Origin of the sequence: Arthrobacter cavernae, from assembly GCF_017368795.1 — a bacterium.
GTDB classification, from domain to species: domain Bacteria; phylum Actinomycetota; class Actinomycetes; order Actinomycetales; family Micrococcaceae; genus Arthrobacter; species Arthrobacter cavernae.
In genome coordinates, this window is the sequence record NZ_JAFNLL010000007.1 from 1 (window position 1) to 115,343 (window position 115,343).

Consider the following 115,343-nt stretch of genomic DNA (forward strand, 5'->3'; position numbering starts at 1 on the left):
GTGCGCTCAAATCATGGCTTGGAGGAATACATGCAGAGCGCCACGCTGAGCTCCCAATGATTGTAGGCAGCTATGTGGGTTGCGACACAAATGGTTACATCCAGCCGGGCCGTGCGGTAGTGGCAATCCGGCGGCAACAAGCCAACGGAGAAGCGCCCGGCCGGCATGGGCGGGGCGCTTGCGAACCGTCAGGACCTGCCGGACAGGAGCGCCTCGAGCTGGATTTTGTTGTTCTGGTCCGGAAGAAGCAGCCAGGCAGCCACATAGACCACGAAGGCCGGGCCGGGCAGGAGGCAGAACAGCAGGTACGCCACCCGGACGTAGGCCACGTCCACCTTGAGTTTGGCGGCGATTCCGCCGCACACCCCGCCCAGCCAACGCTGCGGTCCGCGCTTCAGGCCGAAGCCCCTGACGATGCTGAAGAACTTGTCCATGGTTACAGCCTTCCCTGTCCTGGCTGCTTTGTCACTTGATGCCAGCAGTGCCAGCCGGTTTGTTGCCGCTCCGGGCGCTGTTCTTGGACCGCGCCGAGAGCAGGCCGCCGATCACCAGGGCGGCACCTGCGCCCAGCATCAGCCCGATCAACACGTACGTGCCGTTGAGGGCCACCACGCCGAGCTTCGAAATGATGATGAGGGTGGCGAGGGCCAGGATGACCAGCCCCCAGACCACCGTCCCGATGCGGGCCTGCGACGGTACCGCCTGAGCGGCATCGGCTCCTGAATCCGTTCCCGGCGTGTACTGCGTTCCCCACTGGTTTGGGAAGACCGTGGGCTCCAGCGGCGGCGTCAGCGGGATCTGTTCCAGGCGTGGTGCCGCAAGGCGTTCCGTGGGCTCCTGTGCGGGAGTCGGTTCCTGCGTGCTCATGTCAGTTTCCTTTCTGGATGGTGACGTTGCTGAAGGTGGCATCGACCTTGACGATCAGCTTGGCGCCGGGCTTGTCGGTGTTGTAGCTGCTGGTGCTGTTGTCCGAGCGACCAAAGTCCTGCGAGCCGTCGCCGTGGAGGTTTCCGAAGGTCACGTCGGCCCGGACCTCCACAGGCACGTTGGCGGGGATAACCACGGTGAGGTTGCTGGCGGTGGCGTCCACCGGGACCACCACGTCAACGGCCAGCGGGGGAGTGATTCCCAGTTGGCGCAGGTCAACCGTGCCCTTGCCGCCGGTGATGTCGAAACCGTCACGTGCCTGCTCGATGCTGATGGGCGTCCAGTCGGCGTCGCGCATCGTGAAGCGGTCTCCGTTGGGGACCACGTTGAAGATGCCGCCGATGATCAAGGCAACCACGGCCAGGAATCCCATGAATCCCGAGGTGCGTCCGCGGAGGCCGGCCACCAGGACGCCCAGGCCAAGGACCGCGGCACCTGCCGCCCAGACCACCGCATTGGCGGCGTTCCCGAGGTGGATGACGTTGCCGGCGTCGAGTGCCTTGAGCGTCCCTCCTGCCAGCAGCGCCGAACCGGCGGACACCGCTACCATCGCGGCTCCCGGGCCGGGCCGCCTGGCATGCGGCGGGCGGCTGTGGGGCGGGGTCGGAACCGAAGGGATCGGGGGGCCGGAAGGATTGCCGGGACCGCCGGAACCGTAGGAGCCAGAACCGTAAGGTCCGGCGCCGTAGGAGCCGGAGCCGTAGGGGCCCGACGGCGGTGCCGCACCATAGACGGGCAGGCCGCCTTCGTAGGAGGTGCCGTTGCCCGGGCCGGCGGATCCGCTCTGCGGACCCGTGGCGGTTGCGGCCGCAAACTGCTGTGCGCCCATGTTTCGTGCTCCGTTCCGCGCCTTGTTGCGCTGGACGAGGAAGTAGATCAGGTAGAAGATGCCGCCCACCCAGAACAGGGTCCAGAACAGCCCGGGCAGGCCGTTCCAGCCCCAGCCCCAGAAGCCGCGGCCCAGGCCCGGAAGCCCGATGACGGTGGTGATGACGGCGCCGGTCATGCCACCGGTCCAGCGGCCCGCTCCGGCCTCCTGGACGTGGATGCGGCCGTCGGGTTCGGGCAGGAGCGCCCAGGCAATGCCGTAGAGCAGCACGCCGACACCGGCGAACAGGGCGAGGACGATGAAGATTCCCCGCACGATCAGGGGATCGATGCCGAAGCGGTGCGCGATGCCGCTGGCCACGCCGCCCACCCACCGGTCCTGGCCGCGGCTGATGCCCTGGCTGCGGATCCAGTCGAAGAAGTTCTGCGGTGCTGCGGGCTGGAAGGGCGGGACGGGGCCGGGCGGGACGGGACCCGGCTGGGATGGTCCGGGGGGAGTGGTTCCCGGGGCCGGCCGGGCGGGTTCCTCCGGTCCGCCGGCGTCTCCGGGCCGTCCGGATTCTTCTGGGTTCATGCTGTTCGGGTTCATACTTCGATCCTGCCGTTCCTGCCCCTCGGCCTCTACTGGGGGATACCCTGAACGATCCCTGAGAGACCCCGAAGTACCGGGTTTTCGGGTCCGGGGAACCCTGATCCGTGTTTGGATGGAACCATGACAACCGCCCTGCAACGCCCGCCGCTGGTCCGCAGCAGCGACCGCATGATCGCGGGCGTCTGTGCCGGCCTGGCGGACCATCTGGGCTGGCCGGTGAAGTACGTTCGCCTCGGGATGGTGCTTGCTTCGTTTGCCGGCGGTGCCGGCGTGGCCTTCTATGCGTGGCTGTGGACGATGGTTCCCACCGCAGACGAAAGCGCCCGTCGCAATGCCCGCCGCCCGGCGTCGCCCATTGCTCCTGCCGTGAGCCTGCCGGCTCCCGTGGTCCGGGAGGCTCCCCGCGGACCACTGCCACTCGGACCACTGCCCGACGGCGGCGCCCCGCCTTTTGCTGTTCCCGCACCTGCCGTGGCGGCCTGGTTCAGGACCCGCCGCATCCAGTACGGGAAAGAGATCCTGCTGGGTGCGGGGCTGCTCCTCGTCGCGGCGATCCTCATCGCCCGGCAGTTCGGCGTCGACGTTCCCCTGGGCACGCTGATCCCGGCAGCCGCAATCCTTGGCGGCGCCGCGATCGCCTGGATGCAGCTGGACGAGACCCGCCGGGCCGGCCTGGTGGACAAGACCAAGGCGGACCAGGCCGGCGGCTGGGTCCGCCTGGCCGCGGGACTGGCCCTAGTGGTGGCCGGGGTGCTGGTGATGGTCTCTGGATCGGGCTCCTGGGAACAGACCTGGCTGGCGCTGTTGGCCTCGGTGGCGGTCCTTGGCGGGGTGGCCCTGGTGCTTCTGCCGTGGGGCCTGAAGTTCTGGAAGGACCTGGAAACCGAGCGGGCCGGGCGGGTGCGGGAAACGGAGCGGGCCGAGATCGCCGCACACTTGCACGATTCCGTGCTGCAGACGCTCGCCCTGATCCAGCGCCGGGCGGGCTCCGAACAGGACGTGGTGCGGCTGGCCCGAGCCCAGGAGCGTGAGCTGCGCATCTGGCTGTACCGCGACGCCGCCAAGGACGCCGGACTCCTCGCGGACCGGATCAAGGCAGCCGCCGCCGAGGTGGAGGACACCCACGGCCATGCGGTGGACGTGGTCACCGTGGGCGATGCCGCCATGACGGAGCGGCACGAGGCCCTTGTCCAGGCGGCCCGTGAGGCCATGCTCAACGCGGCCCGGCACGGCGGCGGAACGGTGTCCGTCTATCTGGAAAGCTCGGACGCCGGCAGCGAAATCTTCATCAAGGACCGCGGCCCCGGCTTCGACCCCGACGCCGTCCCCGAGGACCGCCTGGGCGTCCGGGAATCCATCATCGGCCGCATGAAACGTCACGGCGGCACCGCCGTCATCGCCAGCAGCCCCGACGGTACCGAGGTACGACTGGGCCTGAAGGCCGCAGACACCGCAGAGGCACGGATTGGAGAAGAAAAACCATGAACGGCACACCCGAGGGAACCCCTGAACGTACGGTCCGGGTGGTGATCGTCGACGACCACGCCATCTTCCGTTCCGGCCTCAAGGCCGATCTCGACGCCCGGATCGACGTGGTGGGCGAGGCCGGCACCGTGGACCAGGCCATCGCGGTGATCGCGGAGGCTCGGCCGGAGGTGGTGCTGCTGGACGTGCACCTGCCCGGTGGCCTGGGCGGTGGCGGCCGTGAGGTCATCAGCGGCTCGGCAACGTTGCTGGGGAGCACCAGCTTCCTGGCCCTGAGCGTGTCCGACGCCGCCGAGGACGTGGTGGCCGTGATCCGGGCGGGCGCCCGCGGCTACGTCACCAAGACCATTTCCGGCGCCGAGATCTCCGACGCCGTCATGCGCGTGGCCGACGGCGACGCCGTGTTCTCGCCGCGGCTGGCGGGCTTCGTGCTGGACGCCTTCGGCACCGCCCCGGCGGACATTGCCGACGACGAACTGGACCGGCTCTCCGCCCGCGAGCTGGAAGTCATGCGCCTCATCGCCCGCGGCTACAGCTACAAGGAAGTGGCCAAGGAGCTGTTCATCTCCATCAAGACCGTGGAAACCCACGTCTCGGCCGTGCTCCGCAAGCTCCAGCTGTCCAGCCGGCACGAGCTCACCAAATGGGCAGCCGAGCGCCGCCTCCTCTGACGCTCTCTCACCTTTGGTGCCATTTCGCCTGACGCTCTCTCACCTTTGGGGGCTTAAACGGGAACGCTCCTGCACTTTTTGGTGCAGGAGCGTTCCGGGAAGGCGGGTTACTTGGCCTTGCCCAGGAACTCCTGGAGGCGGCGGACGCCCTCGGCCAGGTCTTCGTCGCCCAGGGCGTAGGACAGGCGCACGTAGCCGGAAGGACCGAAGGCCTCTCCCGGAACAATCGCCACTTCAACCTCGTCGAGGATGAGCGCGGCCAGTTCCGCGGAGGTCGACGGCGTGGCGCTGCCGGCCGCCGTCGGGAATTCCTTGCCCAGCAGACCGCGGACGTCGGCGTAGACGTAGAAGGCGCCGGTCGGCGTCGGGCATTCAACGCCCTCGATCGCGTTCAGGCCGGCAACGATCGCCTTGCGGCGGCGGTCGAAGGCGACCTTCATTTCGTCGACGGCGGTCAGCGGGCCGGAAACTGCGGCAGCGGCGGCGACCTGCATGATGTTCGAGACGTTCGACGTCGCGTGCGACTGCAGGTTGGTGGCGGCCTTGATGACGTCGGCCGGGCCGATCATCCAGCCCACACGCCAGCCGGTCATGGCGTACGTCTTGGCCACACCGTTGAGGATGACAACCTTGTCGCCGAGTTCCGGCGCGGCCGTGGCGATGGAGGTGAACTGCACGCCATCGTAGGTGAGGTGCTCGTAGATCTCGTCCGTGACAACCCACAGGCCCTTGGCCGCGGCCCACTTGCCGATTTCGGCGACCTGCTCCGGGCTGTAGACGGCGCCCGTGGGGTTGGACGGGGAGACGAACAGCAGGATCTTGGTCTTGTCCGTGACGGCTGCCTCGAGCTGCTCAACGGTGACCAGGTAGCCCTGCTCCGGGCCGGCGAACACCTCAACCGGCACGCCGCCAGCGAGGCGGATGGCCTCCGGGTAGGTGGTCCAGAACGGGGTGGGGATGATGACCTCGTCGCCCGGATCCACCAGCGTGGCGAAGGTGTTGTATACGGCCTGCTTGCCACCGTTGGTCACCATGACCTGGGAGGCTTCCACCTTGTAGCCGGAGTCGCGGAACGTCTTGTCCGCGATGGCCTGCTTCAGCTCAGGAAGGCCGGCAGCGGGGGAGTAGCGGTGGTACTTGGGCTGGGCCGCGGCTTCGATGGCGGCCTTGACGATGTAGTCCGGCGTGGGGAAATCGGGTTCACCGGCACCGAAGCCGATCACCGGACGGCCTGCAGCCTTGAGTGCCTTGGCCTTGGCGTCTACGGCAAGGGTGGCGGATTCGGCGATGGCAGAGATTCGCTGTGAAATGCGGGCGGCGGGTATTCCGGCAGACATTAAAGTACCGTTCTTCGCAGGCAGCTCAGGAGCTGGATGATGGGATTCGACGAGATCTACTTTATGCTGTTCTGCGGAGCTCCCGGGCGCCCACGGAAGTTTGTGACAGTTGACTCTGACACGGCTTGTCCGGGGCTGGGGGATCCGAAAACGGGCCGGTTCGACTATCGCGAAATTCTTGCGTAGACTGGTTCACCGGTGTTGAAAAACGCCGCAGGCTGAAGTGCGGCCTGAAACATGGATTCACATCCAAAGGGTAGTGGCGCAATTGGTAGCGCAGCGGTCTCCAAAACCGCAGGTTGCAGGTTCGAGTCCTGTCTGCCCTGCGCAAGCTGTTCCGGTGGAAACACCGGAACAAGCGCAGCAACCATGGCTCTAATCAGGGCCGGGTCAACGACGTTTGCATAGGTGAGTGAGGACCAGGTGACCGAAACAGCTGCAAGCAGCTCGAAGGGCCGTCCCGCCAAGAAGTCCGATTCCGGCTTCTTCGCTCGAATTGCACTTTTCGTCCGCCAGGTCATCGGCGAACTGAAGAAGGTCGTCGCCCCGACCCGCAAGGAACTGATCAACTACACGCTCGTGGTGCTGGTGTTCGTAGCCATCATGATGCTCATCGTCGCACTTCTGGACCTGGCCTTCGGTACCGGAGCCGGCTGGATCTTCGGCGGCACTGGCGCTAGGGACAGCTAAAGCGGATCGCTCCGCAAACAGCGCGGAAATCCCCGGAAATAAAGGGATTCTGCGGGGTTTGTGGAATTGAGTCATTTAAATAGGCATGTTAGGCAATGAGGAAGCAGGAGACCAAGTGTCTGAGCAGGAGCTCGAGGTAACTGAGACTGAGCTGGATCGGCCCGCTGAAGGCACGGCCCACGCCACGGCTGACGCCGCGGACGAGTCCGAGGTTGACTCTGCTGCGCCCGAAATTGCAGACGCAGAGGACGAGTCCGACGAGGACGACGCCGACGACGAATCTGACGAGGACGCTTCCGACGACGACGCACTGGCCGCTGCTGCTGCTGCAGCGCCCGCCGATCCGGCCGAGGAATTCAAGGCCAAGCTGCGCCGCCAGGACGGTGACTGGTACGTCATCCACTCCTACGCCGGTTACGAAAACCGCGTGAAGGCCAACCTCGAAACCCGCATCCAGACCCTGGACATGGAAGATTACATCTTCGAAATCCAGGTGCCCATGGAAGAGGTTGTCGAGATCAAGAATGCGCAGCGCAAGGTCATCAACCGCGTGCGCATCCCCGGCTACGTCCTGGTCCGCATGGACCTGACCGACGCCTCGTGGGGCGCCGTCCGCCACACCCCCGGTGTCACCGGCTTCGTGGGCAACGCCCACAACCCGGTCCCGCTGCGTCTGGACGAAGTCTTCTCCATGCTCGCCCCGGTCTTCGAAGAAGAGCAGGCCGAGAAGGGCAAGCCGGTCAAGCACGCAGCTGCAGCGGTTGATGTTGACTTTGAGGTCGGCGAATCCGTCATCGTCAAGGAGGGTCCGTTCGAGACCCTTCCCGCCACGATCTCCGAGATCAAGGTGGAGTCCCAGACCCTTGTGGTCCTGGTGTCGATCTTCGAGCGCGAGACCCCGGTTACCCTGGCATTCAACCAGGTCACCAAGATCTAGTTGATCCGAAAACTTCGCCCCGGTTCTGCCTGCTTAGCAGGACTGGAGCGGCCGGCCGCCTCGCCATGGCGGCCAAAAACCTGAGGCACGCTCCTGTGCCGCAGGAAGCTATTGAGAGAAGGACCTACATTGGCTCCCAAGAAGAAGGTCACCGGCCTCATCAAGCTGCAGATCCAGGCAGGTGCCGCTAACCCGGCTCCGCCGATCGGTCCTGCGCTTGGCCAGCACGGTGTCAACATCATGGAATTCTGCAAGGCGTACAACGCTGCAACGGAAGCCCAGCGCGGAAACGTTATCCCGGTTGAAATCACGGTCTACGAAGACCGTTCCTTCACCTTCATCACCAAGACCCCGCCGGCTGCAGAGCTCATCAAGAAGGCTGCAGGCGTCGCCAAGGGTTCGGCTACCCCGCACACCGTCAAGGTTGCCAAGCTGACCCAGGCCCAGGTCAACGAGATCGCCACCACCAAGATGGAAGACCTCAACGCCACGAGCCTCGAAGGCGCTGCCAAGATCATCGCCGGTACCGCCCGCTCCATGGGCATCACCGTAGAAGGCTAATAACAGCCTTCCACCGCCGGGCAACCGGCAAACAGAATCATTGAAATGTCGCAGGATCCTTGCCGGATCCTCGACTGTGGCAGGGCCCGCGCGGTCCGCAGACCACAACTGCACAAGGAGAAGTAAGCAGCATGGCAAAGCGCAGCAAAGCATATGAGGCAGCCGTAGCCAAGATCGAGGCAGACAAGGTCTACGCCCCGTTCGAAGCCATCAACCTCGCGAAGGACACCAACCCTTCCAAGTTCGACGCAACCGTTGAGGTCGCTTTCCGCCTGGGCGTTGACCCTCGCAAGGCAGACCAGATGGTCCGTGGCACCGTCAACCTGCCGCACGGCACCGGTAAGGTCGCCCGCGTCCTCGTTTTCGCAACGGGCGACAAGGCTGAAGCAGCAATCGCTGCCGGCGCCGACTTCGTTGGTTCCGATGACCTGATCGAAAAGATCGCAGCCGGCTGGACCGACTTCGACGCAGCCGTTGCCACCCCTGACCTCATGGGCAAGGTTGGCCGCCTCGGTAAGGTCCTGGGTCCGCGTAACCTGATGCCGAACCCGAAGACCGGCACCGTGACCGCTGACGTCGCCAAGGCCGTCAACGACATCAAGGGTGGCAAGATCGACTTCCGCGTCGACAAGCACTCCAACCTGCACTTCATCATCGGCAAGGTTTCCTTCGACGCCATTCAGCTGGCCGAGAACTACGCAGCTGCACTGGAAGAGGTCCTTCGTCTGAAGCCGTCCGCTTCCAAGGGCCGCTACATCCAGAAGGCCACCGTTGCCACGACGTTCGGCCCGGGCATCACCGTTGACCCGAGCGTCACCAAGGTTCTTACCGAAGCGTAAGCTTCCGGGAGCGTTGGCTCTGTAAAGGACCGTCCGGCATTGCCGGGCGGTCCTTTTTTTATGCGGCAGGCACGTCCCGGGCACCGTTCCGAAAGCCGCCAAGGGAGCATTGTCCAGGACGCGGGGGCGGCCGTAGGCTGTGACGCGTGACGCCGACGTCGAACCCTCCACAACCCATCGGACTCAAGATCGCACGCATCGCCATCACGGCCGAGCCGGACGGTGCCCTGGACGCCGCCGAACGAGAGCCTGCCGCACCGGCGGACTTCCGCGCCTTCCATGAGCTGGGGACCGCCGAGGAGCTGGAGGTCTGGGGCAACCTGGACCGCTGTGCCACGCTGACGGAGTCCCTGATGTATTGGCGGGGGAGCCCTTACGAGGAACGCCAGGCCTTCCTGGCCAGGCTCGACGGCGTCGCGGTGGGCAGGTGCTCGCTGACCCTTCCGTTGTCGGAGAACACCGATGAGGCGGGGATCGAGATACTGGTGGCCTCGGCCCACCGACGGCAGGGCATTGGAACCGCCATGCTTGGACGCATGGAAAGCCTGGCGCGCGAACGCGGCAGGACCGTCTTCGACAGCTACTGCGGTGAACCGATCGGATCCTTTCCCGAGGGCGCCCCGGAACTGGCCGCTAAATCGGGAACCGGCGGCGTTCCCCGCGAGGCGGCGTCCACCGGCTTCGCACTGCGGCACGGCTATTCGCTGGAACAGGTGGAGACCACCAGCCTTCTGCCGCTGCCGGTGCCGTCCGGGCTGTTGTCCACCCTTGAACGCGATGCCCTGGAACATGCACGCGACTACAAACTGCTGTTGTGGCAGGACCGGTGCCCCGAAACCGTCGTGGAGGCCTACGCGGCACTCAAGAGCCTCATGACCACTGAGGTGCCCATCGCAGGCCTGGGCTGGGAGGGCGAGCGCTGGGATGTGGCCCGGGTCCGCGCGGAAGAGGACACCTGGTGCAAGAGCGGCATCGAATCCCTCGTGGCGGTGGCCCGGCACGACGGCAGCGGCGAACTGGCGGCGTACACCGTGCTCAACCACCGGGCCGCCCTTCCAGGCATCGTCAACCAGGAGGACACCTTGGTGGCGCCGGGGCACCGCGGGCACCGTCTGGGCATGCTGGCCAAGATCGCCAACCTCCGCCGTGCGCAGCTGCAGTGGCCGGACGCGAAGTCCGTCATGACATGGAATGCCAGTGAAAACCGGCATATGCTGGCCATAAATATTGCCCTCGGATTCAGGCCCGCCGGAATCGAAGGCGAGTGGCAGAAACGGCTGGAATGACTGTAGACGAGGCAAGCACCATTCAGATCGAGCAGCTCTGGGTTCCGGATTCCCTGGACAAGGCGGATGCGGCCGACTTTCTGGCCGCCGTCGAGGTCAGCCGCAAGGTGCGCATGCAGACCTGGGGTACCGACGATCTCGCCTACACCCCGCTCGAGAAGCTGCTGGAGCTCGCCGACCCCTACGAACGTCAGATCATCCTGGTTGCCAAGATTGACGGCATCATTGTGGGAACCGCGGACATCGCCTTGCCGCTGACGGACAACATGGACCTGGCGGAATTCACCCTGGACATCCTGCCTGAATACCAGCGCCGGGGCGTCGGCCGCCAGCTCCTGGAGGCCGCCGAACAACTGGCGCGCGCCGAGGGCCGCACGATGATCCTGGTGGACACCAACCACCCCGCCGCGTCCCTGCATACCCAGGCCGACGGGCAGCTCGTCCCCGGCAGCGGCCTGGGCTTCGTGCCAATCGCCAGCCGCGAGGTCGATTTCGCCCAACGGGCCGGCTACGCGCTGCAGCACATAGAGCAGTTCAGCTCCTGCGCCCTGCCCCTGGACTCGAAACTGGTGGCCGGGCTCCAGTCCGAGGCGGAGGAGGCCAATGCCGGCCGGTACCGCCTGCACCACTGGACGGACCGCTGCCCCGCTGCATGGCTGGAAGCCGTGGCGGTGTTGGAGAACGCCGCCGGCGAAGTGGCGCCCGAGGAAGACGAAGCCGGTCCCGAGCTGTCCGGAATGGTGTTCGACGCCGGCATCCTGCGGGAGGCGGAGGAAGCCGCCGTCGCGCAGGGCCGCCGCACTGTTGTCACCGCCGTCGAGGACCTCGCCACCGGGCGGTTGGCCGGCCTGACCACCATCAGCGTCCTGGCCCAGCGGCAGGACGTGGTCTTCCAGGACGACACCATCGTCCTCCAGGAACACCGCGGCAACAAGCTGGGGCTCCTCATCAAGGTCGCCAACATGGAACGGCTGAGTGAGCAGTTCCCGGACGCCCGCGTGATCTACACGTGGAATGCCCCGGAAAACCGCTACCTGCTGACCGTCAACAAGCAACTGGGGTTTACGACGGCGGGAGTCACCGGACTCTGGCAAAAGGAGCTTCCGGACATGGGCCCCAAGATGACCTCCTCGGAATAGCGCAGGGCCCCGATTTGGTTTGCTGTTGCGCCTCCCGTAAGCTTGAACCACCAAAGACCGTCGGTTGATGGGAATCCACTCTTTCGGGCGCAGCTCAATTCTGCAGCCACGCACGGAAGAATCCAGTGAATTCCCTGACGAAGGACCCTGAACATTGGGCGGCCGGCGCAGGTGAACGAAGCAAGTCTCCGCAGTTTCTGCTGTGTTGAGCCAAGCCCCGTGCATCTGCGCGGGGCGTTTTTAGTTTTAGCTCTCTTGAGCGGGGACCCGGAAGACCGGCTTTATTCCCCGGAAGGAGGGTTATGGCAACGCCTAGCAAGATCTCTGCAGTAGCTGAGATCACGAACGATTTCAAGGAATCGAACGCCGCTGTCCTGACCGAATACCGCGGGCTCTCTGTTGCACAGCTCAAGGAACTCCGTGTTGCGCTCGGCCAGGACACCAAGTACTCGGTCGTAAAGAACACCCTGAGCGCCATTGCAGCCAAGGAAGCTGGTGTCGAAGCATTCGACGGTCAGCTTGCAGGCCCCACTGCAATCGCCTTCATCAAGGGCGACGCTGTTGCTGCTGCAAAGAGCCTGACGGACTTTGCCAAGGCTAACAAGCAGCTGGTCATCAAGACCGGTTACTTCGAAGGCAAGGCACTGAACGCAGCAGAGGTTGCCGCACTGGCAGCCCTCGAGTCCCGTGAACTGCAGCTCGCCCGTGTCGCCGGAGTCCTCAAGGCTCCTGCTTCCGCAGCTGCACGCATCATTGACGCTCTGCGCCTGAAGCTTGAAGAAGAGGGCGGCGCATCTGCACCGGCCGCTGAAGAAGCCCCGGCCGCCGAAGAGGCTGCTGTTGAAGAGGTTGCGGCTCCGGCCGAGGCCGCTGAAGCCGCAACCGAAGAGAACTAAGTTCTCCCCCAATCAATCTCGGTGCAGGAGCGGGCATAGCCCGCGGCGGCACCACCTAAAGGAAGGACGCCTAACATGGCGAAGCTCACCAACGAAGAGCTCATTGAAGCTTTCAAGGAACTGTCCATCATCGAGCTCTCCGAGTTCGTTACGCTCTTCGAAGAGACCTTCGACGTTACGGCTGCTGCTGTTGCTGTTGCTGGCCCCGCTGCCGGCGGCGCTGCTGAAGCTGCAGAAGAGAAGACCGACTTCGACGTCATCCTCGAAGCTGCTGGCGACAAGAAGATCGCAGTGATCAAGGAAGTTCGCGCCATCACCGCCCTGGGCCTCAAGGAAGCCAAGGACCTGGTTGACAGCGCACCGAAGGCTGTTCTCGAAGGCGCCACCAAGGAAGCTGCCGAGAAGGCAAAGGCTCAGCTCGAAGAAGCTGGCGCAACCGTTACCCTCAAGTAATTCGGTTTGCCTGGCAATTCTTGCCAAGGAACCCCGCACGGATCCGTCCGTGCGGGGTTTCCTGCTTTAACCCTCAGTTGGGTTCGCTGATGTCCGCCACCACCGCGCCCAGGGCTGCGGTGAGGGCGTCGGCGTCCACGAAGGCGCTGTGGCCGTGCGCCCCGGCGCCCATGGAGATCCGCCGCCCCGCAATGCTGGCGTCCGCGTAGACGGGCCACGGCGTGCTGCTCCCCAGCGGCGTGATGGTGCCGCGCTCATAGCCCGTCGCAGCGAAGGCGACGTCGGCATGTGGCAGCGAGAGCTTGTTCACGCCCACCAGCGCGCGCAGCTTGGCCCAGGATATCTGGCGGTCACCCGGGATCAGGGCGAAGAGGAAGCTGCCGTCCCGATGCTTGACCACCAACGACTTCACGATGTCGGCCGGAGTGATGCCCAGGATTTCCGCGGCCTCCTCGAGGCTCCTGGCCGCCGAGCGTTCCACGAGCTGGACGTCCAGCCCGCGGGCGGCCGCATCGGCCAGGAACCGCTCCGTGCCGCTCATCGGTGGCTGCCCATCAGTCGCGGTACAGCAGGAGCGCTTCGCCCTGGCCGCCGCCGCCGCACAGGGATACCGCGGCCTTGCCGGAGCCGCGGCGCTTGAGTTCATGGGCCGCGTGCAGCGCCAGCCGGGCCCCGGAGGCGCCGATGGGGTGGCCCAGGGCGATGGCGCCGCCGTGGATGTTGCACTTCTCCAGCGGGTAGCCAAGGTCCTTCAGGGACTGCACGGCCACGGAGCCGAAGGCCTCGTTGATCTCGATGAAGTCCAGGTCATCCGTGGTCCAGCCGGCACGGTCCAGGGCGCTCCTGATGGCGTTGGACGGCTGGGAGTGCAGCGAGTTGTCCGGTCCGGCGACCTGGCCGGGCTTGCCCACCACCGCGAGGTAGTCGAGGCCGTTGTCCTCGGCGAACTTCCGCGAGGTCAGCACCAGCGCGGAGGCGCCGTCGGATAGGGGAGAGGAGTTGCCCGCGGTGATGGTGCCGTCGCTGGCAAAGGCGGCCCGGAGCGGGGCCAGCGTTTCCAAGGTGGTCTGCGCGCGGATGCCCTCGTCGGCGGTCAGCACCACGGGATCGCCCTTGCGCTGCTTGACGCTCAGCGGAGCGATCTCGACGTCGAACACGCCCTGTTCCGCCGCTGCGGCCGCACGCTGGTGCGAGGCTGCGGCCACCTGGTCCTGGGAGCGGCGGTCGATGCCGAGCGTGACGTTCTTGCTTTCCGTGGACAGGCCCATCGATTCGCCGTCAAAGGCGTCGGTGAGGCCGTCATGGGCTGCCACGTCCAATGCCTGGATAGCCCCGTAGGTCCAGCCTTGGCGCGAACCCGGCAGCAGGTGCGGGGCCCGGGTCATGGATTCCTGGCCGCCAGCCACCACCACCGTGGCATCGCCGCTGCGGATCAGGCGCGCGGCGTCGATCACGGCGGTGAGCCCGGAGAGGCAGACCTTGTTGATGGTCACGGCCGGGATGTTCCAGCCGACGCCCGCGGCGATGGCGCTCTGGCGGGCGGGGTTCTGGCCGGCGCCGGCCTGCAGCACCTGGCCAATGATGACGGCGTCCACTTTGTCGGCGGGGACGCCGCTCGCCGCGATGGCGGAGCTGATGGCGTGGGCGCCGAGCTCGACGGCGGTGAATCCGGCCAGCTGGCCGTTCAGCCGCCCCTGCGGGGTACGGGCTGCGGCCAGGATGACAACGTCGTTGTTGTCGGCAGTGTTGCTCATGATCTCTCTTCCGATCCGGGATTGGTGTGCTTAGGCTACCGCGAGGAAAGTCAGCTATCCATTCAAACGCTTGGGGTCGGGCGTCCATTCCGCCATAGGTGCCTGCGGCAACCGTGCTTGCATTCAGACGGGAAGTGGGGTAGACAGAGAGGCTGATTTGCCGTAGCGTAGATGTTTGCGTCTTCCCTGTTAACCTTCAGCCTTCATATAGCGGTGGGCTTTACCTCTCAGCTGCACCATTGACATGCCGTTTGATACGTGCAAGGCAGTGGCCAGGCTGGGGCCGGGTCATATAGCGGAACCGGATAAGTACGCTGCGGAGTCACTCTGCAGGGTGCAAACGGGGGAGATCTGAAAACGCCTGAAGGTCTGTGGAAGGATCCCTCTTGGTCGCCTCGAGCACCTCTAATAACGAAACCGCTAACACGGCAAGCACCGATGGTGCCACCCGCCGCCTCTCATTCGCAAAGATTCACGAACCCCTTGATGTTCCGAATCTTCTCGCCCTGCAGACAGACAGCTTTGACTGGCTGGTCGGAAACGAACGCTGGCAGGCGCGGGTAGCGAAGGCTGTCGAGGAGGGCGACCTCAGCGTCGCCACCACCTCCGGACTTGCCGACATCTTCGAAGAGATCTCCCCGATTGAAGACTTCCAGGGCACCATGTCCCTGAGCTTCTCCGAGCCGGAGTTCGCTGACCCGAAGTACACCATGGCCGAATGCAAAGACCGTGACGCCACCTACTCGGCACCGCTGTATGTCAAGGCCGAGTTCATGAACAACAACACGGGCGAAATCAAGCAGCAGACCGTGTTCATGGGCGACTTCCCCCTGATGACGGAAAAGGGAACGTTCGTCGTCAACGGCACCGAGCGTGTCGTTGTCTCCCAGCTGGTCCGTTCGCCGGGCGCCTACTTCGAGCGCACCGCTGACAAGACCAGTGACAAGGACATCTTCACTGCGAAGATCATCCCGTCCCGTGGTGCATGGTTCGAACTTGAAATCGACAAGCGCGACCAGGTCGGTGTCCGCCTCGACCGCAAGCGCAAGCAGTCCGTCACCGTGCTGCTCAAGGCCCTCGGCTGGACCGAAGGCCAGATCCTGGAAGAGTTTGGCCAGTACGACTCCATGCGCGCAACGCTGGAGAAGGACGCCACCGAAACCCGCGAAGACGCGCTTCTGGACATCTACCGCAAGCTGCGTCCGGGCGAGCCGCCCACAGTCGAGGCTGCCCAGTCCCTGCTGGATAACCTGTACTTCAACTCCAAGCGCTACGATCTGGCCAAGGTTGGCCGTTACAAGATCAACCGCAAGCTTGGCATCGACCGCTCCCTTGGCGACAAGGAAGCTTCGGTCCTGCACGTTGAAGACATCGTCGCCATGATCAAGTTCCTGGTTGCCTTGCACGCCGGTGAGAAGACCCTCATGGGCAAGCGCGATGGCGAAGACCACGAGCTCCGCGTCGAGATCGACGACATCGACCACTTCGGCAACCGTCGCATCCGCGCCGTCGGCGAACTGATCGAGAACCAGGTCCGCACCGGTCTGTCCCGCATGGAGCGCGTCGTTCGCGAACGCATGACCACGCAGGACGTCGAGGCCATCACGCCGCAGACCCTGATCAACATCCGCCCGGTTGTTGCAGCCATCAAGGAGTTCTTCGGAACGTCCCAGCTGTCGCAGTTCATGGACCAGAACAACCCGCTTTCGGGTCTGACCCACAAGCGCCGCCTCTCGGCCCTTGGCCCGGGTGGTCTGTCCCGTGACCGTGCAGGCATGGAAGTCCGAGACGTTCACCCGTCCCACTACGGACGTATGTGCCCCATCGAAACCCCTGAAGGCCCGAACATCGGTCTGATCGGTTCGCTGGCATCTTACGGCCGCATCAACCCGTTCGGCTTCATCGAGACGCCGTACCGCCTGGTTGCCGAAGGCGTCGTTTCCGACGAGGTCCAGTACCTGACGGCCGACGACGAAGCAGAGGTCCTGATCGCACAGGCCAACGCTCCGCTTGACGCCAACAAGAAGTTCGCCGAGGAGACCGTCCTCGTCCGTGCCCGTGGTGGTGGAGGCGAGCCCGTTCTGGTTCCCGCCGGCGAGGTCCAGTTCATGGACGTTTCCCCGCGCCAGATGGTGTCCGTGGCAACCGCCCTGATTCCGTTCCTCGAGCATGACGATGCAAACCGTGCGCTCATGGGTGCCAACATGCAGCGCCAGGCCGTGCCGCTGGTCCGTTCCGAGGCCCCGTTCGTGGGTACCGGCATGGAGCGCGCAGCTGCCGTCGACGCCGGTGACGTTGTCATCGCGAAGAAGGCCGGTGTGGTCACCGAGGTCTCCGCTGAACTCGTCGTGATGATCAACGACGACGGCACGGAAACCAACTACCGCATCAACAAGTTCGCCCGTTCCAACCAGGGCAACTGCTACAACCACCGCGTTTTGGTGAACGAAGGCCAGCGCCTCGAGGTTGGCGGCATCATTGCCGACGGCCCGGCAACGGACCAGGGCGAGCTTGCCCTCGGTAAGAACCTGCTTGTGGCATTCATGTCATGGGAAGGCCACAACTTCGAGGATGCCATCATCCTGTCCCAGCGCATCGTGGCTGAGGACGTTCTTTCCTCCATCCACATCGAGGAGCACGAGATCGATGCCCGCGACACCAAGCTTGGTGCCGAGGAAATCACCCGTGACATCCCCAATGTGTCCGAGGAAGTCCTGGCAGGCCTGGACGAACGCGGCATCATCCACATCGGTGCTGAGGTCGAAGCCGGCGACATCCTGGTAGGCAAGGTCACGCCCAAGGGTGAAACCGAGCTGACCCCGGAAGAGCGCCTGCTGCGTGCCATCTTCGGTGAGAAGTCCCGCGAAGTCCGCGACACCTCCCTGAAGGTGCCCCACGGCGAGTCCGGTACGGTCATCGGCGTGCGCGTCTTTGACCGCGACCAGGACGACGAGCTGCCCCCGGGCGTGAACCAGCTGGTCCGCGTCTACGTGGCAGCCAAGCGCAAGATCACCGACGGTGACAAGCTCGCCGGCCGCCACGGCAACAAGGGCGTCATCTCCAAGATCTTGCCCGTAGAAGACATGCCGTTCCTTGCCGACGGTACGCCGGTGGACATCGTCCTGAACCCGCTGGGTGTTCCGGGTCGAATGAACGTCGGCCAGGTGCTGGAAACGCACCTTGGCTGGGTTGCCAAGACCGGTTGGAAGATCGAAGGCGAGCCGGAGTGGGTCAAGAACCTTCCGAACCTGCCCCGTGAATCCGGCCAGACCACCGTCGCCACCCCGGTGTTCGATGGTGCCCGTGAAGAGGAAATCACCGGTCTGCTGGATTCCACCAACGTGACCCGTGACGGCGACCGCCTGATCGATTCCTCCGGCAAGACCCGTCTGTTCGACGGCCGCTCCGGCGAGCCGTTCCCGGACCCGATCTCCGTCGGCTACATGTACATCCTGAAGCTCCACCACCTGGTGGACGACAAGATCCACGCTCGCTCCACCGGCCCGTACTCCATGATCACGCAGCAGCCGCTGGGTGGTAAGGCACAGTTCGGTGGCCAGCGCTTCGGTGAAATGGAAGTGTGGGCGCTCGAAGCCTATGGCGCCGCCTACACGCTTCAGGAACTCCTCACGATCAAGTCGGATGACATCCATGGTCGTGTGAAGGTCTACGAGGCCATCGTCAAGGGCGAGAACATCCCCGAGCCGGGTGTTCCCGAGTCCTTCAAGGTCTTGATCAAGGAAATGCAGTCGTTGTGCCTGAACGTGGAAGTTCTTTCCACGGACGGAACCACAATCGAAATGCGTGACTCTGATGACGCAGTCTTCACGGCTGCGGAAGAACTGGGCATCGATCTGTCTCGTGCAGAGCCCAGTTCCGTAGAAGAGGTCTAGCAGGCGCCCGACGGCGGGCCTCACCGCCCGCCGTCGGGCACCTCCCTCTTCCCGTAACCAAGACTTCAGAATTTAGAGAACAAGAGAGAACAGGGACCCAATGTCCAGCGAATCCTCCTTCGGCCTCATGCAGATCGGCCTCGCCACCGCGGAAGACATCCGTGGCTGGTCTTACGGCGAGGTTAAGAAGCCGGAAACCATCAACTACCGCACGCTCAAGCCCGAGAAGGACGGACTCTTCTGCGAGAAGATCTTCGGCCCTTCCCGCGACTGGGAATGCTACTGCGGCAAGTACAAGCGCGTGCGCTTCAAGGGCATCATCTGCGAGCGTTGCGGCGTTGAAGTCACCCGCGCCAAGGTGCGCCGCGAGCGCATGGGCCACATCGAGCTGGCCGCTCCCGTCACCCACATCTGGTACTTCAAGGGTGTTCCGTCCCGTCTGGGCTACCTTCTTGACCTGGCACCGAAGGACCTCGAAAAGGTCATCTACTTCGCTGCCTACATGATCACCAGCGTCGACGTCGACAACCGTCACGCTGAACTGCCGAACCTCCAGGTCGAGCACGACCTCGAGAAGAAGCAGATGGTGGACAACCGCGACAGCGACATCGCCACGATCGCCCGCGACCTTGAGGACGAGCTTGCCCGTCTCGAAGGCGAAGGCGCCAAGGCTGCCGACAAGAAGAAGGCCCGCGACTCCGCTGACCGCCAGATGGCCAACGTCCGCAAGCGCGCGGACGCCGACATCGAGCGCCTCGAGCAGGTCTGGGACCGCTTCAAGAACCTCAAGGTCGCAGACCTCGAAGGCGACGAAGGCCTCTACCGCGAACTGCGTGACCGCTACGGCATGTACTTCGAGGGCTCCATGGGTGCCGAAGCCATCAAGAAGCGCCTCGAGACCTTCGACATGCAGGCTGAGGCCGAATCCCTGCGCGACACCATCCAGAACGGCAAGGGCCAGCGCAAGACCCGCGCCCTGAAGCGCCTGAAGGTCGTCAACGCATTCCTGACGACCAACAACAGCCCGCTCGGCATGGTTCTGGACGCGGTCCCGGTGATCCCGCCGGAACTGCGCCCGATGGTCCAGCTGGACGGTGGCCGCTTCGCGACCTCCGACCTCAACGACCTCTACCGTCGTGTGATCAACCGCAACAACCGCCTCAAGCGCCTGCTTGACCTCGGTGCCCCGGAGATCATCGTCAACAACGAGAAGCGCATGCTTCAGGAAGCTGTTGACAGCCTCTTCGACAACGGCCGCCGCGGCCGTCCGGTCACCGGTCCTGGCAACCGTCCGCTGAAGTCCCTGAGCGACATGCTCAAGGGCAAGCAGGGCCGTTTCCGCCAGAACCTCCTCGGCAAGCGCGTTGACTACTCCGGCCGTTCGGTCATCGTCGTCGGCCCGCAGCTGAAGCTGCACCAGTGTGGTCTGCCCAAGCAGATGGCCCTGGAGCTCTTCAAGCCGTTCGTAATGAAGCGCCTGGTTGACCTCAACCACGCCCAGAACATCAAGTCGGCAAAGCGCATGGTGGAGCGTTACCGTCCGCAGGTCTGGGACGTGCTGGAAGAGATCATCACCGAACACCCGGTGCTGCTCAACCGTGCACCTACCCTGCACCGCCTCGGCATCCAGGCTTTCGAACCCCAGCTTGTGGAAGGCAAGGCAATCCAGCTTCACCCGCTGGTTTGTGGCGCCTTCAACGCTGACTTCGACGGCGACCAGATGGCAGTCCACCTGCCGCTGAGCCCGGAAGCCCAGGCCGAAGCCCGGATCCTGATGCTGTCCTCGAACAACATCCTGAAGCCGTCCGATGGCCGTCCGGTGACCCTGCCTTCGCAGGATATGATCATCGGTCTGTACCACCTGACCACCAAGCGCGTCGGCTCTGCCGGCGAGGGCCGGATCTTCTCCTCGGTGGCGGAAGCCATCATGGCGTACGACGCCCGCGATCTGCACCTGAACTCCCAGGTCAAGATCCGTCTGGACAACTTCGTGCCGTATGCAGGTTGGGAAGCTCCGGAAGGCTGGGAAGCCGGTCAGCCGGCTCTGGTCCAGACCTCGCTCGGACAGGTCATCTTCAACGAGACCCTTCCGGCGGATTACCCGTGGGTTGAGGCTGTTGCCGACAAGGGCGAACTGTCCCGCATCGTCAACGACCTCGCCGAGCGCTACCCGAAGGTGGTCACCGCGGCAACGCTGGACAACCTGAAGGACGCCGGTTTCTACTGGGCAACCCGCTCGGGCGTCACCGTGGCCATCTCCGACATCGAGGTTCCGGAATCCAAGCCGGCCATCCTTGCCGGTTACGAGACCATGGCTGCCAAGATCCAGGGACAGTACGACAAGGGCCTGATCGACGACGACGAGCGTCGCCAGGAACTGATCGAGATCTGGAACAAGGCCACCAACGAAATCGCCCAGGTGATGCGTGACGGCCTGTCGCCGATGAACACCATCAACCGCATGGTGTCCTCCGGTGCACGTGGTAACTGGATGCAGGTCCGCCAGATCGCGGGTATCCGTGGTCTTGTGGCCAACCCGAAGGGTGAGATCATCCCGCGTCCGATCAAGTCTTCGTACCGCGAAGGCCTGTCGGTGCTGGAATACTTCATCGCCACGCACGGTGCCCGTAAGGGTCTGGCCGATACCGCTCTCCGTACCGCCAACTCGGGTTACCTGACCCGTCGTCTGGTGGACGTTTCGCAGGACGTCATCGTCCGCGAAGAGGACTGCGGTACCGAGCGCGGCCTCATCACGCCGATCGCAGTTCCGGACTCCAACGGTGAGCTGGTTCTGGACGAGAACGTCGAGAACAGCGCCTACGCACGTACCCTGGCCGTCGACGTCGTCGACTCCAAGGGCAACGTGCTGGCCGCCGGCGGCACCGACTGCGGCGACGTCGTCATCGACCAGCTGCTCGCAGCCGGCATCACCGAGGTCAAGGTCCGCTCCGTACTCACCTGTGAGTCCAAGGTCGGCACCTGTGCGCTCTGCTACGGCCGTTCGCTGGCCACCGGCAAGACCGTGGACATCGGCGAGGCCGTCGGCATCATCGCCGCACAGTCCATCGGTGAGCCGGGTACCCAGCTGACCATGCGTACGTTCCACACCGGTGGTGCTGTCTCCGCCAGCGGTGGCGACGACATCACCCAGGGTCTGCCCCGTATCCAGGAGCTCTTCGAAGCCCGTACTCCGAAGGGTGTTGCACCGATTGCTGAAGCAGCCGGCCGCATCAACATCGAAGAGTCCGAGCGCCAGATGCGCCTGGTCATCACTCCGGACGATGGTTCCGAAGAGATTGCCTACCCGGTGCTGCGCCGTTCCCGTCTCCTCATCGAGGATGGCGAGCACGTCAGCGTCGGCCAGAAGCTGATCCAGGGTCCCGTGGACCCGAAGCAGGTTCTGCGCATCATGGGCCCGCGTGCAGCACAGAAGTTCCTTGTGGACGAAGTGCAGGGCGTGTACCGCAGCCAGGGTATCGGTATCCACGACAAGCACGTCGAGGTCATCGTCCGCCAGATGCTGCGCCGCGTTACCGTCATCGAGTCCGGCGACTCCACCCTGCTCCCCGGTGAGCTGGCAGAGCGTAGCCGCTTCGAAGACGAGAACCGCCGCGTTGTGTCCGAGGGCCAGACCCCGGCTTCCGGACGTCCGGAGCTCATGGGTATCACCAAGGCATCCCTGGCAACCGAGTCCTGGCTGTCGGCCGCTTCCTTCCAGGAGACCACCCGCGTCCTGACGCAGGCGGCCATGGAAGGCAAGAGCGACCCGCTGCTCGGCCTCAAGGAGAACGTCATCATCGGTAAGCTGATCCCGGCCGGCACGGGTCTGCCCCGCTACACCGAGGTCACTGTCGAACCGACGGAGGAAGCAAAGGCCAGCCTGTTCACGGGCCCCAGCGCTTTCACCGACTTCTCGTACGACGCCCTGGGCGGCGACGGAGCTCCCGAGTTCCACGCCATCCCGTTGGATGACTACGACCTGGGCAACGACTTCCGCTAAGGGAGCCTGAAGCGCAAAGGAGGAACCCCGCACTCACTGAGTGCGGGGTTCCTCCCGTTAAGGGGCCGTCCTCTGTGCAAGGGGCCGACGACGGCGGCCGGCGCGCGCCGTCGTCGGGCGCTTTTACACCCGATTAAGGCCTCAGATCAAGCCATGCTAGAATTTTGGTAATTGTTTTGTGTGGCAGTGGATGAAGGCCGCCGCAGCATCATTTCGGTTTTGTTCTCATGATGCTGGGTGGAGCCTGTTTCCGGGTTGCGGGCTACGTGCGCAACGAATGCCGCACTTTTGCACGCCCACGAGTCCTTCTGGACCCGAAAGCCGCATGGACAACGCCAAAGCTCCCACGCACCTCCGGACTGACGTCCGGGCGCGGGGGCAGAGATCAAACCAACGGAGAACACGAAAGTGCCTACGATTAACCAGCTGGTCCGCAAGGGCCGCACGCCGAAGGTCTCCAAGACCAAGGCTCCTGCGCTTAAGGGCAGCCCGATGCGCCGCGGTGTTTGCACCCGCGTTTACACCACCACCCCGAAGAAGCCGAACTCGGCTCTGCGTAAGGTCGCACGTGTGCGCCTCGCCGGTGGCGTTGAAGTAACCGCCTACATCCCCGGTGTTGGCCACAACCTCCAGGAGCACTCCATTGTGCTCGTTCGCGGTGGTCGTGTGAAGGACCTCCCGGGTGTCCGCTACAAGATCGTCCGTGGCGCGCTCGACACCCAGGGTGTCAAGAACCGCAAGCAGGCCCGCAGCCGTTACGGCGCAAAGATGGAGAAGAAGTAATATGCCTCGCAAGGGTCCGGCCCCGAAGCGGCCGCTAGTTTCCGATCCCGTTTACGGCTCCCCCTTGGTCACCCAGCTGATCAACAAGGTCCTGATTGACGGCAAGAAGTCCACTGCAGAGCGCATCGTTTACGGCGCACTCGAAGGTGCACGTGCCAAGTCCGGCGGCGACCCCGTTGCAGCCCTCAAGAAGGCCATGGACAACGTCAAGCCTTCCCTCGAGGTCCGCTCCCGCCGTGTCGGTGGCGCCACCTACCAGGTTCCGGTTGAGGTCAAGCCGGGCCGCTCCACCGCCCTCGCCCTGCGTTGGCTCGTGGGCTACTCGAAGGCCCGCCGCGAGAAGACCATGACCGAGCGCCTCCAGAACGAAATCCTGGATGCCTCGAACGGTCTCGGTGCCGCTGTGAAGCGTCGCGAAGACACCCACAAGATGGCCGAGTCGAACAAGGCCTTCGCACACTACCGCTGGTAAAAACTTTCCGGACGCCGCCGGCTCATTGAGCCGGCGGCGAACGTGTAGTCCATCCGAAAGGGAGACACCGTGGCACAGGACGTGCTTACCGACCTTAACAAGGTCCGCAACATTGGCATCATGGCCCACATCGATGCCGGCAAGACCACCACTACCGAGCGCATCCTGTTCTACACGGGTGTGAACCACAAGATCGGCGAAACGCACGACGGCGCTTCGACGACTGACTGGATGGAACAGGAAAAGGAACGCGGCATCACCATCACGTCTGCCGCCGTGACCTGCTTCTGGGACAAGAACCAGATCAACATCATCGACACCCCGGGGCACGTTGACTTCACCGTTGAGGTAGAGCGCTCCCTGCGCGTCCTCGACGGCGCAGTTGCTGTCTTCGACGGCAAGGAAGGCGTGGAGCCGCAGTCCGAGACTGTCTGGCGCCAGGCTGACAAGTACAACGTTCCCCGCATCTGCTTCGTCAACAAGATGGACAAGCTCGGTGCAGACTTCTACTTCACCGTAGACACCATCATCAGCCGCCTCGGCGCCAAGCCGCTGGTTCTCCAGCTGCCGATCGGTGCAGAGAACGACTTCATCGGCGTCGTGGATCTCCTCGAGATGCGCGCACTGGTGTGGCCGGGCGATGCCAAGGGTGACGTCACCATGGGTGCCAAGTACGAGGTCCAGGAGATCCCCGCCGATCTCCAGGCCAAGGCTGTGGAATACCGTGCGCAGCTCGTTGAGACTGTTGCCGAGGCTTCCGAAGAGCTCATGGAGAAGTACCTCGAAGGTGAAGAACTCACCGTTGAGGAACTCAAGGCCGGCATCCGCAAGATGACGATCAACTCCGAGGTCTACCCGGTTCTGTGTGGTTCTGCCTTCAAGAACCGCGGCGTGCAGCCGATGCTGGACGCTGTGGTCGACTTCCTGCCGAACCCGCTCGACGTCCCGCCGATGATCGGTCACGATCCGCGCGACGAAGAGAAGGAGCTCACCCGCAAGCCTGCTGCCGACGAGCCGTTCTCGGCCCTCGCCTTCAAGATCGCTGCGCACCCGTTCTTCGGCCAGCTCACCTTCATCCGCGTGTACTCCGGTCACGTGGAAGCGGGTGCCCAGGTGGCCAACTCCACCAAGGGCAAGAAGGAGCGCATCGGCAAGCTGTTCCAGATGCACGCCAACAAGGAAATGCCCGTCGAGGGCGCTACCGCCGGCCACATCTACGCAGCCATCGGCCTGAAGGACACCACCACGGGTGACACCCTGTGTGATGCCACCAACCAGATCGTGCTTGAGTCGATGAGCTTCCCGGCACCGGTTATCTCCGTTGCCATCGAGCCCAACACCAAGGGTGACCAGGAGAAGCTCTCCACGGCCATCCAGAAGCTCTCCGCTGAGGACCCGACCTTCCAGGTCTCCCTCAACGAAGACACGGGCCAGACCATCATCGCCGGCATGGGCGAGCTCCACCTGGACATCCTGGTGGACCGCATGCGCCGCGAATTCAAGGTCGAGGCAAACGTTGGCAAGCCGCAGGTTGCTTACCGCGAAACGATCAAGCGCACTGTTGAGCGTCTTGACTACACGCACAAGAAGCAGACCGGTGGTTCGGGCCAGTTCGCAAAGATCCAGATCGCGATCGAGCCGATGGACACTTCCGAAGGCGAGATGTACGAGTTCGTGAACAAGGTCACCGGTGGCCGCGTTCCGCGCGAATACATCCCTTCCGTTGACGCTGGTATCCAGGATGCACTGAACGACGGCGTCCTGGCCGGCTACCCGGTTGTCGGTATCCGCGCCACGCTGATCGACGGCGCGTCGCACGATGTTGACTCCTCGGAAATGGCGTTCAAGATCGCCGGCCGTATGGCTTTCAAGGAAGCCGCACGCAAGGCGAGTCCGGTTCTGCTCGAACCGCTGATGGATGTTGAGGTCCGCACCCCTGAGGAATACATGGGTGAAGTTATCGGTGACCTGAACGCCCGCCGTGGCCAGATGCAGTCCATGGAGGACGCAGCAGGTGTCAAGGTTATCCGTGCACACGTTCCGCTGTCCGGCATGTTCGGCTACATTGGTGACCTGCGTTCGAAGACCCAGGGCCGCGCTGTGTACTCCATGACGTTCAACAGCTACGCAGAGGTCCCGAAGGCAGTAGCCGACGAGATCATCCAGAAGACCCGCGGCGAATAGTCCTTACGGACTTTCACAGCGAGCAACTTGGGTGAGGTTCTGACACCAGAACAGCACCTTGTGCAGGTGGCCGGTTCCCGGTCCTGACCGGATTTCGGCCACCTGCACGAACAGGCTCTAGGGACTAGTATTGGTTCCTGAATCTGCAATTTCACCAAATCCAAAGCCCCCAAGTAGACTTGCTGGAGTTTCTGCCGCGAAAAGCGCGGCCGAGGAGCAACTCACTTGAAATCGTTCTAGGAGGAACCTGTGGCAAAGGCAAAGTTCGAGCGGACTAAGCCGCACGTCAACATCGGCACCATTGGTCACGTTGACCACGGTAAGACGACGCTGACTGCCGCCATTTCCAAGGTGCTGTACGACAAGTACCCGACTCTCAACGAGCAGCGCGACTTCGCGTCGATTGACTCTGCTCCGGAAGAGCGCCAGCGTGGTATCACGATCAACATTTCCCACGTTGAGTACCAGACCGAGAAGCGCCACTACGCACACGTAGACGCTCCGGGTCACGCTGACTACATCAAGAACATGATCACCGGTGCTGCACAGATGGACGGTGCAATCCTCGTGGTTGCCGCCACTGACGGCCCGATGGCCCAGACCCGCGAGCACGTTCTGCTCGCCCGCCAGGTTGGCGTTCCCTACCTGCTGGTTGCGCTGAACAAGTCGGACATGGTTGAAGACGAAGAGCTCCTCGACCTCGTTGAAATGGAAGTCCGTGAGCTGCTCAGCGCTCAGGGCTTCGATGGCGACGAAGCTCCGGTTGTTCGCGTTTCCGGTCTGAAGGCTCTCGAAGGCGACCCCATCTGGGTCAAGTCCGTCGAGGACCTCATGGAAGCTGTCGACGAGTCCGTTCCGGACCCCGTACGTGACCGCGACAAGCCGTTCCTGATGCCGATCGAAGACGTCTTCACGATCACCGGCCGTGGCACCGTTGTTACGGGCCGCGCCGAGCGCGGTACCCTTGCGATCAACTCTGAAGTTGAAATCGTTGGTATCCGTCCGGTCCAGAAGACCACCGTTACCGGTATCGAGATGTTCCACAAGCAGCTCGACGAAGCATGGGCCGGCGAGAACTGTGGCCTCCTGCTCCGCGGTCTGAAGCGCGACGACGTCGAGCGTGGCCAGGTTGTTGTCAAGCCGGGTTCCATCACCCCGCACACCGACTTCGAGGCCAACGTCTACATCCTGTCCAAGGATGAAGGCGGACGTCACAACCCGTTCTACTCGAACTACCGCCCGCAGTTCTACTTCCGTACGACGGACGTCACCGGCGTTATCACCCTGCCGGAAGGCACGGAAATGGTTATGCCCGGCGACAACACTGAGATGACCGTTGCGCTCATCCAGCCGATCGCAATGGAAGAGGGCCTCGGCTTCGCTATCCGCGAAGGCGGCCGCACCGTTGGTTCGGGACGTGTCACCAAGATCATCAAGTAGTTTCTGCTTGTAGATCGGTGAAGGACCGGCTGCCTGGCAGACGGTAACAAGCCAAAAGAAGGACCCCGCCACCTATGTGGCGGGGTCCTTCTTTGCTACGATTAATCAATCGAATGGATTAATGGTGGGCGGCGGATGCGCCCGGCACCAGCGGAACAGGGGAGCTGGCATGCAGGGGTTCATGACCGCAATGATCACGATAATGTTCGTGGTGGCCATTGCCCTGGTGGGCTTTGCCGCCGGTGTCACGCGCGGACGGAAGGAACGTGGGAGCCACGAAGCGGCGCGGCTGGTGCGTGGCAACAGCACGGGCGACGCCGGGGCCTATCGTGCCGGCTATCTGGCCGGTCACCTGGCCGGTTGGCGTGACGCCGCTGCACACGAAGACCCACGCACTGTCCCGGCCGCGGGGGCGCCCGCGTGGCTGCCCCGCCCGTCCAGCCCGGTCCAGGTCAGTGCGGTGCGCGCCCCCAGCCCAGTGGCTCGCCCCATTCTCCCGGCGCAGCCCGTGCAGCCGGCGGTGGCGTCCTCCCCACACCCGTCGACGCAGCCAGCCCAGCAGCTCCCACCCGAGGTGCTGCTCGCCGAGCAGGCTGCCCGGCGGGAGAAACGGGACAGACAGAACATCAATGTCACGCTGTACGTGGCCAGCCTTCTGCTCGTGGCCGCTGCGGCCCTTTTCATCGGCAGTAGCCTTCCGGCGGTCCTGAGGTTTGCAGGGGTCTGGACGATCACCGCGGTCTTCTATGCGGGCGGGTTCGTGCTCCATGCCAAGGCGCCCAGGCTGAAGCCCGCCGCCGTCGCCTTCGCCGGAACGGGGCTTGCGCTGATTCCCGTAACCGGCCTGGCGATGTACAACTTTGCGCTCCAGGACGGACCCGCGGCCTGGCTGGTGACCTCCGCTGTGGGCACGGCGGCCTATGTTGTGGCGGCAGTGCGGCTGGACAGCCGGGTCCTGGCGTTCCTGTCACTGAGTTTCCTCGTCTCCACAGCCTGGTCAGGCGTGTCCATGTTGGGCGGTGCCCTGGTCTGGTACTTCGCATCCCTGATCGGCCTCGCCGTGCTCCTGACATTGGCGAACCTGGCCAGGCCAAGGTGGCTTCCACCCGTCTATGTGAAACCGCTGCTGGTCCTGCATCCCTTCGTCGTTCCTTTCGTGGCGCTTGCGGCCACCTTCGTCCCGCGGTACCTCCGGCCGGGGGAGTACACCATGCTCATGGCGGTGAGCGCGCTCTACTTCGGTGTGATGGCACTCCCTCCCCGGAACACCTTCCGTCTCCAGCAGTTCCATGCGGCCAGAGCCGCGTCCACCCTTGCCGTCATGGCGGGCGTGAACGATTCGGGGGCGGAACTTGCCTACGTGCTGCTGGCCGGCCTGGTGCTGCTGGCAGCCCAGTCCTTGGGCGTTGCGTTTGGCGCACAGTACCTTTCGCGCTGGTTCCCGGCAGGCAACAGCGTTCAGCCGGGCAGGCGCTGGTGGACAGACGGGCTCCTGTGCTTCGGCCTTCAGCTGGCGCTGACCGTTGTCACGGCCGCCGTCGTTCTCCTCAACGAGGCGCAGTTGCCCGTGGGGATGCCATTGTTCCTGACGCTCGGTGCCGGACTGCTGCTCGCCTGGAAGCTGGGGAAGCAGGGGCTCTTGGCTGAGTGGCTTCCTGTGACGGCCCTTGTGGTGGCCGTGCCCTTCGTCCATGAACTGGGAGGATGGGCGGCGGCGGCGCTGCTGGCCGCCGGCGGGGCGTACTGGCTGCTGCGGGCCGTGTGGTCCGGGGGACCCTTGCGCAGGGTCTTTGTCCTTGCGGGCCGGCTGGGCCTGACGCTGGCTGTCCCGGCCGTGGCCACCGGAGTGTTGCCGGACGCCCTTGACCGTTCCGCGTGGGTGCTGGCTGCTTTCGTGGCGGCCGTGACTGGCCAGTTGCTGCTGGAGGCGGGGCTGATCCGCGCCGGAATTCGGACCTTGGCGCCGCGGCTTAGCCTCGCGGTGTTTGCGGGGGCCGGAATGGCGGCACTGCCCCTGGTCCTCCTTGCCGAACGCGCGCCGGGGCACCACTTGGCGGCAACTGCCCTTGTGGTCCATGTGCTGGCGGCTGCGGCGGCTGGCTGGATCCTCTTCCCATGGGCCGCCGGACGTGTTTCGAGCCGGCCCGGCGCTCTGCTGGCGCCAGCCTCCCTGGCCTGGGGAGGGGTCCTGTCCTTTGCAGGGGTGTCGCTCGCGCTGGGCAACACGGTGCTCCTCGTCGGCCTGTTGTATTTCGCCGCTCAGGGCCTGCGTCCAGCGGGAACCCCGGGCCGCCGCGGTCACTGGTGGGCGGCCCGCGGAGTGGCCACCGTCCTTGCCGGCACAGGCTATCTGCAATTGCTGGGGGACGGCGGCGGCCTGGTGCTGGCGGGCGAAGAACTCAGCCTTGCCGCCGTGGCCTTCCTTGCCCTGGCCCTGCAGATGATTCCCTCACTCGTGGCTGCAGTCCGGGGACACAACCGCAGCCTGGCGGCCATCGACGCCGCCGTGGTGCTGCCATTCATGGGTGCTGCCGCCGCCGTCGTGAGCCTGTCCGGGCGGTACGCTTCCGGGCCGTACTTGTCCGGCGTGACAGCGGAAAGCTGGCAGGCGGGTGCGGCCGCGATCGTCATGGCGGCATCGGCGGTGGCCGCCGGGTACCTGCTCAGGCGGGAACAGTTTACGGCTGTCTTCGCGCCGGCGGCGCTGCTCCTCCTGCTGGTGCTGCGTGGCGGCCACATCCACGACGTCGAGATCCTGCTCGGATCTTCGCGGCGTTCTGCGTGGCCATGGTGCCGGCGGCGCCGGGCCGGACGGCGAAGGGACTCTACTTCATCGCCGCCCGGATCCTCACGGCGGCCCTCGCCGCCGTCCTGGCGCATGACGTGTCGGCCTCCGCCGCCGTGGTGTCCCTGACGTTCGCCGGCGTCTTCGTCCTGCAGCACATCATCCGATGGCTCATGCGGGCGCGGCTGGAGGACATCCCTTTCCAGCAGGCCGCCGTGTGGGTGACGCTTGCTGCCCAGGCCGTACTCCCGGCGGCGTATCTGCTGCAGCCCGCAACCGACGGCGGCGGCCGCTGGGTTCTGCTGCTGGAGCTCATGCTCCTGCTGGTCTCGGCCGTGGTGGCCCGCCGGCTGTTCGTGGCACGGGGAGCCGAGTACTTGGCCATTCCGGCCGTGATCGCGGTGATGGTGGCTGCCGGACCCGAGCTGTCATTCCGGGCCGGCACCTGGCTGACAGAACCCCTCCTGGGCCGGGATGCCGTGCCGTTGTCCTTGTTGGCACTGTCCCTGCTGGTGACGGCCGCCCGGCTTCGTTTCCGCCCAGGAAGCGGAAACCTTGAGCGCTGGTATTGGCTGTCCGCGGCCTTTGGCTTCGCGGGGGCAGGCGTGCTGCTGTCGCTTGAGGGAGCACAAGGCATCATCGGGTTGGCGGTCCTCGTGCTGGCCGCCGTTGGCTTCGCCGCCTCCCACATCGAGCGCCTCCCGGGGTTCTATCCTCCGGCCGCAGCCGCGGGCCTCCTGGGCTCCACAGTGGCGGCCGACGGTGCCTTCGGCGATGGAACGTCCCCCTGGCTCGCCTTCCTCCCGTGGCTTGTTGGCTGCGCCGGTTTCGCCGCCGTGCTCTATGTTCTGCGGTGGTCCTTTGCGTCCGCCGTCGGGAGGCAGCCGTTGCGCCGGACCTCCCTCGCTGCGGCGGTGGGTACGGGCTTTGCGGCGGCTGCTGCCGCCGGCCTGCTGCGCGATGAAACTGCCCTGGCAGGCGCCGGCCTGCTGGTCATGGCCGCCACCGTGGCTGTCCTTGAAACGCCCCGGGCCATGCACTGGGCCGTGGCCGAGATCGCCGCCGTGGCCGTACTCGCCGCGCTGCAGCGGGCCGTCCTCTTCACCCACGGTTCCAAGCCGGAGATGTTCTGGGTGCTGCAGTGGTTTGTTGTCCTGGGGGCCGTTGTGGCAGGGCTGCGCTATATGTTCGGGAGCGGCCTGGACGGCCGGGTCCGGCTGGGCATTGCTGCGGGCCTGCTGTCCCTGAACAGCGCCTCCACTGCCATTTCGGGGACCGTGCCGCAGCAGCTGTGGGTGCTCGTGGCCCATGCATTGTTGCTGATTGCCGGGCTGCTCCTGGCCGAGAGGATGTTCGTGTGGTGGGGAGCCCTGGGCGTGGCATTGAGCGTCATGTGGGCCCTGCGCTCCTACGCGTATGCCATGCTCGCCGTGATCGCCCTGGGGTTGATCGCCTTTGCCGTCTGGCGCCTCAACCGCAGCAAGCCGCCGGCGCCGCTGCCCTGATACGGTTGCCTTCGAAGAGAGGAGCAAAGCATGGAATTCCTGGTTTTTCTGGTGATTGCGGCGGCCGTGGTTGTGGCCGTTCTGTGGGGCAGGAAGTATTTCCGCAAGGAAATCGACCGCGCCAAGCGCATCAACCGCGCCAACAAGGACAAATAGTCCAAAGACAAGTAGCCCACACACAAATAGCCACCGGGCAAATAGCCTAGGCCCGGCGGCTCCGGCACAGCGACTGGTACCAGTAGAACGACTCCTTGGGAGTCCGCTCCAAGGTGTCAAAGTCCACGTGCACCAGGCCGAAGCGCTGTGAATACCCCGCCGCCCACTCGAAGTTGTCCAGCAGGGTCCAGACGTAATAGCCCAGCAGCTCGACGTCGTGCGCAAGACCGCCGGGGCCGGTGGCCTGGAGCGCATGGCCGAGATGGTCGGCGATGTAGCCGATCCTGTTGGAGTCCTGGACCGGGCCCAGCACATGCTCCGGTTCCGGGAAGCTCGCTCCGCTCTCGGTGATGAAGATGGGCGGCAGGGCCGCACCGTACCGGTCCTTCATTTCACGTAGCAGCACGCCCAGATGGTCCGGGGCCACAGGCCAGCCAAAACCGGTGGTTTCGTACTCGGGGAAGGCAGCCAGATGGAAGGGCAGCCGCGACATGGCCGATGGCTGGCCTGCCCCGGCCTCAGCGGGGTCCCGGCCCGAGGCGACCTTCATGGGGTAGTAGTAGTTCAGCCCGTAGAAGTCCAGCGGCTGGTGGATGGTCTTCAGATCCCCGTCCGGGATGTTGCCCAGGGCCCGGAACCAGGGCCGCACGGGCAGCGGTGGTTTGGGATACCGGCCAAGAAGGATGGGATCGGCGTAGACGCGATTGAAGATCAGGTCGAATGCCTGGGCCATGAGGCGGTCGGACAGCCGTTTGCTCGCCGGACGGACCGGGGAGTGCATGTTGGACACGCCGATCCTTCCCGCGACGCCGGCGGCCCGGAGCGCCTGGACTGCCAGTCCGTGGCCGAGGAGCTGGTAGTGGGCGGCCGGCAGGGCATCAAACAGCAGGCTGCGGCCCGGCGCATGGACGCCCACTGCGTAGCCCTGCAGCGCAACGCAAACGGGTTCATTGAGCGTGACCCACTGCTCCACGCGGTCGCCGAACCGCGCGGCGGCCGCGGCCGCGTACGCTGCGAAACGCTCCGCCGTCGTACGGTTCATCCAGCCGCCCGCATGCTCCAGCGGCAGGGGCGTGTCCCAGTGGAAGAGCGTCACCATGGGGGAGATCCCGCCCTGGAGCAGCTTGTCGATCAGGCGGTCGTAGAAGTCCAGGCCCTGCTGGTTGATGGGGCCGGTTCCGCCGGGCTGGATCCTGGGCCAGGAGAGCGAGAAGCGGTAGGAATCGACGCCGAGCTCGCGCATGAGGGCGATGTCCTCGTCAGAGCGGTTGTAATGGTCGCAGGCGACGGCGGGAGAGTGACCGTCCACGATCGTCCCGGGCTTCTCCGCGAAGGCGTCCCAACTGGAAGGACCGCGGCCATCGGCGGTCAGGGATCCCTCGATCTGGAAAGCGGCCGCCGCGACGCCCAGCGTGAAGCCGGGATGCAGGCGGTTGGCGAGATCCTCCGCAGCTCCCGCGTTTTGGACGGTCATGTCCCTATCATCTACGGGCCCGACGGCGGTGGCAATGGCCCCGCGGGCCCCGATTCGCATCTGCCGCCGAATTCCGGCATACTGGATGAGTTGTTCAAGCGCTTCTTCGTGTCCCGATCCGGATAATGCCGGGTGCCAGGGTCCAGGCTGAAGCCCAAACATAACCCTGAACCCCATGGATTGCGGTCGAGTTTGCGTGAAAATCGCGACACGCCCGACCGCGGGGGTCGGTGCATCGGCAGGTTGAGGAACCCGGATTGATCCGGATTCAGCTTGTGCGGTGGGTGGTGGTACAGCCTCAAACGCTTCGGCGGCCACATGCAACACAAAAGTAAACAGAGCAGCCCTAACTCAGAGCAGCACTAACTGAAAGAGAGTCAGGCGACATGGCGGGACAAAAAATCCGCATCCGGCTGAAGTCATATGACCACGAGGTCATTGATGTTTCAGCGCGGAAGATCGTTGAGACGGTCACGCGCGCAGGCGCAACGGTAGTAGGCCCCGTGCCGCTGCCGACGGAGAAGAACGTGTACTGCGTTATCCGCTCTCCCCACAAGTACAAGGACAGCCGTGAGCACTTCGAAATGCGTACTCACAAGCGTCTGATCGACATCATCGACCCCACGCCCAAGGCTGTTGACTCGCTTATGCGTCTCGACCTGCCGGCCGACGTGAACATCGAAATCAAGCTGTAGGGAGGTGCTGAGAAAACTATGACCGCAACCCGTAATGTAAAGGGCCTGCTGGGCACGAAGCTCGGCATGACCCAGGTCTGGGACGAGAACAACAAGCTCATCCCGGTAACTGTCGTCCAGGCTGACTCCAACGTCATCACGCAGCTGCGCAACGCAGAGGTAGATGGCTACGTCGCCGTCCAGATCGGCTACGGCCAGATCGACCCCCGCAAGGTCACCAAGCCGCTGGCTGGTCACTTTGAGAAGGCCGGCGTAACTCCTCGCCGCCACGTCGTCGAACTGCGTACCGCAGACGCCGCTTCTTACGAGCTGGGCCAGGAGCTCTCTGTTGAGCTCTTCGAAGCCGGCCAGAAGATCGACGTCGTCGGCACCTCCAAGGGTAAGGGCTTTGCCGGTGTTATGAAGCGTCACGGCTTCCACGGCGTTGGCGCTTCCCACGGTGCACACAAGAACCACCGTAAGCCTGGCTCCATCGGTGGCGCATCCACCCCGAGCCGCGTCTTCAAGGGTCTGAAAATGGCCGGCCGCATGGGCGCCGAGCGTCACACCACGCTGAACCTCACGGTCCACGCTATTGACGTTGAGAAGTCGCTGCTCCTCATCAAGGGTGCCGTTCCCGGCGCCCGCGGACAGGTCGTACTCGTACGCACCGCCGTGAAGGGAGCCTAGTTAAATGACTAGCACTGTCAAGGTAGACCTGCCTGCAGAGATCTTCGACGTCCAGACCAACGTGCCGCTGCTGCACCAGGTCGTCGTCGCACAGCTCGCTGCTGCGCGCCAGGGTACCCACAAGACCAAGACCCGCGCTGAAGTTTCCGGTGCTGGCCGCAAGCCGTTCAAGCAGAAGGGTACCGGCCGCGCCCGTCAGGGTTCCATCCGTGCTCCTCACATGACCGGTGGTGGCATTGTCCACGGCCCGACCCCGCGTGACTACAGCCAGCGCACCCCCAAGAAGATGATTGCTGCTGCACTTCGCGGCGCACTCTCTGACCGCGCCCGCAACGGCCGCATCCACGTTGTTGCTGAACTGGTAGCCGGCACCAAGCCGTCCGCCAAGGAAGCACTGGCAACGCTGGCCGGCGTGTCCGAGCGCAAGAACCTGCTCGTTGTCATCGAGCGCGCCAACGATGTTGCTGCACTGTCCGTGCGCAACCTCGAGAATGTTCACGTTCTGTACGCAGACCAGCTGAACACCTACGACGTGCTTGTCTCTGACGACGTAGTCTTCACCAAGGCTGCCTACGAGGCATTCGTTGCCAGCAAGGCAAAGAACGAGGAGGATGCCAAGTGAGTGCAGCCACCATCAAGGACCCGCGCGACGTCGTGCTTGCACCCGTCGTATCGGAAAAGAGCTACGGCCTGATCGATGAGGGAAAGTACACCTTCCTGGTGGACCCCCGCTCGAACAAGACCGAGATCAAGCTGGCCGTGGAGAAGATTTTCTCCGTCAAGGTCGAATCGATCAACACCATCAACCGTGCCGGTAAGCGCAAGCGCACCAAATTCGGATGGGGACAGCGCAAGAGCACCAAGCGCGCCATTGTCTCCCTCAAAGAAGGCACAATCGACATCTTCGGCGGTCCGCTCGCGTAGCGGAGACCACTTTAACGAGGAAATAAATTATGGGAATCCGTAAATACAAGCCGACTACCCCGGGCCGTCGTGGCTCGAGCGTAGCCGACTTCTCTGAAATCACGCGATCGACTCCGGAAAAGTCGTTGCTGCGTCCGCTGCACAAGACCGGCGGCCGTAACAACACCGGTAAGATCACCACCCGTCACAAGGGTGGTGGCCACAAGCGCCAGTACCGTCTGATCGACTTCCGTCGCCACGACAAGGACGGCGTCAACGCCCGCGTTGCCGAAATCGAGTACGATCCGAACCGCACGGCTCGCATCGCCCTCCTGCACTACGTTGATGGCACCAAGCGTTACATCATCGCCCCGAACAAGCTGTCCCAGGGTGACGTCGTCGAGGCTGGCCCCGGCGCTGACATCAAGCCGGGCAACAACCTGCCGCTGCTCAACATCCCGGTTGGTACCACCATCCACGCTGTTGAACTGCGTCCGGGTGGCGGCGCCAAGATGGCCCGCTCTGCTGGTGCTTCGGTACAGCTCGTCGCCAAGGAAGGCCGTTTCGCCCAGCTGCGTCTGCCCTCCGGTGAAATCCGCAACGTTGACGTGCGCTGCCGCGCAACCGTCGGCGAGGTCGGCAACGCCGAGCAGTCGAACATCAACTGGGGCAAGGCCGGCCGTATGCGCTGGAAGGGCGTCCGCCCGACCGTCCGTGGTGTCGCCATGAACCCGGTCGATCACCCGCACGGTGGTGGTGAAGGCAAGACTTCCGGTGGCCGTCACCCGGTTAACCCGAACGGTAAGCGTGAAGGCCGCACCCGCCGCCCGAACAAAGAGAGCGACAAGCTTATTGTGCGTCGCCGCCGTACTGGCAAGAACAAGCGATAGGAGCCTGGACACATGCCACGCAGCCTGAAAAAAGGTCCTTTCGTTGACCAGCACCTCTTTGTGAAGGTCGCACGGGAAAACGATAAGGGCACCAAGAACGTCATCAAGACCTGGTCCCGCCGTTCGATGATCATCCCCGACATGCTCGGACACACGATCGCCGTTCACGACGGACGCAAGCACATCCCCGTGTTTGTCACTGAGTCGATGGTCGGGCACAAGCTCGGCGAATTCGCTCCCACGCGGACATTCCGCGGCCATGTCAAGGACGACCGTAAGGGCAAGCGCCGCTAGGCGCCTGCACTTACGTCATAGACGAGAGAAGGAAAGCAATGGAAGCCAAGGCAATTGCGCGTCACATCCGCGTAACGCCTATGAAGGCCCGGCGCGTCGTCAACCTTGTTCGTGGTAAGCAAGCGAATGAGGCTCTGGCAATTCTGAAGTTTGCCCCCCAGGCAGCTTCGGAGCCGGTATTCAAGGTAGTACAGTCGGCAATCGCCAACGCCCGGGTCCTCGCGGACCGCGACGGTGTTGCGTTTGACGAAGGTGACCTCATCATCAGCGAAGCGTTTGTTGATGAAGGCCCGACCATGAAGCGGTTCCAGCCGCGTGCCCAGGGTCGTGCATTTCAGATCAAGAAGCGCACCAGCCACATCACCGTGGTAGTCGCTACCCCGGAGAAAGAGGAGGCTCGCTAAGTGGGACAGAAAGTAAACCCGCACGGGTTCCGACTCGGCATCACGACGGACCACGTTTCGCACTGGTTCGCCGACAGCAACAAGCCGGGACAGCGCTACAAGGACTTCGTTCGCGAAGACATCAAGATCCGTCAGCTCATGTCCACGGGCATGGAGCGCGCCGGCATCGCCAAGGTCGAAATCGAGCGCACCCGTGACCGTGTCCGCGTGGACATCCACACGGCACGCCCGGGCATCGTCATCGGCCGCCGCGGCGCCGAAGCAGACCGCATCCGCGGCGAGCTCGAAAAGCTCACCGGCAAGCAGGTTCAGCTGAACATCCTCGAGGTCAAGAACCCCGAGATGGAAGCACAGCTTGTTGCCCAGGGCGTTGCAGAGCAGCTGACTTCCCGCGTGGCGTTCCGCCGTGCGATGAAGAAGGCCATGCAGTCCGCGCAGCGTGCAGGTGCCAAGGGCATCCGTATTGCTTGCTCGGGTCGACTGGGCGGCGCAGAAATGTCCCGCTCGGAGTTCTACCGCGAAGGCCGTGTGCCCCTGCACACCCTCCGTGCGAACATCGACTACGGCTTCTACGAAGCCAAGACCACCTTCGGCCGCATCGGCGTGAAGGTCTGGATCTACAAGGGTGACGTCACCGCCAAGGAACTGGCACAGCAGGCAGCTGCTGCTCCGTCCCGCGGCCGTGGGGCCAGCGACCGCCCGGGCCGCCCGGGTGGCGCTGACCGTGGCGACCGCCGTCGTCGTACCGACCGTCCGGCAGCTGAAGCAGCACCCGCTGCCGCAGAAGCTCCGGCAGCTGAGGCAGCACCCGCTGCTGCAGAAGGAGGACAGGCTTAAATGCTTATCCCACGTCGAGTCAAGCACCGCAAGCAGCACCACCCGGGTCGTTCGGGCGCTGCAACCGGCGGCACCAAGGTCACCTTCGGTGAGTTCGGTATCCAGGCACTGAGCCCGGCATACGTGACGAACCGTCAGATCGAGTCTGCCCGTATCGCGATGACCCGCCACATCAAGCGTGGCGGCAAGGTCTGGATCAACATCTACCCGGACCGTCCGCTGACGAAGAAGCCTGCCGAAACCCGCATGGGTTCCGGTAAGGGTTCTCCGGAATGGTGGGTCGCAAACGTCAAGCCGGGCCGGGTTCTCTTCGAACTCTCCGGTGTCAATGAAGAGGTAGCTCGCGAGGCCCTGCGCCTGGCAATCCACAAGCTCCCGTTGAAGGCACGCATTGTGCGTCGCGAAGGTGGTGAATAGAAATGGCAGTAGGGTCGAAGGATCTCGCACCCGCACAGCTGGACGGTTTCGACAACGAGCGTCTCGTTGAAGAACTCCGCAAGTCCAAGGAAGAGCTGTTCAACCTGCGTTTCCAGTCCGCCACCGGACAGCTGGAGAACCACGGTCGTCTGCGCGCGGTAAAGAAGGACATCGCACGCATCTACACCGTTCTCCGCGAGCGCGAACTGGGCATCCGTGCCGAGGTTGCCGCACCGGTTGTGGAAGCCAAGGAAGAAAAGAAGTCCAAGAAGGCAGAAGCCAAGGCTGAAGCTGGAGAGGACTCCAAGTGAGCGAGAAGGAAACTGTGACGGAAGCAGCAGCCAGCGCTGAACAGCGCGGTTACCGTAAGACGCGTCGCGGCTACGTTGTCTCTGACAAGATGGAAAAGACCATCGTTGTTCAGGTTGAAGACCGCGTGAAGCACGCTCTGTACGGCAAGGTTATTCGCCGCACCTCGAAGATCAAGGCTCACGACGAAGAGAACACCGCCGGCATCGGCGACCTCGTTCTCATCGCCGAGACCCGCCCGCTGTCCGCTACCAAGCGGTGGCGTCTGGTCGAGATCCTCGAAAAGGCCAAGTAAATCCCTGCCGGGCGCGCCCGGCCTGGATTGACTGGAAAGGTCCGTGTCCCGCAAGGGACGCGGGCCTTTCCCCGTTTCGGCCGCCGGGCCAGAACGTGCTAGGATATTGAGTTTGTATGGCGCCAATAGTGCGTTGTTCATTACCTCGTAAACAATCGTGCCCTGGCATACTGCCCCGCGCAGAGTTTTCTGCACGGGAAGCTGATGCTTTTGGCACGGGCGTTTAAGCCCGCTCTGGCAAAATCCAGGCAGGTCAAGAGACACCCCGATCAACCGTTCCGCAAGGCTCATTCCGTATGCACCATTTCGGTCTGAGAACCGGCGCGACGCAAGGAGTAAAAATTGATTCAGCAGGAGTCGCGACTGAAGGTCGCCGACAACACGGGTGCTAAGGAAATCCTTACCATCCGCGTTCTCGGTGGATCTGGCCGTCGCTACGCAGGCATCGGCGACGTCATCGTCGCCACCGTCAAGGACGCTATCCCTGGCGGCAACGTAAAGAAGGGCGACGTCGTCAAGGCGGTCATCGTCCGTACCAAGAAGGAACGCCGCCGTGCGGATGGTTCCTACATCAAGTTTGACGAAAACGCAGCTGTGATCCTGAAGAACGACGGTGACCCCCGGGGTACCCGTATCTTCGGCCCGGTTGGTCGTGAACTTCGCGACAAGAAGTTCATGAAGATCGTTTCGCTGGCCCCGGAGGTGCTTTAGTCCATGGCTAAGATCAAGAAGGGTGACCTCGTTCAGGTCATCACCGGCGCCAAGCAGGAACGCGGCGGAGACCGCGGCAAGCAGGGCAAGGTCTTGCGCGTATTCACCGACACCAACCGCGTGTTGGTCGAAGGCGTTAACCGCGTAACGAAGCACACCAAGGTCGGTCAGTCGCAGCGCGGCACCACCACCGGTGGCATCGAGGTCGTTGAGGCCCCGATCCACGTTTCCAACGTTGCTCTCGTTGACCCGTCCACCAAGAAGCCGACCCGCGTTGGTTTCCGTATTGAGACCGTTGAGAAGGATGGCGTCGCAAAGACCGTCCGTATCCGCGTGTCCAAGGCTTCCGGGAAGGACATCTAATGACTGAGACTCTCGAGACTCCGGTAAAGATCGTTCCGCGTCTGAAGACCAAGTACGCCGATTCCATCAAGAAGTCCCTTCTTGAGGAATTCAAGTACGAGAACGTGAACCAGGTTCCCCGCCTGGTGAAGGTTGTTGTGAACATGGGTGTTGGAGATGCCGCCAAGGACTCCAAGCTGATCGACGGCGCTGTCCGCGACCTCACCCTGATCACCGGCCAGAAGCCGCAGGTAACCAAGGCCCGCAAGTCGATCGCACAGTTCAAGCTGCGCGAAGGCATGCCGATCGGTGCACACGCAACTCTGCGTGGCGACCGCATGTGGGAATTCGTGGACCGTCTGGTCACGCTGGCACTGCCGCGTATCCGTGACTTCCGCGGCCTCAACGGCCGTCAGTTCGATGGCAACGGCAACTACACCTTCGGTCTGACCGAGCAGGTTATGTTCCACGAGATCGACCAGGACTCCATCGACCGCGTTCGCGGTATGGACATCACGGTTGTCACCACTGCCAAGACCGATGACGAAGGCCGCGCGCTGCTCAAGGCGCTTGGTTTCCCGTTCAAGGCCGAAGACTAATCTAACTACGTAACAGGTCCTTCGCTGAGGCTTCAGGCAGCAGCGAGGAAACCAGTACGAGGAAGGGCAAGAGCCCACAATGACTATGACAGATCCTGTCGCAGACATGCTTACGCGTCTGCGCAATGCAAACTCGGCATACCACGACACCGTGACCATGCCGTACAGCAAGCTCAAGGCACGCGTTGCCGACATCCTGAAGGCAGAAGGCTACATCGCTGCTTGGAAGGAAGAAGAAGCCGAGGTTGGCAAGAAGCTGACCATCGACCTGAAGTTCGGCCCGAACCGCGAGCGTTCCATCGCTGGCGTTCGCCGTATTTCCAAGCCCGGTCTGCGCGTTTACGCGAAGTCCACCAACCTGCCGCACGTGCTGGGTGGCCTGGGTATCGCAATCCTGTCCACCTCTTCCGGCCTCCTGACTGACAAGCAGGCCGGCAAGAAGGGCGTGGGCGGCGAAGTCCTCGCGTACGTCTGGTAACGGGAAAGGAAGAGAATAATGTCACGTATTGGACGTCTCCCCATCACCGTTCCTGCCGGAGTTGAGGTCAAGCTCGATGGCTCCGTCATCAGCGTCAAGGGTGCCAAGGGCGAACTGAGCCACACTGTGGCCAGCCCCATTGAGGTTGCCCTTGAAGAGAACACCTTGACGGTCACCCGTCCGAACGACGAGCGCGCCTCCCGTTCGCTGCACGGCCTGACCCGCACCCTGATCGCCAACATGATCCAGGGCGTCACCAACGGCTACGAGAAGAAGCTTGAAATCGTCGGTACCGGTTACCGCGTTCAGGCCAAGGGCGCTGACCTGGAGTTCGCTCTGGGCTTCAGCCACCCGGTCAACGTCTCGGCTCCCGAGGGCATCACCTTCACGGTAGAGGGTCCGACCAAGCTCTCCGTCGCTGGTATCTCCAAGCAGCAGGTCGGCGAGGTTGCTGCCAACATTCGCAAGCTGCGCAAGCCTGACCCCTACAAGGGCAAGGGTGTCCGTTACGCCGGCGAAGTCATCCGCCGCAAGGTCGGAAAGGCTGGTAAGTAAACCATGGCCATCGCAATTAACAAGAAGCGTACGAACAAGAGCAAGTCGGCTGCCCGCAGCCGTCGCCAGCTTCGTATCCGCAAGCGCATCACCGGTACGGCTGAACGTCCTCGTCTGGTCGTCAACCGTTCGGCACGTCACGTATTCGTCCAGGTTGTCGATGACAGCAAGGGTGTAACCGTGGCTTACGCTTCCACCCTGGAAGCGGACCTGCGTGCATTCGACGGCGACAAGACCGCCAAGGCCAAGCGCGTCGGCGAGCTCGTTGCCGAGCGCGCGAAGGCTGCAGGCGTCGAGGCTGTTGTCTTCGACCGCGGTGGTAACAAGTACCACGGCCGCATCGCCGCCGTCGCTGACGGTGCTCGCGAAGGTGGGCTGGCACTGTGACCGTTGAGAATAACGAAAAGGACATTCAGGTGACTGAAGCTGCAGCTGCTGAAGCAACTGAGACCGCTGCCGCTGCCGACGACCGCCGCGGCGGACGTCGTGGCGAGCGCGGCGAGCGTGGCCAGGGCCGCGGCGACCGTGGTGGCCGTGGTGGCCGCGACGGCGGTCGTGAAGCCGAGAAGAGCCAGTTCGTAGAGCGCGTTGTAACCATCAACCGCGTTGCCAAGGTCGTCAAGGGTGGTCGTCGCTTCAGCTTCACCGCCCTCGTCGTCGTCGGCGACGGCAACGGCATGGTCGGCGTTGGCTACGGCAAGGCGAAGGAAGTTCCTGCGGCTATCGCAAAGGGCGTTGAAGAGGCCAAGAAGTCCTTCTTCCGCGTTCCCCGCGTTGGCAACACCATCCCGCACCGCGTGCAGGGTGAGGCAGCAGCTGGCGTAGTCATGTTGCGCCCGGCTTCCGCCGGTACCGGTGTTATCGCTGGTGGTCCGGTCCGCGCGGTATTGGAGTGCGTGGGCATCCACGACATCCTCTCCAAGTCGCTCGGTTCTTCGAACGCCATCAACATCGTTCACGCGACCGTTGACGCTCTGAAGCGCCTCGAAGAGCCGGCAGCAGTGGCAGCACGCCGCGGCTTGCCGCTGGACGAGGTTGCTCCCCAGGCACTGGTGCGCGCCCTCCTGACCCAGAAGGCAGGTGCCTAGTCATGGCTAAGAACCTGATCCCCTCCGACGCTCAGTTGGAGATCACCCAGATCAAGGGCGTCGTTGGCGCCAAGCAGAACCAGCGCGACACCGTGCGGTCCCTCGGCCTGAAGCGGATCGGACACACCGTTGTCCGCACCGCCGACGCCGTGACCGTGGGCATGCTCAACACGGTTCCGCACCTCGTGAATGTAGAGGAGGCGAAGTAATGGCAGAGAACAAGACCGCCGCAGAGTCTGCTGAGAAGCAGAACGCTCTGAAGGTCCACCACCTGCGTCCCGCCCCGGGTGCCAAGACCGCCAAGACCCGTGTTGGTCGTGGTGAAGGCTCCAAGGGTAAGACCGCTGGTCGCGGTACCAAGGGCACGAAGGCCCGCTACCAGGTAAAGGCTGGCTTTGCCGGCGGCCAGCTGCCGCTGCACATGCGCCTGCCGAAGCTGCGCGGCTTCAAGAACCCGTTCCGGGTTGAGTTCCAGGTTGTAAACCTGGACAAGCTCAACGAGCTGTTCCCGGAAGGTGGCGTTGTCACCGTTGAGACCCTGGTCGAGAAGGGTGCCGTTCGCAAGAACCAGCCCGTCAAGGTCCTGGGCACCGGCGACATCACCGTCAAGGTTGATGTCACCGCACACGCTTTCTCCTCCAGCGCAGCTGAAAAGATTGCAGCAGCAGGCGGTTCCACCACCGCCCTCTAAGGGTTGGTGGGGCATCTGCCCGTTGTAAAAAAGACTCCCGGCGTACGGGGCTTCGGCCCCGGATGCCGGGAGTTTTTTTATCTGCGGGAGTCTGTCGATTGTTCGCATGGCGCATCGAGCCGTTAGACTCGGGTGTTGGGTTTCAACGAGCCCTTCAACACCCTTGAACTTTCTACTCAGGAGGACGCTTGCTAAGCGCATTCGGCCGGGCGTTTCGGACGCCTGATCTGCGACGCAAGTTGTTGTTCACGCTGGGAATCATCACAATCTTCCGCTTGGGAGCTTTCATCCCCTCGCCTGGTGTGAACTACCAGAATGTCCAGCAATGTTTGCGGAACGGCGAAACCCAAGAGGGCCTTTACCAGCTCGTCAACCTGTTCAGTGGCGGCGCGCTGCTGCAGGTCTCGGTCTTCGCCCTGGGCATCATGCCGTACATCACGGCCAGCATCATCGTGCAGCTGCTCCGGGTGGTCATTCCCCGGTTCCAGATGCTCTATGAAGAGGGCGCTTCAGGCCAGTCCAAACTGACGCAGTACACGCGGTACCTGACCATCGCGCTGGGTCTGCTGAACGCCACCACCCTGGTGTCGCTGGCCCGTTCCGGTCAGCTGCTGCCCGGCTGTGCGCTGCCGCTCATTCCTGACACGAGCATCATCACCACGATCCTGCTCATCATCACCTTGACCGCGGGTACCGGCCTCATCATGTGGATGGGCGAGCTCGTCACCGAAAAGGGTGTGGGCAACGGCATGTCGCTGCTCATCTTCACCTCCATCGCGGCGACCTTCCCGCTCTCCCTGGGCGCCATCTGGAACTCCAAGGGCCCGGGAACCTTCTTCACGGTCCTGCTGATCGGCCTCGTCACCGTGGCCCTCGTGGTGTTCGTGGAACAGTCCCAGCGCCGCATCCCGGTCCAGTACGCCAAGCGCATGATCGGGCGGCGGACCGTGGGCGGCACCAGCACCTACATCCCCATCAAGGTGAACATGGCAGGCGTGATCCCCGTGATCTTCGCATCCTCCATGCTGTACCTGCCGGGGCTGATCTCACAGTTCAACCAGCCCAAGGCCGGTGAGCAGCTGGCACCGTGGGTTGAGTGGATCAACAACAACCTCACCCGCGGCGACCACCCCATCTACATGGCGCTCTACTTCGCCATGATCGTGTTCTTCACCTACTTCTATGTGGCCATCACCTTCAACCCTGAAGAAGTGTCGGACAACATGAAGAAGTACGGTGGATTCATTCCGGGCATCCGGGCGGGTAAACCGACCGCGGACTACCTGCAGTATGTGCTTTCCAGGATCACCCTGCCTGGAGCCCTCTACCTGGGCTTCGTGGCGCTGATCCCGTTGGTCGCACTTGTCCTGATCAATGCCAACCAGAACTTCCCGTTCGGTGGCACCTCAATCCTGATCATGGTGGGTGTTGGCCTGGAGACCGTCAAGCAGATTGATGCGCAGCTACAACAACGTCACTACGAAGGGCTTTTGCGATGACGAGAATGCTGATCATTGGACCTCCCGGTTCGGGCAAGGGAACGCAGGCGGACCGGATTTCCGGGCGCCTGGGCGTAGTCGCCATCTCCACCGGCGATATCTTCCGTGCCAACGTCAAGGGCGAAACGCCGCTGGGCATCGAAGCCAAGAAGTACATGGACGCCGGCGACTTTGTTCCGGACAGCGTTACCAACAACATGGTGCGCGACCGCCTCAGCCAGGACGACGTCGAGAACGGCTTCCTCCTAGACGGTTACCCGCGCACCACCGCGCAGGTTGACTACCTCGACCAGATTCTGGCCGAAGGCCAGCAGGAGCTCGACGTCGTGCTCCAGCTGACTGCCGACGACGAGGAACTTGTTGCCCGCCTGCTGGGCCGTGCCAAGGAAACCGGCCGCTCGGACGACAACGAAGCCGTGATCCGCCACCGCCTGGACCTCTACCACGAGCAGACCGAAGTGGTTGTGGCCAAGTACGCCGAGCGCGGCATCCTGACCCAGGTTGACGGCATCGGCGGCATCGACGAGGTCACCGACCGCGTCCTCGCCGCGATCGAGGCAACCAAGGCGGTCTAAACGCCGCCCGCATGACACTGCTGAAAACGGTGTGTCCCGTACCATGGGTGCGGGACACACCCTTTTCGTTTTCCGGGGCGGCCGGCCGGTACATGATGGGGCGGCCTGGAGGTCGGCTCAATTTCGACCACGCTCTCGGATGCGGGAAAATGGTTGGAGCACGGAGCCTGATCGGCTCCCACAGCAAACACCCAGAGGAGAACATGGCCTTCGGTCAGCCCCGCATTGAATACAAGACCAACGAGCAGATGCGCAAGATGCACGAGGCCGGACTGGTCCTCAGCCGCGCACTCGACGCTGCCGTTGCCGCCGCGAAACCGGGCGTTACCACGCGGGAGCTCGACGCCGTGTTCGCCGCGGTCCTCAACGACGCCGGCGCCAAGTCCAACTTCCTCGGCTACCACGGCTTCCCTGCCACCATCTGCGCCTCGGTCAACGAAGAAGTGGTCCACGGCATCCCCGGCGACCGCGTGCTGCAGGACGGCGACATCATCTCGATCGACGGCGGCTGCATCGTGGACGGCTGGCACTCGGACTCCGCCCGCACCGCGATCGTGGGCACCGCCGATCCCGAAGACCAGCGCCTCTCCGACGTCACCGAGGCCGCCATGTGGCGCGGCATCGCGGGCCTGGCCAAGGGCAAATTCGTGGGCGACGTCGGCAACGCCGTGGACGACTACGTCTCCTCCGTCCCGGGCAAGCCGCTGGGCATCCTGGAGGACTACGTGGGCCACGGCATCGGCTCCGAGATGCACATGGCGCCCGACGTCCTGAACTACCGCACCAGCCACCGCGGGCCCAAGATCCGCCCGGGCCTGTGCCTGGCGATCGAGCCCATGCTGGTCCGCGGCAGCATCGAAACGCTCACCCTCGACGACGACTGGACGGTGGTCACCACCGACGGCAAGCGCTCCTGCCAGTGGGAGCACTCCGTTGCGGTCCACGAGAAGGGCATCTGGGTCCTTTCCGCGCCCGACGGCGGTGCGGCGCAACTGGCGCCGCTCGGCGTCGTGCCCGTCCCGATACCGTAAGACCCAACCCACAAGCCCGCCGTTGCCCGAAGGCCGCGGCGGGCTTTTTCATTGCCTGGCGGGTTCTGCCGGCCCCGCTGGGGCGACGCTTGTGTGCTGGGGTGTGTGCCGGGCCACGCCCCAGATGAAGTCCCGGTGAAACCCGGCTTCCAGTCTCGGGAACAGTGCCGTACAACTCGGCCACACGGCCCGTTTTCGGGAATTCGGCTCCATTCGCCTGCCTAGGCTTTCAAAGGCGCTCACGGCAAATGGAGGTTCGAAAGTCATGTCCACAATGGTGGAAAATCGCAGGCAGATGGGCATCACTGCCCCGCCCCCGCCACTTCGGCGGCGGAGGCGATGGCCGTGGAAATCCTGGCTTCTGTTTCTGCTCTTCGCCGGGCCGAATGTGGCGCTATTGATCGTGTTCACCTACAAGCCGCTGCTGCAGTCCTTGTACTACTCCACGCTCCAATGGAACATCGGCTCGGCGACCGCCCGGCAGGTCGGCCTGGGCAACTACATCGACTGGTTCACGGATCCCACAACTGCGCACGTTGTCATGGTGACCGTGGTCTTCACGATCGCCACCGTCGGCGGGGGCATGGTGCTCGGCCTTGCCTTGGCTGTGCTACTCAACCGCAGGCTTCGCGGACGCGGTGCGGCAAGGACCGTTGTAGTGGCACCCTATGTACTGTCCGGCGTCGCAGTCGGTCTGCTTTGGCTTTTTGTGTTCGACCCCAACTTCGGCATTTGTGCAGCCCTGCTGCGAGCGGTCGGACTGGCCTCGCCTGACTGGTACAACGATCCCCAGTGGGCGCTGCTCATGGTGATCGTGGTCTACCTCTGGAAGAACGTCGGCTACGTGGCACTTGTTTACCTGGCCGCCTTGCAGACCGTGCCGGCGGACCTGCTCGAAGCCGCCGCGCTGGACGGCGCAACGCCCTTCCACGCATTCCGGAGGATCGTTCTTCCGCTGCTGGGGCCCACCACGTTCTTTCTGGCGGTCACCACGCTGCTGAGCTCCTTGCAGTCCTTTGACATCATCCAGGCGATGACCCAGGGCGGACCCCTGGAAGGCACCACCACCATGATGTACCAGATCTACCAGGAAGGCTTCCAGACCGGACGCGCCGGATACTCGTCCGCTGTGGCCACAATCCTGTTCGTCGTTCTCCTGCTGGTCACCTTTGTCCAGATGAAATACGTCGAGAAGAGAGTGCATTACTGATGGCTGCGATTGTTGATTCCGGACGACGCCGGGCGGGCAAAGCAGGCTCGTACCTCTGGCTCGCTGCGGCCGTGGCTGTGATGGTGCTGCCGCTGGTGTGGATGATCCTGGCCTCCTTCAAGGAACGGGACGAGATCTACACGGTGCCGGCTCAATGGCTACCGGCGAGTTTCGACCTCTCCAACTATGCCGCTGCCTTGGCGGCAGTGCCATTCGGGAACTTCTTCCTGAACAGCGTCATCACAACGGTGATCGGCGCGGGCATCAAGATGGCTCTCGGCCTGACGACGGCCTACGCGGTGGTCTTTCTGGAGTTTCCCTTCAAGAAATTCATCTTCGGGCTGACCGTCTTCGCCCTCTTGGTCCCGCAGCAGATAGTGATCATCCCGAACTACACGCTGATCGCCGAACTTGGCTGGATCAACACCTACCAGGGGATCATCGTCCCGGGCCTTGCCAGCGCCTTTGGGACCTTTCTGTTCCGCCAGCATTTCCTCACCCTGCCGGTCTCCATCCTGGAAGCCGCTGCGCTTGACGGAGCCAGCCACTGGACCCGGCTGTGGCGGTTCATCGTGCCGATCTCCGCACCCACCATGTCCGCCGTCGCACTGGTCTCGATTGTTTCCGAATGGAACGAGTACCTGTGGCCCCTGCTCGTGGTCGACCGGGCGGACATGATGACGCTTCCGCTGGGCCTCACCCTCCTGCAGAACAACGACGGCGTCACCAATTGGGGCGTCCTCATGGCCGGTACCGTACTGGTCACCGCCCCCGTGCTGGCCGTCTTCTTCGCACTGCAGCGCCGCATCGTATCCGGCCTGACGGCCGGGGCAGTCACAGGCTAGTCACTACCGCCGAACCCACAACACCCACCACAGATTTCACCGCAAAGATTCACAAGATCAGATCAGAGGAGAACCATGTCCGTTGTTCCAGCAACCAATCTCAACCGACGGCGTCTGCTGCAGCTTGCCGCCTTGCTCGGCGGCACCGCAACGCTTGCCGCATGCGGAGGCCCCGCAGTGGGAGGATCCGGCGAGACAGCCCAGGCCGGTGCCACCGACTGGGCCGGCATTACCCCTGCCAAGGAGATCACCTGGTGGAGCAATCACCCGGGTGCCTCCAAGGCGGTTGAGGAAGAGCTCATCAAACGCTTCCAGGCTGCCGAGGGCATCAAGGTCAACCTCGTTACTGCGGGCGCGAACTACGATGAGGTTGCGCAGAAATTCCAGGCGGCCTCTGGTGCAAACAACATCCCGGACCTGGTAATCGCCAGCGACGTCTGGTGGTTCCGCTACATGATCAATGGACAGATCCTTCCGCTGGACGGCCTCGCCAAGCACCTTGAGTTCAACACGGACGATTTCAACAAGACCCTCTTTGACGACTACAACTTCAGTGGCAATCACTGGGCTGTGCCCTATGCCCGCTCCACGCCGCTGTTCTACTACAACAAGAAGGTCTGGCAGGCCGCGGGGCTTCCGGACCGTGCCCCCAAGAGCTGGGACGAATTCGACCAGTGGGCACCCAAGATCGCCGCTTCGGCGGGTGTGGTGCCGCTTGGCCTGGGCAAGGGAACATCATGGGCCGCCTGGTGGTTCTGCAACATCCTCTGGGGCCGCGGCGGGGCGTACTCCAAGGACTGGACCATGACGCTTGATACGCCGGAAGCCATCGAGGCCGCCAAGTACGTCCAGAAGCTCATCTTTGAGGACAAGACGGCGGCAGTAACGGCCAAGGACCAGGTGGCAGACTTCGGTGCCGGACTCACCGGATGCACCCTCGCCTCCACGGGCTCATTGTCCGGGATCCTGAAGGCGGCACAGTTCGAGGTTGGCACCGGCTTCCTCCCCGAGGGACCCAAGGGTCAGGCCTGCCCGACCGGTGGCACGGGCCTGGCAATTCCGGCCAAGAAGTCACCGGAGCAGCAACTGGCCGCCGCAAAGTTCCTCAAGTTCCTCACAAACACCGAGAACACCGCGTACTTCTCATCCAACACCGGGTACATGCCGGTCCGCACCTCGGCCCGCGATGGAGCCACCATGGCACAGGTCTACGCCAAGACCCCGCAGTTCCGGACCGCCGTCGACCAGCTTCAGACGACGCGTGTCCAAGACTGGGGCCGCGTGTTCGTTCCGGGCGGCGACAAGGAACTGACCACCGCGCTGGAGAAGATCATGCTTCAGCAGGCAGATCCGTCCAGTTCGTTCGCCACGGCGAGTAGCGCCATCGAGAAGTCGTTCGAACAGAACGTGAAGTCCTACCTGTAGGGACCTTCGGAATCGCCGGAATCCGGCGGATTCGGCCCGGCAGCGCAGAATGGTTTCATGACCGTACATCCAATGAGTGCAGGGCAGGCAGCGATCACTGATGTGCCCGGAGTCCGGGTGGGACATACCCAGAAGTACGACGACGGCTGGCTGAGTGGGGTGACCGTGGTCCTGCCGCCGCCGGGGACCGTGGGATCGGTGGACGTGCGTGGTGGCGGCCCCGGCACCCACGAGACCGACGCCCTGGACCCCACCACACTCGTGTCAACGGTGGATGCCGTAGTCCTCGCTGGTGGCAGCGCCTTCGGCCTGGCGAGTGCCCATGGCGCCCAGCGCTGGTGTGAAGAACAGGGCCGCGGCTTCCCGGTGCCCGGCGGTGTGGTGCCGATTGTCCCCGCAGCCGCCATCTTCGACCTCGGGCGCGGCGGCGACTTTGCCGCCCGGCCGGATGAAGCCATGGGCTACGCGGCGGCGGCCGCCGCCCACGCCTCGGGCGAGCACGCCGACGTCGGACGCGGCAATGTGGGTGCCGGCACCGGCGCGCTGCTGGGCCGTGGCCAGTTCAAGGGCGGCATCGGCACCTCCTCCATCACCCTGGACAACATTTCAAACGAGGGCCCTGTGATTGTGGGAGCCATCGCCGTGGTGAACGCCCTAGGCGCTCCCATGGGCATCGCAGGTGGCGGCAATTCGACGCCGGAGGGCCTGGAACCCGGCAGCGCGCGTCTAAGGGAGGAACGACCGAGCGCGCAGAGGGTTTCAGATCCTCCGGACCTCAACACAACTTTGGTCGTAGTCGCCACGAATGCCGTCCTGGACCCCGCCGAGTGCAAGCGCACCGCCGGTGCCGCCCACGCCGGACTCGCCAGGGCCTTGAACCCGAGCCACACCCTCGCCGACGGCGACACCGTGTTCGCGCTGGCGACCGGCGCCGTCGTGCTCGACCGCAGCAGCGAGCAGGCCCGCCAGGTCTCGCTCATTACGCTGCAAAGCGCCGCGGCGGAGGCCACGCGCCTGGCGATCCTGGACGGCGTCGCGCAGGCCAAAAGCATCACGACGCCGGCGGGGGACTTCCCTGCCTACCGGCCTGCGGGGGAGTGACTGTGGGCTGCGGGTGGGCTCCGATAAACGGATTTAACTTTCCCGCCTCTTTGGCGTAATGTTGTCTGTTGGTTGTCTGTACAGCCACGCCCTTTTTGGTGTGGTGGCTGGTACGCGGCCACACCAACAAAAAACGTCCGCAGGATTTTCGGTGACTACCGGAGGACTGCGGCAAACAACAGTTAGCGGAGGATATGGCCAAGAAGGACGGGGTCATTGAGATCGAGGGCGTTGTGACTGAGGCGCTGCCCAACGCGATGTTTCGTGTTGAGCTCACCAACAAGCACGTCGTTCTCGCACACATCTCTGGGAAGATGCGTCAGCACTACATCCGAATCCTCCCTGAGGACCGAGTAGTGGTGGAGCTGAGCCCATACGACCTCACACGTGGTCGTATCGTCTACCGCTACAAGTAAATTGCTGGGCGGCCAAGGCTAAACACCGGAGCCGCTCCAGCTGACCAACTGCAACACGCAAAGGAACGCCATGAAGGTCAAGCCGAGCGTCAAGCAGATCTGCGACAAGTGCAAAGTGATCCGCCGTAATGGCCGGGTCATGGTGATCTGCGAGAACCCGCGCCACAAGCAGCGCCAGGGCTAATTCCCGTCAGGGAATCAGCGCCCGCAAGGGCAAACCTGGGCTGTGCCCACGCAAGTAAATAAGGCAGCACAAGCTGAATTGGGACGTACTGAGCCCGGACAGCTAACCCCCGGTCGGAGGCTGGGGCCGCACTGAAAGTGCGGGTGTACTGCCTACGACCTCCGGTTTATTCAAGGAGTACTGCCAATATGGCTCGTCTCGCTGGCGTAGACATTCCCCGCGAAAAGCGGTTGGAAATTGCGCTTACTTACATCTACGGCGTGGGCAAGACCCGTGCACACGAAACCCTGGCTGCCACTGGCATCAGCGCTGACGTCCGCGTTAAGGACCTCACCGATGCCCAGCTGGTTGAGCTGCGTGACTACATTGAAGGCAACTACAAGGTTGAGGGTGACCTTCGCCGCGAGGTAGCCGCTGACATCCGCCGCAAGGTTGAGATCGGCAGCTACGAAGGCCTGCGCCACCGCAAGGGCCTGCCCGTACGCGGACAGCGTACGAAGACCAACGCACGTACCCGCAAGGGCCCGAAGCGTACCGTCGCTGGCAAGAAGAAGGCCGGCCGCTAGAAATAGCGTTCCGCTTTCCCCCATAACTTTCTGTAGGAGAAATAATGCCCCCGAAGACTCGTGGCGCGGTTCGCAAGCCGCGTAAGAAGGACAAGAAGAATATCGCGCTTGGCCAGGCGCACATCAAGAGCACCTTTAACAACACCATCGTGTCCATCACGGACCCGAACGGTGCTGTAATCTCCTGGGCTTCCGCCGGTGAGGTTGGCTTCAAGGGCTCCCGCAAGTCCACCCCGTTCGCCGCCCAGATGGCTGCCGAAGCCGCTGCAAAGCGTGCCCAGGAGCACGGCCTGAAGAAGGTCGACGTGTTCGTCAAGGGACCGGGTTCCGGACGCGAAACCGCTATCCGCTCGCTGCAGGCCGCTGGCCTCGAGGTTGGCTCCATCCAGGACGTCACCCCCGCAGCGCACAACGGTTGCCGCCCGCCGAAGCGTCGCCGCGTCTAATTAGGTTTTGCCTGCCTGCCGGCCGGGCCTGCTGCGGGACAGTCTGACTGTCCCGCAGCATGGTCCGGCTGGCCAGGCTGGAAACCGAAGCCGATTTCCACCACCTGTGTTGCGTCATATAGCGGATGCTCGCCGAAAGGAAACCTAAGTGCTCATTGCACAGCGCCCCACCCTGTCTGAAGAAGTTGTATCCGAGAACCGCTCCCGCTTCGTCATCGAACCGCTGGAGCCGGGCTTCGGCTACACCCTCGGAAACTCCCTCCGCCGTACCCTGCTCTCCTCCATCCCCGGTGCCGCTGTAACCAGCATCCGGATCGATGGCGTGCTGCACGAGTTCACCACGGTTCCGGGTGTCAAGGAAGATGTCACCGAGATCATCCTTAACATCAAGAACCTCTCCGTGTCCTCCGAGCACGACGAGCCGGTTGTTGCGTACCTGCGCAAGCAGGGCCCCGGAATCGTCACCGCTGCGGACATCGCTCCGCCGGCCGGCGTCGAATTCCACAACCCGGATCTGCACATCGCCACCCTGAACTCGAAGGGCAAGTTCGAACTCGAACTGACCATCGAGCGCGGCCGTGGCTACGTTTCGGCAGCTCAGAACAAGTCCGGCGACTCCGAGATCGGCCGTATTCCGGTCGACTCGATCTACTCGCCGGTCATGAAGGTAACTTTCCGCGTGGAAGCTACCCGTGTTGAGCAGCGCACCGACTTCGACAAGCTGATTGTCGACGTCGAGACCAAGCAGGCAATCGCCCCGCGCGACGCCGTTGCTTCCGCAGGCACCACCTTGGTGGAACTGTTCGGTCTGGCTCGTGAGCTGAACACCGCAGCTGAAGGTATCGAGATTGGCCCGTCGCCGACGGACGCTGCCCTGGCAGCGGACATGGCACTGCCGATCGAGGACCTGGACCTCACCGTCCGTTCCTACAACTGCCTCAAGCGTGAGGGCATCCACACCGTGGGTGAACTCGTTGCCCGCTCCGAGGCTGACCTGATGGACATCCGTAACTTCGGTGCGAAGTCCATCGATGAGGTCAAGGCAAAGCTGGTTGAACTGGGTCTGTCCCTCAAGGACTCCCCTCCCGGTTTCGACCTGGCAGCCCGCGCCGCAGCCATCGAAGAGGACGACGCCGCGTTCAGCGACGACGAGCTCTAACAAGCAGATCTTGGCCGCCGGTTCCATGTTTGGATCGGCACGGCCTACACAACAGGAGAAACAATTATGCCTACCCCCACTAAGGGTCCGCGCCTCGGAGGCGGTCCGGCTCACGAGCGTCTGATGCTCGCGAACCTGGCAGCTGCTCTGTTTGAGCACAAGCGCATCACCACCACGGTCACCAAGGCCAAGCGCCTGAAGCCGTACGCAGAGCGCCTGGTCACCTTCGCCAAGCGTGGCGACCTCGCTTCCCGCCGCCGCGTTCTCGGCCTGATCAGCAACAAGGGCGTCGTCCACGAGCTGTTCACCGACATCGCCGGCGCAGTTGCCAACCGCGATGGTGGCTACACCCGCATCACCAAGATCGGCAACCGCAAGGGCGACAACGCTCCCATGGCTGTCATCGAACTGGTTCTCGAGCCGGTTTCCGCCAAGCAGGCCGTCGTAGCCGAGGCTACCCAGGCTGCTGCCAAGGCTGCTCCGGCTGCCGAGGTTGTCGAGGAAGAGGTCGTTGAGGCCGAAGCCGTCGAGACCGAGGCTGTTGAAGCTGAAGCTGAAGCTGCTGAGACCGAAGTCGCTGAAGCTGAAGAGGCTCCGGCCGCTGAGGACAAGAAGTAATTCACTGAATTCTTCACAGTAGACTTAAGTCTATGAAAGAACAAAAACCCGCTGCCCCCGTCTTGGGGGGCGGCGGGTTTTTGCGTGTCCGGCTTGATCTTTCCTACGACGGCGGCCCGTTCAACGGCTGGGCCGTGCAGCCCGGGCTGCGGACCGTGCAGGGCTCCCTGGAGGAAGCCCTGGCCTTGATCCTGCAGCGGCCCGTCCGCGTGACGGTCGCGGGCCGCACCGACGCCGGCGTCCACGCCCGCGGCCAGGTGGTCCACCTGGACGTGAGCGAGGCCGAGTGGCTGGGACTGCCGCGCGGGCACGAACTCGATCCCGCCGTCGCGCTCCTGCGGCGCCTCCGGGGCGCCCTCAGCCGAGGGCTGGGTGACCTGACGGGGGCCGTGGAAGTGCACGACGCCGGCCTGGCGCCGGAGGGTTTCGACGCCCGGTTCTCTGCCTTGTGGCGCCGTTACAGTTACCGCATCGCGGACGGTCCCGCCGGCTGGGATCCGCTCCTGCGCGGGCTCACGCTCTGGCACAAGCAGCATCTCGACGTCGGGCTCCTCAATGAGGGTGCCGCGCAGCTGCTGGGGCTGCAGGACTTCCGTTCCTACTGCAAGCCGCGCGAAGGTGCCACCACCATCCGTGAGCTGCAGCGTTTCGAATTCGCCCGGGGGAGCGACGGCGTCATCACCGCCACGGTGCAGGCGGACGCCTTCTGCCACAACATGGTGCGGTCCCTGGTGGGCTCCGCGCTGCGCGTGGGGGAGGGGCTCGAGGCGCCGCAATGGCTGCACGAGCGCCTGCTGGCCAGGACCCGCGACGCCAAGTCCGTACTGGCTGCCCCGCACCCGCTGGTGCTTGAGGAAGTGGCCTACCCCTCGGACGCCGAGCTATTGACGCGGGCCGAGCTCACCAGGGCTCGACGGGAATAGCAAACATAATTGAATGGCCCCCTCCCGGTTCTGGGTACCGGGAGAGGGCCTGGTTGGCCAGCGGCGGTTCTGGGTGCCGCGGCTGGCCGGTCTGGTGGCGCCTCATGGGCGCCTGTTATGCAGCCGCTGTTACGGCAGTCCCAGAGCCGCTTTCACGCCATTCGCCAGCTCGCCGAAGTACCCGTCCAGGGCGAGCCCGAAGACACCTACTCCGGCGACGATGATCATGGCGATGAAGCCCGCCAGTATTGAATACTCCGTGGCCGTGGCCCCCCGCTCGCTTGCCAACAGGGAGATCATCTGACTGAGTTTGCGTTTCATGATTTGCTCGCCTTTCACTCGTTGAATTGGCATTAGGAGAAGGCCTCGATGATTTTCATGACCGCGGGGCCCAAGAGGATGATGAAAAGCGTCGGGAAGATGCAGAAGATCAGCGGGAAAAGGATCTTGACCGGGATCTTCATGGCGTGTTCCTCAGCCCGCTGCCGCCGTTTGGTCCGCATTTCCTGTGCCTGGGCCTTGAGGACCTTGGCGATCGCAATACCGTAGGCATCAGCCTGGACAACGGCTCGGATGAAGCTCCTGACGTCCGGAACATCCACGCGCTCGGAAAGAGCCAGATAGGCGTCCTTGCGGCTGCGGCCCACCTGGATGTCCTGCAACGTCCGGATGAACTCATCGGCCAAGGGGCCTTTGCCGTTCTCCGCCGTACGTGCCATGGCGGCTTCGAAGCCCAGGCCGGCCTGGACAGAGATCAGCATTTGGTCGAGCGAATTGGGCAGTTCCGTCCGAATGGTTTCCCGCCGCTTTTGAGCATTGGAACGGATCAGCAGATCCGGGACGAAATAGGCCAGGGCCATGACGGCGACACCGAGCAGGAACCGCCCGGCCGAGCGCTCCCCAAGGAACAGCAGCAGCCCGAGCGTGGCGCCGCCGAGTGCCAGCAGCGGTTTGACCATCAGCACCCTGCCGAGCGGCCAGTCCTTTGGCCGGCCGGCGCCGGCAAGCTGTTTGTCGAGCCAAGCCACGTAGCTGCCTGGCACCAGTTGACGTGACAGGGCTGTCAAACGCTGCCGTGTGTCGAGGGACTGACGTGCAGTTGCCGCGCGTACACCCAGATTGGTCCGGATATTGCGCAGGCCGACCCTGTCCCCGGTGAACGCTAGCCAGACCATCCAAGAAATAGGGGCCACAATGGCCAACATGGCCGCATATGCGATGAATTGCATGGTGGATCCTCCCTAGTACTTTGGCTTGATCAGCCGGCTGAGCCAGAAGGCTCCCAGGCTGAGCATCACCACTGCAACGGCGATCATGACGTAGCCGGGCACGGTTGAGGTGAAAGTTTGGGCGTAGACCGGGTTCATGAACTGCAGCGCGATGAACATCACCACAGGCAGCGCCAGCAGCACCAGCGCAGACATCCGCCCTTCTGCGCTCAGTGCCTTGACCTGGCGCCGGATCTGGTTGCGGTCGCGGATGGTCTCGCCAACGTGGTCCAGCACTTCGGCCAAGTCGCCCCCGACTTCCCGGTGGATTTCGATTGCCTGGGCAATCCAGCTGAAGTCTTCGCTCTGGGTCCTGATGGCAACATCGTTCAGGGACTCGCCGAGATCCCGCCCGATACGTGTTTCGTTGACGATCCTGCCCATTTCTTCGGCCATCGGGGCTTCGCTCTCCTGGGCAGCAGCGTCCACCGCCCGCAAGAGGCTGTGGCCAGCCCGCATCCCTCCGGTCAGCATCTGGAGAGTATCCGGTACCTGCTCATCGAATTTCGCCGCCCGCCGCGACGTCAGCACCTTGAGGAGTGCGGCAAGGACCAGGACGGCGATCAGGGCCATCAGGATGGCGAAAACAAGGCCGCCCAGAATGAAGCCGGTGACGCCGGCGAACGTAACCACGATGCCGGCCAACAAGACGTAGTCGGCTGGCTGCCTCTTCAAACCGGCGGCATCCAGCCTTGCCTGCGAAAGAAAGCCCCCAGAGCGCGGCTGCATCCGCGCCTGGATGGCATAGCGGGCACCGTCCGTCAGCCGAGTCAGGGCGGACGTGTGGACTGGTGCATCGGGACGGCGCCTGTCGACGTCGAGCGTCCTTGACTTGAGCACCACCAAGACCACCAAGAGTAGGGAGACATACACCAGGCCCAGCCCGACGGCGAGCAGAATCACCGGGGTTCCGGGGGCGTTCACCGAACGCCCCCCGCCATGTGCGCCCCGAAGACAGCCGGGGAGATGGGAATGCCCAGCTCCACGAAGCGGTCGGTGAAACGCGGACGGACACCGGTGGGGATGGGCTTGCCGAGGAAGCGGCCGTTGGCATCAACACCGGCTGAATAGTCGAACACGAAGGCGTCCTGGAGGGTCACAATGTCGCCTTCCATGCCTTGGACTTCCGTGATGTGGGTGACCCTGCGTGTCCCATCCCGCAACCGGGTGATGTGCACGATCAGATTCACGGCGGAAGCCACTTGCTCCCGGATTGCCCGGAGGGGCAGGTCCATGCCGGCCATCAGGACCAGGGTCTCCAGCCGGGCGACGGCGTCTCGCGGCGAGTTCGCGTGGACCGTGGAGATGGAGCCGTCATGGCCTGTGTTCATGGCCTGGAGCATGTCCAAGGATTCGCCACCGCGGACTTCGCCAACCACGATGCGGTCCGGGCGCATGCGCAGCGAGTTCCGCACGAGATCCCGGATGCTGACTTCACCGCGGCCCTCGATGTTGGCCGGCCTGCTTTCGAGGCGCACCACGTGCTCCTGCTGGAGCTGCAGTTCCACGGCATCCTCAATGGTGACGATCCTGTCCTCGACAGGAATGAAGGAGGACAACACATTCAACAGGGTGGTCTTGCCGGTACCGGTACCGCCGGAGACGATGATATTCATCCGCGCCAGGACGCAGGCCCTGAGCAGTTCCGCCATCTCCGGAGACAGGCTGCCAAACTCGATGAGATTGTTGACCGTCAAGGCCTCGCGGCCGAATTTTCGGATGGTCAGCGAAGGCCCGTTGACGGCCAGCGGCGGAATAATGGCATTCACGCGGGAGCCGTCAGGCAGCCGCGCATCCACCAGCGGTGATGACTCGTCGATCCGCCGTCCAACTCTGGAAACAATGCGTTCTATGATCCGCCGCAGGGCCTCGTCCGAGGAGAACTTGGCCTCCGTCTTGTGCAGCCGCCCGAACCGCTCTACATAGATGCTGTCGTAACGGTTGACCATGACTTCAGTGATTTCCGGATCGTCCAGGAACCGCTGAATGGCACCATGGCCCAGAACGTCGTCGATGATCTCTGCCATAAGACGCTGCCGCTCCGCAGAGGTCAGGGGAACCTGCTCTTCGTCGACAACAACTTTCAGCTCGTCCCGGACGAACTGGTGCAGTTCGGCCTCGTCCATGGAGGAATCGGAGAGTCTGGAGCCCAGACGTTCAAAGAGGGTCTTGCTGGCTCGCTCCTTAAGGTCGCGGAGCGCTTCACTGGCATGAATTGTCGACGGCGAACCGTCATCCGGATGGGAGGCCGTGTTCGAGGCCTCGGCTGCCTTGGCCTCCTGGATCTGGCTCAGAGTGCCTGTTGTCCCAGTGCCGGCGTCCGGAATGGCTGCTTCATTCGGAGCCCCACCGGTATTGCCGTCATAGCGAAGGCTTTCGAGTCTGCGTGAGAGGTTCACCGGACAACCGCCCTTCTGTGCAACTGCTTGTGTGATCGCGCTTCCCAGTTGGGTTTGAACCTGTTCACCAGCAGGCGCAGGCCTTTGGTGGCGGGGTCCCGCGCACCGTCCTGCAGCAATGGGACGCCCTTGTTGGTTGAAAAGGGAAGAGTCCGTGAACGGGGGATGGCCACGTCCACCGGAACGCCGATAGTCGCTTCCACGTCCGCAAGAGCCAAGCCGCTCTTGGGATCGGCCATGTTCAGGACCACGTGCCTGTGTTCCGGGAGCAACTGCAGTTCGTCGAGGATGTGCAGGCCCGTCCGCAGACCCCGGATGCTGGGAATGTCCATGCCGCAAACCCAGACTGCGTCAGTGGCATTTTCCAGTGCGGCCAGAACATGTTCGCCGAGTCCAGGCGCAGTGTCGATAACCACATACTGGAACTCCTGACGGAGTTGCTCCAGCAGACGGGTGACGTGCTCAGCATTGATACGGTCCATCTCCACCGGGTTGCGGGGGGCACAGAGGGCATAAATGCTTGCCGGGTGGACGCTCAAGTAGGTCTTGAGGACCATGGAGTCCTGGCTGGCTGGACCGAGCACGGCATCGGTGATGGTGCGTTCCGGATCCAAGAGGAGCCCACTGGCCACGTCACCGAATTGCAAGTCCAGGTCAACGATCACCACGCCCATCGGTGCCAGGCCGCCGAGCCCCACTGCCAGGTTGGTCGCCACAGTCGTCTTGCCGACGCCTCCTTTGGGCGACATGACAGCGATAACTCGACCGCCTGAGGACTGGGGTGATGCCTCGGCAGCGCTGGGAGCGAGGCCCCGACGCCGGCCTGCAGCTGCCAGGCTTGCCCGCTCAACCATGACCCGGATGGAATCCGGGTCCGCGGCAGGGGAGAGGATGTCCCGCACGCCGGACCGCATGGCCGCCAGGACGAGTTCCGGGGACTGTTCGACGGCAAGCACCACACTGATTTCCGGGAACTGAAGATCCAACAGGGAGGCGTGCTTGAGGGAATCATTGATCTCCAAGCCCGGTCCAAGGATCATTACTTCGGGTGGTTCCCCTAGGAGCTGGTCCAGGATATCCCGGGGACCTTCCGGCAAGTAGTCAGCTTGGAACCATTGAAGGCTTCCGCTCATACCTGCTGTTGCAGAGCGGACCCGGCGTTCAAAGTCGTGGTCCGGCGTGATGAGAACGAAGCGGCTCATTTGAATACCCCTCCTCTGTCCATGACCCCGGAAGTTCCTTCCGTTGCGTCCGATGGCTCCTTGGACAGGTAGACGGTGCCGAATTCGGCCGCGTAAACGATCTTTTCGACGTCGACGGCGGACCGCGCGAGGGTTACGAGGTAGCCTCCACCCTGGTTTGAATTTTTGTTGGCGTTCAGTGCCCCGCTGCCCTCTTTAGATGCGGAGCTGTCATTCTCAGTGATCGCGCCGCTGGCATCCTGGACTGCTGTCACGAGGACCTTGTGGAACGTCAGCTGGGTCTGATCTGGAGCATTGGATTTCTCGTCGGCCTTGAAGGACAACATGACTCCGACTGTGTCCCCTGCGGTCACCTTCCCTCCGACCACGCGTTCGATGGGGAGCTTGAGAGTGACTTCTTGAAGGCCGGTGGGTACTTCCACCCGGCCCGGTCCGACGAGGGCGTTCGGCTCAATCATTCGCGAGGCGAGCAACTGCTCACCAGGCACGAATTCGATGGACGAGACCTTGGAGCCCAGATCCCCGAGGCTGCTGACGCTGTCTGCTGCAATTGCGGACTTGGGAACGGCCTTCTTGATGACGGATTCCCCGAACTTCGCGGCTGTGGTGCCGGCGGGGATCTCCTTCTGAATGACGTAGACCTCTTCGGTCTCAGTGTTGGCCAGCGCGCGCTTGTCGGCGCCCTGGACGTAGAACACCAGCATCACTGTTCCAACGATGGCCACGACAAGCGCAGCGATGCCTCCCAGTAGGCGTGTTTTCACTTTTGATCCCTCCAGATTTTCTTATTTGATTAGCTCCGGCGGCATGGTGACGCCGCCCTCGATGTAGCCGCCGCCCGAATAGAGCGACGGATCCGCGACCCAATCCACAAACACACCGGCAATGCCGCGGGAACTCGAGCCACCTGGAATGGTGGCGCCTCCCTCGATACCTCCATTGAAGCGAAAGCCTTCAAGGAGGAAGGCAACGAAACCCTCGATGATGTATTTGCCGTCGCTTCCGTTTCCAGCAACTCCGCTATACACCGGCAACAGGACGACCTTGCCCAGATAGTCATCCAAGGTTTTGCCCTTGCACGGCTTCGGTACGCTGACGCCCGTCTTGCTCTCGATGTAGCCAGCGCCGGGCGGACCTGGAAGTACTTTGGCGGCGCAGTCACCGCTCGGGTTGGGGTCCGCAAATTGGAAACCGCCCGGAAGATCTGTGACATGGCCGGTGGAGGCATCGCCTTTGCAGGTTCCTGCTCGCGGATCATCCTTGATGTAGAGGTACTGTCTACCAGTGTTCCGATCGATCTGACACGGCGCGAAGATTATCGGCAGCGATGCCGGGCCGAGGAGCGGCCCGCCCCATTTTGCGGTGGCCTTGGCTCCCACGGATACAGCCGGTGCGCTGAGGGCACTGGCAAACATCTTGCTGAGGAACCCGGCATGGGTTGTTCCATCGATGGTGGAGGTGCTTACCGTGACCTGACCTGCGACGCTGAGGTCCACGGAGCGGACATTCGAGAGGCCGTCCTTGGCGTTCTGGTCGGCCAGGCCCTTCGCCACGCCGTCGGCGCCGGCCTGGGTGCAGCCGCTGTCGGATGCGCAGAGCTGGGCGGCGGCCAAGGCACCGGCATCGGCACCGTTTTGGAGTTCGGCGCGTTCGGCGTAGATCTGGCCGACGTCCACGGCCATGGCGCCGGCGCCGATAAGCACCAGCATCATGACAGCTACCATGACGCCGGCGGCACCGCGCTCGCCGTCCCGGTTCTTGATTTTGCGCTTCAGCCACCGCATCGCATGGCCCCCTGCCCGGTAACCGTGAGCGACGGAGTGAAAAATCCAGTGAGCGACGGCGCGTTGAACGTCACGGTTGCTTCTACCGTGGCTCCCGGGCTGCACGAGCCCGAAAGGCCCACGTTTCCCGGGGAGAGGCTGATACTCGGTGCACCTGCCACCCCAGCAGCTTGTGCTTTGCCACTATCATTCGTGACGGCCATGGTCCGGGCGGCCTCGCGGGCGGCCTGCGTGACGGAAATCTGAAGGTTGTAAAAGAAGGAGAATTCCACGATCGCCACAATGATGAGCAAAAGAATCGGCGCGACTAGCGCAAATTCCACTGCGACGGCTCCGCGTTCTCCCTTGGGCCTGGCTTTGCTGCGGGTCATGATATCCCCCCAGTGGGTTGAGCAGCTTCAAGGAGTGAATGCGATGTCAGAAAGACGTGGTTCAAGAAACGACTGTGCCGCGTCCGCGTAGGTGCGGACGCGGCACAGATCTTGGTGCAGAAGCACTGGTTCAGAAGTCCTACCAGGTGCCGACGGTGGTGCCCAGATCGTTGAAGAATGTATTCAGGTTTTTGCCGAAGAGGCCGACGCCTCCCACGATGATGAGGGCAATCAGGCCGACCAGCAGCGAGTATTCAGTTGCCGTCGCCCCTTTTTCGGAGGAGAGCCGGTCCTTGACGCCGGCGATGAACGAAATGACAGAGACCATAAGAGATGACATTGCAAACCCTTCCCAGAAATGTGAATTTGTCGTCGAATTCCGAGTGCCCCATATTTCGTTTAGCGGTTCGGATTTCGATAGGACAACAATTGCTGTTTCCAGGAACCATAAGCAACACGTAGAAGTACTCGTCTTTTTGTGCCAGGGGAGTACTTGGATGCCCGTTCGCAGGGCTGCGGGTACTCAGTTTTGGCGCGACTTACTACTTGGAAAGGACAGCATGCTGGGCATTCCGGCTCTGTGTAATGGGCGCGTCAGAACCCCGTGCGAGGCTCAGGGAAAGGCCAACAACACGCCCAGGGCTGCGGCGAACATTGCCGGTCCGTGGGCCGTTTCGGCGGGCTTCTCCGCTGATCTCAGGCGCAACATCAGTACCGTGAGCACGCCGCCCACCACGAACCCCAGCAGCCCCCCGTATAACACCTGTCCCCAACCCAAGTACCCCAAGTACATTCCGAGTGGAGCCGCGAGCTTCACATCGCCCATTCCGAGGCTTCGCGGAGAAATTAACCCGAGAATCAGGTAGGCCACGAACAAAATTGCCCCGCCGGCGGCCGCGCGCAGCAGCCCAGGCCAGTCCGGCGCTATGGCGGCAGCTGCCCCGAGGAGCACGAAACCGGCCGCAAGTAACGCCAAAACCAGGGGATTCGGCAGGAGATGGTGGATGAAATCAATTCGGGAAAGCTGGACCGCAAATAATGCAAGGAATAGAAACGCCGGCAATTCGGGGCCCAGTCCAAAGCGCAGCGCAAGCAAGGCAAACAGCAAAGCGGTGATTACCGCCGTCGTAATCCTGATGCCGGCAGGCGGGAGCCCGCCCAGCCGCGGAAGGATCCTGGCAACCAGGAACTCGGTCAAGGGGCTCAGCAGCATCCCGAGAAGGCCCACAAGTACAACCAGGTACGGCAGTGCGAGGTCAAGGGTCACGGAGTCTCCTCAGGTACGGCATCCTTGCAGCCCGGCTGGCAGCCGGTAACCCATTTTGCCCCAGAGGCCCGTTGGCGGTATCGTTTATAGTCGTTGTGCGTGTCCTATCTCGATGACACATGCCCGCTTGGGGATCCAGTTGCAGGATCACTAACTCAGGCGGCATTTTCGAGATTCTGGGATGACTGGTACATGGAGTCCTCACCTCTGCTCCGGTAGCGCATACATAGTAGGTGCACGTCTTATTGCGTGCCTCCTAAAACATGAACGCCAGAACAAGAACGAGGCAAAACCGTGCGTACGTACACCCCGAAGCCCGGCGATATCAACCGCCAGTGGCACGTCATTGACGCCACCGACGTTGTCCTTGGTCGTCTTGCCAGCCAGACCGCAACACTGCTGCGCGGAAAGCACAAGCCGACCTATGCGTCCCACATGGACATGGGCGACTTCGTCATCATCATCAACGCTGAGAAGGTTGCCCTGACCGGCGCCAAGCTGGAGCAGAAGCGCGCATACCGCCACTCCGGTTACCCGGGCGGTCTGACCTCCGTCAACTACGCCGAACTGCTGGAATCCAACCCGGTTCGCGCTGTTGAGAAGGCCATCAAGGGCATGCTCCCCAAGAACTCCCTGGCTGCACAGCAGCTCAGCAAGCTCAAGGTCTACCGCGGCGCTGAGCACCCCCACGCTGCACAGCAGCCCAAGACTTTCGAAATCACCCAGGTCGCCCAGTAGTCCTGGCCACCAAACAACTTTTTATACAAGGAGAATCGTGGCTCAGAACGAAGAACTGACCGCCGAAGCCGTCGAGGCCGAGGAAACCCTCACCAGCTACACCTCTGAAAGCACGGCCGCCGAGGCCGCGCCGAAGAAGGAACGCCCGGCACTGACCGTTGCCGGCGCAGCTGTTGGCCGCCGCAAGGAAGCCGTTGCACGCGTTCGCGTTGTGCCGGGCTCCGGCAAGTGGACCATCAACGGCCGCGAGCTGTCGAACTACTTCCCGAACAAGCTGCACCAGCAGGACGTCAACGAGCCCTTCAAGATCCTTGATCTCGAAGGCGCCTACGACGTCATCGCACGCATCCACGGTGGTGGCCCCTCCGGCCAGGCCGGTGCACTGCGCCTCGGTGTTGCTCGCTCGCTGAACGAGATCGACGTCGAGAACAACCGCGCCACCCTGAAGAAGGCCGGCTACCTGACCCGTGACGCCCGCGTCATCGAGCGTAAGAAGGCTGGTCTCAAGAAGGCACGCAAGGCTCAGCAGTACTCCAAGCGCTAAATCCGCTTGCGCGAAAGCCCGTTCCGCCGTTTCGGCGGGGCGGGCTTTCGCCGTATCCGGGCGGATTCGCATGGCGGCTTGGGGCGTCTCGCGGGCACGCGTGAACCGGACCCGCACCGCCCGTCGTCTAGACTTGAGCCGATGTCTAGATTATTTGGAACAGATGGCGTGCGCGGTCTCGCGAACGGATTGCTCACCGCTGAGCTGGCTTTGCAGCTCGCCCAGGCCGCCGCCGTCGTACTCGGCCATGACCGCACGCCCGACGGAAAGCGGCCCCGCGCCGTCGTCGCCCGGGACCCCCGCGCCAGCGGTGAGTTCCTGGCCGCAGCCGTGGAAGCCGGCCTTTCAAGCTCCGGGATCGACGTCTACGACGCCGGCGTCCTGCCCACCCCGGCCGCGGCCTACCTGGTGGCAGATCTCGACGCTGACTTCGGCGTCATGCTCTCCGCCTCCCACAATCCTGCGCCGGACAACGGGATCAAGTTCTTCGCCCGCGGCGGACAGAAGCTGCCTGACCACGTCGAGGACGCCATCGAGGCCCAGCTCGGCAAGGAGCCGGAGCGTCCGATTGGCGGCGACGTCGGCCGCATCCAGCGCTTCTCCGATGCAGAGGACCGGTACATCGTACACCTGCTCGGTACCCTTCCGCACCGCCTGGAAGGCATCAAAGTGGTGCTGGACTGCGCCCATGGTGCCGCCAGCGGCTGCTCCCCGCAGGTCTTCAAGGACGCCGGCGCTGAGGTTGTGGTGATCGGCGCCGAACCGGACGGCCTGAACATCAACGACGGCGTCGGCTCCACGCACCTTGGCCCGCTCAAGGAAGCCGTTGTTGCCCACGGCGCCGACCTTGGCATCGCCCACGACGGCGACGCCGACCGCTGCCTAGCAGTTGACCACGAAGGCAACGAGGTGGACGGCGACCAGATCATGGCGATCCTCGCCCTGGCCCTCAAAGACGCCGGCAAACTCAAGGACAACGTCCTGGTTGCCACCGTCATGAGCAACCTCGGCCTCAAGATCGCCCTGCGGAACGCCGGCATCAGCATCCGCGAAACGGCTGTGGGGGACCGCTACGTGCTCGAGGAAATGCGCGCCGGCGGCTTCAACCTCGGCGGCGAACAGTCCGGCCACGTTATCTTCTCCGACTACGCCACCACCGGCGACGGCGTCCTGACGGGCCTCCAGATTGCCGCGCAGGTGGCCAAGACCGGCCGCACCCTGCAGGACCTGGCCACAGCGATGACCAAGCTCCCGCAGCTCATGATCAACGTCAAGGGCGTGGACAAGGCCCGCGCCGCCACGGACGAGGGCGTAGCGGCGGCGGTGGCCGCCGCCGAGCTCGAGCTGGGCGACACCGGCCGCGTGCTGCTTCGCCCCTCGGGCACGGAGGCCCTGGTGCGCGTGATGGTGGAAGCCGCGGACATGGCGACGGCGGAACGCATCTGCACCAGCCTGGCCGCCGTCGTGAAGAAGCGCCTCGGCAGTGAAGTTGCTGCCTAGTCTGAGGACCGCACTTAAATGGCTGTGGCCCGTTTCCCCTTGGGGAGGCGGGCCACAGCCATTTGGGTTCGGTTGCAACCGTTATAGGTAGTCCGGGGCCGCTTCCAGCCCGAAGTACTCCTCCAGCGTCGAGATCCCGCGCTTGTGCATGTCCGTGGCGGCGTCCACTCCGATGTAGCGCAGGTGCCATGGCTCGTAGTAGTAACCGGTGATTTCGTGGAACTGGAGGGGGTAGCGCACCACGAAGCCGTATTTGTGGGCATTGCCCGCGGCCCAGACGGCTGCCGGCTGCCCGGCAAAGCACGGCTGGAAGCTGCAGGCCCCGCCGCCGTCGGAAATGTCGAAGGACCAGCCGGTCTGGTGTTCGGAAAAGCCGGGCCGCGCGGAGGCTGTGTCCGCCGACGCCTGGCCCATGCTGCCGACGTAGCCGTTGTAGGTGGCCGTCTGCGTGGAGAAGGAACGGTATCCGGAGGCCAGCGCCATGGTGACACCCTCCGAGGCTGCCGCGGCGAACAGCTTCTCCGCGGCAGCCGCCGTCGTGCTGTTGAGCAGCGCCGCTTCGCCGCCGACGGCCAGCCGGACGCCTGGCCGGACCAGGTCCGCCGGCGCAAACCGTTGCGGGTTCAGCGGGCGGTGCTTGTTGACCACCACCCACGGGCTGGCGGGATCGCCCAGGGAGTGCCGCGCGGGAAGGGCGCCCGACGGCGGTGCTGGCGGCGGTGCCGCCGGGCTGCCTTCCGCACTGGCGGGGGAGGGGGTCGCGGACCCGGGATCCGGCGTCGGGGTGGTGGCCGCGATGGTCGGCGTGGATACCGACGTCGGAGCTGGCGACCCTGTGGCGGGGGCCGCCGCCGCTGGCGAGGGCAACGGACCCTCCGGTGCGCAAGCGGCCAAAGCGGTCATGCCCGCACCGGCAGCCAGCAACGTGGCGAATGCCCTTCTGCTGGGCCTGCAGTCACGGCACACGCGCGGCTAGACCTTCCTCAGCAGCATGCGGCGGATCGAGTGGTCCGCATCCTTGGTCAGCACCAGCTGGGCGCGGCCGCGGGTGGGGAGGACGTTGTCCTCGAGGTTCGGCTCGTTGATGCGCTTCCAGATGCCGCGGGCCGTCTGCTCGGCCTCGTCGTCGGACAGCGCGGCAAAACGGTGGAAGTAGGACTCCGGCTGGGCAAACGCAGTGCTCTGGAGCTTGCGGAACCGCTCCACATACCACTCCTCGATGTAGGAGGTCTTGGCGTCCACGTAGATGGAGAAGTCGAAGAAGTCGCTGACGGCGAGTCCCTGCCTGCCGTCGTGCCGGGGTGTGGCCGGAGCAAGGACGTTGAGGCCCTCCACGATCAGCACGTCGGGGCGGCGGACCACCACTTCCTTGTCCGGCACGATGTCGTACGTGATGTGCGAGTACCAGGGGGCGCGGACTTCCTCGGCGCCGCCCTTGACGGAAGCGACGAAGCGCAGGAGGGCGCGGCGGTCATAGGACTCCGGGAAGCCCTTGCGCTCCAGGAGGTGGCGGCGCTTGAGCTCCGCCAGGGGGTAGAGGAAACCGTCCGTGGTGATGAGCTCAACGTTGGGGGTGCCGGGCCAGCGCCGCAGCATTTCGCGAAGCACGCGGGCGATGGTGGACTTGCCGACGGCCACGGACCCGGCGACGCCGATGACGAACGGTGTGCGCTGCGTCTGCTCGCCCAGAAAGGTGGTGGTGGCTGCGTGGAGCTGGTGCGAAGCCTCCACATAGAGGTGCAGAAGGCGGGACAGCGGGAGGTAGACCTCCCGGATTTCCTTGAGGTCCAGGGGGTCGCCGAGGCCGCGGAGACGGAAGACGTCCTCTTCGTTGAGAGGCTGCTCCATCTGTGCTGCGAGACGGGACCAGGTCTGCCGGTCCAGTTCGACAAAGGGGGAAGTACTGTCGCCAGTCGCTTCGTTGCGTTGCAGAGTCACCCTCAAGATTCTGCCTCCCGCCGGCCCGATCAGGAAATGTACGACGACGGCCCGTCCCTTATAGTTCTCTAGGGTCTAGGGGAATCCACTCGGATCTGCCCGCCGCATGAAGGGAATGCTGCGGGGCGCGCTGTGCTTTTTAGGGGGAGTCTTGGTTTCTTTGTGTGGACGGAGCACATTGTCAGTGGCGAAACGCGCGGCCGCGCGGCGGTGGACTGCCCTCGCCGCGCCGATGGTTCTGGCAGTAGCCGCGGTATTCGGTGGCGTGCCGGCCGCGCAGGCGGAAACAGCGCCGGAGCTGATCGAGCTGGGTGCAGGCCAGTCAATCCAGGCGGCCATCGATGCGATAGCGCCGGGCGGCACCATCAAGGTATACGGCAGCGAATACGTGGGCTCGCTGTCAATCACCAAGCCGTTGACGCTCGAGGGCGGCCTCAACACGATCAAGCCCACGCCGGGGTCAACGGGCCCGGTAATCAGCATCCGGGGCACCTCCGGTGTGACGATTCGAGGCCTCTTCTTTTCAGGTGCGGGAACTGCTTCTTCGGGGGTGAGCATCAGCGGGTCGCAGGACGTCTTGCTGGAAAGAACGTCCACCTCCGGTGCCAAGGTCGGGTTCCTCGTGGAGGCGAAAGGCGGGCCCCTGGACAGCCCGTCGGCAGGGATCCGCTTCAGTGAAACCTTCGGGGACGGAATAGACGCCGGTTACTCCTTCCGCGCCGGAACTTTGGCCGGCGATGCGCAGATCGCGGGCATCGAATTTCTGCAGAACAATACCGCGAGGGGAAGCGTTGGCCTAAGCCTCGGCTCGCCGGGAGATCTGCACGGAATCAGTGGCCCCGGCGGCTCGCCGTTGTCCTTGGGGCGCCTGGGCTTGTGGCGGCCTGGCCAATATGTCGTGAATGCAGGCCGGACGCAGGCCACCATTCAATACAATTCCTACGTCACGGACGGAAACTCAAGCCGGCCCGTTCAGGCGTCGGACTTCATCCCGGGTTCGGTAAGTATTGTCGGATTCCCCGTTGTGCCGCCGGCTTCGCCGCCGGTCATCGATCCGGCCACTGACGCCGCCCATGCGCAGAACGGCCCGTTCGCGGCCCCTCACCAAGTGTCTGTAACCCAGGCAGACCCGGGAGAGAAGCAGACAGTCACATACCAGACAGGCTTTGGCCTCGCATACGGGGCGTGGTTCTACGTCATCCTCCACTCGGAGCCAGTGACGGTGGGTTGGGTGCAGGCCGACTTCCGCTCCCGACTTGTCTTCGACATTCCTGCAGGCGTGCCGAACGGTGAACACACCGCCACCATTTACGGCGCTGATGGCCGGTTCATACCTGCGGCCCGGGGCATTGTGGTGACGAATGCCGTGATTGCGGCTCCCGTACCTCCCGGAAGCACGGGTGAATCTTCCGGAGAGACCAGCACTCCATCCGCGGGCACCCAGACTCCCGAGCAGACAACACCGCCCGCTGGAGCAGCGCATGACGAGGGTCCCGCATCCCCGGTTGTCGGCCCGCAGAGCGTTTCCACTGTGACGGACGACCTGGCCGCAACCGGATACCGACAGGACATCATGCTCGTGTGGGCGGTGCTCCTGCTCGGCCTGGGCGCACTCATTGTGGTGTGCCTGCGTATGTCTCGGAGGGTGGCCGGGAACGTGGCCCGCAAGCACTAATTGATCCGATGTCCCATGTCCGCTGTTTGAGGCAGCCGCTAGGCTGGTACCCATGTGTGGAATCGTAGGTTATGTAGGTAATTCGTCCCGCGCGGCTGGCGCCGGGCACACCGCCCTTGACGTCGTCCTTGAAGGACTGCGGAGGCTGGAGTACCGCGGGTATGACTCCGCTGGTGTAGCCGTTCTTGCGGACGGCACCATTGCGTCCCGGAAGAAGTCCGGAAAGCTGAGCAACCTCCTCGCCGAGCTCGAAGCGAGCCCGCTGCCCGAATCCCTGACTGGCATCGGCCACACCCGCTGGGCAACCCACGGCGGACCCACCGACCGCAACGCGCACCCGCACCTCGCCGACGGCGGGCGCCTCGCTATGATCCACAACGGCATCATTGAAAACTTCGCCGAACTCAAGCAGGAACTGCTGGCCAAGGGCGTGGCCTTCGAGTCGGAGACCGACACCGAAGTGGCCGCGGCCCTGCTCGGCGACATCTTCCGCAACCAGCTCAACGGCGACTCGGGCAAGCTCCAGAAGGCCATGCAGCTCGCCTGCCAGCGCCTCGAAGGCGCCTTCACGCTGCTCGCCGTGCACGCCGACCAGCCCGGCGTCGTAGTTGCTGCCCGCCGCAACTCCCCGCTGGTGGTGGGCCTGGGCGACGGCGAGAACTTCCTCGGCTCCGACGTCTCCGGCTTCATCGACTACACGCGCCGCGCCGTGGAGCTGGGCCAGGACCAGATCGTCACCATCACCGCCGACACTGTGGAGATCACCGACTTCTTCGGCAACCCCGCCGCGGGCAAGGAATACCACGTCGACTGGGACCCGGCCTCCGCGGAAAAGGGCGGCTTCTCCTCTTTCATGGAGAAGGAAATCCACGACCAGCCCGACGCCGTGGCACAGACCCTGCTGGGCCGCTCGGACCTCAACGGCAAGCTCACCTTGGACGAACTGCGCATCGACCCCGAACTGCTCAAGCAGGTCGACAAGATCATCGTCCTGGCCTGCGGTACCGCCGCCTACGCAGGGCTCGTGGCCAAGTACGCGATCGAGAACTGGTGCCGCATCCCCACCGAGGTGGAACTGGCCCACGAGTTCCGCTACCGCGACCCGATCGTTGACGCCAACACCCTGGTGGTCTCCATCAGCCAGTCCGGCGAAACCATGGACACACTGATGGCCGTCCGCTACGCCCGCGAACAGGGCGCCAAGACGATCTCCATCTGCAACACCAACGGCTCCACCATTCCGCGCGAGTCCGACGCCGTGCTGTACACGCACGCCGGCCCGGAAATCGCCGTCGCCTCCACCAAGGCCTTCCTGGCGCAGATCACCGCAGCCTACCTGCTCGGCCTGTACCTGGCCCAGTTGCGCGGCAATATCTTCACCGGCCAGATCAAGGACGTCCTGGCGGACCTGTCCAAGATCCCGGCCAAGATCCAGAAGATCCTGGACAACGCAGGCCCCTTGCGCGAGCTCGCCCGCAGCATGAAGGACGAGAAGTCCGTGCTGTTCCTGGGCCGCCACGTCGGCTACCCGGTGGCCCTCGAAGGCGCCCTGAAGCTCAAGGAAATCGCGTACCTCCACGCCGAAGGCTTCGCCGCCGGCGAGCTCAAGCATGGCCCCATCGCGCTCATCGACGAGGGCCAGCCGGTCTTCGTGGTGGTCCCGTCCCCGCGCGGCCGCGACTCCCTGCACTCCAAGGTGGTCAGCAACATCCAGGAAGTCCGCGCCCGCGGCGCCCGGACGCTGGTCATTGCCGAGGAAGGCGACGAGTCCGTGCGCGATTACTCCGAGCATGTCTTCTACGTGCCGGAGACGCCCACGCTGCTGATGCCGCTGCTCACCACCGTTCCGCTGCAGATCTTCGCAGCCGAGCTGGCCGGGGCAAAGGGCTACGACGTGGACCAGCCGCGCAACCTCGCCAAGAGCGTGACCGTAGAATAGCCGCATGATTCTTGGCATTGGCGTAGACGTTGTAGACATCGAGCGGTTCGGGCGGCAGCTGGAACGCACCCCGGGCCTCCGCGACCGCTTGTTCGTGCCCGCCGAGCGCGAGCTGAACACGCGCTCGCTCGCCGCGCGCTTTGCCGCGAAGGAGGCCGTGGCCAAGGTCCTCGGAGCCCCCGCGGGCATGAACTGGCAGGACTGCTGGATCGGGCTGGACCAGCACGGTCCCACCATCCAGGTCAAGGGCACCGTGCTGGCCGTGGCCGACGGCAAGGGCGTCAAGCGCTGGCACGTCTCCATGAGCCATGACGGCGGCATCGCCACGGCCACGGTCATCGCCGAAGGCTGACAGCCGAACACCATGATCAGCGCCTTCACCGGAACAGACGTCAGGGCAGCGGAACAACCGCTCCTTGACCCCCGTTCAGATGGAGGCGCTGTTCTCATGCAACGGGCCGCGCACGGCCTGGCGGCCGCCATCGTCAGCGAGCTGCGCGCCCGCGGGCAGCGCTTCGCCGGCTCCGGCGTCACGGTGCTCGCCGGCAAGGGCAACAACGGCGGGGACGGCCTGTTTGCCGCCTCGTTCCTGGCCCGCCGCGGGATGCGCACGACGGCGGTCCTCACCGCCGGGTCCGCGCACACTGAGGCTCTGGCCGCCTTTACTGCGGCCGGAGGCCGGGTGCTGATCCTGGACTCAGGCAGCAACGCCGGCAGCAACGCCGGCAACGCCGAGGAACTCGCGGTGCTGTGCGCCGGGGACGATGTAGTGATCGATGCCGTGCTGGGGACCGGAGCCCGCGGCGGACTGCGCGGCGCCGCGGCGGAACTGGTGGCGGCCCTGCAGGAACTGCGCCCGCGGCTGGTGGTAGCCTGCGATGTTCCCAGCGGCGTGGATGCCGACACCGGCGAGGTTCACTGGCCCGTACTGGATGCCCAACTCACCGTAACGTTCGGAGGCATCAAGGCCGGGCTGCTGGCGGACCCCGGCGAGGGCTGCGCCGGACGGGTGCAGCTGGTGCCGATCGGGATCGAATCCCTGTTGCCCGCCCCCGTGCTGAGGCGCTTCTCGACGGCGGACCTCGCGGCGCTGCTGCCCTCGCCGGGACGGCGCGCCCACAAGTATTCGCGCGGCGTCCTGGGCGTGGTGGCCGGCTCCGAAAAGTACGCTGGGGCCGCGGTCCTCAGTGTCCACGCCGCGGTTGTCTCCGGGGCCGGGATGGTCAGGTACCTGGGGCCCGCGGCCGTGGCACGGCAGGTCCTGGCGCGGACCCCGGAGGCGCTCTGGGAGGGTGCGGGCGCCGAGGGGGCCAACGGCTCCGGGGGTGCCTGGCCCGGGCGCGTGCAGGCCTGGCTGGTGGGACCGGGGCTCGATGGTGCTGGCCAGCTCGAGAATGCCCGTGACGCGCTCGCCGCCGCGCTGGACGGCGGCCAGCCCGCCGTCGTCGACGCCGGCGCCCTGGAGCTGCTCCCGGACCGCTGCCCGCCCCACTGGATCCTGACCCCGCACGCCGGAGAGCTCTCGGCCCTTCTCGGCCGCAGTGAAATGCCGGTCACCCGGGAGGACGTCGAATCCCGGCCTCTACACTTCGTGCGGCTGGCCGCCGAACACACCGGCGCCACAGTCCTGCTGAAGGGCGCCACCACACTGGTGGCGTCGCCGTCGGGCGCTGTGTTCAGCCAGTCCGAAGGCTGCCCGTGGATGGCGACCGCCGGCAGCGGCGACGTGCTGGCCGGGATCCTCGGCGCGCTCCTGGCGCAGTGCGCCGGGCCGGGGATGGACGACGACGGCGCGTTCGCGGCGCTGGGCGTCGCGCCGGAGGACCGCTGGGCTGCCTTGGGCGCCGTGGCGGTGAGCCTGCACGGGCTGGCCGGATCGGCGGCGTCGGGCGTTTCCCGGGCGCGTTTCGACGCGGGCGCCGGGGGAGGGCCGGTGACGGCGCTGGGGATTGCCGATGCAGTGTCCGGGGTGTGGGCGCAGATCGTGGCCGACAGGCTGTAGACCGCCGCTGACCGCAGGCGTACCATCTGCTCAACCGGAGGTCATACCCGTTGCAGCTTTGGGGGAAATCGTGAGCGGTGCCGCCTACAAATCGTTTGGAGAAAAAGGCCCCAACAAGCCGAAATCGCCGGTACTCGAGCTCCGGGTCCATGGCGTCCGCAACAGCCCGCCCCAGGTACTGCTCGGCTGCGAAGAAGATGACATGGAGCAATGCCCCAAGGACGGGCTTGGCGGCTATTGGTCGCTCAAGAAGCAACCGGCGTCCGGGCCTTACATTGAGGCCTACAGCTGGGGCAAAATGGCCCGGAACTCGCCCACCTCGGGCGTCCTCGGCAAAGTGGCGGACATCCTGGTCAGATCTGCCTGGTTCCTGGTGGTGCCCTTTGGACTGAGCAACGCCGCCTACTGGTCGCGCCGGCTTCAACGGACCAGCCCGGCCACAGGCAATGAGCTTAAGGCCGGCGACGGAGCGGGCACAGTACGGTTGTTTGCCCTGGCATTGACGCTCTTCTACGTCACGGCCTTCTGCACGGTATTCCTTGACCTGCTGGCCGTCCAGTGCTTCCCGGATGCGCCGGGGGATGACACCAATCTCGTGTGCAGCCAGTTGCCGCAATTTGTTGACGGCCTGGCCACGCTAAACCGCGGGCAGCGGATCGCACTCTTCTCGCTGGCGCCGCTCGCCGGGATCGTGGTCCTCTTCGCCGTCTCCAGCGCCGCCCGGGTGAAGTACCGGCCCAATGGTGACCAGCAGGAGCCGGATCAGGCCCCCGCCCCGGTCGCCGAGGGAGCGAAGCTGCGCCCGATCCTGGCGACGCCGGGCTTCTGGCGCCGGCCGCATGTGTCCTCGCTGACCGGCCTCCTCCATGTGGCAGGCGCCATTTCGCTGATAGTCATCCTGATGTCATCCGATGTGGTGGCGGCTGGCAGGGACGAGGCCTGCAGCCAATTCAGGGCTCCCCTTGACCCCCGATGTGGCTGGACATTGCTGGCCATCGCGTGGGGGCAGCGGCAGTGGGGATTCTGGCCGCTCGTGGCAGGGGCAGTGCTCCTTGGTGCAGTGATGGTCCTCCTGCTCGTTTGGTCGGACGAAGTGACCACCAGGAGCGACAATCCCGACCGTCGCACCGCGACCAACTGGGTGCTTGGGTTTGCCGTGGTGAACTTCGCGGCGACGCTCGTCTTGCTCAGTGTCAACCACCTGGACCGGCAGGATGGCTTTGCCGGAACAACGGTGGCCGCGCTGCTCCTGCTGGTGATGCTGACCGTCCTGGCCGTCACGGGCGTGGTCATGCGCCTGAAGATTCCGCAGTGGGCCGCCCTGCTGGTGGTCCTCGTATCCGCCGGGGCCTTGTTCACCTGGGCGGCAGGTGGCGCCGGTGACTGGCCCCTCCTGGTGTTTGCCGTATTGACGGGCGCCGCGGCCGCGGCGTGGGCCTTTCGCAGGCGCAAGCAACCCGACTCCCGCAACGAAGCCTGGTCCGGGCACGCACCGGCCATCTTCATGCTTTTTGCGGTATTCGTGGTTGCCTTCCTGGGAAGCGTCCTGGTCCACGGAGTCAGCGAGTTCCTCAAGGCGCCTACCTCAACCCGCGGAGATTCCCCGGAAGGAAAAATGTGGCGCGGTGATACCGAGGCTGCCGGCGCGGCGCTCCCGCCGCCGGAGACGATCGAGACACCGCCTGTCTACCTGATCTTCGGTGGCACCCTGTGGTACCTGACAGGCATGGCGATGCTTGGCATGGTGTTGTATCAGCTGTCCCAGCTGACACGGCTCAGGGTGATCGGCCCCCTTCCTCGCGGAATACCTGAGCACCCGCTTCCGGACGACCGGGTCTGTAGCCATTTCAGCGAATTGGACGTGGACATTGTGCGGAAGCGCCGCTGGTCGGCACTGGCGCAACGTGGCGAGCCTGCTGTGGGATTCCTGGCGATCGTCGTCTGGGCCGGGCTGGTGGTGAGCAGTGCGACGATCACGCTGAACGTCTTGTACGGGCCGGCGACGCAGGCGGGAGTGGATCTGTCCAGGTTGCCGCCTCCTCCTCCCGGAACCCTGTTGCAAGGGCTCTATGGATTCAGTGGAATGTTCGACGCGACGGCGGCCGCGTGGGGACTGTCCTTGACCGGCGTCCTGTTTGCCGGGGCCATCGTCCGCGGTGCGATCTCCAGCAAGGAACGTCCTTTGAGCCTGCTGTGGGATGCGATGTGCTTCCTGCCGCGGGCGGCACACCCCTTCGGCCCGCCCTGCTACGCCGATCGCGTGGTTCCCGAACTGTCCAGGCGCATCAGGGCCTGGATCGAATCCCCGGTGGGATGGTTCCGGCCGAAGAGGACCGTCCTCTTGTCGTCGCACAGCCTCGGCACGGTGCTGGTGGTCGCCACCCTCCTGCATTTGAAGGCCGGCGGGACATCGGCGCAGACGCTTTCCAGGATCAAACTCCTCAGCTATGGCATGCAGCTGCGGCCCTACTTTGGGCGCCTGTTTCCTGAACTGCTGGGGCCCGCGATCCTGGGCACTCCGCCAACGTTCGGCGCGAACCTCTGGTGGCCGGACCCCTGGCACCTCCAAGCAGCCGGCGATGAAACGGAACTTCGTGGCGCACAAAAATACACGTTGAGGGCACTCCTGGATTCCCATTGGGACGATGACACCGGGCAGGCACCAAGGCGGCCGTCCTGGATCAACCTCTGGCGCCGCACCGACTACCTGGGCTTCCCGGTCCATTCCTACCGCTGCGAGGACCTGGACCGCTACGTCGATGAGAAGGAACGATTTACCTCCCAGGAGCAGGTGGCGACGCACGGCAACTACATCGACACCGACGAATATGAGCAGGCCAGGAAAGAGTTGCTGGCCTAGCGATTCCAGGCAGGGCGGCTGGTAGGCGGCTGGCTGTCAGGGGCGTGGGCTAGTGTGATGCGCGGGGGCAGCTAACGGCCACCTGGGCTACGCAGCGGGACAAACGCACTGTATTACTGGCACACTGTCGAGGAGGATCCGTGGAGACCACGCCAATGGACGTCTGGCCGGGACGGGCCTACCCGCTCGGGGCAACGTTCGACGCCGGGGGAGCCAACTTCGCCGTCTTCAGTTCCGTGGCGTCCGCCGTCGAGCTTTGCCTGATCGACTCCCAAGGCGTGGAGACGCGGATCCCGCTCAGCGAATGCGACGCCTTCGTATGGCACGGCTACGTCCCGGGCATCACTGCGGGGCAGAAATACGGCTACCGGGTCCACGGACCCTACGACCCCCACCAAGGCGCCCGGTGCAACCCTGCCAAGCTGCTGCTGGACCCCTATGCGAAGGCCGTCTGCGGGAAGGTGAACTGGAACGACTCGCTGCGCGGTGACAACCCGGAGGACTCGGCGGGCAGCACCATGGTGGGCATCGTGGTGGATCCGGCCTTCGACTGGGGAGACGACGCCCGGCCGGGGACCCCCTACCACCAGTCGCTCATCTACGAAGCCCACGTCAAGGGGCTCACGGAGCTGCATCCAGCGGTTCCCGAGCACCTGAGGGGGAGCTATGCGGGCCTGGCCCAGCCCGCCGTCGTCGAACACCTCCGCAAGCTCGGCGTGACGGCACTGGAGCTCATGCCGGTCCACCAGTTCGTCAACGACGGAACCCTCGAAGCGAAGGGGCTTGGCAACTACTGGGGTTACAACACCATTGGGTTCTTCGCCCCACAGAACAGCTACAGCTCTTCCGGCGACCGCGGCGAACAGGTCACCGAATTCAAGCAGATGGTCAAGGCAATGCATGCCGCTGGCATCGAAGTGATCCTGGATGTGGTCTACAACCACACCGCGGAAGGCAATGAGCTCGGCCCCACCCTGAGCTTCCGTGGCCTGGACAACGAGGCCTACTACCGGCTGGTGGATGACGACAAACAGCACTACATGGACTACACAGGAACCGGGAACTCGCTCAACGTCCGGGAACCGCGCTCGCTGCAGCTGATCATGGACTCGCTGCGCTACTGGGTGACCGAAATGCGCGTGGACGGATTCCGCTTCGACCTCGCCTCCACCCTGGCCCGGGACCTGTACGAGGTGGACCGGCTGTCTAGCTTCTTCGACCTGGTGCTGCAGGATCCCGTGGTCTCGCAGGTCAAGCTCATCGCCGAGCCGTGGGACATTGGGCCCGGCGGGTACCAGGTGGGCAATTTCCCGGCGCAGTGGTCCGAATGGAACGGCAAATACCGGGATACCGTGCGCGACTTCTGGCGCGGCGAGCAGTCGGCCTATGGCGAGTTCGCGGCCCGGCTGACGGGCTCGGCGGACCTCTATGAGCACTCGGGCCGGCGTCCGGTGGCATCCATCAACTTCGTCACGGCCCACGACGGCTTCACCCTGCGGGACCTGGTGTCCTACAACCACAAACACAACACTGCCAACGGCGAGAACAACCGCGACGGCGAATCCCACAACCGCTCCTGGAACTGCGGTGTGGAAGGGGATACTGCCAATCCTGACGTGCTGGCATTGCGAGCCAGACAGCAGCGCAACTTCATCGCCACCATGCTGCTGAGCCAGGGCGTGCCGATGCTCCTGCACGGCGACGAAGCCGGACGCAGCCAGGGCGGCAACAACAACGCCTACTGCCAGGACTCGGAGCTCAGCTGGGTGCACTGGGGCAGCATGGACCAGGACCTTGTGGAGTTCACGGCGGCGGCGTCCCGGCTGCGCCGTGAGCATCCGCTGTTCCGGCGCCGCCGCTTCTTCGACGGGCACCCCGCCCCGCGGCCCGAGGGAGAGGGGCTGCCGGACGTCGTGTGGCTGGATACCGATGGCACCCCCATGACCGACGAGGACTGGAACAACGGATTCGCACGCTCGCTGGCCATGTTCCTCAACGGCGGTGCGCTCCCGGTGCCCGATGACCACGGCAAGCCGATCATCGACGACCATTTCCTGCTCTGCTTCAACGCGCACGACGCCGGCGTCCAGTACACGCTGCCGCCGGCAGAGTTCGCGGACACGTGGGAGCTGGCCCTGGACACCTGCTTCGGAAACCTGGCCCAGCAAGTCTTCGACGCCAGCTCGGCGCTGCTGATACCGGCGAAATCGCTGGTGGTGCTCAAAGCCGGGTAAAACTCCCGGAAGCGGAACCTCACGTGAGCCTGACCACATGGCGGACACCGCCGTCGTCGTTATTCCACCAGTGGCAGGATGGAACGTATGACTTATTCGGCTGCGGAAAACCGCTACGAAACCATGCCCTACCGCCGCGTCGGACGCAGCGGACTCAAACTGCCGGCCATCTCACTGGGCCTGTGGCACAACTTTGGCGACGACAAGAGGTTCGACGAGCAGCGCGCCATCCTGCGGCGTGCCTTTGACCTCGGCGTCAACCACTTCGACCTCGCCAACAACTACGGTCCTCCCGACGGATCGGCCGAGACCAACTTCGGCCGCCACCTCAAAGACGACTTCAAGCCCTACCGCGATGAGCTGGTCATTTCCACCAAGGCCGGGTACTACATGTGGCCGGGCCCGTACGGCGAATGGGGCTCCCGGAAGTACATGCTCTCAAGCCTGGACCAGTCGCTGCAGCGCATGGGCCTGGACTACGTGGACATCTTCTACAGCCACCGCCCGGACCCGGAAACTCCGATGGAAGAGACCATGGGAGCGCTCGACCATGCCGTGCGCTCCGGCAAGGCACTGTACGCGGGAATTTCCTCGTACACCCCGGAGCAGACCGTCGAGGCTGCCCGGATCCTGAAGGAAATGGGCACGCCGCTGCTCATCCACCAGCCTAGCTACTCCATGCTGAACCGTTGGAGTGAGAACGGTTGGCCCAGCCTGTACGAGGCACTGGAGGAAGTGGGGGCCGGTTCCATCGCGTTCTCGCCGCTCGCCCAAGGCATGCTCACCAACCGGTACCTCAAGGGCATCCCGGCGGATTCCCGCGCCGCCAAGGAACGCTCCCTGTCCGAATCCGCGCTGACCGAGGAAAAACTGCGGCGCGTCCGGGGGCTGAACAACATTGCCGAGGGCCGCGGCCAGACCCTTGCCCAGATGGCCATCGCCTGGATCCTGCGCGAGCAGCCCAAGGGCTCGCCCGTCACCTCCGCGTTGGTTGGTGCATCGAGCGTGGCACAGCTGGAGGACACTCTCGGCGCCATCAACAATCTCGCGTTCACCACCGAGGAACTGACGGCGATCGACGAGTTCGCCGTCGAGTCCGACATCAACCTGTGGGCGCAGAAGTAAGCTCCGGCACAAGTCATGCACAGCAGGGGCCGGCGGGAACAAAACCGGCCCCTGCTGTGTTGGTTAGAATGCAAGTGAGCGCCGAGTGGCGCCGTGCCCCATAAGACGCCGTCGTACATCCAAGGTACTGACGCGCTGGGCATCTGAAGTTAGTACCCGAGGAGTTCCGTGTCTTCACATCCGATTCGTGTCGCCATTGTCGGCGTAGGCAACTGCGCCGCATCGCTGGTCCAAGGTGTCCACTATTACCGCGACGCCGACCCCCAGGCCACGATTCCGGGTCTGATGCACGTTGAGTTCGGCAAGTACCACGTCAACGACGTCCAGTTCGTTGCTGCTTTCGATGTCGACAGCAAGAAGGTCGGGCTGGACCTCGCAGAGGCCATCAGCGCCAGCGAAAACAACACCATCAAGATCGCCGATGTCCCCGAGACCGGCATCAAGGTCCAGCGCGGCCACACCTTGGACGGTCTGGGCCGGTACTACCGCGAGACCATCGTCGAAGCCTCGGAAGCGCCGGTGGACATCGTCGCCGCGCTCCGCGAAGCCAAGGCCGACGTCATGGTCTGCTACCTGCCGGTCGGTTCCGAGGACGCTGCCCACTTCTACGCCCAGGCTGCGATTGACGCCGGCGTAGCCTTCGTCAACGCCCTGCCGGTCTTCATTGCAGGCACCAAGGAATGGGCCGACAAGTTCACCGCCGCCGGTGTGCCGATCGTGGGCGACGACATCAAGAGCCAGATCGGTGCCACCATCACGCACCGCGTCATGGCCAAGCTCTTCGAAGACCGCGGCGTCACCCTGGACCGCACGTACCAGCTGAACGTCGGCGGCAACATGGACTTCAAGAACATGCTCGAGCGCGACCGCCTCGAGTCCAAGAAGATCTCCAAGACCCAGGCCGTCACCTCCAACGTCGAGGCCGTGCTAGACGCCGACGACGTCCACATCGGCCCGTCCGATTATGTCGCTTGGCTCGATGACCGCAAGTGGGCCTTCGTCCGCCTTGAAGGCCGCAACTTCGGCGATGCCCCGGTGTCGCTCGAATACAAGCTCGAGGTCTGGGACTCCCCGAACTCGGCCGGCGTGATCATCGACGCCATCCGCGCAGCCAAGATCGGCTTGGACCGTGGCATCGGCGGGCCGCTGCTGTCCGCTTCCAGCTACTTCATGAAGTCCCCGCCGGAGCAGTTCAACGACGACCTCGCCCGCGACAAGGTCGAGGCCTTCATCCGCGGCGACATCGAGCGCTAAACGCTCTCTCACCTTTGGTGGGTTTTTGACGGGCGCTCTCTCACTTTTGGTGGGAGAGCGTCCTGCGTTTAACTCCCGTTGTCTAGGGTCAGTTGCGACGCTCTCTCACTTTTGGCGGGTTTTTGGGCGACGCTCTCTCACTTTTGGCCTCACCACATCGAGCGCGAAAAGCCGGATGCAACGGCGGGGTCCAGCCATGCCGAGCTCAGTTCCCGTTTGATTGTCCTGATTGCCTTTGCGAAGCCGTCGGCCAGATCATCCTTGTCGAAGACGAGGACCGTCCAGCCTCCGGCTTCGAACGCCTTGTCCCGCCGCCGGTCCCTGAGCTGCTGTTCGGGCGCGAGGTGATGGCCGCCGTCGTACTGGATGGCCACCCGCCTGTGGCGGTATCCCAGATCCGCCGACGGTGACAGCGGGTCTGCCTCCCGCAGCCTGAGCTGAAGCTGGGGCTCGGGGACCCCGGCGTCGAGCATTGCCAGCCGAAGCAGGGTCTCCGGGCCCGAATCCGCTCCCACGCGCATGAGTTCCAGGGCTTCGCGGGCGCGGACGATTCCCTGCAGGTTCTTGTGCCGCTCCGTCAGTGCACGCAGTTCCTCGACCGTGGCAAACGGACTCTCACGGTCTTCAAACTCAGGCCGGGGCAGCCGGATCAACTCATCGCCCAGGCAGACAAGGTCTTTCAGCGGCAGCACCCGGGCCATGTCCAGCCACGTGCGTGGCCGCGTGCTGATGCGGATTCCTTCAACCGATTCGACTTCATCCTCAGCCGCGGCCAGGGTGTGCCCGATCACGCCTTTGCGGCGAACGCTCGGCAAGGAGCGCGGCTTGCTCAGATGCAGTTCCGTGGAGTCGGAGAGCCAGGGCGGAAGGCATGAGCTGCGAAGGCGCGCCGCCGTCACGTGCGAGATCCAGGCACCCGGAGTGGCTGCCGATAGCGCGCGGGCGGCCGCCTCAAGATCGAAATCCCAGTCAGCGGGACGGTACAGTCCGCGGCTGATGTGCTCGACGTCGGGCCGGAGGAGACGTTTCCTCGGGACGCCCTCCGCTGCGGCGTCCGTGAGTGTGAACGGGCCTGATGCCAAGGTGTCGGGAAGCGCGGTCTGCGTGTGCATACCCGCATTGTTCCTCAGAGCGGTCGTCCTCTGCAGAAGTTATCCACAGGTGAGAGAGCGTTGCTGAAAGGGGGCCTTAAAGGTGAGAGAGCGTTTGTTGGAAAGCCACCAAAGGTGAGAGAGCGTCCGGCCAGAACCGGTCAAAGGTGAGAGAGCGTCAGAACAGGCCGACCGGGTTGCCGTGCGCATCGACGTCCATGCGCATCGCGGCCGGCTCCTTGGGCAGTCCGGGCATGGTCATGACGGCACCGGTTAGCGCCACGATGAACCCCGCCCCGGTCTTGGGGATCAGCTCGCGCACATGCACGGTGAATCCCTTGGGCGCGCCCAGCTGCGAGGCGTCGTCGGTGAACGAATACTGCGTTTTGGCCATGCACACGGGCATCCCGGCCCAGCCGTTCTTCTGGATGTCCGCCAGCCGCCGGAGCGCCGGGACGGAGAATTCCACGCCGTCGGCACCGTAGATCTCCTGCACGATCGTCCGGATCTTGTCCTCCACAGACAGGTTCAGGGGATACAGGTGCCGGAAGTCCGACGGCGCTGCCACCGCGGCGGCGACCTTCGCCGCGAGCTCATCGCCGCCGTCGCCCCCGCCACCGCGGCCCCAGACGTCGGCGACCGCAGCCTGCACGCCCTCCCGGGCGCACCAGGCAAGCAGCCATTCCAGCTCTTCGGGCGTATCCGTGGCGAACTTGTTGATGGCCACCACCGGCGCGATGCCGAACTTCTGAACGTTGTGCACGTGCCGCTGCAGATTCGCGACGCCGGCGGCCAGCGCTTCGACGTTCGGCTCCTTGAGCTGGTCCTTCGGGACGCCGCCGTGCATTTTGAGGGCCCGGATCGTCGCCACCACCACGACGGCGGACGGGGCCACGTCCGCGATCCGTGCCTTGATGTCCATGTACTTTTCGGCGCCGAGGTCCGCACCGAATCCTGCCTCCGTGACCACGATGTCGGCCAGTTGCTGCGCCGTCCGGGTGGCGATGAGGGAGTTGCAGCCGTGCGCGATGTTCGCGAACGGGCCGCCGTGGACCAGGGCGGCCGTTCCGGCGATGGTCTGGACGAGGTTCGGTTTGAGGGCGTCCTTGAGGAGCATGGTCAACGCGCCCTGAACGCCCAGATCGGCCACCGTGACCGGCTGGCGGTCGTAGCTGTAGCCCAAAGTGATGCGGCCCAGGCGCTCGCGAAGATCGTTCAGGTCCGTGGCCAGGCAGAAGACGGCCATGATCTCGGAGGCCGCCGTGATGTCGAAACTATCCTGGCGAGGTACCCCCTGTGCCGGTCCGCCGAGGCCAATGATGACTTCGCGCAGCGAGCGGTCATTCATGTCCAGGACGCGCTTGAACGTCATGCGCCGCGGATCGAGGTTGAGCTCGTTGCCCTGGAAAATGTGGTTGTCCACGAGGGCCATCAGCGCGTTGTTGGCCGAGGTGATCGCGTGGAAGTCGCCGGTGAAATGCAGGTTGATCTCGTCCATGGGCAGGACCTGGGAGTAGCCGCCACCCGCCGCACCGCCCTTCATGCCCAGGATGGGACCCAGGGACGGTTCGCGCAGCGCGATCATGACCTTGTGGCCCGCGCGTGCCAGGGAATCGGCCAGTCCCACCGTGGTGGTGGATTTCCCCTCGCCTGCGGGGGTGGGGGACATGGCAGAGACGAGGACTACCTTGCCGGCGGGCTTTCCCGCGGGGAGCCGCAGCCGGGCGGGATCGATTTTCGCCTTGTACCGCCCGTACAGCTCCACGGCATCGGCATTGATCCCGGCTCGCTCTGCGACTTCCCCGATGGGCAGAATGGCGGCCTTTTGCGCGATCTCAAGATCGGTGAGGACCTTGTTTTCAGACATCGATGTCCTTCGGCTCTGTGCGGAACACTGTGCGCGACAATCTATCAGTCGAAGATTCAGCGGTGAGAGAGCGTTGGGCCAAAACGGCTCAAAGGTGAGAGAGGGTTGGGCCAAACGGCCCCAAAGGTGAGAGAGCGTTTAGGCGGGCGGGACCAGCAGGCCGCCGAGGGACGCGTGGTAGCTGTCCAGGGTGATGGCAGCGGTCCGCGACCAGCCGAAGGCCTCCGCGTGTACGGCGGCGGCGCGGCCCATGTCTTCGCGGGTCTGGGGATCGTCATAGAGGGCTTCGAGGGCGTCCGCCCAGTCCAGGGGATCGTGCCCCTCCACCAGCATGCCCGTCCGGCCGTCGGCGATGGCCCGGGACAACCCTCCCACGTTCGTTGCCACCACGGGTGTCCCGCATGCCTGCGCCTCCAGCGCCACCAGCCCGAAGGATTCGCTGTAGGACGGCATTACTACGACGTCGGCCGAACGGAACCAGCCCGAGAGCTCTGCCGCGTTCACCGGCGGGCGGTGCGTCACGACGTCGTCGAGCCCGGCGTCGGAAATGAAGTGCTGCAGATTGAAGTCCTTGGCACCGCTCAGGGCGCCCAGGATGGTCAGCTCGAGATCAATGTCCGGGCGGCGCCGGCGCAGGAGCCCAGCCGCCTCGACGAAGATCTGCGGACCCTTGAGTCGCTGGATCCGCCCGGCAAACAGCAGATGGAAGCTGCCCGGACGAACTCCGAGAGCGGCACGGGAACGGGCCCGGAAGGCGGGGGCAAACACCGCGAGGTCCACGCCGGGGGGAGCGACGTCGATGCGGTCGAAATCGGCATTGTAGTGCGAGACCAGTTCCTGGGCCTCGGCCGGCGTGTTGGCCACGAGGCGCGCGGCACCGTCCACGATCCTCTGTTCGCCGTCTTCGCGCCGCCGGGGCTCGGGGAGCTCGCCGGAATGCAGCACCAGGTTCTTGACCTTGGCCATGGTGTGCATGGTGTGGATGAGCGGCACATTCCACAGTTCGGAAAGCTCCAGCCCGGCGAGGCCGGAAACCCAGTAGTGCGAATGAATGGCGTCGTAGCGGCCGTGCGGCTGGTGCTGCCGGATTCTTTCGATTTCGGCCACCATGTTGTGCAGGAGTTCCGGCAGTTCTTCCTTGGGCAGCTTCCGCGGCGGCCCGGCCAGGACATTGTGGACGCACACCCCGGGGCCGGGATGCTCGACGGCGGGCTGCTCCGCGGACGTGGAACGCGTGAAGATCTCCACCTCCACGCCGGCGTCGGCCAGCGCCATGGCCAGGGCCCGGACGTACACGTTCATGCCGCCGGCATCACCGGAGCCGGGCTGTTCCATCGGCGAAGTATGGAGGGACAGGAACGCCACACGACGGATCAATGACACCGTATTCTCTCCTGTCTTTCCGCCGGTCCACGGCACTGCTGCTACGCAGAAAACACTACTCCTGCCTGCCTGCCGCCAGCCCCCAAACGGCCAGGATGTGAGCAACGCTGCTACCGTGGCGGCTGTGAGCGCAACAGAAAACACCACCGCAGCCAGGGCCACCGCCCCCTTCGACATCCGGGAAGCAACCGCCGCGGACTGGCCCGGGATCTGGGCCGTCCTGGAACCGGTGCTGCGTACCGGCGAGACCTTCACCTGGGACCGCGACACCACGGAGGAACAGGCCCGCGCCAAATGGATGAAGGAAGCCCCCGGCCAGACCTTCGTGGCGGTCCGCGACGGCGTGGTGCTGGGCACCGGCGAATTCCACGCCAACCAGGGCGGCGGCGGGAGCCATGTTGCCAACGCCGGCTACATGGTCGGTGCCGCCTACAGTGGGCAGGGCATCGCCCGGGCATTGTGTGCCTACTCCCTGGACGCCGCCCGTGCCACAGGCTTCCGCGCCATGCAGTTCAACGCCGTGGTGGAAAGCAACACCACGGCCGTGTGGCTCTGGCAGTCCATGCTTCCGGATCCTCGCAACCGTCCCGGAGGCCTTCAACCACCCCGAGATCGGCTACGTGGGGCTGCACGTCATGTACCAGAAGCTCTAGGCCGAACCCCGCTCTAAACAGGATCCCGCCACAGCCCGCGCAGCCCGGAAAACGCGGCCTCGTAGCCGGCCAGCAGCTTGGCGGCCAGATCCTCCGAACCGATGAGCGGGTGCCCTGCGAACGCCTGCAGGGCGGCCCCACGGTCGCCGTTGCCTGCTGCCCGGATGGTGAGCCGTTCCGTGTCCTTGACCCGCCGCATCAGGGTCAGGAACTGCCCGGCCGGCCGCGACTGCGGAAGCGGCAGCGCGCCGTCAGGCGCCACCGTGCAGGGGACCTCGACGACGGCGTCCCCCGGCAGCCCGGGAACGGCCACGTCTGCGTCGCCCGGCACAGCCACGGGGGAGTTGGGCGTGTTGAGGATCAGTTGGGCGGTGCCGCCCCCGGCCAGGGCGCGCATGACGGCGAGGGCCACACGCTCGTAGCCGCCGCCGGCCAGGTCTTCCTCGTCGCGGTCCTCGCCCTGGCCCCGGGCCTCGGCCAGATAGCCCTCCTCGCGAGAGCGCCGTGCCGCGTCCCACAAGCGGTACGCCGGCCCGCCGGAAGCGCCGCCGTCGTGAGCACCGCCGCCGGGCACGCCTTCCGGCCCGGAGACCCCGGCCAGCCGCGGGTACAGCACCGCCTGCTGCGCGTGGATCGAGGCGCCGCGGGTTTCACCCATGGCGCGGATCGCTGCCGTGGCGCGGGCGGTCTCGTAGTAGTAGTACAGGTATTCATTCGGCAGGCAGCCCAGGCGCTGCAGCAGCGGTCCGCCGAACAGCCGGCCTTCCTCGAAGGTGGCCAAGCGGGTTTCGTCGGCCAGTAGCCCTGGGAGCGCGTCCTTGCCTGACACCTGCAGCCGGTAGAGCCAGCCGAGGTGGTTCAGCCCGAAGTAGCCCACGCCGTCGAGCACCCCCTCCGCGAGCGGCACCCCGGCCGCCTTCGCCGCCCGCTGCACCAGCCCGCTCGCCGAATCGCAGATGCCGATCACCCTGCGCCCCAGCACCGGGACCAGGGCCTCGGTGACCATGCCAGCAGGGTTGGTGAAATTGATGAGCCAGGCGTCCGGGCAGTGATCGCGCATGGCCCGGGCCAGTTCCAGCATGGGCGGGATGGAGCGCAGCGCGTAGGAGATGCCGCCGGCACCGGTGGTTTCCTGACCCAGGAGGCCCAGGTTCAGGGCAACGCGCTCGTCGGCCACGCGCCCGGCCGTGCCGCCCGGCCTGATGGCCGCGAACACCATGTCCGTGCCGGCCAGCGCCTGCGAAAGTTCAGAGGACACCACGACGGCGGGACGCCCGGCGGCGGGGCCCGGCATGTCCCGCAGTACCGCCCCAATGGCGCCCAGGCGGCCGGGGTCGACGTCGTAGAGCACGAGCTCGCCGAGCAGCCCGGCGAAGGGGCCGGCGCAGAGCGCACGGTAGACGAGGGGAACCCGGAATCCGCCGCCGCCGGCGATCATGAGCCGCATGCCCCGAGTCTATGCACGTGCGCCGCCGCAGCGTAGTGTGCCGTGCATGGACGCGATGCCCCAGGGACGCTTCGATCCTCTCTCCGCCGTGCGCACGGCCGGTGCGGGGGACTGCGACCTGCTCCTGGCCGGAACCGTGTTCCAGGACATCATCTTCACCGGGCTGCCGCACCCGCCGGAGCCCGGCACCGAGGTGTGGAGCGAGGGAATGGGCAGCTGCCCCGGCGGCGTGGCCAACCAGGCGATCGCCGCCTCCCGGCTGGGCCTGCGCACCAGCCTCGCGGCCGCCTTCGGGGACGACGGCTACGGCGACTACAACTGGCGGATCCTGGAAAGCCAGGAACATGTGGACCTGTCGCTGTCCCGACGCGTTCCCGGCTGGCATTCACCCGTGACGGTGTCCATGTGCGTCAACCAGGACCGCTCCATGGTGACCCACGGCCACCCCGCCCCGCTGAATGCCTCCGAGCTGATCGGGACGCCGCCCAAGGCGCTCGCCGCCGTCGCGGACCTGGGCGAACAGCTCGAGCCGTGGACCCTGGCCGCCGCCACGGCCGGCACCAAACTGTTCGGGGTGGTGGGCTGGGACCCCAGCGAGGAGTGGTCCGAGGGCCGGCTGGAGCAGCTCACGCACTTCCACGCGTTCATGCCCAACGCACCCGAGGCCATGGCCTTCACCGGCACCTCCGATCCCTGGGCCGCCCTCTATTCGCTCGCGGACCGGGTTCCGGTGGCCGTGGTGACCCTGGGTGCGCAGGGATCCATGGCGGTCGACTCCGAAACTGGGGAGGAAGAGTGGGTGCCGTCCTTGCCCGTGGCGGCCTATGATCCCACCGGGGCCGGGGACTGCTTCGATGCGGCGTTCATCGTGGGATGCCTGGCCGGCTGGACCCTGGGGGACAGGCTGCGCTTCGCGAACCTCTGCGCCTCGCTGGCCGTGCAGGAGGTGGGCGGCTCGCTGGCGGCCCCCGGCTGGGGCGACATCGCCGACTGGTGGCAGCGCGTCAACGCCCGGAAGGAACGCCAGGCCAGTCAATGGCTCCGGCGGTTCGCCTTCCTGGAGCCGATCGTGCAGGACATTCCGAAGGAAGCGCCGCGGCGGGCCTCCGCCACCATCGCGCACCTGTCGGATGCCTGACGGGACGCGTGAGGGATTGGTTGGCGGGCCCAGCGGAAAGTGCTCATGTGCGGCCGTGCTTTCTTAGTAGGCTGAATCCCACACGTGATGGCAGAGGAGGCTGGGATGGCCCAGACGGCGGTGACCCAGGCGACGGTGGCCGAGGTGATGGCCGAGCTGGCCGGGCTCGAGGACCCGAAGATGCGCGAGGCGAACGAGAAGCGCGGCGACGACCACGGGGTGAACCTGTCCGCTCTGCGCGCTGTCGCCAAGCGGCCCAAGACACAGCAGGAACTCGCGCGCGAGCTCTGGGCGACGAACGACACCGCGGCAAGGTTGCTGGCGATCCTGCTCTGCAGGCCGAAGGCCTTCGAGCGCGGGGAACTGGACACCATGCTGCGCGAGGCGCGCGCCCCCAAGGTGCACGACTGGCTGGTGAACTACGTGGTGAAGAAGAGCCCGCATGCCGAGGAACTGCGCGTAGCCTGGACAGCGGACCAGGATCCGGTGCTCGCGAGCGCCGGATGGGCTCTGACGAGCGAACGGGTGGCCAAGAAGCCCGAGGGACTCGACCTCGCAGGACTGCTGGACACCATCGAAGCGGAAATGAAAGACGCCCCGGACCGGCTGCAGTGGGCCATGAACCACACACTGGCCTTCATCGGGATCGAGCACGCCGGGCACCGCGCCCGGGCACTCGACATCGGTGAGCGCCACGAAGTGCTCAAGGACTATCCGACGCCGCCGAACTGCACCTCGCCGTTCGCGCCCATCTGGATCACCGAGATGGTGCGCCGGCAGCACGCTGGGTAGGATGCCCGCCATCGGCGAAGGGCCCGGTTATCCCCTCTCCGCGGGCAGCACTAGAATCTCTAAGGTGACTTACGAAGCAGCTGCAAGTGCCGCACCGGAGACCAAAGCCCCCGTCCTGGAGCGCTCGGCCGTCATCGACCTCGAGGCCATCCGGCACAATGTGCGCCAGTTCGTTGCCATCGCATCGCCCGCCAAGGTCATGGCCGTCGTCAAGGCGGACGCCTACGGGCACGGCGCCGTGCAGGTGGCCCGTGCGGCACTGGACGCCGGCGCCAGCTGGCTCGGCACCGCCCACATTTCCGAAGCCCTCGCCCTGCGCGCCGCGGGCATCGACGCACCCCTCCTGGCCTGGCTGCACACCAAGGAAAGCAACTTCGCAGCGGCAGTCGCCGCCGGCGTCGACGTCGGGATCTCCGGCTGGGAGCTCGACGCCGTGGTGGCGGCAGCGCGCCAGCAGGAACGCCCGGCGCGCGTGCACCTGAAGGTGGACACCGGGCTGGGCCGCAACGGCTCCACGATCGCCGGCTGGGACCAGCTGGTGGGCGAAGCCATGGAGTACCAGGACGAAGGCCTCCTGCGCGTGGTGGGCATCTTCTCCCACTTTGCCGTGGCGGACGAGCCGCACCGGCCCGAAACGGACGAACAGATCGCCCTCTTCCGGGAAGCCGTGGCCATTGCCGCGGACGCCGGGGTGGATACCGAGGTGCGGCACATTGCCAACACCCCGGCCACTCTGTCCCGCCCGGACGCGCACTTTGACCTCGTCCGCGTGGGCCTGGGCCTCTATGGGCTCTCGCCGTTCGCGGAGCAGAGCTCCCAGGAGCTGGGCCTGCATCCGGCCATGACCGTGCGCACCTTGCTGTCCAACTGCAAAGCCGTCGACGCCGGGCAGGGCGTCTCCTACGGACTGAACTACCGCACTACGGCAGAGAGCACCCTGGGCCTGGTCCCGCTGGGCTATGCCGACGGGGTGCCGCGCATCGCCACCGGCGGCCCGGTCCGGATCAACGGAGTCACGTACCCGGTGGTGGGCAGGATCGCGATGGACCAGATGGTGGTGGACCTCGGCCCGCTGGATCCGGACACGGCCCGCAGCCTGCTCGGCGCGGAGGTCGTGATGTTCGGCGACGGCGCCGACGGCGGCCCGACGGCGGACGACTGGGCAGCCGCGGCCGGCACCAACAACTACGAGATCGTCACCCGCATCAGCTCCCGCGTGCCGCGCAGCTACGTCAACGAGATCCCCTCCGACGCCGCCGCTGCAGTCCCGGCGGAAGCCGGAACGGACACACCGTGAGCGGCTCCGTCCCGGATTCGACGGCACCGGACGGCGCGCTCTGGGAGCGCACGCTCACGGTCACGACGGCGGAGCAGACGCACGCGCTCGGGGCCGCGCTCGCCGCGGTGCTGGAGCCCGGCGACCTCCTGGTGCTGACCGGCGAGCTCGGTGCCGGCAAGACGACGTTCACGCAGGGGCTCGGCGAGGGCCTGGGAGTGCGCGCCGGCATCATCTCGCCCACCTTCGTGCTGGTCCGCATCCACCCCAACCTCCCCGGTGGCCCGCGCCCGGGCGGCCCGGACTTGGTGCACGTGGACGCCTACCGGCTTGGCTCATCCGCCGAAATCGACGACATCGACCTCGAAAACACCATGGACAGTTCCGTGACCGTGGTGGAGTGGGGTCGCGACCGAGTGGAGCACCTTTCGGACAGCCGCCTGGACATCCAGCTGCACCGTTCAGTGGGCGGTGAGTCCCGTGACCTGTCACCCGCGCTGGAGCCGCAGCCGGACGCCGTCCTGGACTTCGACACCGAGGACGACGACGAGCCCCGCACCATCGTGGTCCGCGGCTACGGCCCGCGCTGGGCCGACGCCCCCGCCATCCTGGGACCTGCACCCCGTGAAGAGGACGCCTGATGCTCATCCTGGCCATTGACACTTCGGCCGTGGCAAGCGCCGCACTGATTTCCGACGACGCCATGGAAGGCGTAGTGGAGGCCTTCGCCACGGAAGACACCCGCAGCCACGCGGAAGTCCTGGCCCCCGGCATCGAACAGCTCCTCGCCGACGCCGGTGTGACGGGAGCGGACATCGACGTGATCGTGACCGGCGTCGGCCCAGGTCCCTTCACCGGGCTCCGCTCCGGCATCGCCACCGCCCGCACCTTGGCCTTCGTCTGGGGCAAGCCGCTGTACGGCCTCATGAGCCTGGACGCCATCGCCCTGGAAGTCGCCGAATCCACCGCGGCGGAAGCCGAGTTCATCGTGGCCACGGACGCCCGGCGCAAAGAGGTCTACTGGGCCCGTTACACCCTGGCCGAGGGCCAGCTTCCGCGGCTCGTGGACGGCCCGCACGTGGGCTTTGCCTCGGAGCTTCCGGAGCTGCCGGTCTACGGTGCAGGCGCAGGCCTCTACGCCGATGTGGTCCGGGCCCATCCGGACTTCGCCGCCACCCAGCCGGATGCTGCGTCGCTGGGCCAGTTCGCCCTGGCCCGTCTCACGGCGGGGGATGCCTTGCTCGACTCCACTCCTCTGTACCTGCGGGAATCGGATGCCCAGGTGCCCGGTCCCAGAAAGCGTGCCCTGTGAAGCTCTCACCAAAGCTCGAACTGGCGGGTGTCACTCTGCGGGACATGACCGCGGCCGATGTTCCCGCCGTCGAGGTCCTGGAACGCCGGCTGTTCCCCGTGGACGCCTGGCCGCTGCAGATGTTCCTTGACGAAATCGCCCAAGCCGGCACCCGCCGCTACGTCGTCGCCGAGGCCGGAGGAGAGATCGTGGCCTACGCGGGCCTGATGTGCATCGAACCCATCGCGGACGTCCAGACGATCGCCGTCGTGCCTGAATTCGAAGGCAAAGGCATCGGCTCGGCAATCCTCACGGAACTGATCGACGAAGCCCGGCGGCGCCGCGCTCAGGACGTCCTGCTGGAAGTCCGGGCCGACAACCCCCGCGCGCAGCAGCTGTACCTGCGCTTCGGCTTCGAGCAGATCCATGTGCGCCCCCGCTACTACCGCGACGGCACGGACGCCCTGATCATGAGGCTGCAATTGAAGGAGCCCGGCGCGTGAGCACCAGCAACTACAAGGACCCGCTCGTCCTGGGGATCGAATCCTCCTGCGACGAAACCGGCGTCGGGATTGTCCGCGGCACCACCCTGCTGACCAACACGGTCTCGTCCTCCATGGACGAGCACGTCCGCTTCGGCGGGGTCATCCCGGAGATCGCCTCGCGGGCGCACCTGGACGCCTTTGTGCCCACCCTCCAGGAGTCCCTGCACGAAGCCGGCGTCACCCTAGACGAGATCGACGCCATCGCCGTGACCTCGGGGCCGGGCCTGGCCGGGGCCCTCATGGTGGGCGTCTGCGCCGCCAAGGCCCTCGCCGTCGCCACGGGCAAGCCCCTCTACGCGATCAACCACCTGGTGGCGCATGTGGGCGTCGGGCTGCTGGACCGGAACCCCGACGGCGGAACTGCCGCGGGCGGCGCCGCAGGACTCGGCGAAGGCGGACGCCTCCCGGACAACCTCGGCGCCCTGCTGGTCTCCGGCGGCCACACCGAGATCCTGCGGATCCGCAGCATCACGGACGATGTGGAGTTGCTTGGCTCCACGATCGACGACGCCGCCGGCGAAGCCTACGACAAAGTGGCCCGGATCCTGGAGCTCGGCTACCCGGGTGGTCCGGCCATCGACAAATTGGCCAGGCAGGGCAATGCGAAGTCCATCCGCTTCCCGCGTGGCCTGTCCCAGCCCAAGTACATGGGCACGGCCGAAGAGCCCGGCCCGCACCGCTACGACTGGTCCTTCAGCGGGCTGAAGACGGCTGTGGCCCGGTGCGTGGAGCAGTTCGAGGCCCGCGGCGAGGAGGTCCCCGTGGCCGACATCGCCGCTGCGTTCCAGGAGGCTGTGGTGGACGTGATCTCGGCCAAGGCCGTGCTCGCGTGCAAGGAAAACGGCATCACCGACGTGCTGCTGGGCGGCGGCGTGGCGGCCAACTCGCGGCTCCGCGAACTGACCGGCCAGCGCTGCACCTCTGCGGGGATCCGCCTGCACGTGCCGCCGCTGGAGCTGTGCACGGACAACGGGGCCATGGTGGCGGCGCTCGGTGCCCAGCTGATCATGGCCGGAATCGGCCCCAGCGGGGTAGCGTTCGCTCCGGACTCCTCCATGCCCGTCACCACCGTGTCCGTGCAGGCTGACGCCGGCTAAGGGCGGCCTTCAGCGGTGCGGTGCCGGTTCGGCCCACGGACGCCACGGTGGCCGTTACCCCTTTGCCCGTTGATCGATTCAGGCAGTTGGTGACGGGCGGGATCCCGTGGCGTAGGATTCGGTACTCGGAACGCCACAATCAGTCAGAAGGTGGGAACCATGCAGCTTGACGAGGTCGTCGGCCGGTTTCATCAAACGCTGAATGAGTTTGCTAAAGGAGACCCGGAACCCGCCAAGGCCATTTTCTCCCACGGCGAGGATGGGTCCCTTGCGAATCCCTGGGGTCCTCCGGTTGTGGGCTGGGATCGGGTATCCAAGGCCCTCGATTCAGCCGCTGCCCGGTTCAAGGATGGACGTGTCACTGCTGTTGATGGCCTCACCAGACACGTCACTTCCGATCTCGCCGTCTTCCTCGACATAGAACATTGGCAGGCCAAGCTTGGAGGAGGAGACGAAATATCGCAGTTTGATTTGCGTGTAACGAGCGTTTATCGCCCCGAGGGCGACACGTGGGCACTGGTGCATCGCCATGCAGACCCGGTCATCACACCGCGTCTCCCGGACGCTGTCCTGCATAACTAGCCCGTGGGCCCCTGGCGCATCTGCTGCACGAGGTCCATGACCACGGCCTGCAGGTCGCCGCTGTGCTCGGCGGCGACGCGGCGCTGGCGCTGGTAGCTGGCTCCGCGGGCGATGATCTTTTCGACGTCGGCCAGTTCGGCTGAGCAGCCCAGCTTCGCGGCAACGGGGGCCAGCCGCTGGACGGTTTCGGCGAGGTGCTCCGTGACCAGCTGCTCCTTGCCGTGGGCGTCGAGGATGATGATGGCCTCCAAGCCGTACCTGGCCGCACGCCACTTGTTCTCCTGAACGTGCCACGGCGGCATGGTGGGGATGGTGCCGCCGGCGTCCAGGATCGAGGAGAACTCATCCACGAGGCACTGGGTGAGGGCCGCGATGGCGCCCACTTCCTCGAGCGTGGCCAGGCCGTCGCAGATACGCATTTCAATGGTGCCCAGGTCCGGGACCGGGCGGATGTCCCAGCGGATTTCCGAGGTGGCATCGATGACACCCGTGGTGAACATGTCCTGAACATAGGATTCGTACGCTTCCCAGGTGTCGAACTGGAACGGCAGGCCGGCGGTGGGAAGCTGCTGGAACATCAGCGCGCGCTGGGACGCGTAGCCTGTCTCCTCGCCGGCCCAGAACGGGCTGGAGGCGGAGAGCGCCTGGAAATGCGGGAAGTAGTTGACCAGCCCGTCCAGGATGGGCAGCACCTTGCTCTTCTTGTCGATGCCCACGTGGACGTGCACGCCGTAGATGACCATCTGCCGTCCCCACCACTGGGTGCGTTCGATGAGCTTGGCGTAGCGTTCCTTGTCCGTGACCGGCTGGAGGAGCGGTGGGCTGAAGGGGTGGCTGCCGGCGCTGAAGAGCTCCACACCCATGGGGTCGGTGACTTCGCGGACTGCCGCGAGGGAACGGCTCAGGTCTTCCTTGGCGTCCTTGACGGTTTCGCATACACCCGTGACCAGTTCAACGGTGTTCAGCAGAAGTTCGCGCTTGATGTGCGGATGTTCGTCGTCCTCATTGAGGTCGGGGTGGGCTGCTGCCACACCGCGCAAGACTTCGTTGGCGACGGAGACCAGTTCACCGGTACGTGCGTTGACGAGCGCCAGCTCCCATTCCACACCCAGTGTCGATTGCCTGGATGGCGCAAAGTCAATCTGCACGTGGTCCCCTCGTTATTCTTCTGAACCGGACATGGCGCCCCGCTGTGGGGCCGTCAGCGGATGGCTCAAGTCTAGTGCAGGGGTAGCATCGCATTGATGGCACCGTTCCTTTCCCCGCGTCATGGCCGGCGGCCGCTGGCCGCGGCCCTGATGCTCGCCCTTCCGGCGTGCACAGCCGAACAGCCCGACGGCGGCAGCACCCCCTTGGCGTCCGACGCCGGAGCCGCCATGGGGGCCGAACTCGCCGGCCTGGGCTTCACGATTGACTTCGCCCCGGACGCCGACGTGACCATCGGGCCGCAGGATCCCACCATCGGCTCACGTTCCATGGACGGCGACCCGGACGCCGTCGGGCGGCTGAGTACCGCGTTCGGGCAGGGGCTGCTGGAATCCGGCGTGCTGCCCGTGAGCAAGCACTTCCCCGGCCATGGCTCGGTGACCGTGGATTCGCACAAGTCCCTCCCCGTACAGAATGATTCCGTGGCCGAACTGCAGGCAAGGGATTGGAAACCGTTCGAACAGGCCGTCACGGCAGGGCTGCCGATGATCATGATGGGCCACATTGCCGTGCCTGGCCTGGAACCGGACGTGCCGGCCTCGGTCTCCAAAGCCGGCTATGCTGCGCTCCGCGGCCTCGGCTTCGCGGGCGTCGCCGTGACCGACGCGATGAACATGGCCGCCATCGAAGAGCAATACACGGACGATTCCGCGGCGCTGGCCCTTGCAGCTGGCGCGGACCTGGTCCTCATGCCTGGGGACGTGGTTCGGGCCCATGCCGGAATCCTGGCCGCCGTCGGCTCGGGCGCCTTGCCGGCCGCCCGCCTGGACGAAGCAGCCCGCCGCGTGGCCACCATGGTGCTCTGGCGGGCCAGGGTGATGCCGAAGCCCGCCGGGGCCGCCCCAGGCACTGGAATGGCCGTGTCACGGGCCGTCTCGGCTGCGGCGGTGACGGTCCTTGACGGGCCTTGTTCCGACCCCCTCATCGGCAGTTCCGTTTCGCTGGCCGGCGGGTCCGCCTTGGAAAGGGCGCGGTTCACCGCCGCGGCCGGCCGGGCCGGAACCAGCGTGGGCCGCGGCCCGCTCGTGGTGCTGGCCGGCTACGGCAGCGGCCCGGTCTCGGGACAGATCGCTGTGTCGCTCGATGCCCCCTGGCCGCTCGCAGGATCCTCCGCACCCAGCAAGACCGCTCTCCATGGGAATTCCCCCGGGGCCTTCGACGTCCTGCTGGCCGTGCTCACCGGCCAGGCGACGGCACCGGGGAAGCTGCCGGCCGCCGTCGGGCCCTATCCGCCGGGCAAGGGGTGCCCTTAGGCGAGCAGTATCCAAAGTCATTTGCTAATGAGAATTGTTTGCATTTAGACTCTGTGAATGCATCTTTCCGTCGTCAGCTCCCTTGACAGCCAGTGCCGTGAGGTCGCCACCGCGCGCCTGGGCCCTACGCACAGCAATTCGGTGGTGGTCCTGCATGACCTCCTGGACGGATCGCTGGTCCTGCGCCGCGTCTACCGCGACGGCGAGCTCCTGGAACGGAGCGAAACCATGCTGGAGCACGGCTGCCTCAGTTGCACCGTCCGCCTGGATGTTGTCCCGACGGCGGAGCGGCTGGCCGCCTGCGGCCACGACCACATCGTCCTGGGCCTGCCCCCGGGAGTCTCCGTGGACATGGCGGTGGCTGAACTGCGCCGCGGACTGGACCGGCCCGCCGTGATCGACAACGCCGTGCTTGCGATCGACCCCGCCGAACTCGAGGACCACATCTGGGACCGGCACACCCTCTATGAATCCGGCTTCACCTCCATGCCCGAGGACGAGCGCACCAGCGGGGAATTCCTGATCGGCGAATTCGGGCACGTGGACACGGTCATGATCCAGCCCGGACTTGGCGCCGAACTGGGCGGCGGACCGCAGTCCGGGGCCTGGGACCACGGCGTGGAGTTGTGCGGCCAGCTGGCTCCGCACGCCGCGGTGTCCGGCGTGCACGATGACTTCCGGCCGGGCTGCTACGACAGTGGTGAGGCCCACGCTCGGACCCGCCGGGGCGCCGTCCGTGTACCGCTCGACGCCGGCGCGGGGACCTTCCGTACCGTGCTCCACAAAGTGGAGCGACCCTTGCACCCGGGCCGTTTCCGCGAGGCCCTGCCGCAGTTGGCCGCAGGTTCGCACTGGCTCCGTGGCCGGCTGTGGATCGCCTCGGCAGCCACCACCCGGATCGCCGTCCAGGGGATCGGGCCCCGCGTCTGGCTGGAAGGCACCGGGCAGTGGCTTGCCGACGCCGGGCATGACCCCCGCAGCGGCACCCTACCGGCGTCCGACGTCGACGCCGCGCTGGACTGGCACCCCACCTTCGGCGACCGCGGGACCGTGCTGGCCGTGACCGGGCGCGGTGAGGATGTCGATCCCCGCGAGATCCGCGGCCTGCTGGACGGCTGCCAGCTCAGCGATGCGGAAATGCGGCTCGACTTCAGCAAACTCGAGGACCCGCTCGGGCTCGAAACCGGCCTGTAGACCCAAGATCCACTACCAAAGGAGAAACCATGAAAGTCAGGAATTCGCTGCGCGCCCTCAAGAAGATCCCAGGCGCCCAAATCGTGCGCCGCAGGGGCCGCACCTTCGTCATCAACAAGAAGAACCCGCGCATGAAGGCCCGGCAGGGCTGAGCGAGGGGGATTGCCGGGCGTAGCGGCCGGAGGCGCATAAATATGACATATCTGGTGACTCTGGCCACGGCCACTGTTTAATGGAGCACATGCCCATTCTGAACAAAGACATGTCCCTGTGCATCTCGCTGGCAGCCAGGCCGAGCAATATCGGTACGAGGTTCCACAACTACCTCTACGATCTGCTCGGCCTCAACTTTGTCTACAAGGCATTCGCTCCCGCGGACATCACCCTGGCAGTGGCCGGCATCCGGGGTCTCCCCATCCGTGGTGCCGCCGTTTCCATGCCGTACAAGGAAGCGGTCATCCCCCTCGTGGATGTCATGGACCCCTCGGCCAAGGCGATCGACTCGGTGAACACCATCGTGAACCAGGATGGTGTGCTGACGGCGTACAACACCGACTACATCGCCATCGCCCGGCTCCTGCAGGACCACGCCGTGCCGCACGGCCACTCGGTGCTGCTGCGCGGTGCCGGCGGCATGGCCAAGGCGGTCGCAGCGGCCCTGCGCGACGCAGGGTTCACGGACGTCACCATCGTGGCCCGCAACGAGGGAACCGGCCGGGCGCTGGCGGACCTTTACGGCTTTGGCTGGCAGGCCGACGTCGAGGGTTCCACGGCAGATCTCATCATCAACGTGACACCGCTCGGCATGGCCGGTGCGGATGAAACGGCGCAGTCCTTCGACGACGCCACCGTGGCCGCCGCGCAGGTGGTGTTCGACGTCGTCGCGCTTCCCTCGGAGACGCCGCTTATCACGGCCGCCCGTGCAGCCGGCAAGCCGGTCATTACCGGGGCCGAGGTCATCGCGATCCAGGCGGAGGAGCAGTTCGTGCTCTACACCGGCGTCCGCCCCACTGCGGAGCAGGTCCGCGAAGCCTCCGAGTTCTCACGCAGCTAGTTTCCGCGGCAGGTGGCTCTACGCCGCCGCTGCCACCGGCTCCACCACAACAGCCACCCGCTCCTCGCCGATCCGCGTGAGGACCAGGGTGGCTGTTTTGCTTCCCCTCTTCCCTCCGGACTTTCCGCCGGGGAGCAGTTGCTTGCGCAGCTCCTCGGGTGTCACGGCGGTGCCGCGCTTCTTGATGTCCAGCACGCCCACGCCGTTGGCCTTGACCCAGGCCTTCAGCGCCTTGACGTTGTAGGGCATGACCTCGAGTACCTTGTAGGCCCGGGCAAAGGGCGTGTCCCGAAGCGCCGGGGCGCAGATGTAGGCGATGTGCTCGTCCACGAGGTGGCCGCCCAGCTGCAGCGCGACGTCGGCCACGAGCCCGGCGCGGATGACGGCGCCGTCGGGCTCGTAAAGGTAGCCCTCCACCGGCCCGACGTCGGGCAGCGGGCCGCCGCCGAAGTCCTCGCCGCTGGTGATCTCGGCGGCGCCGCGCGCCCCGATCACCAGGGCGGCCCGGCGCACGCCCGGACGTGCCACCGCATTGAACCAGAGGGCCACCTCTGTGACGTCGCCACCTACGGACATCCACTGGGCCTCGCAGCCGGCCGGAACCGAGTCATGCGGTATGCCCGGCCCCATTTTGACGCCCACGGCCCGGCCGGAAGCCGCCAGGGATTCCACATAGGACAGCGGGGGTGAGAAGTCCTCCGGATCCCAGATCCGCTTGGTGCCCGACGACGAGGTGGTGCGCCGCGCGGGATCCAGCCAGACGCCGTCGATCCCTTCCAAGGACACGGCCGTGGCATCCGCATGGACCACGGTGGCGTGCGGGAACGGCATGAGGTTGATTGTGGCGCAGGCGGCGGTGGCTTCGTCCAGCTCCACGGCGGTGACCTTGATATCCATGGACGCCAGCGCCATGGAATCGGCGCCGAGGCCGCACCCGAGGTCGGCAACGTGGCCGGTGCCGGCCTTGACGAAGCGCTCGGCGTGCCGGGCCGCGACATTCAGGCGCGTGGCCTGCTCAAGCCCGGCCTGCGTGAAGAGCATCTGCCGGGCGAACTCGCCGAATTTGGCCTCGGCGCGGGTCCGCAGCCGTGATTGCGTGAGCACGGCGGCCACGAGCTCGGGGGAGTGGCCGGCCTTCCGGAGGCCCGCGTTCACGCTGAAGGCCTCGCTCTCCCGGTAGGGCCCCAGGGAGGCGAGCAGTTCCCAGCCTTCACTTGTCAGAAGGTGGGCGATCTGGTCCTGGGGTGCGTCAGCCATGGGATCAAGCCTACTGTCCGGTGTCACACGCCTGCGGCGGTCCGATCATCCCGATAGGGTTGATTTCATGGAAGACAACGCAGCACAGCAGCCCGACGAAAGCAACGACACCACTGCCTCCGCCGCTGCCGGGCCCGTGTCCACCAGGAATCCCGTGACGTATGCCCGGCCCGCCCTCATTGCCGGGGCCGCAGTCGCAGCGGTGTGCATCGCGCTGCTCGTGATCATCTTCGCCCTCGATACCTTCAACGCCGCCGCCTATTCGGTCTCCGGCCAGAGCGTCAGCGACGCCACGGATGAGGCCAGGGACATCCGCGAGCAGTACACCGGGGTCCGCATCGGCGGCACCATAGTGCTGCTCGTTTCCGCCGCCGTGGCCCTTGCCGGGGCCGTGGTCCTGTACCTCAACCGCGGTGCCGCCTCTGCGGAAGACGGCGACGACGATGAGGACGTCGATCTGGAGGACCTCACCAGGGACTAGGGTCCCGGCGCACGAGGCTCCTGGTCGCGTGACTGAGCGTTTGGTCGCGTGCCGTGGCGTTCACCCGTGACGAAATTCTGGCACTCACCTTGACCGAGTGCTAACGCCTTACATAGAGTCGTGGTTAGCACTCTCCCTAGGAGGGTGCTAATCACCACCGCCAGGCAGCTACCGGCACCGCGACGACGGTTTGCGCGCCTCGGCACCCCAGTCTGTTTGTCCATGAATCAGCTCATGAAAAGGAGAGTCCGAGTGTCGGTCTCGATTAAGCCTCTTGAGGATCGTATTGTTGTTCGCCCGCTCGAAGCAGAGCAGACCACGGCTTCCGGCCTGGTCATTCCGGACTCCGCACAGGAGAAGCCGCAGGAAGGCGAAGTTGTTGCAATCGGCCCCGGCCGTTTCGATGACAACGGCAACCGCGTTCCCGTTGACGTAGCCGTTGGCGACGTCGTCATCTACTCCAAGTACGGTGGAACCGAAGTCAAGACCGGCGGCAACGAGTACCTCGTGCTGTCCGCCCGCGACGTTCTGGCGATCGTCGTTAAGTAACTTCCTGGAGCCCCGCACCGCAGATCAAGCACAGCTGGATCAGCGGTGCGGGTTTTCTGTCTTGAAAGGACAAACCCATGGCAAAGCAGCTTGCGTTTAACGATGCTGCCCGCCGGTCGCTTGAGGCCGGTATCGACAAGCTCGCCAACACCGTCAAGGTGACGCTTGGCCCGCGCGGCCGCAACGTCGTACTGGACAAGAAGTGGGGCGCCCCCACGATCACCAACGACGGCGTCACCATCGCCCGCGAAGTTGAGCTGGACGACCCCTACGAGAACCTTGGCGCCCAGCTGGCCAAGGAAGTCGCCACCAAGACCAACGACGTCGCCGGCGACGGCACCACCACGGCTACCGTGCTGGCGCAGGCCCTCGTCAAGGAAGGCCTGCGCAACGTTGCTGCCGGCGCAGCTCCGGGCGAGATCAAGCGCGGCATCGAGGTTTCCGTTGAAGCCGTTGCTGCACGCCTGCTGGAGAACGCACGCGAGGTTGAGGGCACCCAGGTTGCCAGCGTTGCCTCCATCTCCGCCCAGAGCGACGAGGTCGGCGAGCTGCTGGCCGAAGCTTTCGGCAAGGTCGGCAAGGATGGTGTCATCACCATCGAAGAGTCCTCCACCACGCAGACCGAACTGGTCCTCACCGAGGGCATGCAGTTCGACAAGGGCTACCTGTCCCCGTACTTCGTCACCGACGCTGAGCGCCAGGAAGCCGTCCTCGAGGACGCCCTCATCCTGATCAACCAGGGCAAGATCTCCTCGCTGCAGGAATTCCTGCCGCTGCTGGAGAAGGCCCTGCAGGCCGCCAAGCCGCTCTTCATCATTGCTGAAGACATCGACGGCGAGGCACTGTCCACGCTGATCGTCAACCGCATCCGCGGCACCCTGAACGTTGTGGCCGTCAAGGCTCCGGGCTTCGGCGACCGCCGCAAGGCCATGCTGCAGGACATCGCGACCCTCACCGGCGCACAGGTTGTCTCCGCAGAGCTTGGCCTGAGCCTGGACACCGTTGGCCTCGAGGTCCTGGGTACGGCCCGCCGTATCACGGTCACCAAGGACAACACCACCATTGTTGACGGTGCAGGATCCGCGGAAGACGTTGCAGCCCGCGTGGCCCAGCTGCGTGCCGAGCTGACCCGGACGGATTCCGACTGGGACAAGGAAAAGCTGCAGGAACGCCTGGCCAAGCTGGCCGGCGGCATCGGCGTGATCAAGGTCGGCGCAGCCACCGAGGTCGAGCTGAAGGAAAAGAAGCACCGCATCGAGGACGCCGTTTCCGCCACTCGTGCCGCCCTCGAAGAAGGCATCGTCTCCGGTGGCGGTTCCGCCCTCATCCACGCCCTCAAGGCACTGGACGAGGACGCAGCCGTCAAGGCCCTGGAAGGTGACGCAGCTGCTGCTGTCGGCATCGTCCGCCGCGCCCTGACCCAGCCGCTGCGCTGGATCGCCCAGAACGCCGGCTTCGACGGCTACGTGGTTGTTGCCAAGGTTTCCGAACTGGACAACAACCAGGGCTTCAACGCCAAGACCGGTGAATACGAGGACCTCGTCGCCGCAGGCGTCATCGACCCCGTCAAGGTGACCCGTTCGGCACTGCGCAACGCCGCATCCATCGCCGCACTGGTTCTCACCACCGAGACCTTGGTTGTCGAAAAGCCGGCCGAGGAAGACCAGCACGCAGGCCACAAGCACTAGCGGCTTGCTGAACTAGCAAAGAAAGCGGGTGCCCGGCTCAAGCCGGGCACCCGCTTTCTTTGTCCTGCCGCAGCGTGCCGTTGCTCACACATTGCCGCCGCGGAATATGGCGATCGCCGCCGAGGTTCTACTATTTATCCAATACCTGCACGGACCAGACCCGTAATGACGGGCTGGTCATCAGTTGCAACCCCTACCCGTTAGCCCCCAAGAACCCCGGTAAGAGGCGCACTCATGACCCAGCCCGAACACGACCCCTTCGGCTTCATCGGCCTCACGTATGACGACGTCCTGCTGTTGCCGGGACACACCAACGTGATCCCATCCGAGGCCGATACCTCGTCCCGCATCTCCAAACGCATCTCGGTCCAGACGCCGCTGCTCTCCGCAGCCATGGACACCGTGACGGAATCCCGCATGGCCATCGCCATGGCCCGCCAAGGCGGGCTGGGTGTTGTGCACCGCAACCTGTCGATTGACGACCAGGCCGAGCACGTGGACCGCGTCAAGCGCAGCGAGTCCGGCATGATCACCAACCCGCTGACCATCGGCCCGGAAGCCACCCTGGCTGAACTGGATGAGCTGTGCTCGCGCTACCGCGTTTCCGGCCTGCCGGTCGTTGAAGCCGATGGCCGTCTCCTGGGCATCGTCACCAACCGCGACACCCGCTTTGTGCCGGAGTCCGACTTCCCACTGCGCCGCGTCAGCGACGTCATGACTAAGATGCCACTCATCACCGGGCACGTGGGCATCAGCCGCGAGGAAGCTTCGTACAAGCTGGCCACCAACAAGATCGAGAAGCTCCCGCTGGTTGACGAGCAGGGCCGCCTCAAGGGCCTCATTACCACCAAGGACTTCACCAAGGCCGAGCAGTACCCGCTGGCAACCAAGGACGAGGAAGGCCGCCTGCGCGTTGGCGCGGCCATCGGCTTCTTCGGCGACGGCTGGGAGCGCGCCATGAAGCTCATCGACGCCGGGGTGGACGCCCTCTTCGTGGACACCGCCAACGGCCACTCCCAGGGTGTGCTGGACATGATCGCCCGCCTGAAGTCCGATCCCGTTGCCGCGCACGTGGACATCATCGGCGGCCAGGCCGCCACCCGCGAAGGCGCCCAGGCCCTGATCGACGCCGGCGCCGACGGCATCAAGGTGGGCGTGGGCCCGGGCTCCATCTGCACCACCCGCGTGGTGGCCGGCGTGGGCGTCCCGCAGATCACCGCCATCTACGAATCCGCCAAGGCAGCCATCCCGGCCGGCGTCCCGCTGATCGCCGACGGCGGCCTGCAGTACTCGGGCGACATCGGAAAGGCCCTGGTTGCCGGTGCCGACACGGTCATGCTGGGTTCCCTCCTGGCCGGCTGCGAGGAGTCCCCGGGCGAACTCATCTTCGTCAACGGCAAGCAGTTCAAGAGCTACCGCGGCATGGGCTCCCTGGGCGCCATGCAGTCCCGCGGCAAGAACACGTCCTACTCCAAGGACCGCTACTTCCAGGCCGACGTCTCCGGCGATGACAAGCTCATCCCCGAGGGCATCGAGGGCCGCGTGGCCTTCCGCGGTCCGCTGGCCTCGGTGGCCTACCAGTTGGTCGGCGGGCTGCGCCAGACCATGTTCTACACGGGCGCACCCACCATCGCCGAGCTCAAGGCACGCGGCAAGTTCGTCCGTATCACCCCGGCAGGCCTGAAGGAATCGCACCCGCACGACATCCAGATGACCGTGGAAGCCCCCAACTACGGCTCCCGCTAGAAATCAAACGCCAGTTCCCCGTGGGGCTTCCCCGCGGGGTACTGGCGTTGTGCTTGGCGACTGCCGCCGCGGATTAGGCTGATGCCATGTCCGAACTGATGCCGGCCAGAGAACCGCAGCGGAAGCTCGCGCTCCGCCCGTACGCCCGCGCCGTCGGGCAGGTTCTCAAGGTCAGTTTCAAGGCCTCGCCGGCCGCGGTCGTCATGAAGGTAGCCGGTTCGCTTATTTCCGCTACGCTGCCGCTCGTCACCACCTATTTCGCAGCGCTGACCACCACTGCCCTGGCGGCCGGTTATGCGGGGGACCCCGACGCCGGTCCGCGGGCCGTTCTGTACGTCGTCATCACTGCGGCGCTGGGGCTGTTCTGGGGCGCCTTCAGCAGCGTTGACCGCTACATCCAGCAGCTCATGAGCTTCAAGGTGGGGGCGATCGTCGGGGACCTCATGTACGAGCGCTTCCTGGCGCTGGAGTTCTGGCGCTATGACGACAAAGAGACGGTCGACCTGTATGACCGCGCCAAGCGCTTCTCGGATTCCTACGCCCGGGTCCTGGACCGCATCGCCGCCATCTTTACCCAGCTTGTGTCCGTCGTGCTGGCCATCGGGGCCCTGTTGCTCGTCAGTTGGTGGATAGCGGTGATCGTGCTGGTGGCGATCGTGCCCAGCGTGTACCTGCAGTTCAAGCTGTCCCGGGAACAGATTGCGCACTGGAACACCCAGGTGGACTCGCGCCGGCAGCGGCGGATGATCGAGACCAACCTGCTGCGCCCGCAGCACATCGCCGAAATGCGGCTCTACGGGATTGTCGGGTTCCTCATGGGCCTGCGATCCCGGCTGCGTGACCAGGACGAGCGCCGCCGGCTCGACTTCCAAAAACGCTACATCCCCAAGCAGCTGGCGGCCGATGCCCTGCAGTACGGTGCGGAGGTTGTCTCCCTCATCTGGGTGGTGGGGCAGATCATCGCCCGGGCGCAGCCAGTGGGCCAGTTCCTGTACGTCCAGCAGATCGTCAGCCGAGCGCTCTCCACAGCCAACAACCTCGTGTCCTCACTGAGCTCCATCGACGAGGACCTTGCCAACCTCAAGGACTACGAGCTGTTCATGGCCCTGCCGGTGCCTTTCGGGACCGAGCCGCCGCTTGCCCATGCCCCCGAAACCGTGGAAATGCAGGACATCCGCTTCAGCTACACCGGCAGCGACATCGAGGTCATCAAAGGCGTTTCCCTGACCATCAGGCAGGGCCAGCACATTGCGATCGTTGGCGAGAACGGTGCGGGAAAGTCCACCCTGATCCGGATCCTCGCCGGACTCTACCGGCCCGACTCCGGTCAGGTGATGCTCGACGGCGTTGACCTCGCCGCCGTCGACGTCATGTCCTGGCACCGCCACCTGGCGGTGCTGAGCCAGGAGTTCCTCAAGTACGAGTTCGCCACAGCTGCCGAGAACATCCGCTTTGGTGACGTCGATTCGCCCCGGGACGATGACCGGATCCGCCGGGCGGCGGGCGATGCAGAAGCGTTGGAGTTCATCAATAAGCTGCCCAACGGCCTGGACAACCATGTCAGCAACTGGATGGAGGACCCGCGCGGCCGGAAGGGCAGTGGACTCTCCGGTGGCCAGTGGCAGCGGCTCGCGATGGCCCGGAATTTCTACCGGAACGCTACCTTCATGGTGATGGACGAGCCAACCTCGGCCATTGACGCACTGGCTGAGCACCGGATCTTCACCCGGCTGTTCGCGGACCGGAGCAGCACCATCATTGCGATCAGCCACCGGCTTGCCACCATTGAGAAAGCCGACATTGTCTTCATGCTCGAGGACGGGCAGATTGTGGAACGGGGCACGCACAAGGAGCTGGTGGCACTGCGCGGCCGCTACTTCAGGATGTTCGAATCCCAGCTCAGCGTCGACGAGGCCGGCCACGGTTAGCAGGAGGACAGCTGCACTGGGATAAACTCGAGCAGTGACTTACGAGATTGAGATTGGCCGTGGCAAGCGTGGGCGTCGTGCCTACTCCCTGGATGACATCGCGATCGTCCCCAACCGTCGCACCCGTGACCCGCAGGACGTCTCTGTTTCCTGGCAGATCGACGCCTACAAGTTCGACATGCCCGTGATCGGCGCACCCATGGACTCGGTGATGTCCCCGGACAGCGCCATCGCACTGGGCCGCCTGGGCGGCCTCGGTGTCCTTGACCTCGAAGGCCTGTGGACCCGCTACGAAAACCCGCAGGCAGTGCTGGACGAAATCGCGGGCCTCGACGACGAAACCAGCAGTCCGGCCGTCACCCGCCGCATGCAGGAACTCTACAAGGCACCCATCCAGCCCGAGCTGATCCGCTCCCGGCTCGCCGAGATCCGCGCGGCCGGCGTCACTGTTGCCGGCTCCCTGACCCCGCAGCGCACGCAGGAACACTACAAGACCGTGGTCGCTGCCGGCGTCGACATTTTCGTCATCCGCGGCACCACGGTGTCCGCCGAGCACGTCTCCAAGACCCACGAACCGCTGAACCTCAAGCAGTTCATCTACGAGCTCGACGTCCCCGTGATCGTCGGCGGTGCGGCCGGGTACACGCCTGCCCTGCACCTGATGCGCACCGGCGCTGCCGGTGTCCTGGTGGGCTTCGGCGGCGGTGCCACCAGCACCACGCGCCGCGCCCTGGGCATCCACTCGCCGATGGCCTCCGCCATCTCCGACGTCGCTGCCGCCCGCCGCGACTACATGGACGAGTCCGGCGGACGCTATGTGCACGTGATCGCCGACGGCGGCATGGGCAGCTCGGGCGACATCGTCAAGGCCATCGCCATGGGCGCCGACGCCGTCATGCTCGGCAGTGCGCTCGCCCGCGCCGATGAAGCCCCCGGCCGCGGCTGGCACTGGGGCCCGGAAGCCCACCACCTCGAATCGCCGCGTGGCGACCGCGTCAACGTCGGCACTGTCGGCCCGCTGAAGGAGGTCCTCTTCGGACCGGGCCACCACACCGACGGCACCTCCAACCTGGTCGGTGCCCTGCGCCGCTCCATGGCGACCGCCGGGTACTCGGACCTCAAGGAATTCCAGCGCGTCGACGTCGTCGTCTCGCCGTACAACTAGGTTCCACCGTTCAAGAGCCCGCCCTCCTTTCGCCTGTAGCGAGGGGTGGCGGGCTCTTGTGCGTTCCGGACGCAGCGCGCCGTCGCACGCCGCGTGGAGGCCTGCCCAAGCCCGCCTGTAGCAAGTAGTGTGGGGGACTACGGGCTTTTTTGCGCGATTGGAGGCGTCCGATGAGCAGTGTCGCAAGCGGGTCGAACGGGAAGGCCGGGGCCCTCAGCCCCGAGTCCCGTGCCGCATCCATCGAGGTCCTGAAGGGCACCGGTGTCCCCGGGCAGGAACTCGACATCCTCATTGTTGGTGGAGGCGTAGTGGGCGCCGGATCGGCCCTCGACGCCGTGACGCGCGGGCTGACGGTGGGCATCGTCGAGGCCCGGGACTGGGCCTCGGGGACCTCATCGAGGTCCTCCAAGCTGATCCACGGCGGGCTCCGCTACCTGGAGATGCTCGACTTCGGGCTGGTCCAGGAAGCGCTGCAGGAACGCGGGCTCCTCATCCAGCGCATCGCTCCCCATCTGGTCCGTCCCGTTCCGTTCCTCTACCCGTTGACGCGCCGGTTCTGGGAGCGGCCCTACGTCGGTGCGGGCATCCTGCTGTACGACACCCTGGGCATCACGTCCGGCAACAGCCGCGGCGTGCCCATGCACAAGCATCTCTTCAAGCGCGGCACGCTGCGGGCGGCACCGAGCCTGAAGAACGACGCCTTCGTGGGTTCCATCCGCTACTATGACGCCCAGGTGGATGACGCCCGCCTGGTGGTGAACGTGGTCCGCACGGCGGCCCACTACGGGGCACACGCCGTCAACCGGATGCGGGTGGTCGAATTCCTCCGGGAAGGCGAGCGGGTGGTCGGCGCCAGGCTGGAAAACCAGGAGGACGGCAGCACCTTCGATGTCCGGGCGAAGCAAGTGGTCAACGCCACCGGGGTGTGGACGGATGAAACCCAGGCCATGGTCACTGAGCGCGGCCAGCTGAAGGTCCGGGCTTCCAAAGGCATCCACCTGGTGGTTCCCCGTGACCGTTTCCAGTCCACGGTCGGGCTGATCCTGCGGACCGAGAAGTCCGTGCTCTTCGTCATCCCCTGGGGCAGGCACTGGATCATCGGCACCACGGATACCGACTGGACGCTGGACAAGGCGCATCCGGCCGCGTCGAGCAAGGACATCGACTACGTTCTGGAACACGTTAACCGCGTCCTGAAGCGGCCGCTGACCCGTGAGGACGTCGAGGGCGTCTACGCGGGGCTCCGGCCGCTGCTCGCCGGCGAGAACGACTCCACCGCCAAGCTCTCCCGTGAGCACGTCGTGGCGCACCCCGTGCCGGGGCTCGTGGTGGTGGCCGGCGGGAAGTTCACCACGTACCGGGTGATGGCGAAGGACGCTGTGGACGAGGCCACCAGGGCCATGGACGAGCGCGTTCCCGCAAGCTGCACGGAGACCATTCCGCTGCTGGGCGCCGAAGGATTCAAAGCCGCGTGGAACCGCCGGGCGCGTGCGGCGGAAGAGTCCGGCGTCCACGTGGCGCGCGTGGAGCACCTGCTCAACCGCTACGGCTCACTGGCCTCGGAACTGCTTGCTCTTATCGCCAACGAACCCGGGCTCGGCGATCCGCTGCCCGGCGCCGACGACTACCTCGCGGCCGAGGTCGTCTACGCCACTACGCATGAGGGGGCGCGGCACGTCCATGACGTTCTCACCCGGCGGACCCGCATCTCGATCGAGTCCTGGGACCGGGGTGTGTCCGCGGTTCCTGTAGTCGCTAAGCTGATGGGTGACATCCTTGGCTGGAGCGAAGCGCAGCGGGAAAGCGAAATCAGGCACTATCTGGCACGGGTCGAAGCCGAGCGGCTCAGCCAGCAGCAGCCCGACGACGAATCCGCGGATGCCGCGCGCATGGGGGTGGATGACATCATTCCCCTGCGCTGACAGGCAATGGACCCGGCCGGGAGGCCGTACTGGAGGGAAACGACGTGGCTGAACCACTGGATCCGTATGATGCCGAACTGACCACACCGGATACCGTGGTTCTTGAGCTTGTTGCCGTGGACAAGATTGACGCCGCCGCGCAGCTCGCGGAACGTCTCCATGCCGCCGGGCGGATTTCCAACCTCGAAGGCTTCCTCGAGCAGGTACATTCCCGCGAACACCAGCTGGCCACCGGCCTGCCCGGCGGGATCGGCCTGCCGCATGCCCGCAGCGAGTACGTGTCCAAGATCTCCATCGCAGTCGGCGTTACCAAGTTCGGCCACGCACTGGACTTCGGCGCCAGCGACGGTCCGGCCACGCTTGTCCTTCTCATCGCCACGCCGGCCAGTTCGTTCTCCGACCACCTGGAAGTACTGGCCACGCTGGCAAGGTCCCTGTCCAAGGAATCCTTCCGCGAATCCCTGCGGCGCGCCCACGACCCCGAGGTCATCTCCGAATTGATCAACTCAAGTCTCGTCTTCTTCGACCACTGAGAAGTGGGGCAGGCCCTATTCATGTCGACTTCGTCGCCACGTAGGGACCCGGCTGCCCCACTCTCGTTTCGTTGTTCTACAGCCGGACAAAGTACCTTTAAGGGGTGTTGAAAACCGCGTTGAAACCCCGCTGGATCGCAGGACTGGTCTTTGCGCTCCTCCTGTCCGGGGTGTTCGTGCTGCTCAGCCAATGGCAGTTCGGCCGGTCCACACAGAGCGAAGCGCCCGTTTCCTCCACGGTGGACGAGGTCAAGCCCCTCACCACGGTGCTCAAGCCGGGCCAGTTCTTCCCGGGGACGGTGTCAGACCAGATGGTCAGCGCCACCGGCAGCTACGACCCCGCCAAACAGGTCCTCGTCGAAGGCAGGCTGTTCGGCGGGCAGAAGGGCTACTGGGTGGTGTCGGCCTTCGCCGTCGACGGTGCCCCGACGCTGAGCGGTGCCGCGGCATCCCCGCGGACCTGGATTCCCGTGGCCCGCGGCTGGGTGGCCGATCCCGCCGATGCCGGCCCGCCGCCGTCGGGCGGCATTGAACTGAGCGGACGGCTGCTGCCGTCCGAGGCGCCGCTGCCAAACGTCGACGCCGGTCCCGGCCGGGCGTCCGCGGTCTCCGTGGCGGAACTCATCAACAAGTGGGACGTCTCCAGCTACCCGGGTTTTGTGGCCGCAAGCGCTGAAAGCTCCGGCGGCACCTCCGTTGCCGCTTCCGGACCGCTGAAGGCCCTCAATATCCCGGCCCAGCCGCCGGCCCAGCAGGTCAATTGGCAGAGCCTGTTCTATTCCGTGGAATGGGTGGTCTTCGCCGGTTTTGCCCTCTACATCTGGTGGCGGATGGTGGCCGACGACTACCGGCGCGACCTGGAGGACGAGGAGTCCGACGAGGACTCGGACAACAACGGCAGCGAGTCGCACGACGGCGTCGACAGCGGGCCCGCACAACACGTTTCAACAACCAATGAGCCAGAACAAAAGGTGCAGCAATGATTGAGCCCAAGCCGGCAGTCCAGCCCGAACAGTCCGGAGCCGCCAAGAGCAAGAAGCGGCGCTTCGGCGGCACGGAAGCCCAGATCCGCTCGGCCCTGAAGTTCTACAAGGTCCTGGCATACCTCACGGGGGCCATGCTTTTGCTGCTGTGTGCCGAGCTCGCAGCCCGCTACGGATTCGGCCTCTCTTTGTTTGCAGGCGGCACGAACGCGGTGACCGGCCAGCCGTTCGGCTTCGGTTTCGCGGATTCCGAACCGAAGGGCGTGATCGGCGGCCTGAACCTGTCCGTCACCGTGCTGATCGTGCACGGCTGGATGTACGTGGTCTACCTGATCTCGAACTTCCGCCTCTGGTCCCTCATGCGCTGGCCCTTCGCGAAGCTCATCCTGCTCGCCCTCGGCGGCGTTGTTCCGCTGATGTCCTTCATCGTGGAGAAGAAGTTCCACGCGCAGGTTGAAGCGGAGCTCGCTGCCAACCCGCAGGCCTCCAAGCGCTACTAGCAATGTGAGATCGCTAACGCGGGGGCCGTTTGCGGTCCTTGCGGAAGGTCCCAAGGTGCACCGGGGCTGCCGGGCAAAGTAGTCTAGTATGGTGACTATTCCCACCGCACCCCAGACTTCCCAGAAGCCGGTGCTGGTTGTTGACTACGGTGCCCAGTACGCGCAGCTGATTGCCCGCCGCGTCCGTGAAGCGAATGTGTACTCGGAAATTGTTCCGCACACCTTCACCACCGAGCAGCTTCTGGCCAAGAACCCCGCAGCGATCATCCTGTCCGGAGGGCCGTCGAGCGTTTACGCCGAAGGTGCTCCGAGCGTGGGCGCTGACCTTTTTGAAGCCGGCGTTCCGGTCTTCGGCATCTGCTACGGCTTCCAGGCCATGGCCAATGCCCTTGGCGGCACCGTGGCCCAGACGGGCCTCCGGGAGTACGGCGCCACCGAGGCAACCGCCGTGGGCGCAGCCCGTTCCATCCTGGCTGACCTGCCGGAATCCCAGACCACGTGGATGAGCCACGGCGACTCCGTCCACGTAGCCCCTGAGGGCTTCGAGGTTCTGGCCACGACGGCCGGCGCCCCGGTCGCGGCTTTCGCCAACGAGGAAAAGCGGCTCTACGGTGTGCAGTGGCACCCCGAGGTCAAGCACTCGGCCCACGGCCAGCAGGTCCTCGAAAACTTCCTCTTCAAGGGTGCGGGCCTGACCCCGAACTGGACCACCGGCAACATCCTCGAAGAACAGGTTGACCGCATCCGCAAGCAGATCGGCGACTCCAAGGTCATCTGCGGCCTGTCCGGCGGCGTCGACTCGGCCGTGGCAGCTGCCCTGGTGCAGCGTGCGGTAGGGGACCAGCTCACCTGCGTGTTCGTGGACCACGGTCTGCTGCGCGAAGGCGAAGCCGAGCAGGTTGAACGCGACTTCGTGGCAGCCACGGGTGTCAAGCTCTACGTCGCCAACGAGCAGGAACGCTTCCTGTCCGCGCTTGCCGGCGTCAGCGATCCCGAAACCAAGCGCAAGATCATCGGCCGGGAATTCATCCGCGCCTTCGAGGAGGCGGAGCGGGCCATCATCGCCCAGGCCGCTGCCGCCGGCGAGAAGATCAAGTTCCTGGTCCAGGGCACGCTGTATCCGGACGTCGTCGAGTCCGGTGGCGGCGAAGGCGCAGCCAACATCAAGAGCCACCACAACGTGGGCGGCCTGCCGGAGGACCTTCAGTTCGAGCTCGTTGAGCCGCTGCGGGCACTCTTCAAGGACGAGGTCCGTGCAGTCGGTGCCCAGCTGGGCCTGCCGCAGGAAATCGTCGGCCGCCAGCCGTTCCCCGGCCCCGGTCTCGGCATCCGCATCGTCGGTGAAGTCAACCAGGAGCGTCTGGACCTGCTGCGCAAGGCCGACGCGATTGCCCGGGCCGAGCTCACCGCGGCCGGCCTGGACAACGACGTGTGGCAGATGCCCGTGGTGCTGCTGGCTGACGTCCGCAGCGTCGGCGTCCAGGGTGACGGCCGTACCTACGGCCACCCGATCGTCCTGCGCCCGGTCTCTTCGGAAGACGCCATGACGGCCGACTGGTCACGCCTTCCGTACGACCTTCTCGCGAAGATCTCCAACCGGATCACCAACGAGGTGGACGGCGTGAACCGGGTGGTGCTGGACGTAACCAGCAAGCCACCGGGAACCATCGAGTGGGAATAGCATTTTGAGTGGCCGGCCTCTTCACTGAGGCTGGCCACTTCGTTTTCCGCTGTGATATGACGGCGAATTGCTGCCGGGGCAGTGTTGCGGAGCGGCCTCCAGCCGGATTCCGTTACCCTCGAACGTATGCCGGTATGGTCCAAGGCGTCTAAAGCTAGTACAGATAAGAAGGCAGTAGTTGTGTCAGTAGGTCAACGCCCGGAAGAGGGTTCTGAAGAACTCCGGAAATGGTTGTCTGGGCTCAAGCCCGTTACCGGCGCCGACACAATGCTGCGTTTCGTCAAGACGCCCGAGGGTGCCATCGATCTCAGCAACGCCCATCCCTCGGGCCTTGCGCAGCTGCTGGCCGGCCGGCGTACGCGCCTGTCCACCCTCATCCGCGACCGCCAGCAGTATCTGGTCGCCGCGCGGGCGGCCCGGAACATCCGGTCCAAGATTTTCGAACTCAGCAATGACCGCGGCATCGACGCCGGCTATCTCTCCGCCGGGACGGTCGTCTGGACTTCCGCCGTCGGCGGGAAGCCGCAGCGCGTTTCCGCCCCGGTGATGCTGACCTCTATCGTGCTCACTGTCAGGCCCGGAGAAGACGACTACGAACTCCAGCTCAGTGAGCAGGCCCGCATGAACCCGGCCCTTCTCCGCCACCTGAAAACGGTCCATGGCATCGTCTTCGATGTCCAGGCCGTGGCCCGGATGGCCTACAACACGGCGCGGCTGGACCCACAGCCGGTCCTGGACCGCATCTCCACGCTGGTGCAGCCGATCCACGGGGCCGAGGTTGAGTTCAACCTGCTCGTCACCACGTTGGCGGACCTTTCCGGCAACCTCGACGACCCCTGGATCAACCAGAGCAACCCCGTGGTGGCGGCCCTTGCCACGGCGGCCAACGGCGGACACGTGGAGCCGGAGCCGATCAAGGCCGGACGCTTCGAGGACCTCGATCAGCGCGATCCTGCCGATGAGCTGTTGCTGCTCGACGCCGACATGGACCAGCAATACGTCGTGGACGCCGTGCGCGCCGGCGATTCCCTGGTGGTCAGTGCCCCTCCGGGCAGCGGCCAGACACAGACGGCCATCAACGCCATCGGGGCCCTGGTCGGGGAGGGTAAATCCGTACTGGTGGTGGGCGACCGCCAGGCCAGCCTTGCCGGCCTCGCCACGCACTTGGAGTCCCTGGGGCTCGACTCGATGCTGTTCCGCCCCGGCAACGGTTCCACGCCGCAGCAGCTCAAGAACCAGCTTGTCCGGGCCATCATGAGGAACGAGAAGTCCCTCGAACCGCAGCTGGGGAATCTGCACAAGACCCTCACGGAGCACCGGCACGCCCTCATGGACCATGTCGCCTCCCTGCACAACGTGCGCGAGCGTTGGGGCTGCTCGCCGTACCAGGCCATGCAGTCCCTTGCCGAGCTGACGTCCATCCACCCTGCGCCCGCCACCACTGTCCGCCTCAAGCGCAGTGTGCTGGACAATATCAAGGACAGGGCGGAGCTTGCCGGACGCCTTCGCCGGGCGGCCGAGCTGGGCAGTTTCAGCCGGGCTTCGACGTCGAGCCTCTGGTACGGCGCCAGGCTGGTGACACGCAAGGAGACCGAGGAAGCCCAGCGGCTGGCGCTCTCCCTTGCCGAGAAACTTCCCCAGCTGCGGGACCGCATGAACCAGGTGGCCGAGCACGCCGA

The 115,343-nt window shown here is 64.9% G+C and carries 113 protein-coding genes and 1 tRNA gene (1 of these 114 running past the window's edge); 89 read left to right on the forward strand and 25 right to left on the reverse strand.

The window, feature by feature from the left end:
• Nucleotides 1-188: 188 nt before the first annotated feature.
• The 3 genes from J1902_RS04010 to J1902_RS04020 are packed head-to-tail and all read right to left on the reverse strand — an operon-like array spanning nt 189 to nt 2,344.
• Nucleotides 189-434 carry a PspC domain-containing protein gene (locus tag J1902_RS04010; protein ID WP_207614978.1) on the reverse strand — a complete coding sequence of 82 codons (246 nt, stop codon included), beginning with the start codon at nt 432-434 and terminating at the stop codon, nt 189-191.
• A 31-nt stretch (nt 435-465) separates the two neighbouring features.
• A complete protein-coding gene (locus J1902_RS04015; RefSeq protein ID WP_307794362.1) occupies nt 466-867 on the reverse strand; it encodes a hypothetical protein in 402 nt (133 codons plus the stop codon).
• Between the two features lies 1 nt (nt 868).
• Nucleotides 869-2,344, reverse strand: coding sequence for a PspC domain-containing protein (locus J1902_RS04020; RefSeq protein WP_207614979.1), 1,476 nt, complete (start codon nt 2,342-2,344; stop codon nt 869-871).
• A 123-nt stretch (nt 2,345-2,467) separates the two neighbouring features.
• Here J1902_RS04020 and J1902_RS04025 point away from each other — a divergent pair, with 123 nt between their 5' ends.
• Together J1902_RS04025 and J1902_RS04030 are read left to right on the forward strand one after the other, a co-directional pair.
• Nucleotides 2,468-3,832 carry an ATP-binding protein gene (locus J1902_RS04025; protein ID WP_207614980.1) on the forward strand — a complete coding sequence of 455 codons (1,365 nt, stop codon included), beginning with the start codon at nt 2,468-2,470 and terminating at the stop codon, nt 3,830-3,832.
• Nucleotides 3,829-4,503, forward strand: a complete 675-nt coding sequence (locus tag J1902_RS04030; RefSeq protein ID WP_207614981.1) for a LuxR C-terminal-related transcriptional regulator — start codon at nt 3,829-3,831, stop codon at nt 4,501-4,503. Before J1902_RS04025 ends, J1902_RS04030 begins: the two co-directional genes overlap by 4 nt.
• Nucleotides 4,504-4,610: 107 nt before the next feature.
• Here J1902_RS04030 and J1902_RS04035 read toward each other — a convergent pair whose 3' ends face one another.
• The gene (locus tag J1902_RS04035; RefSeq protein WP_207614982.1) at nt 4,611-5,840 is read right to left on the reverse strand and encodes a pyridoxal phosphate-dependent aminotransferase; all 1,230 of its coding nucleotides are present in this window, start codon (nt 5,838-5,840) and stop codon (nt 4,611-4,613) included.
• A 253-nt stretch (nt 5,841-6,093) separates the two neighbouring features.
• On the opposite strand from J1902_RS04035, the gene J1902_RS04040 reads away from it, so the two are divergent.
• From J1902_RS04040 to rplL, 9 genes are all read left to right on the forward strand, one after another.
• Nucleotides 6,094-6,166: transfer RNA gene (locus tag J1902_RS04040), tRNA-Trp, on the forward strand.
• Between the two features lie 82 nt (nt 6,167-6,248).
• Nucleotides 6,249-6,530 (forward strand): preprotein translocase subunit SecE, encoded by a 282-nt coding sequence (secE, locus tag J1902_RS04045; protein WP_207614983.1) that lies wholly within the window; start codon nt 6,249-6,251, stop codon nt 6,528-6,530.
• A gap of 115 nt (nt 6,531-6,645) precedes the next feature.
• Nucleotides 6,646-7,467, forward strand: coding sequence for a transcription termination/antitermination protein NusG (gene nusG / locus J1902_RS04050; RefSeq protein WP_207614984.1), 822 nt, complete (start codon nt 6,646-6,648; stop codon nt 7,465-7,467).
• Between the two features lie 129 nt (nt 7,468-7,596).
• Nucleotides 7,597-8,028, forward strand: a complete 432-nt coding sequence (gene rplK / locus J1902_RS04055) for a 50S ribosomal protein L11 (RefSeq protein WP_018773647.1) — start codon at nt 7,597-7,599, stop codon at nt 8,026-8,028.
• Nucleotides 8,029-8,159: 131 nt separating this feature from the next.
• On the forward strand, nt 8,160-8,867 hold the full coding sequence (rplA, locus tag J1902_RS04060) for a 50S ribosomal protein L1 (RefSeq protein WP_207614985.1): 708 nt from the start codon (nt 8,160-8,162) through the stop codon (nt 8,865-8,867).
• Nucleotides 8,868-9,013: 146 nt separating this feature from the next.
• Nucleotides 9,014-10,153: a GNAT family N-acetyltransferase gene (locus tag J1902_RS04065; protein ID WP_307794363.1), complete on the forward strand. Its 1,140-nt coding sequence runs from the start codon at nt 9,014-9,016 to the stop codon at nt 10,151-10,153.
• Nucleotides 10,150-11,292, forward strand: coding sequence for a GNAT family N-acetyltransferase (locus J1902_RS04070; RefSeq protein ID WP_207614986.1), 1,143 nt, complete (start codon nt 10,150-10,152; stop codon nt 11,290-11,292). Before J1902_RS04065 ends, J1902_RS04070 begins: the two co-directional genes overlap by 4 nt.
• Nucleotides 11,293-11,594: 302 nt before the next feature.
• Entirely contained in the window at nt 11,595-12,188 is a 594-nt protein-coding gene (rplJ, locus tag J1902_RS04075) for a 50S ribosomal protein L10 (RefSeq protein ID WP_207614987.1), read from the forward strand.
• Nucleotides 12,189-12,263: 75 nt separating this feature from the next.
• Complete coding sequence (gene rplL / locus J1902_RS04080; protein WP_207614988.1) at nt 12,264-12,641, forward strand: 50S ribosomal protein L7/L12; 378 nt, start codon at nt 12,264-12,266, stop codon at nt 12,639-12,641.
• Nucleotides 12,642-12,714: 73 nt separating this feature from the next.
• On the opposite strand, the gene J1902_RS04085 is transcribed toward rplL, so the two are convergent.
• Both J1902_RS04085 and J1902_RS04090 read right to left on the reverse strand, forming a co-directional pair.
• The gene (locus J1902_RS04085; protein WP_207614989.1) at nt 12,715-13,182 is read right to left on the reverse strand and encodes an aminoacyl-tRNA deacylase; all 468 of its coding nucleotides are present in this window, start codon (nt 13,180-13,182) and stop codon (nt 12,715-12,717) included.
• Nucleotides 13,183-13,195: 13 nt separating this feature from the next.
• The gene (locus J1902_RS04090; RefSeq protein WP_207614990.1) at nt 13,196-14,395 is read right to left on the reverse strand and encodes an acetyl-CoA C-acetyltransferase; all 1,200 of its coding nucleotides are present in this window, start codon (nt 14,393-14,395) and stop codon (nt 13,196-13,198) included.
• A gap of 386 nt (nt 14,396-14,781) precedes the next feature.
• On the opposite strand from J1902_RS04090, the gene rpoB reads away from it, so the two are divergent.
• From rpoB to J1902_RS19650, 8 genes are all read left to right on the forward strand, one after another.
• Nucleotides 14,782-18,288, forward strand: a complete 3,507-nt coding sequence (gene rpoB / locus J1902_RS04095; RefSeq protein WP_207614991.1) for a DNA-directed RNA polymerase subunit beta — start codon at nt 14,782-14,784, stop codon at nt 18,286-18,288.
• 100 nt (nt 18,289-18,388) lie between these two features.
• A complete protein-coding gene (locus J1902_RS04100) occupies nt 18,389-22,288 on the forward strand; it encodes a DNA-directed RNA polymerase subunit beta' (protein WP_207614992.1) in 3,900 nt (1,299 codons plus the stop codon).
• A gap of 408 nt (nt 22,289-22,696) precedes the next feature.
• Entirely contained in the window at nt 22,697-23,071 is a 375-nt protein-coding gene (rpsL, locus tag J1902_RS04105; RefSeq protein WP_207614993.1) for a 30S ribosomal protein S12, read from the forward strand.
• A gap of 1 nt (nt 23,072) precedes the next feature.
• The gene (gene rpsG / locus J1902_RS04110) at nt 23,073-23,543 is read left to right on the forward strand and encodes a 30S ribosomal protein S7 (protein ID WP_059387355.1); all 471 of its coding nucleotides are present in this window, start codon (nt 23,073-23,075) and stop codon (nt 23,541-23,543) included.
• A gap of 69 nt (nt 23,544-23,612) precedes the next feature.
• Entirely contained in the window at nt 23,613-25,727 is a 2,115-nt protein-coding gene (gene fusA / locus J1902_RS04115; RefSeq protein WP_207614994.1) for an elongation factor G, read from the forward strand.
• A 249-nt stretch (nt 25,728-25,976) separates the two neighbouring features.
• Nucleotides 25,977-27,167 carry an elongation factor Tu gene (gene tuf, locus J1902_RS04120; protein WP_207614995.1) on the forward strand — a complete coding sequence of 397 codons (1,191 nt, stop codon included), beginning with the start codon at nt 25,977-25,979 and terminating at the stop codon, nt 27,165-27,167.
• Between the two features lie 181 nt (nt 27,168-27,348).
• The gene (locus J1902_RS04125; RefSeq protein ID WP_207614996.1) at nt 27,349-30,081 is read left to right on the forward strand and encodes a hypothetical protein; all 2,733 of its coding nucleotides are present in this window, start codon (nt 27,349-27,351) and stop codon (nt 30,079-30,081) included.
• A 1,406-nt stretch (nt 30,082-31,487) separates the two neighbouring features.
• Entirely contained in the window at nt 31,488-31,613 is a 126-nt protein-coding gene (locus tag J1902_RS19650) for a hypothetical protein (protein ID WP_278253589.1), read from the forward strand.
• Between the two features lie 46 nt (nt 31,614-31,659).
• Here the strand turns inward: J1902_RS19650 and J1902_RS04130 are convergent, their stop codons facing one another.
• Nucleotides 31,660-33,087 (reverse strand): GH1 family beta-glucosidase, encoded by a 1,428-nt coding sequence (locus J1902_RS04130; RefSeq protein WP_207614997.1) that lies wholly within the window; start codon nt 33,085-33,087, stop codon nt 31,660-31,662.
• Between the two features lie 386 nt (nt 33,088-33,473).
• Between J1902_RS04130 and rpsJ the strand changes: the two genes are divergently transcribed.
• The 34 genes from rpsJ to J1902_RS04300 all read left to right on the forward strand — a co-directional run bounded on the left by rpsJ (nt 33,474) and on the right by J1902_RS04300 (nt 55,262).
• A complete protein-coding gene (gene rpsJ / locus J1902_RS04135; protein WP_003803825.1) occupies nt 33,474-33,782 on the forward strand; it encodes a 30S ribosomal protein S10 in 309 nt (102 codons plus the stop codon).
• An 18-nt stretch (nt 33,783-33,800) separates the two neighbouring features.
• On the forward strand, nt 33,801-34,451 hold the full coding sequence (rplC, locus tag J1902_RS04140) for a 50S ribosomal protein L3 (protein WP_207614998.1): 651 nt from the start codon (nt 33,801-33,803) through the stop codon (nt 34,449-34,451).
• 4 nt (nt 34,452-34,455) lie between these two features.
• Complete coding sequence (gene rplD / locus J1902_RS04145; protein ID WP_207614999.1) at nt 34,456-35,073, forward strand: 50S ribosomal protein L4; 618 nt, start codon at nt 34,456-34,458, stop codon at nt 35,071-35,073.
• On the forward strand, nt 35,070-35,375 hold the full coding sequence (rplW, locus tag J1902_RS04150; protein ID WP_207615000.1) for a 50S ribosomal protein L23: 306 nt from the start codon (nt 35,070-35,072) through the stop codon (nt 35,373-35,375). Before rplD ends, rplW begins: the two co-directional genes overlap by 4 nt.
• Before the next feature lie 29 nt (nt 35,376-35,404).
• A complete protein-coding gene (gene rplB, locus J1902_RS04155) occupies nt 35,405-36,244 on the forward strand; it encodes a 50S ribosomal protein L2 (protein ID WP_207615001.1) in 840 nt (279 codons plus the stop codon).
• Between the two features lie 12 nt (nt 36,245-36,256).
• Nucleotides 36,257-36,538, forward strand: a complete 282-nt coding sequence (rpsS, locus tag J1902_RS04160; RefSeq protein WP_011775591.1) for a 30S ribosomal protein S19 — start codon at nt 36,257-36,259, stop codon at nt 36,536-36,538.
• A 38-nt stretch (nt 36,539-36,576) separates the two neighbouring features.
• On the forward strand, nt 36,577-36,942 hold the full coding sequence (rplV, locus tag J1902_RS04165; protein WP_056737807.1) for a 50S ribosomal protein L22: 366 nt from the start codon (nt 36,577-36,579) through the stop codon (nt 36,940-36,942).
• The gene (rpsC, locus tag J1902_RS04170) at nt 36,943-37,779 is read left to right on the forward strand and encodes a 30S ribosomal protein S3 (protein ID WP_207615002.1); all 837 of its coding nucleotides are present in this window, start codon (nt 36,943-36,945) and stop codon (nt 37,777-37,779) included.
• A complete protein-coding gene (gene rplP, locus J1902_RS04175) occupies nt 37,780-38,196 on the forward strand; it encodes a 50S ribosomal protein L16 (RefSeq protein WP_077490645.1) in 417 nt (138 codons plus the stop codon).
• A gap of 2 nt (nt 38,197-38,198) precedes the next feature.
• Entirely contained in the window at nt 38,199-38,507 is a 309-nt protein-coding gene (gene rpmC / locus J1902_RS19655; RefSeq protein ID WP_207615003.1) for a 50S ribosomal protein L29, read from the forward strand.
• Nucleotides 38,504-38,800 (forward strand): 30S ribosomal protein S17, encoded by a 297-nt coding sequence (rpsQ, locus tag J1902_RS04185; protein ID WP_070350367.1) that lies wholly within the window; start codon nt 38,504-38,506, stop codon nt 38,798-38,800. Before rpmC ends, rpsQ begins: the two co-directional genes overlap by 4 nt.
• Before the next feature lie 342 nt (nt 38,801-39,142).
• Nucleotides 39,143-39,511: a 50S ribosomal protein L14 gene (gene rplN, locus J1902_RS04190; protein WP_003803789.1), complete on the forward strand. Its 369-nt coding sequence runs from the start codon at nt 39,143-39,145 to the stop codon at nt 39,509-39,511.
• A 3-nt stretch (nt 39,512-39,514) separates the two neighbouring features.
• Nucleotides 39,515-39,874, forward strand: coding sequence for a 50S ribosomal protein L24 (gene rplX / locus J1902_RS04195; RefSeq protein ID WP_207615004.1), 360 nt, complete (start codon nt 39,515-39,517; stop codon nt 39,872-39,874).
• Nucleotides 39,874-40,452 (forward strand): 50S ribosomal protein L5, encoded by a 579-nt coding sequence (gene rplE / locus J1902_RS04200; protein ID WP_207615005.1) that lies wholly within the window; start codon nt 39,874-39,876, stop codon nt 40,450-40,452. The genes rplX and rplE overlap by 1 nt, the downstream gene beginning before the upstream one ends.
• A gap of 79 nt (nt 40,453-40,531) precedes the next feature.
• On the forward strand, nt 40,532-40,930 hold the full coding sequence (gene rpsH / locus J1902_RS04205) for a 30S ribosomal protein S8 (protein WP_207615006.1): 399 nt from the start codon (nt 40,532-40,534) through the stop codon (nt 40,928-40,930).
• A gap of 18 nt (nt 40,931-40,948) precedes the next feature.
• On the forward strand, nt 40,949-41,485 hold the full coding sequence (gene rplF / locus J1902_RS04210) for a 50S ribosomal protein L6 (RefSeq protein ID WP_207615007.1): 537 nt from the start codon (nt 40,949-40,951) through the stop codon (nt 41,483-41,485).
• A 3-nt stretch (nt 41,486-41,488) separates the two neighbouring features.
• The gene (rplR, locus tag J1902_RS04215; protein ID WP_207615008.1) at nt 41,489-41,872 is read left to right on the forward strand and encodes a 50S ribosomal protein L18; all 384 of its coding nucleotides are present in this window, start codon (nt 41,489-41,491) and stop codon (nt 41,870-41,872) included.
• A gap of 29 nt (nt 41,873-41,901) precedes the next feature.
• The gene (rpsE, locus tag J1902_RS04220) at nt 41,902-42,573 is read left to right on the forward strand and encodes a 30S ribosomal protein S5 (RefSeq protein ID WP_207615009.1); all 672 of its coding nucleotides are present in this window, start codon (nt 41,902-41,904) and stop codon (nt 42,571-42,573) included.
• A gap of 2 nt (nt 42,574-42,575) precedes the next feature.
• On the forward strand, nt 42,576-42,782 hold the full coding sequence (gene rpmD, locus J1902_RS04225; RefSeq protein WP_207615010.1) for a 50S ribosomal protein L30: 207 nt from the start codon (nt 42,576-42,578) through the stop codon (nt 42,780-42,782).
• Nucleotides 42,782-43,264 (forward strand): 50S ribosomal protein L15, encoded by a 483-nt coding sequence (rplO, locus tag J1902_RS04230; protein WP_207615011.1) that lies wholly within the window; start codon nt 42,782-42,784, stop codon nt 43,262-43,264. Before rpmD ends, rplO begins: the two co-directional genes overlap by 1 nt.
• Before the next feature lie 188 nt (nt 43,265-43,452).
• Nucleotides 43,453-44,763, forward strand: coding sequence for a preprotein translocase subunit SecY (gene secY / locus J1902_RS04235; RefSeq protein WP_207615012.1), 1,311 nt, complete (start codon nt 43,453-43,455; stop codon nt 44,761-44,763).
• Nucleotides 44,764-44,768: 5 nt separating this feature from the next.
• Complete coding sequence (locus J1902_RS04240) at nt 44,769-45,338, forward strand: adenylate kinase (protein ID WP_207615013.1); 570 nt, start codon at nt 44,769-44,771, stop codon at nt 45,336-45,338.
• Between the two features lie 203 nt (nt 45,339-45,541).
• Nucleotides 45,542-46,369 (forward strand): type I methionyl aminopeptidase, encoded by an 828-nt coding sequence (gene map, locus J1902_RS04245; RefSeq protein ID WP_207615142.1) that lies wholly within the window; start codon nt 45,542-45,544, stop codon nt 46,367-46,369.
• 295 nt (nt 46,370-46,664) lie between these two features.
• A complete protein-coding gene (locus J1902_RS04250; RefSeq protein WP_242701587.1) occupies nt 46,665-47,579 on the forward strand; it encodes a carbohydrate ABC transporter permease in 915 nt (304 codons plus the stop codon).
• Entirely contained in the window at nt 47,579-48,424 is an 846-nt protein-coding gene (locus J1902_RS04255; RefSeq protein WP_207615014.1) for a carbohydrate ABC transporter permease, read from the forward strand. Before J1902_RS04250 ends, J1902_RS04255 begins: the two co-directional genes overlap by 1 nt.
• Before the next feature lie 75 nt (nt 48,425-48,499).
• On the forward strand, nt 48,500-49,849 hold the full coding sequence (locus J1902_RS04260; RefSeq protein ID WP_207615015.1) for an ABC transporter substrate-binding protein: 1,350 nt from the start codon (nt 48,500-48,502) through the stop codon (nt 49,847-49,849).
• A gap of 57 nt (nt 49,850-49,906) precedes the next feature.
• A complete protein-coding gene (locus J1902_RS04265; RefSeq protein WP_242701588.1) occupies nt 49,907-50,950 on the forward strand; it encodes a P1 family peptidase in 1,044 nt (347 codons plus the stop codon).
• Nucleotides 50,951-51,144: 194 nt separating this feature from the next.
• Entirely contained in the window at nt 51,145-51,366 is a 222-nt protein-coding gene (infA, locus tag J1902_RS04270) for a translation initiation factor IF-1 (protein ID WP_011775571.1), read from the forward strand.
• A gap of 70 nt (nt 51,367-51,436) precedes the next feature.
• The gene (rpmJ, locus tag J1902_RS04275) at nt 51,437-51,550 is read left to right on the forward strand and encodes a 50S ribosomal protein L36 (protein ID WP_011775570.1); all 114 of its coding nucleotides are present in this window, start codon (nt 51,437-51,439) and stop codon (nt 51,548-51,550) included.
• A gap of 188 nt (nt 51,551-51,738) precedes the next feature.
• A complete protein-coding gene (gene rpsM, locus J1902_RS04280; RefSeq protein ID WP_011692780.1) occupies nt 51,739-52,116 on the forward strand; it encodes a 30S ribosomal protein S13 in 378 nt (125 codons plus the stop codon).
• A 44-nt stretch (nt 52,117-52,160) separates the two neighbouring features.
• Complete coding sequence (rpsK, locus tag J1902_RS04285; RefSeq protein WP_011692779.1) at nt 52,161-52,562, forward strand: 30S ribosomal protein S11; 402 nt, start codon at nt 52,161-52,163, stop codon at nt 52,560-52,562.
• A gap of 148 nt (nt 52,563-52,710) precedes the next feature.
• On the forward strand, nt 52,711-53,721 hold the full coding sequence (locus tag J1902_RS04290) for a DNA-directed RNA polymerase subunit alpha (protein ID WP_207615016.1): 1,011 nt from the start codon (nt 52,711-52,713) through the stop codon (nt 53,719-53,721).
• Nucleotides 53,722-53,787: 66 nt separating this feature from the next.
• The gene (gene rplQ, locus J1902_RS04295; protein WP_207615017.1) at nt 53,788-54,339 is read left to right on the forward strand and encodes a 50S ribosomal protein L17; all 552 of its coding nucleotides are present in this window, start codon (nt 53,788-53,790) and stop codon (nt 54,337-54,339) included.
• Between the two features lie 32 nt (nt 54,340-54,371).
• Nucleotides 54,372-55,262, forward strand: coding sequence for a tRNA pseudouridine synthase A (locus tag J1902_RS04300; protein WP_207615018.1), 891 nt, complete (start codon nt 54,372-54,374; stop codon nt 55,260-55,262).
• A gap of 129 nt (nt 55,263-55,391) precedes the next feature.
• On the opposite strand, the gene J1902_RS04305 is transcribed toward J1902_RS04300, so the two are convergent.
• From J1902_RS04305 to J1902_RS04350, 10 genes are all read right to left on the reverse strand, one after another.
• On the reverse strand, nt 55,392-55,583 hold the full coding sequence (locus tag J1902_RS04305; protein WP_207615019.1) for a Flp family type IVb pilin: 192 nt from the start codon (nt 55,581-55,583) through the stop codon (nt 55,392-55,394).
• A gap of 32 nt (nt 55,584-55,615) precedes the next feature.
• On the reverse strand, nt 55,616-56,491 hold the full coding sequence (locus tag J1902_RS04310) for a type II secretion system F family protein (RefSeq protein ID WP_207615020.1): 876 nt from the start codon (nt 56,489-56,491) through the stop codon (nt 55,616-55,618).
• Between the two features lie 12 nt (nt 56,492-56,503).
• Nucleotides 56,504-57,454 carry a type II secretion system F family protein gene (locus J1902_RS04315; protein ID WP_207615021.1) on the reverse strand — a complete coding sequence of 317 codons (951 nt, stop codon included), beginning with the start codon at nt 57,452-57,454 and terminating at the stop codon, nt 56,504-56,506.
• Nucleotides 57,451-58,929, reverse strand: coding sequence for a TadA family conjugal transfer-associated ATPase (locus tag J1902_RS04320; protein WP_372434353.1), 1,479 nt, complete (start codon nt 58,927-58,929; stop codon nt 57,451-57,453). Before J1902_RS04320 ends, J1902_RS04315 begins: the two co-directional genes overlap by 4 nt.
• Nucleotides 58,926-60,131, reverse strand: coding sequence for a CpaE/TadZ family protein (locus J1902_RS04325; RefSeq protein ID WP_207615022.1), 1,206 nt, complete (start codon nt 60,129-60,131; stop codon nt 58,926-58,928). Before J1902_RS04325 ends, J1902_RS04320 begins: the two co-directional genes overlap by 4 nt.
• Nucleotides 60,128-60,895, reverse strand: coding sequence for a Flp pilus assembly protein CpaB (gene cpaB / locus J1902_RS04330; RefSeq protein ID WP_307794364.1), 768 nt, complete (start codon nt 60,893-60,895; stop codon nt 60,128-60,130). Before cpaB ends, J1902_RS04325 begins: the two co-directional genes overlap by 4 nt.
• A 21-nt stretch (nt 60,896-60,916) precedes the next feature.
• Complete coding sequence (locus J1902_RS04335; RefSeq protein WP_278253590.1) at nt 60,917-61,915, reverse strand: pilus assembly protein TadG-related protein; 999 nt, start codon at nt 61,913-61,915, stop codon at nt 60,917-60,919.
• On the reverse strand, nt 61,903-62,286 hold the full coding sequence (locus tag J1902_RS04340; RefSeq protein WP_207615024.1) for a TadE/TadG family type IV pilus assembly protein: 384 nt from the start codon (nt 62,284-62,286) through the stop codon (nt 61,903-61,905). The genes J1902_RS04335 and J1902_RS04340 overlap by 13 nt, the downstream gene beginning before the upstream one ends.
• A 139-nt stretch (nt 62,287-62,425) precedes the next feature.
• Nucleotides 62,426-62,626: a Flp family type IVb pilin gene (locus tag J1902_RS04345; RefSeq protein ID WP_207615025.1), complete on the reverse strand. Its 201-nt coding sequence runs from the start codon at nt 62,624-62,626 to the stop codon at nt 62,426-62,428.
• A 273-nt stretch (nt 62,627-62,899) separates the two neighbouring features.
• Complete coding sequence (locus J1902_RS04350; protein ID WP_207615147.1) at nt 62,900-63,499, reverse strand: prepilin peptidase; 600 nt, start codon at nt 63,497-63,499, stop codon at nt 62,900-62,902.
• A gap of 348 nt (nt 63,500-63,847) precedes the next feature.
• On the opposite strand from J1902_RS04350, the gene rplM reads away from it, so the two are divergent.
• From rplM to glmM, 3 genes are all read left to right on the forward strand, one after another.
• Entirely contained in the window at nt 63,848-64,291 is a 444-nt protein-coding gene (gene rplM / locus J1902_RS04355; RefSeq protein ID WP_133202334.1) for a 50S ribosomal protein L13, read from the forward strand.
• Between the two features lie 37 nt (nt 64,292-64,328).
• Nucleotides 64,329-64,835, forward strand: coding sequence for a 30S ribosomal protein S9 (gene rpsI / locus J1902_RS04360; protein WP_207615026.1), 507 nt, complete (start codon nt 64,329-64,331; stop codon nt 64,833-64,835).
• 141 nt (nt 64,836-64,976) lie between these two features.
• Entirely contained in the window at nt 64,977-66,335 is a 1,359-nt protein-coding gene (gene glmM, locus J1902_RS04365; protein WP_207615027.1) for a phosphoglucosamine mutase, read from the forward strand.
• Between the two features lie 81 nt (nt 66,336-66,416).
• Here the strand turns inward: glmM and J1902_RS04370 are convergent, their stop codons facing one another.
• Complete coding sequence (locus J1902_RS04370; protein WP_372434354.1) at nt 66,417-67,301, reverse strand: M15 family metallopeptidase; 885 nt, start codon at nt 67,299-67,301, stop codon at nt 66,417-66,419.
• A 6-nt stretch (nt 67,302-67,307) separates the two neighbouring features.
• On the reverse strand, nt 67,308-68,279 hold the full coding sequence (coaA, locus tag J1902_RS04375; protein WP_207615029.1) for a type I pantothenate kinase: 972 nt from the start codon (nt 68,277-68,279) through the stop codon (nt 67,308-67,310).
• A 178-nt stretch (nt 68,280-68,457) separates the two neighbouring features.
• Here coaA and J1902_RS04380 point away from each other — a divergent pair, with 178 nt between their 5' ends.
• From J1902_RS04380 to J1902_RS04415, 8 genes are all read left to right on the forward strand, one after another.
• Nucleotides 68,458-69,948, forward strand: a complete 1,491-nt coding sequence (locus tag J1902_RS04380) for a right-handed parallel beta-helix repeat-containing protein (protein ID WP_207615030.1) — start codon at nt 68,458-68,460, stop codon at nt 69,946-69,948.
• Between the two features lie 52 nt (nt 69,949-70,000).
• The gene (gene glmS / locus J1902_RS04385) at nt 70,001-71,887 is read left to right on the forward strand and encodes a glutamine--fructose-6-phosphate transaminase (isomerizing) (protein WP_207615031.1); all 1,887 of its coding nucleotides are present in this window, start codon (nt 70,001-70,003) and stop codon (nt 71,885-71,887) included.
• Between the two features lie 4 nt (nt 71,888-71,891).
• A complete protein-coding gene (locus J1902_RS04390; protein ID WP_207615032.1) occupies nt 71,892-72,239 on the forward strand; it encodes a holo-ACP synthase in 348 nt (115 codons plus the stop codon).
• Between the two features lie 12 nt (nt 72,240-72,251).
• Nucleotides 72,252-73,889, forward strand: coding sequence for an NAD(P)H-hydrate dehydratase (locus J1902_RS04395; RefSeq protein ID WP_207615033.1), 1,638 nt, complete (start codon nt 72,252-72,254; stop codon nt 73,887-73,889).
• A gap of 70 nt (nt 73,890-73,959) precedes the next feature.
• On the forward strand, nt 73,960-76,749 hold the full coding sequence (locus J1902_RS04400) for a hypothetical protein (protein ID WP_207615034.1): 2,790 nt from the start codon (nt 73,960-73,962) through the stop codon (nt 76,747-76,749).
• A gap of 155 nt (nt 76,750-76,904) precedes the next feature.
• Nucleotides 76,905-78,983: a glycogen debranching protein GlgX gene (gene glgX / locus J1902_RS04405; protein ID WP_207615148.1), complete on the forward strand. Its 2,079-nt coding sequence runs from the start codon at nt 76,905-76,907 to the stop codon at nt 78,981-78,983.
• An 87-nt stretch (nt 78,984-79,070) separates the two neighbouring features.
• The gene (mgrA, locus tag J1902_RS04410; protein ID WP_207615035.1) at nt 79,071-80,108 is read left to right on the forward strand and encodes an L-glyceraldehyde 3-phosphate reductase; all 1,038 of its coding nucleotides are present in this window, start codon (nt 79,071-79,073) and stop codon (nt 80,106-80,108) included.
• Between the two features lie 168 nt (nt 80,109-80,276).
• The gene (locus tag J1902_RS04415) at nt 80,277-81,362 is read left to right on the forward strand and encodes an inositol-3-phosphate synthase (protein ID WP_207615036.1); all 1,086 of its coding nucleotides are present in this window, start codon (nt 80,277-80,279) and stop codon (nt 81,360-81,362) included.
• 149 nt (nt 81,363-81,511) lie between these two features.
• Here the strand turns inward: J1902_RS04415 and J1902_RS04420 are convergent, their stop codons facing one another.
• From J1902_RS04420 to mshA, 3 genes are all read right to left on the reverse strand, one after another.
• Complete coding sequence (locus tag J1902_RS04420) at nt 81,512-82,474, reverse strand: DUF559 domain-containing protein (protein WP_207615037.1); 963 nt, start codon at nt 82,472-82,474, stop codon at nt 81,512-81,514.
• Between the two features lie 157 nt (nt 82,475-82,631).
• The gene (locus tag J1902_RS04425) at nt 82,632-84,320 is read right to left on the reverse strand and encodes a formate--tetrahydrofolate ligase (protein ID WP_207615038.1); all 1,689 of its coding nucleotides are present in this window, start codon (nt 84,318-84,320) and stop codon (nt 82,632-82,634) included.
• 138 nt (nt 84,321-84,458) lie between these two features.
• Nucleotides 84,459-85,703, reverse strand: coding sequence for a D-inositol-3-phosphate glycosyltransferase (gene mshA / locus J1902_RS04430; RefSeq protein ID WP_207615039.1), 1,245 nt, complete (start codon nt 85,701-85,703; stop codon nt 84,459-84,461).
• 124 nt (nt 85,704-85,827) lie between these two features.
• On the opposite strand from mshA, the gene J1902_RS04435 reads away from it, so the two are divergent.
• A complete protein-coding gene (locus J1902_RS04435; protein WP_307794365.1) occupies nt 85,828-86,373 on the forward strand; it encodes a GNAT family N-acetyltransferase in 546 nt (181 codons plus the stop codon).
• Here the strand turns inward: J1902_RS04435 and J1902_RS04440 are convergent.
• On the reverse strand, nt 86,370-87,803 hold the full coding sequence (locus J1902_RS04440) for a family 4 glycosyl hydrolase (RefSeq protein ID WP_207615040.1): 1,434 nt from the start codon (nt 87,801-87,803) through the stop codon (nt 86,370-86,372). The two genes, J1902_RS04435 and J1902_RS04440, sit on opposite strands and share 4 nt — an antisense overlap.
• 46 nt (nt 87,804-87,849) lie before the next feature.
• On the opposite strand from J1902_RS04440, the gene J1902_RS04445 reads away from it, so the two are divergent.
• From J1902_RS04445 to J1902_RS04480, 8 genes are all read left to right on the forward strand, one after another.
• Nucleotides 87,850-88,941, forward strand: coding sequence for a carbohydrate kinase family protein (locus J1902_RS04445; RefSeq protein WP_207615041.1), 1,092 nt, complete (start codon nt 87,850-87,852; stop codon nt 88,939-88,941).
• Between the two features lie 87 nt (nt 88,942-89,028).
• A complete protein-coding gene (locus J1902_RS04450) occupies nt 89,029-89,733 on the forward strand; it encodes a DNA alkylation repair protein (RefSeq protein WP_372434357.1) in 705 nt (234 codons plus the stop codon).
• 64 nt (nt 89,734-89,797) lie between these two features.
• Nucleotides 89,798-91,030, forward strand: coding sequence for an alanine racemase (gene alr, locus J1902_RS04455; protein ID WP_307794366.1), 1,233 nt, complete (start codon nt 89,798-89,800; stop codon nt 91,028-91,030).
• Nucleotides 91,027-91,650 carry a tRNA (adenosine(37)-N6)-threonylcarbamoyltransferase complex ATPase subunit type 1 TsaE gene (gene tsaE, locus J1902_RS04460; protein ID WP_207615043.1) on the forward strand — a complete coding sequence of 208 codons (624 nt, stop codon included), beginning with the start codon at nt 91,027-91,029 and terminating at the stop codon, nt 91,648-91,650. The genes alr and tsaE overlap by 4 nt, the downstream gene beginning before the upstream one ends.
• Entirely contained in the window at nt 91,650-92,321 is a 672-nt protein-coding gene (tsaB, locus tag J1902_RS04465) for a tRNA (adenosine(37)-N6)-threonylcarbamoyltransferase complex dimerization subunit type 1 TsaB (protein WP_207615044.1), read from the forward strand. The genes tsaE and tsaB overlap by 1 nt, the downstream gene beginning before the upstream one ends.
• The gene (gene rimI, locus J1902_RS04470; RefSeq protein WP_207615045.1) at nt 92,318-92,803 is read left to right on the forward strand and encodes a ribosomal protein S18-alanine N-acetyltransferase; all 486 of its coding nucleotides are present in this window, start codon (nt 92,318-92,320) and stop codon (nt 92,801-92,803) included. Before tsaB ends, rimI begins: the two co-directional genes overlap by 4 nt.
• Entirely contained in the window at nt 92,800-93,942 is a 1,143-nt protein-coding gene (gene tsaD / locus J1902_RS04475; protein WP_207615046.1) for a tRNA (adenosine(37)-N6)-threonylcarbamoyltransferase complex transferase subunit TsaD, read from the forward strand. The genes rimI and tsaD overlap by 4 nt, the downstream gene beginning before the upstream one ends.
• Nucleotides 93,943-94,101: 159 nt before the next feature.
• The gene (locus tag J1902_RS04480) at nt 94,102-94,524 is read left to right on the forward strand and encodes a YybH family protein (RefSeq protein ID WP_207615047.1); all 423 of its coding nucleotides are present in this window, start codon (nt 94,102-94,104) and stop codon (nt 94,522-94,524) included.
• Here J1902_RS04480 and J1902_RS04485 read toward each other — a convergent pair.
• A complete protein-coding gene (locus J1902_RS04485; protein WP_207615048.1) occupies nt 94,521-95,672 on the reverse strand; it encodes a glutamate--cysteine ligase in 1,152 nt (383 codons plus the stop codon). The genes J1902_RS04480 and J1902_RS04485 overlap by 4 nt on opposite strands.
• Before the next feature lie 96 nt (nt 95,673-95,768).
• Here J1902_RS04485 and J1902_RS04490 point away from each other — a divergent pair, with 96 nt between their 5' ends.
• The 4 genes from J1902_RS04490 to J1902_RS04505 all read left to right on the forward strand — a co-directional run bounded on the left by J1902_RS04490 (nt 95,769) and on the right by J1902_RS04505 (nt 99,231).
• Nucleotides 95,769-96,983, forward strand: coding sequence for a glycoside hydrolase family 3 N-terminal domain-containing protein (locus tag J1902_RS04490; protein WP_207615049.1), 1,215 nt, complete (start codon nt 95,769-95,771; stop codon nt 96,981-96,983).
• Nucleotides 96,984-97,040: 57 nt separating this feature from the next.
• A complete protein-coding gene (locus J1902_RS04495) occupies nt 97,041-98,177 on the forward strand; it encodes a GTP-binding protein (RefSeq protein WP_207615050.1) in 1,137 nt (378 codons plus the stop codon).
• Nucleotides 98,178-98,206: 29 nt separating this feature from the next.
• Entirely contained in the window at nt 98,207-98,329 is a 123-nt protein-coding gene (ykgO, locus tag J1902_RS04500) for a type B 50S ribosomal protein L36 (protein WP_011693081.1), read from the forward strand.
• An 89-nt stretch (nt 98,330-98,418) separates the two neighbouring features.
• A complete protein-coding gene (locus tag J1902_RS04505; RefSeq protein WP_207615051.1) occupies nt 98,419-99,231 on the forward strand; it encodes a shikimate 5-dehydrogenase in 813 nt (270 codons plus the stop codon).
• 18 nt (nt 99,232-99,249) lie between these two features.
• Here the strand turns inward: J1902_RS04505 and J1902_RS04510 are convergent, their stop codons facing one another.
• A complete protein-coding gene (locus J1902_RS04510; protein ID WP_207615052.1) occupies nt 99,250-100,488 on the reverse strand; it encodes a THUMP-like domain-containing protein in 1,239 nt (412 codons plus the stop codon).
• 67 nt (nt 100,489-100,555) lie between these two features.
• Between J1902_RS04510 and J1902_RS04515 the strand changes: the two genes are divergently transcribed.
• The 12 genes from J1902_RS04515 to J1902_RS04570 form a co-directional block, all read left to right on the forward strand.
• Nucleotides 100,556-100,969, forward strand: coding sequence for a hypothetical protein (locus J1902_RS04515; RefSeq protein WP_242701589.1), 414 nt, complete (start codon nt 100,556-100,558; stop codon nt 100,967-100,969).
• 252 nt (nt 100,970-101,221) lie between these two features.
• Nucleotides 101,222-101,518: a co-chaperone GroES gene (gene groES, locus J1902_RS04520; RefSeq protein WP_011775524.1), complete on the forward strand. Its 297-nt coding sequence runs from the start codon at nt 101,222-101,224 to the stop codon at nt 101,516-101,518.
• 77 nt (nt 101,519-101,595) lie between these two features.
• Complete coding sequence (groL, locus tag J1902_RS04525) at nt 101,596-103,206, forward strand: chaperonin GroEL (protein WP_207615053.1); 1,611 nt, start codon at nt 101,596-101,598, stop codon at nt 103,204-103,206.
• Between the two features lie 234 nt (nt 103,207-103,440).
• Nucleotides 103,441-104,952, forward strand: coding sequence for an IMP dehydrogenase (guaB, locus tag J1902_RS04530; RefSeq protein ID WP_207615054.1), 1,512 nt, complete (start codon nt 103,441-103,443; stop codon nt 104,950-104,952).
• 86 nt (nt 104,953-105,038) lie between these two features.
• On the forward strand, nt 105,039-106,880 hold the full coding sequence (locus J1902_RS04535) for an ABC transporter ATP-binding protein (protein WP_207615055.1): 1,842 nt from the start codon (nt 105,039-105,041) through the stop codon (nt 106,878-106,880).
• A gap of 34 nt (nt 106,881-106,914) precedes the next feature.
• A complete protein-coding gene (locus tag J1902_RS04540) occupies nt 106,915-108,045 on the forward strand; it encodes a GuaB3 family IMP dehydrogenase-related protein (RefSeq protein ID WP_207615056.1) in 1,131 nt (376 codons plus the stop codon).
• Between the two features lie 170 nt (nt 108,046-108,215).
• On the forward strand, nt 108,216-109,967 hold the full coding sequence (locus tag J1902_RS04545; RefSeq protein WP_207615057.1) for a glycerol-3-phosphate dehydrogenase/oxidase: 1,752 nt from the start codon (nt 108,216-108,218) through the stop codon (nt 109,965-109,967).
• Nucleotides 109,968-110,011: 44 nt separating this feature from the next.
• Nucleotides 110,012-110,500 (forward strand): PTS sugar transporter subunit IIA, encoded by a 489-nt coding sequence (locus tag J1902_RS04550; RefSeq protein WP_207615058.1) that lies wholly within the window; start codon nt 110,012-110,014, stop codon nt 110,498-110,500.
• 104 nt (nt 110,501-110,604) lie between these two features.
• Nucleotides 110,605-111,483 (forward strand): SURF1 family protein, encoded by an 879-nt coding sequence (locus tag J1902_RS04555; RefSeq protein WP_207615059.1) that lies wholly within the window; start codon nt 110,605-110,607, stop codon nt 111,481-111,483.
• A complete protein-coding gene (locus tag J1902_RS04560) occupies nt 111,480-111,983 on the forward strand; it encodes a DUF3817 domain-containing protein (RefSeq protein WP_207615060.1) in 504 nt (167 codons plus the stop codon). The genes J1902_RS04555 and J1902_RS04560 overlap by 4 nt, the downstream gene beginning before the upstream one ends.
• A gap of 91 nt (nt 111,984-112,074) precedes the next feature.
• On the forward strand, nt 112,075-113,664 hold the full coding sequence (guaA, locus tag J1902_RS04565) for a glutamine-hydrolyzing GMP synthase (protein WP_307794367.1): 1,590 nt from the start codon (nt 112,075-112,077) through the stop codon (nt 113,662-113,664).
• Between the two features lie 126 nt (nt 113,665-113,790).
• Nucleotides 113,791-115,343: the 5' portion of a DUF4011 domain-containing protein gene (locus J1902_RS04570; protein WP_207615062.1), read on the forward strand. Its footprint extends 2,560 nt past the window's final position; only the first 1,553 of its 4,113 coding nucleotides appear in the window; it begins with the start codon at nt 113,791-113,793; its stop codon lies beyond the right edge, outside the window.

Coding starts and splice junctions, on each gene's coding strand:
- infA (WP_011775571.1), top strand. CDS start 51,145: ATGGCCAAGAAGGACGGGGTCATTGAGATCGAGGGCGTTGTGACTGAG.
- rplA (WP_207614985.1), top strand. CDS start 8,160: ATGGCAAAGCGCAGCAAAGCATATGAGGCAGCCGTAGCCAAGATCGAG.
- rplC (WP_207614998.1), top strand. CDS start 33,801: ATGACCGCAACCCGTAATGTAAAGGGCCTGCTGGGCACGAAGCTCGGC.
- J1902_RS04560 (WP_207615060.1), top strand. CDS start 111,480: ATGATTGAGCCCAAGCCGGCAGTCCAGCCCGAACAGTCCGGAGCCGCC.
- J1902_RS04020 (WP_207614979.1), bottom strand. CDS start 2,344: ATGAACCCGAACAGCATGAACCCAGAAGAATCCGGACGGCCCGGAGAC.
- J1902_RS04260 (WP_207615015.1), top strand. CDS start 48,500: ATGTCCGTTGTTCCAGCAACCAATCTCAACCGACGGCGTCTGCTGCAG.
- rplD (WP_207614999.1), top strand. CDS start 34,456: ATGACTAGCACTGTCAAGGTAGACCTGCCTGCAGAGATCTTCGACGTC.
- J1902_RS04450 (WP_372434357.1), top strand. CDS start 89,029: ATGGCAGAGGAGGCTGGGATGGCCCAGACGGCGGTGACCCAGGCGACG.
- J1902_RS04445 (WP_207615041.1), top strand. CDS start 87,850: ATGGACGCGATGCCCCAGGGACGCTTCGATCCTCTCTCCGCCGTGCGC.
- groL (WP_207615053.1), top strand. CDS start 101,596: ATGGCAAAGCAGCTTGCGTTTAACGATGCTGCCCGCCGGTCGCTTGAG.
- J1902_RS04325 (WP_207615022.1), bottom strand. CDS start 60,131: ATGAGCCGCTTCGTTCTCATCACGCCGGACCACGACTTTGAACGCCGG.
- J1902_RS04350 (WP_207615147.1), bottom strand. CDS start 63,499: ATGCTGCTGAGCCCCTTGACCGAGTTCCTGGTTGCCAGGATCCTTCCG.
- J1902_RS04480 (WP_207615047.1), top strand. CDS start 94,102: ATGCAGCTTGACGAGGTCGTCGGCCGGTTTCATCAAACGCTGAATGAG.
- J1902_RS04395 (WP_207615033.1), top strand. CDS start 72,252: ATGATCAGCGCCTTCACCGGAACAGACGTCAGGGCAGCGGAACAACCG.
- rplV (WP_056737807.1), top strand. CDS start 36,577: ATGGAAGCCAAGGCAATTGCGCGTCACATCCGCGTAACGCCTATGAAG.
- J1902_RS04125 (WP_207614996.1), top strand. CDS start 27,349: ATGACCGCAATGATCACGATAATGTTCGTGGTGGCCATTGCCCTGGTG.
- rpmD (WP_207615010.1), top strand. CDS start 42,576: ATGGCTAAGAACCTGATCCCCTCCGACGCTCAGTTGGAGATCACCCAG.
- mgrA (WP_207615035.1), top strand. CDS start 79,071: ATGACTTATTCGGCTGCGGAAAACCGCTACGAAACCATGCCCTACCGC.
- J1902_RS04100 (WP_207614992.1), top strand. CDS start 18,389: ATGTCCAGCGAATCCTCCTTCGGCCTCATGCAGATCGGCCTCGCCACC.
- J1902_RS04390 (WP_207615032.1), top strand. CDS start 71,892: ATGATTCTTGGCATTGGCGTAGACGTTGTAGACATCGAGCGGTTCGGG.
- J1902_RS04085 (WP_207614989.1), bottom strand. CDS start 13,182: ATGAGCGGCACGGAGCGGTTCCTGGCCGATGCGGCCGCCCGCGGGCTG.
- ykgO (WP_011693081.1), top strand. CDS start 98,207: ATGAAAGTCAGGAATTCGCTGCGCGCCCTCAAGAAGATCCCAGGCGCC.
- J1902_RS04505 (WP_207615051.1), top strand. CDS start 98,419: ATGCCCATTCTGAACAAAGACATGTCCCTGTGCATCTCGCTGGCAGCC.
- rplJ (WP_207614987.1), top strand. CDS start 11,595: ATGGCAACGCCTAGCAAGATCTCTGCAGTAGCTGAGATCACGAACGAT.
- J1902_RS04510 (WP_207615052.1), bottom strand. CDS start 100,488: ATGGCTGACGCACCCCAGGACCAGATCGCCCACCTTCTGACAAGTGAA.
- rplP (WP_077490645.1), top strand. CDS start 37,780: ATGCTTATCCCACGTCGAGTCAAGCACCGCAAGCAGCACCACCCGGGT.
- rplQ (WP_207615017.1), top strand. CDS start 53,788: ATGCCTACCCCCACTAAGGGTCCGCGCCTCGGAGGCGGTCCGGCTCAC.
- J1902_RS04015 (WP_307794362.1), bottom strand. CDS start 867: ATGAGCACGCAGGAACCGACTCCCGCACAGGAGCCCACGGAACGCCTT.
- J1902_RS04090 (WP_207614990.1), bottom strand. CDS start 14,395: ATGAGCAACACTGCCGACAACAACGACGTTGTCATCCTGGCCGCAGCC.
- J1902_RS04425 (WP_207615038.1), bottom strand. CDS start 84,320: ATGTCTGAAAACAAGGTCCTCACCGATCTTGAGATCGCGCAAAAGGCC.
- rpsG (WP_059387355.1), top strand. CDS start 23,073: ATGCCTCGCAAGGGTCCGGCCCCGAAGCGGCCGCTAGTTTCCGATCCC.
- J1902_RS04340 (WP_207615024.1), bottom strand. CDS start 62,286: ATGACCCGCAGCAAAGCCAGGCCCAAGGGAGAACGCGGAGCCGTCGCA.
- J1902_RS04130 (WP_207614997.1), bottom strand. CDS start 33,087: ATGACCGTCCAAAACGCGGGAGCTGCGGAGGATCTCGCCAACCGCCTG.
- J1902_RS04300 (WP_207615018.1), top strand. CDS start 54,372: ATGAAAGAACAAAAACCCGCTGCCCCCGTCTTGGGGGGCGGCGGGTTT.
- J1902_RS04305 (WP_207615019.1), bottom strand. CDS start 55,583: ATGAAACGCAAACTCAGTCAGATGATCTCCCTGTTGGCAAGCGAGCGG.
- rpsJ (WP_003803825.1), top strand. CDS start 33,474: ATGGCGGGACAAAAAATCCGCATCCGGCTGAAGTCATATGACCACGAG.
- J1902_RS04420 (WP_207615037.1), bottom strand. CDS start 82,474: ATGCACACGCAGACCGCGCTTCCCGACACCTTGGCATCAGGCCCGTTC.
- glgX (WP_207615148.1), top strand. CDS start 76,905: ATGGACGTCTGGCCGGGACGGGCCTACCCGCTCGGGGCAACGTTCGAC.
- J1902_RS04025 (WP_207614980.1), top strand. CDS start 2,468: ATGACAACCGCCCTGCAACGCCCGCCGCTGGTCCGCAGCAGCGACCGC.
- tsaB (WP_207615044.1), top strand. CDS start 91,650: ATGCTCATCCTGGCCATTGACACTTCGGCCGTGGCAAGCGCCGCACTG.
- J1902_RS04250 (WP_242701587.1), top strand. CDS start 46,665: ATGGGCATCACTGCCCCGCCCCCGCCACTTCGGCGGCGGAGGCGATGG.
- J1902_RS04495 (WP_207615050.1), top strand. CDS start 97,041: ATGCATCTTTCCGTCGTCAGCTCCCTTGACAGCCAGTGCCGTGAGGTC.
- rplR (WP_207615008.1), top strand. CDS start 41,489: ATGGCCATCGCAATTAACAAGAAGCGTACGAACAAGAGCAAGTCGGCT.
- J1902_RS04535 (WP_207615055.1), top strand. CDS start 105,039: ATGTCCGAACTGATGCCGGCCAGAGAACCGCAGCGGAAGCTCGCGCTC.
- rpmJ (WP_011775570.1), top strand. CDS start 51,437: ATGAAGGTCAAGCCGAGCGTCAAGCAGATCTGCGACAAGTGCAAAGTG.
- rpsK (WP_011692779.1), top strand. CDS start 52,161: ATGCCCCCGAAGACTCGTGGCGCGGTTCGCAAGCCGCGTAAGAAGGAC.
- glmM (WP_207615027.1), top strand. CDS start 64,977: ATGTCTAGATTATTTGGAACAGATGGCGTGCGCGGTCTCGCGAACGGA.
- guaB (WP_207615054.1), top strand. CDS start 103,441: ATGACCCAGCCCGAACACGACCCCTTCGGCTTCATCGGCCTCACGTAT.
- J1902_RS04030 (WP_207614981.1), top strand. CDS start 3,829: ATGAACGGCACACCCGAGGGAACCCCTGAACGTACGGTCCGGGTGGTG.
- rplL (WP_207614988.1), top strand. CDS start 12,264: ATGGCGAAGCTCACCAACGAAGAGCTCATTGAAGCTTTCAAGGAACTG.
- J1902_RS19650 (WP_278253589.1), top strand. CDS start 31,488: ATGGAATTCCTGGTTTTTCTGGTGATTGCGGCGGCCGTGGTTGTGGCC.
- J1902_RS04335 (WP_278253590.1), bottom strand. CDS start 61,915: ATGCGGTGGCTGAAGCGCAAAATCAAGAACCGGGACGGCGAGCGCGGT.
- J1902_RS04440 (WP_207615040.1), bottom strand. CDS start 87,803: ATGCGGCTCATGATCGCCGGCGGCGGCGGATTCCGGGTTCCCCTCGTC.
- rpsH (WP_207615006.1), top strand. CDS start 40,532: ATGACTATGACAGATCCTGTCGCAGACATGCTTACGCGTCTGCGCAAT.
- rpsS (WP_011775591.1), top strand. CDS start 36,257: ATGCCACGCAGCCTGAAAAAAGGTCCTTTCGTTGACCAGCACCTCTTT.
- J1902_RS04265 (WP_242701588.1), top strand. CDS start 49,907: ATGACCGTACATCCAATGAGTGCAGGGCAGGCAGCGATCACTGATGTG.
- J1902_RS04490 (WP_207615049.1), top strand. CDS start 95,769: ATGGCACCGTTCCTTTCCCCGCGTCATGGCCGGCGGCCGCTGGCCGCG.
- glmS (WP_207615031.1), top strand. CDS start 70,001: ATGTGTGGAATCGTAGGTTATGTAGGTAATTCGTCCCGCGCGGCTGGC.
- J1902_RS04255 (WP_207615014.1), top strand. CDS start 47,579: ATGGCTGCGATTGTTGATTCCGGACGACGCCGGGCGGGCAAAGCAGGC.
- rpmC (WP_207615003.1), top strand. CDS start 38,199: ATGGCAGTAGGGTCGAAGGATCTCGCACCCGCACAGCTGGACGGTTTC.
- J1902_RS04070 (WP_207614986.1), top strand. CDS start 10,150: ATGACTGTAGACGAGGCAAGCACCATTCAGATCGAGCAGCTCTGGGTT.
- J1902_RS04515 (WP_242701589.1), top strand. CDS start 100,556: ATGGAAGACAACGCAGCACAGCAGCCCGACGAAAGCAACGACACCACT.
- J1902_RS04545 (WP_207615057.1), top strand. CDS start 108,216: ATGAGCAGTGTCGCAAGCGGGTCGAACGGGAAGGCCGGGGCCCTCAGC.
- rpsM (WP_011692780.1), top strand. CDS start 51,739: ATGGCTCGTCTCGCTGGCGTAGACATTCCCCGCGAAAAGCGGTTGGAA.
- J1902_RS04310 (WP_207615020.1), bottom strand. CDS start 56,491: ATGCAATTCATCGCATATGCGGCCATGTTGGCCATTGTGGCCCCTATT.
- rplF (WP_207615007.1), top strand. CDS start 40,949: ATGTCACGTATTGGACGTCTCCCCATCACCGTTCCTGCCGGAGTTGAG.
- J1902_RS04240 (WP_207615013.1), top strand. CDS start 44,769: ATGCTGATCATTGGACCTCCCGGTTCGGGCAAGGGAACGCAGGCGGAC.
- rplB (WP_207615001.1), top strand. CDS start 35,405: ATGGGAATCCGTAAATACAAGCCGACTACCCCGGGCCGTCGTGGCTCG.
- rplX (WP_207615004.1), top strand. CDS start 39,515: ATGGCTAAGATCAAGAAGGGTGACCTCGTTCAGGTCATCACCGGCGCC.
- J1902_RS04035 (WP_207614982.1), bottom strand. CDS start 5,840: ATGTCTGCCGGAATACCCGCCGCCCGCATTTCACAGCGAATCTCTGCC.
- J1902_RS04010 (WP_207614978.1), bottom strand. CDS start 434: ATGGACAAGTTCTTCAGCATCGTCAGGGGCTTCGGCCTGAAGCGCGGA.
- rplO (WP_207615011.1), top strand. CDS start 42,782: ATGGCAGAGAACAAGACCGCCGCAGAGTCTGCTGAGAAGCAGAACGCT.
- J1902_RS04345 (WP_207615025.1), bottom strand. CDS start 62,626: ATGTCATCTCTTATGGTCTCTGTCATTTCGTTCATCGCCGGCGTCAAG.
- map (WP_207615142.1), top strand. CDS start 45,542: ATGGCCTTCGGTCAGCCCCGCATTGAATACAAGACCAACGAGCAGATG.
- rplE (WP_207615005.1), top strand. CDS start 39,874: ATGACTGAGACTCTCGAGACTCCGGTAAAGATCGTTCCGCGTCTGAAG.